The 115343-nt window shown below is 54.4% G+C and carries 100 protein-coding genes and 3 tRNA genes (1 of these 103 running past the window's edge); 42 read left to right on the forward strand and 61 right to left on the reverse strand.

The window, feature by feature from the left end:
* Positions 1–127: 127 nt before the first annotated feature.
* Positions 128–1693, reverse strand: a complete 1566-nt coding sequence (locus tag EQG79_RS00005; protein ID WP_129598592.1) for a hydroxymethylglutaryl-CoA reductase — start codon at positions 1691–1693, stop codon at positions 128–130.
* Between the two features lie 152 nt (positions 1694–1845).
* Between EQG79_RS00005 and EQG79_RS00010 the strand changes: the two genes are divergently transcribed.
* From EQG79_RS00010 to EQG79_RS00020, 3 genes are all read left to right on the forward strand, one after another.
* On the forward strand, positions 1846–2592 hold the full coding sequence (locus EQG79_RS00010) for a TIGR04283 family arsenosugar biosynthesis glycosyltransferase (protein WP_077919880.1): 747 nt from the start codon (positions 1846–1848) through the stop codon (positions 2590–2592).
* Positions 2593–2620: 28 nt separating this feature from the next.
* Positions 2621–4759 carry an outer membrane protein assembly factor BamB family protein gene (locus EQG79_RS00015; RefSeq protein WP_129598595.1) on the forward strand — a complete coding sequence of 713 codons (2139 nt, stop codon included), beginning with the start codon at positions 2621–2623 and terminating at the stop codon, positions 4757–4759.
* 143 nt (positions 4760–4902) lie between these two features.
* Positions 4903–6369, forward strand: coding sequence for a hypothetical protein (locus EQG79_RS00020; protein ID WP_129598598.1), 1467 nt, complete (start codon positions 4903–4905; stop codon positions 6367–6369).
* An 11-nt stretch (positions 6370–6380) separates the two neighbouring features.
* Here the strand turns inward: EQG79_RS00020 and EQG79_RS00025 are convergent, their stop codons facing one another.
* The 6 genes from EQG79_RS00025 to EQG79_RS00050 all read right to left on the reverse strand — a co-directional run bounded on the left by EQG79_RS00025 (position 6381) and on the right by EQG79_RS00050 (position 11313).
* Positions 6381–7046 carry an SGNH/GDSL hydrolase family protein gene (locus tag EQG79_RS00025; RefSeq protein ID WP_129598601.1) on the reverse strand — a complete coding sequence of 222 codons (666 nt, stop codon included), beginning with the start codon at positions 7044–7046 and terminating at the stop codon, positions 6381–6383.
* Positions 7047–7310: 264 nt separating this feature from the next.
* On the reverse strand, positions 7311–7757 hold the full coding sequence (locus EQG79_RS00030; protein ID WP_129598604.1) for an Hsp20/alpha crystallin family protein: 447 nt from the start codon (positions 7755–7757) through the stop codon (positions 7311–7313).
* Positions 7758–7808: 51 nt separating this feature from the next.
* Complete coding sequence (locus EQG79_RS00035; protein WP_077919884.1) at positions 7809–8069, reverse strand: hypothetical protein; 261 nt, start codon at positions 8067–8069, stop codon at positions 7809–7811.
* Between the two features lie 167 nt (positions 8070–8236).
* Complete coding sequence (locus tag EQG79_RS00040) at positions 8237–9568, reverse strand: gluconate:H+ symporter (protein ID WP_077919885.1); 1332 nt, start codon at positions 9566–9568, stop codon at positions 8237–8239.
* A 15-nt stretch (positions 9569–9583) separates the two neighbouring features.
* On the reverse strand, positions 9584–10858 hold the full coding sequence (locus EQG79_RS00045) for an McrC family protein (RefSeq protein ID WP_129598607.1): 1275 nt from the start codon (positions 10856–10858) through the stop codon (positions 9584–9586).
* A gap of 242 nt (positions 10859–11100) precedes the next feature.
* Positions 11101–11313 (reverse strand): hypothetical protein, encoded by a 213-nt coding sequence (locus tag EQG79_RS00050; RefSeq protein ID WP_129598610.1) that lies wholly within the window; start codon positions 11311–11313, stop codon positions 11101–11103.
* Positions 11314–11805: 492 nt separating this feature from the next.
* Between EQG79_RS00050 and EQG79_RS00055 the strand changes: the two genes are divergently transcribed.
* The gene (locus EQG79_RS00055; RefSeq protein ID WP_077919887.1) at positions 11806–14913 is read left to right on the forward strand and encodes a SusC/RagA family TonB-linked outer membrane protein; all 3108 of its coding nucleotides are present in this window, start codon (positions 11806–11808) and stop codon (positions 14911–14913) included.
* A gap of 25 nt (positions 14914–14938) precedes the next feature.
* Positions 14939–16456, forward strand: coding sequence for a RagB/SusD family nutrient uptake outer membrane protein (locus tag EQG79_RS00060; protein ID WP_161492714.1), 1518 nt, complete (start codon positions 14939–14941; stop codon positions 16454–16456).
* Positions 16457–16524: 68 nt separating this feature from the next.
* Here the strand turns inward: EQG79_RS00060 and recG are convergent, their stop codons facing one another.
* The 6 genes from recG to EQG79_RS00090 form a co-directional block, all read right to left on the reverse strand.
* Positions 16525–18633: an ATP-dependent DNA helicase RecG gene (recG, locus tag EQG79_RS00065; RefSeq protein WP_129598614.1), complete on the reverse strand. Its 2109-nt coding sequence runs from the start codon at positions 18631–18633 to the stop codon at positions 16525–16527.
* Positions 18634–18717: 84 nt separating this feature from the next.
* Positions 18718–20142, reverse strand: coding sequence for a DUF5723 family protein (locus tag EQG79_RS00070; protein ID WP_077919890.1), 1425 nt, complete (start codon positions 20140–20142; stop codon positions 18718–18720).
* A 167-nt stretch (positions 20143–20309) separates the two neighbouring features.
* Positions 20310–20912 (reverse strand): NifU family protein, encoded by a 603-nt coding sequence (locus EQG79_RS00075; RefSeq protein ID WP_077919891.1) that lies wholly within the window; start codon positions 20910–20912, stop codon positions 20310–20312.
* A 157-nt stretch (positions 20913–21069) separates the two neighbouring features.
* Complete coding sequence (rpmA, locus tag EQG79_RS00080) at positions 21070–21363, reverse strand: 50S ribosomal protein L27 (RefSeq protein WP_077919892.1); 294 nt, start codon at positions 21361–21363, stop codon at positions 21070–21072.
* An 80-nt stretch (positions 21364–21443) separates the two neighbouring features.
* Entirely contained in the window at positions 21444–21761 is a 318-nt protein-coding gene (gene rplU / locus EQG79_RS00085) for a 50S ribosomal protein L21 (RefSeq protein ID WP_077919893.1), read from the reverse strand.
* 72 nt (positions 21762–21833) lie between these two features.
* On the reverse strand, positions 21834–22283 hold the full coding sequence (locus EQG79_RS00090) for a PaaI family thioesterase (protein ID WP_077920095.1): 450 nt from the start codon (positions 22281–22283) through the stop codon (positions 21834–21836).
* 130 nt (positions 22284–22413) lie between these two features.
* Between EQG79_RS00090 and EQG79_RS00095 the strand changes: the two genes are divergently transcribed.
* The 3 genes from EQG79_RS00095 to EQG79_RS00105 all read left to right on the forward strand — a co-directional run bounded on the left by EQG79_RS00095 (position 22414) and on the right by EQG79_RS00105 (position 24711).
* Positions 22414–23175, forward strand: coding sequence for a phosphosulfolactate synthase (locus EQG79_RS00095; protein WP_077919894.1), 762 nt, complete (start codon positions 22414–22416; stop codon positions 23173–23175).
* 73 nt (positions 23176–23248) lie between these two features.
* The gene (locus EQG79_RS00100; RefSeq protein WP_077919895.1) at positions 23249–23896 is read left to right on the forward strand and encodes a DedA family protein; all 648 of its coding nucleotides are present in this window, start codon (positions 23249–23251) and stop codon (positions 23894–23896) included.
* 65 nt (positions 23897–23961) lie between these two features.
* Positions 23962–24711, forward strand: coding sequence for a shikimate dehydrogenase family protein (locus EQG79_RS00105; protein WP_129598617.1), 750 nt, complete (start codon positions 23962–23964; stop codon positions 24709–24711).
* Positions 24712–24756: 45 nt separating this feature from the next.
* Here EQG79_RS00105 and EQG79_RS00110 read toward each other — a convergent pair whose 3' ends face one another.
* From EQG79_RS00110 to EQG79_RS00130, 5 genes are all read right to left on the reverse strand, one after another.
* Complete coding sequence (locus EQG79_RS00110; protein ID WP_170315635.1) at positions 24757–25530, reverse strand: glycoside hydrolase family 25 protein; 774 nt, start codon at positions 25528–25530, stop codon at positions 24757–24759.
* Positions 25531–25625: 95 nt separating this feature from the next.
* Positions 25626–25868, reverse strand: coding sequence for a hypothetical protein (locus EQG79_RS00115; protein WP_077919897.1), 243 nt, complete (start codon positions 25866–25868; stop codon positions 25626–25628).
* 124 nt (positions 25869–25992) lie between these two features.
* The gene (locus EQG79_RS00120) at positions 25993–26628 is read right to left on the reverse strand and encodes a peroxiredoxin (protein WP_077919898.1); all 636 of its coding nucleotides are present in this window, start codon (positions 26626–26628) and stop codon (positions 25993–25995) included.
* 165 nt (positions 26629–26793) lie between these two features.
* The gene (locus EQG79_RS00125) at positions 26794–27459 is read right to left on the reverse strand and encodes a response regulator transcription factor (RefSeq protein WP_077919899.1); all 666 of its coding nucleotides are present in this window, start codon (positions 27457–27459) and stop codon (positions 26794–26796) included.
* A 4-nt stretch (positions 27460–27463) separates the two neighbouring features.
* Positions 27464–28966, reverse strand: a complete 1503-nt coding sequence (locus EQG79_RS00130; protein WP_240699235.1) for a sensor histidine kinase — start codon at positions 28964–28966, stop codon at positions 27464–27466.
* Positions 28967–29123: 157 nt separating this feature from the next.
* Here EQG79_RS00130 and EQG79_RS00135 point away from each other — a divergent pair, with 157 nt between their 5' ends.
* Positions 29124–29612: a DUF3299 domain-containing protein gene (locus EQG79_RS00135; RefSeq protein WP_129598625.1), complete on the forward strand. Its 489-nt coding sequence runs from the start codon at positions 29124–29126 to the stop codon at positions 29610–29612.
* A gap of 64 nt (positions 29613–29676) precedes the next feature.
* Here the strand turns inward: EQG79_RS00135 and EQG79_RS00140 are convergent.
* A tRNA-Ala gene (locus tag EQG79_RS00140) sits at positions 29677–29750 on the reverse strand.
* A 155-nt stretch (positions 29751–29905) separates the two neighbouring features.
* Between EQG79_RS00140 and EQG79_RS00145 the strand changes: the two genes are divergently transcribed.
* The gene (locus tag EQG79_RS00145) at positions 29906–30160 is read left to right on the forward strand and encodes a GIY-YIG nuclease family protein (RefSeq protein WP_077919902.1); all 255 of its coding nucleotides are present in this window, start codon (positions 29906–29908) and stop codon (positions 30158–30160) included.
* A 65-nt stretch (positions 30161–30225) separates the two neighbouring features.
* Here EQG79_RS00145 and EQG79_RS00150 read toward each other — a convergent pair whose 3' ends face one another.
* From EQG79_RS00150 to EQG79_RS00160, 3 genes are all read right to left on the reverse strand, one after another.
* Entirely contained in the window at positions 30226–30837 is a 612-nt protein-coding gene (locus tag EQG79_RS00150) for a C40 family peptidase (RefSeq protein ID WP_129598628.1), read from the reverse strand.
* Positions 30838–30925: 88 nt separating this feature from the next.
* Positions 30926–33055: a Tex family protein gene (locus EQG79_RS00155; RefSeq protein WP_129598633.1), complete on the reverse strand. Its 2130-nt coding sequence runs from the start codon at positions 33053–33055 to the stop codon at positions 30926–30928.
* Between the two features lie 176 nt (positions 33056–33231).
* A complete protein-coding gene (locus EQG79_RS00160; protein WP_077919905.1) occupies positions 33232–33423 on the reverse strand; it encodes a cold-shock protein in 192 nt (63 codons plus the stop codon).
* Between the two features lie 324 nt (positions 33424–33747).
* On the opposite strand from EQG79_RS00160, the gene EQG79_RS00165 reads away from it, so the two are divergent.
* Positions 33748–35928 (forward strand): DUF5916 domain-containing protein, encoded by a 2181-nt coding sequence (locus EQG79_RS00165; RefSeq protein WP_129598638.1) that lies wholly within the window; start codon positions 33748–33750, stop codon positions 35926–35928.
* A gap of 29 nt (positions 35929–35957) precedes the next feature.
* Here the strand turns inward: EQG79_RS00165 and EQG79_RS00170 are convergent, their stop codons facing one another.
* From EQG79_RS00170 to EQG79_RS00185, 4 genes are all read right to left on the reverse strand, one after another.
* On the reverse strand, positions 35958–36188 hold the full coding sequence (locus tag EQG79_RS00170) for a hypothetical protein (RefSeq protein ID WP_129598642.1): 231 nt from the start codon (positions 36186–36188) through the stop codon (positions 35958–35960).
* 178 nt (positions 36189–36366) lie between these two features.
* Entirely contained in the window at positions 36367–37470 is a 1104-nt protein-coding gene (locus EQG79_RS00175; protein ID WP_129598645.1) for a Gfo/Idh/MocA family protein, read from the reverse strand.
* 301 nt (positions 37471–37771) lie between these two features.
* On the reverse strand, positions 37772–38509 hold the full coding sequence (locus tag EQG79_RS00180) for an SDR family oxidoreductase (RefSeq protein ID WP_129598649.1): 738 nt from the start codon (positions 38507–38509) through the stop codon (positions 37772–37774).
* Between the two features lie 68 nt (positions 38510–38577).
* On the reverse strand, positions 38578–39468 hold the full coding sequence (locus EQG79_RS00185) for an AraC family transcriptional regulator (RefSeq protein WP_129598654.1): 891 nt from the start codon (positions 39466–39468) through the stop codon (positions 38578–38580).
* Between the two features lie 398 nt (positions 39469–39866).
* Between EQG79_RS00185 and EQG79_RS00190 the strand changes: the two genes are divergently transcribed.
* The 4 genes from EQG79_RS00190 to EQG79_RS00205 all read left to right on the forward strand — a co-directional run bounded on the left by EQG79_RS00190 (position 39867) and on the right by EQG79_RS00205 (position 44018).
* On the forward strand, positions 39867–40739 hold the full coding sequence (locus EQG79_RS00190) for a carbon-nitrogen hydrolase (RefSeq protein WP_077919909.1): 873 nt from the start codon (positions 39867–39869) through the stop codon (positions 40737–40739).
* A 64-nt stretch (positions 40740–40803) separates the two neighbouring features.
* Positions 40804–42426 (forward strand): hypothetical protein, encoded by a 1623-nt coding sequence (locus EQG79_RS00195; protein ID WP_129598659.1) that lies wholly within the window; start codon positions 40804–40806, stop codon positions 42424–42426.
* Positions 42427–42444: 18 nt separating this feature from the next.
* On the forward strand, positions 42445–43404 hold the full coding sequence (locus tag EQG79_RS00200) for an ROK family protein (protein ID WP_077919911.1): 960 nt from the start codon (positions 42445–42447) through the stop codon (positions 43402–43404).
* Positions 43405–43439: 35 nt separating this feature from the next.
* Positions 43440–44018 carry a D-sedoheptulose-7-phosphate isomerase gene (locus EQG79_RS00205; RefSeq protein ID WP_077919912.1) on the forward strand — a complete coding sequence of 193 codons (579 nt, stop codon included), beginning with the start codon at positions 43440–43442 and terminating at the stop codon, positions 44016–44018.
* 30 nt (positions 44019–44048) lie between these two features.
* Here EQG79_RS00205 and EQG79_RS00210 read toward each other — a convergent pair whose 3' ends face one another.
* From EQG79_RS00210 to EQG79_RS00220, 3 genes are all read right to left on the reverse strand, one after another.
* On the reverse strand, positions 44049–44741 hold the full coding sequence (locus tag EQG79_RS00210; RefSeq protein ID WP_129598664.1) for a molybdopterin-dependent oxidoreductase: 693 nt from the start codon (positions 44739–44741) through the stop codon (positions 44049–44051).
* A gap of 116 nt (positions 44742–44857) precedes the next feature.
* The gene (gene pheA / locus EQG79_RS00215; RefSeq protein WP_077919914.1) at positions 44858–45931 is read right to left on the reverse strand and encodes a prephenate dehydratase; all 1074 of its coding nucleotides are present in this window, start codon (positions 45929–45931) and stop codon (positions 44858–44860) included.
* Between the two features lie 103 nt (positions 45932–46034).
* The gene (locus tag EQG79_RS00220; protein WP_077920100.1) at positions 46035–47927 is read right to left on the reverse strand and encodes a DNA topoisomerase IV subunit B; all 1893 of its coding nucleotides are present in this window, start codon (positions 47925–47927) and stop codon (positions 46035–46037) included.
* Positions 47928–48176: 249 nt separating this feature from the next.
* Here EQG79_RS00220 and EQG79_RS00225 point away from each other — a divergent pair, with 249 nt between their 5' ends.
* The 20 genes from EQG79_RS00225 (at position 48177) to EQG79_RS00320 (ending at position 72238) form a co-directional block, all read left to right on the forward strand.
* Positions 48177–50828, forward strand: coding sequence for a polysaccharide biosynthesis/export family protein (locus EQG79_RS00225; protein ID WP_129598671.1), 2652 nt, complete (start codon positions 48177–48179; stop codon positions 50826–50828).
* Positions 50829–50843: 15 nt separating this feature from the next.
* Positions 50844–51959: a hypothetical protein gene (locus EQG79_RS00230; protein WP_077919916.1), complete on the forward strand. Its 1116-nt coding sequence runs from the start codon at positions 50844–50846 to the stop codon at positions 51957–51959.
* 93 nt (positions 51960–52052) lie between these two features.
* Positions 52053–52892 (forward strand): ABC transporter permease, encoded by an 840-nt coding sequence (locus EQG79_RS00235; protein ID WP_129598676.1) that lies wholly within the window; start codon positions 52053–52055, stop codon positions 52890–52892.
* A 74-nt stretch (positions 52893–52966) separates the two neighbouring features.
* Complete coding sequence (locus EQG79_RS00240) at positions 52967–54226, forward strand: ABC transporter ATP-binding protein (RefSeq protein WP_077919918.1); 1260 nt, start codon at positions 52967–52969, stop codon at positions 54224–54226.
* A 26-nt stretch (positions 54227–54252) separates the two neighbouring features.
* Entirely contained in the window at positions 54253–55344 is a 1092-nt protein-coding gene (locus tag EQG79_RS00245) for a DegT/DnrJ/EryC1/StrS family aminotransferase (RefSeq protein WP_129598682.1), read from the forward strand.
* Positions 55345–55431: 87 nt separating this feature from the next.
* Positions 55432–57510, forward strand: a complete 2079-nt coding sequence (locus EQG79_RS00250) for a glycosyltransferase family 39 protein (RefSeq protein ID WP_077919920.1) — start codon at positions 55432–55434, stop codon at positions 57508–57510.
* A gap of 69 nt (positions 57511–57579) precedes the next feature.
* Positions 57580–58281 carry a WbqC family protein gene (locus EQG79_RS00255; protein WP_077919921.1) on the forward strand — a complete coding sequence of 234 codons (702 nt, stop codon included), beginning with the start codon at positions 57580–57582 and terminating at the stop codon, positions 58279–58281.
* 76 nt (positions 58282–58357) lie between these two features.
* Positions 58358–59011 (forward strand): acetyltransferase, encoded by a 654-nt coding sequence (locus EQG79_RS00260; protein WP_129598686.1) that lies wholly within the window; start codon positions 58358–58360, stop codon positions 59009–59011.
* Entirely contained in the window at positions 59008–60186 is a 1179-nt protein-coding gene (locus EQG79_RS00265; protein ID WP_129598689.1) for a glycosyltransferase family 4 protein, read from the forward strand. Before EQG79_RS00260 ends, EQG79_RS00265 begins: the two co-directional genes overlap by 4 nt.
* Entirely contained in the window at positions 60187–61329 is a 1143-nt protein-coding gene (locus EQG79_RS00270; RefSeq protein ID WP_236648616.1) for an acyltransferase family protein, read from the forward strand. It abuts the gene before it with no gap.
* Positions 61326–62375, forward strand: coding sequence for a glycosyltransferase family protein (locus EQG79_RS00275; RefSeq protein ID WP_129598693.1), 1050 nt, complete (start codon positions 61326–61328; stop codon positions 62373–62375). The genes EQG79_RS00270 and EQG79_RS00275 overlap by 4 nt, the downstream gene beginning before the upstream one ends.
* A gap of 97 nt (positions 62376–62472) precedes the next feature.
* A complete protein-coding gene (locus EQG79_RS00280) occupies positions 62473–63432 on the forward strand; it encodes a glycosyltransferase family 9 protein (RefSeq protein ID WP_236648617.1) in 960 nt (319 codons plus the stop codon).
* A 20-nt stretch (positions 63433–63452) separates the two neighbouring features.
* The gene (locus tag EQG79_RS00285) at positions 63453–64256 is read left to right on the forward strand and encodes a DUF5672 family protein (protein WP_236648619.1); all 804 of its coding nucleotides are present in this window, start codon (positions 63453–63455) and stop codon (positions 64254–64256) included.
* Positions 64257–64264: 8 nt separating this feature from the next.
* The gene (locus EQG79_RS00290; RefSeq protein ID WP_129598696.1) at positions 64265–65278 is read left to right on the forward strand and encodes a glycosyltransferase; all 1014 of its coding nucleotides are present in this window, start codon (positions 64265–64267) and stop codon (positions 65276–65278) included.
* Between the two features lie 18 nt (positions 65279–65296).
* On the forward strand, positions 65297–66328 hold the full coding sequence (locus tag EQG79_RS00295) for a hypothetical protein (RefSeq protein ID WP_129598700.1): 1032 nt from the start codon (positions 65297–65299) through the stop codon (positions 66326–66328).
* 113 nt (positions 66329–66441) lie between these two features.
* The gene (locus EQG79_RS00300; protein WP_129598703.1) at positions 66442–67551 is read left to right on the forward strand and encodes a glycosyltransferase family 4 protein; all 1110 of its coding nucleotides are present in this window, start codon (positions 66442–66444) and stop codon (positions 67549–67551) included.
* An 8-nt stretch (positions 67552–67559) separates the two neighbouring features.
* On the forward strand, positions 67560–68450 hold the full coding sequence (locus tag EQG79_RS00305; protein ID WP_077919930.1) for a glycosyltransferase family 2 protein: 891 nt from the start codon (positions 67560–67562) through the stop codon (positions 68448–68450).
* Positions 68451–68501: 51 nt separating this feature from the next.
* The gene (locus EQG79_RS00310; protein ID WP_077919931.1) at positions 68502–69881 is read left to right on the forward strand and encodes an O-antigen ligase family protein; all 1380 of its coding nucleotides are present in this window, start codon (positions 68502–68504) and stop codon (positions 69879–69881) included.
* Between the two features lie 21 nt (positions 69882–69902).
* On the forward strand, positions 69903–71066 hold the full coding sequence (locus EQG79_RS00315) for a glycosyltransferase family 4 protein (protein ID WP_077919932.1): 1164 nt from the start codon (positions 69903–69905) through the stop codon (positions 71064–71066).
* Positions 71067–71086: 20 nt separating this feature from the next.
* Positions 71087–72238 (forward strand): glycosyltransferase, encoded by a 1152-nt coding sequence (locus tag EQG79_RS00320; RefSeq protein ID WP_129598706.1) that lies wholly within the window; start codon positions 71087–71089, stop codon positions 72236–72238.
* A 27-nt stretch (positions 72239–72265) separates the two neighbouring features.
* Here the strand turns inward: EQG79_RS00320 and EQG79_RS00325 are convergent, their stop codons facing one another.
* The 3 genes from EQG79_RS00325 to EQG79_RS00335 all read right to left on the reverse strand — a co-directional run bounded on the left by EQG79_RS00325 (position 72266) and on the right by EQG79_RS00335 (position 76012).
* Positions 72266–73114 (reverse strand): polysaccharide deacetylase family protein, encoded by an 849-nt coding sequence (locus tag EQG79_RS00325; protein WP_077919934.1) that lies wholly within the window; start codon positions 73112–73114, stop codon positions 72266–72268.
* A 76-nt stretch (positions 73115–73190) separates the two neighbouring features.
* The gene (locus tag EQG79_RS00330) at positions 73191–73955 is read right to left on the reverse strand and encodes a methionyl-tRNA formyltransferase (RefSeq protein ID WP_129598709.1); all 765 of its coding nucleotides are present in this window, start codon (positions 73953–73955) and stop codon (positions 73191–73193) included.
* 68 nt (positions 73956–74023) lie between these two features.
* Positions 74024–76012, reverse strand: a complete 1989-nt coding sequence (locus EQG79_RS00335; RefSeq protein WP_129598713.1) for a sialate O-acetylesterase — start codon at positions 76010–76012, stop codon at positions 74024–74026.
* A gap of 134 nt (positions 76013–76146) precedes the next feature.
* On the opposite strand from EQG79_RS00335, the gene EQG79_RS00340 reads away from it, so the two are divergent.
* The 4 genes from EQG79_RS00340 (at position 76147) to EQG79_RS00355 (ending at position 79824) form a co-directional block, all read left to right on the forward strand.
* Complete coding sequence (locus EQG79_RS00340; RefSeq protein WP_129598716.1) at positions 76147–77088, forward strand: glycosyltransferase family 2 protein; 942 nt, start codon at positions 76147–76149, stop codon at positions 77086–77088.
* Positions 77045–77668, forward strand: coding sequence for a WcaF family extracellular polysaccharide biosynthesis acetyltransferase (locus EQG79_RS00345; protein WP_077919938.1), 624 nt, complete (start codon positions 77045–77047; stop codon positions 77666–77668). Before EQG79_RS00340 ends, EQG79_RS00345 begins: the two co-directional genes overlap by 44 nt.
* Complete coding sequence (locus EQG79_RS00350; protein ID WP_077919939.1) at positions 77665–78444, forward strand: glycosyltransferase family 2 protein; 780 nt, start codon at positions 77665–77667, stop codon at positions 78442–78444. The genes EQG79_RS00345 and EQG79_RS00350 overlap by 4 nt, the downstream gene beginning before the upstream one ends.
* A gap of 171 nt (positions 78445–78615) precedes the next feature.
* Positions 78616–79824, forward strand: a complete 1209-nt coding sequence (locus tag EQG79_RS00355) for an MraY family glycosyltransferase (protein ID WP_077919940.1) — start codon at positions 78616–78618, stop codon at positions 79822–79824.
* Positions 79825–80148: 324 nt separating this feature from the next.
* Here EQG79_RS00355 and EQG79_RS00360 read toward each other — a convergent pair.
* Positions 80149–80222: transfer RNA gene (locus tag EQG79_RS00360), tRNA-Arg, on the reverse strand.
* Between the two features lie 244 nt (positions 80223–80466).
* On the opposite strand from EQG79_RS00360, the gene EQG79_RS00365 reads away from it, so the two are divergent.
* Positions 80467–80892 carry a BLUF domain-containing protein gene (locus EQG79_RS00365; protein ID WP_077919941.1) on the forward strand — a complete coding sequence of 142 codons (426 nt, stop codon included), beginning with the start codon at positions 80467–80469 and terminating at the stop codon, positions 80890–80892.
* A gap of 36 nt (positions 80893–80928) precedes the next feature.
* On the forward strand, positions 80929–81336 hold the full coding sequence (locus tag EQG79_RS00370) for a response regulator (RefSeq protein ID WP_077919942.1): 408 nt from the start codon (positions 80929–80931) through the stop codon (positions 81334–81336).
* A gap of 1177 nt (positions 81337–82513) precedes the next feature.
* Here the strand turns inward: EQG79_RS00370 and katG are convergent.
* From katG to EQG79_RS00520, 28 genes are all read right to left on the reverse strand, one after another.
* Entirely contained in the window at positions 82514–84778 is a 2265-nt protein-coding gene (katG, locus tag EQG79_RS00380) for a catalase/peroxidase HPI (protein WP_129598722.1), read from the reverse strand.
* An 823-nt stretch (positions 84779–85601) separates the two neighbouring features.
* Complete coding sequence (locus tag EQG79_RS00385) at positions 85602–86105, reverse strand: hypothetical protein (RefSeq protein ID WP_129598725.1); 504 nt, start codon at positions 86103–86105, stop codon at positions 85602–85604.
* A gap of 389 nt (positions 86106–86494) precedes the next feature.
* Positions 86495–86568, reverse strand: a tRNA-Pro gene (locus tag EQG79_RS00390).
* A 200-nt stretch (positions 86569–86768) separates the two neighbouring features.
* A complete protein-coding gene (locus EQG79_RS00395; protein WP_129598728.1) occupies positions 86769–88013 on the reverse strand; it encodes a hypothetical protein in 1245 nt (414 codons plus the stop codon).
* Between the two features lie 91 nt (positions 88014–88104).
* Positions 88105–88554: a D-Ala-D-Ala carboxypeptidase family metallohydrolase gene (locus EQG79_RS00400; protein ID WP_129598731.1), complete on the reverse strand. Its 450-nt coding sequence runs from the start codon at positions 88552–88554 to the stop codon at positions 88105–88107.
* A gap of 6 nt (positions 88555–88560) precedes the next feature.
* The gene (locus tag EQG79_RS00405) at positions 88561–91293 is read right to left on the reverse strand and encodes a right-handed parallel beta-helix repeat-containing protein (protein WP_165358804.1); all 2733 of its coding nucleotides are present in this window, start codon (positions 91291–91293) and stop codon (positions 88561–88563) included.
* A 289-nt stretch (positions 91294–91582) separates the two neighbouring features.
* The gene (locus EQG79_RS00410) at positions 91583–92155 is read right to left on the reverse strand and encodes a hypothetical protein (protein ID WP_129598737.1); all 573 of its coding nucleotides are present in this window, start codon (positions 92153–92155) and stop codon (positions 91583–91585) included.
* Positions 92155–93045 (reverse strand): hypothetical protein, encoded by an 891-nt coding sequence (locus EQG79_RS00415; RefSeq protein ID WP_129598740.1) that lies wholly within the window; start codon positions 93043–93045, stop codon positions 92155–92157. The genes EQG79_RS00410 and EQG79_RS00415 overlap by 1 nt, the downstream gene beginning before the upstream one ends.
* The gene (locus EQG79_RS00420) at positions 93026–93421 is read right to left on the reverse strand and encodes a hypothetical protein (RefSeq protein WP_129598743.1); all 396 of its coding nucleotides are present in this window, start codon (positions 93419–93421) and stop codon (positions 93026–93028) included. The genes EQG79_RS00415 and EQG79_RS00420 overlap by 20 nt, the downstream gene beginning before the upstream one ends.
* A 25-nt stretch (positions 93422–93446) precedes the next feature.
* Positions 93447–93602 carry a hypothetical protein gene (locus tag EQG79_RS30870; RefSeq protein ID WP_165358805.1) on the reverse strand — a complete coding sequence of 52 codons (156 nt, stop codon included), beginning with the start codon at positions 93600–93602 and terminating at the stop codon, positions 93447–93449.
* A gap of 1 nt (position 93603) precedes the next feature.
* Complete coding sequence (locus EQG79_RS00430) at positions 93604–94023, reverse strand: hypothetical protein (RefSeq protein ID WP_129598750.1); 420 nt, start codon at positions 94021–94023, stop codon at positions 93604–93606.
* Positions 94024–94048: 25 nt separating this feature from the next.
* Positions 94049–94501 carry a hypothetical protein gene (locus tag EQG79_RS00435; RefSeq protein WP_206445569.1) on the reverse strand — a complete coding sequence of 151 codons (453 nt, stop codon included), beginning with the start codon at positions 94499–94501 and terminating at the stop codon, positions 94049–94051.
* A gap of 29 nt (positions 94502–94530) precedes the next feature.
* On the reverse strand, positions 94531–96681 hold the full coding sequence (locus EQG79_RS00440) for a right-handed parallel beta-helix repeat-containing protein (RefSeq protein WP_129598756.1): 2151 nt from the start codon (positions 96679–96681) through the stop codon (positions 94531–94533).
* Positions 96681–97343 (reverse strand): hypothetical protein, encoded by a 663-nt coding sequence (locus EQG79_RS00445; protein ID WP_129598760.1) that lies wholly within the window; start codon positions 97341–97343, stop codon positions 96681–96683. The genes EQG79_RS00440 and EQG79_RS00445 overlap by 1 nt, the downstream gene beginning before the upstream one ends.
* Positions 97344–97362: 19 nt before the next feature.
* Positions 97363–97686: a hypothetical protein gene (locus tag EQG79_RS00450; RefSeq protein ID WP_129598763.1), complete on the reverse strand. Its 324-nt coding sequence runs from the start codon at positions 97684–97686 to the stop codon at positions 97363–97365.
* Complete coding sequence (locus tag EQG79_RS00455) at positions 97683–101993, reverse strand: SGNH/GDSL hydrolase family protein (protein WP_129598766.1); 4311 nt, start codon at positions 101991–101993, stop codon at positions 97683–97685. Before EQG79_RS00455 ends, EQG79_RS00450 begins: the two co-directional genes overlap by 4 nt.
* A gap of 12 nt (positions 101994–102005) precedes the next feature.
* Complete coding sequence (locus EQG79_RS31175; RefSeq protein WP_170315636.1) at positions 102006–105014, reverse strand: hypothetical protein; 3009 nt, start codon at positions 105012–105014, stop codon at positions 102006–102008.
* 15 nt (positions 105015–105029) lie between these two features.
* Complete coding sequence (locus EQG79_RS30875; protein ID WP_165358802.1) at positions 105030–105638, reverse strand: hypothetical protein; 609 nt, start codon at positions 105636–105638, stop codon at positions 105030–105032.
* The gene (locus EQG79_RS00475) at positions 105631–105855 is read right to left on the reverse strand and encodes a hypothetical protein (RefSeq protein WP_129598774.1); all 225 of its coding nucleotides are present in this window, start codon (positions 105853–105855) and stop codon (positions 105631–105633) included. Before EQG79_RS00475 ends, EQG79_RS30875 begins: the two co-directional genes overlap by 8 nt.
* Entirely contained in the window at positions 105846–106715 is an 870-nt protein-coding gene (locus EQG79_RS00480; RefSeq protein ID WP_129598777.1) for a hypothetical protein, read from the reverse strand. Before EQG79_RS00480 ends, EQG79_RS00475 begins: the two co-directional genes overlap by 10 nt.
* Before the next feature lie 4 nt (positions 106716–106719).
* Entirely contained in the window at positions 106720–107049 is a 330-nt protein-coding gene (locus EQG79_RS00485) for a hypothetical protein (protein ID WP_129598780.1), read from the reverse strand.
* Entirely contained in the window at positions 107046–109151 is a 2106-nt protein-coding gene (locus EQG79_RS00490; RefSeq protein WP_129598783.1) for a hypothetical protein, read from the reverse strand. Before EQG79_RS00490 ends, EQG79_RS00485 begins: the two co-directional genes overlap by 4 nt.
* Complete coding sequence (locus EQG79_RS00495) at positions 109151–109459, reverse strand: hypothetical protein (protein ID WP_129598786.1); 309 nt, start codon at positions 109457–109459, stop codon at positions 109151–109153. The genes EQG79_RS00490 and EQG79_RS00495 overlap by 1 nt, the downstream gene beginning before the upstream one ends.
* Entirely contained in the window at positions 109459–110589 is a 1131-nt protein-coding gene (locus tag EQG79_RS00500; RefSeq protein WP_129598789.1) for a hypothetical protein, read from the reverse strand. The genes EQG79_RS00495 and EQG79_RS00500 overlap by 1 nt, the downstream gene beginning before the upstream one ends.
* 18 nt (positions 110590–110607) lie before the next feature.
* A complete protein-coding gene (locus tag EQG79_RS00505) occupies positions 110608–111228 on the reverse strand; it encodes a hypothetical protein (RefSeq protein WP_129598792.1) in 621 nt (206 codons plus the stop codon).
* Entirely contained in the window at positions 111228–112187 is a 960-nt protein-coding gene (locus EQG79_RS00510) for a hypothetical protein (RefSeq protein ID WP_129598795.1), read from the reverse strand. Before EQG79_RS00510 ends, EQG79_RS00505 begins: the two co-directional genes overlap by 1 nt.
* Positions 112188–112282: 95 nt before the next feature.
* A complete protein-coding gene (locus EQG79_RS00515) occupies positions 112283–113869 on the reverse strand; it encodes a hypothetical protein (protein WP_129598798.1) in 1587 nt (528 codons plus the stop codon).
* Positions 113870–113898: 29 nt separating this feature from the next.
* Positions 113899–114816, reverse strand: a complete 918-nt coding sequence (locus tag EQG79_RS00520; RefSeq protein WP_129598801.1) for a hypothetical protein — start codon at positions 114814–114816, stop codon at positions 113899–113901.
* Between the two features lie 121 nt (positions 114817–114937).
* Between EQG79_RS00520 and EQG79_RS00525 the strand changes: the two genes are divergently transcribed.
* A protein-coding gene (locus EQG79_RS00525) for a hypothetical protein (RefSeq protein WP_129598804.1) crosses the window boundary here: on the forward strand, positions 114938–115343 show its 5' portion. The gene runs 89 nt beyond the window's last position; the window shows 406 of its 495 coding nt (coding positions 1–406); it begins with the start codon at positions 114938–114940; its stop codon lies beyond the right edge, outside the window.

A 115343-nucleotide genomic window follows, 5' to 3' on the forward strand; every position in this document is an offset into this window, starting at 1 on the left:
TTTTTTTGTGAGCATGTCGTTGACATAAAAAGACCTCCTTTCTGGCTTTGGCGTTGTGGTGATGCTCAAAGCTAAGAAAGGAGGTTCCTTTTTGTCAACTCCCTAAAATTCGGGATGACTCATGTTTTTAGGCCCGCGTGGCGTCATGACTCGATACCCAGTCGAGGGAGGAGATAGCCGAAGCCAGTGAAATCTCCCCGGCAGCGACTACCCCGGCCATGATCTCGGCCAGTTTGTTGGCTTTCCCTTCGCCATAGCAGTCCATCAGCTCCAGACACTCCCGCTGCGTAGGTAGCCCCGTACCACCACCAACGGTCCCCACGATCAGCGACGGCAGGGTGACAGACCCGTACAGATCACCCTCGGGGGTTAATTCGGAATAGGTTATGGCCGCCGATGATTCGGCCAGGCAGGCAACATCCTGGCCGGTCGCGATGAACAGGGCAGCCAGTCCGTTTACCGAATGCAGGCCGTTGTTGTTCGTTCCGGCCAGGCGGGCCCCTACGTCACCAAGCCGGGCGTGCCGCAGCAGTTGCTCAGGTTCGACCTGGAGTTCCTGAATAAGCAGATCGCGCGGGATGCGAATTTCGGCCGTGACGCGCTTGCCGCGGGTGCGCAGCATGTTCAGCTGCGACGGCTTTTTGTCAGTAGCCATATTCGATTCGAGGAAAAAGTGCTCGATGGCCGCAGCCGCCGGGTAGGTCTGTAGAATGTAGTTGCAGGCAGCCAGCGTTGCTTTACTGACCATGTTCTGCCCAGCCGCATCACCTGTCGTATAGCCAAAACGCAGGAACGCAAACCGGCCGTTCAGGTAGGCGTCTACGTAGGTGAGCCGGGCAAACCGCGAGGTCGTTTCGGCTTCGGCAGCAATATCACGCTCCCGAGCCTCGACCCACCGAACGAACGAGCGGGCCTGACGCGCATCGGCAAACTGAAAAACCGGGGCGCGCTGCATGGCCTCATCCTGAATGGTACACAACACGCCCCCACTACCGTTGATGAGCTTGATACCCCGGTTATAGCTCGCCACCAGCGTTCCTTCGGTAGTAGCCAGCGGAATCAGAAAGTCACCCTGCGCGTGCTCGCCGTTAACCCGTAACGGACCGGCCAGCCCGATCGGCACCTGCGCCACGCCTACAAAGTTTTCGCACTTTCCCCGCACGGCAGACGGCTCAAACGAGGGCTGTATGACGTGTTGCGGATTCGTTTGGGTGAAATCGCGCAGAAATTGCTGCCGCTCCGCAACCGCCTGCGGGTTGTAATCATCGACCACATGACGGGGAATACCGGGTTGGGGCCGTTGCATGGCCTCGGGCGCTTCGGTTTGCAGGCTGTCTTCTACGGTTAGGGTTATCTTGCCAAAGGGCTGCGTGTTGAGGGTAATCTCGAGCGTATGCTGACCGGGTTCGAGCGGGGGCGCGATGGCCCGTACACGAACTGACCGCCGGAGCGGAAACGCGAGTGGCGTTGCCGCTGAAATAGCGTCTACCAGCACTTCTTCTCCTCCATCGGTCTCGAGCAGGAACGCGCTGGCCGGGTAATCACGTCCGTTTATTCTGGCCCGTTCGAGTCCCGTAAACTGGGCATCCGACAGCCTGTTTTTCAGAATAAAGGTGAACCCTGTGGCCGTATTACGCAAACTCTTACGGGTATACAACTGCTTCAGCAGCACATTGGGCAGGAAACGAAACATGAATGATGAATGATGAATGATGAATGATGAATGATGAATGATGAATGATGAATGATGAATGATGAATGATGAATTACTTATTTATTATACATTTTTTATCATTCATTATCCATTAAAAAAACCCTCGTTCGCCGGATTGGTTTATTCCCCGTATGCGTACAGTGTCGATCATCATTCCAACCCTTAACGAAGAAAACGCGCTTCCCCGGACGTTGCGGCTCTTACAACGACTATGTCCAGAACCGCTCGAAATTATCATCGTTGACGGTGGCAGCACCGACCGGACCATTCAGCTGGCGGAGGCTACCAGTCCCTGTTTTCGATCGATGCGCATTGTTCACGCCAAACTCCCGGGCCGCGCCAGCCAGATGAATGCGGGAGCGGCCAAAGCAACTGGGGATATTTTGTGCTTTCTACACGCCGATACGGCCCTGCCCGATGATGCACTCCAGGTTATTCGGCAAACATTGGCCGACGCCGATACGGTAGCCGGTGGGTTTATTTCCATCATGCGGGGGGCGCATACAACCCGCTGGCTGACGTCCTTCCATAACTACATCAAGACCTATTACGCCCCGCTGCTCTTCAGGCCCCGCCTGTTCTTTCGGGGGGCACGCCTGCTCTTTGGCGATCAGGTTATATTCTGCCGACGGGATCAGTTTATGACCGTTGGCGGCTATACGGCCAGCATGCCCATTATGGAAGAAGCGGATTTGTTGCTGAAGCTGGTTCCCTACGGCCGGGTGCGCCAGGTGAATCGGCTGGTTGAGTCGTCGGACCGTCGAGTCGCCCGGTGGGGCTTCTGGAAGGCCAATGGTATCTATCTGGCTATCGGCTTTTTATGGGGACTGGGCTACTCACCCAACAAGTTAAAGCGGTGGTTCGCGGATATTCGATAAATTGGCGGACTATTCCTGTAACCGCTTTATGAAACGCCTTCTTCTTCCGATTGCAGCCGGCGCCGTGCTGGCCCTGGGATGGGCACAGTTCACCCGGAACCCTACCGATACCAAACCCAATGATTACACCAACTGGGACGAATACCTGGGCGGCCCGGATCGTAGCCACTATTCGGCACTGACCCAGATCGGCCCGCAGAACGTCAGCCAGTTGAAAGTAGCCTGGACGTACTCGACACCCGACAGTGGTCAGATTCAAACCAACCCTATTATTGTCGACGGCGTTCTATACGGCGTAACACCTACCGTACAGGCCTTTGCGCTGGATGCTACGACCGGCAAAGAACTCTGGAAATTTGGCGATCCCCTCAAAGTATGGCACAGCACCAGCCGGGGGGTCGTGTACTGGCAATCTTCCGACAAAACCGGCGAACCGGATAAACGAATCCTCTACACCGTCGGGCCAAAGCTGTATGCGCTGGATGCCCGAACCGGCAAACCGATCCCGAGTTTCGGCGATAACGGAACCGCCGACCTGCACGCGGGTCTGGGCGAGCAGGCCCGTGACAAGTTCATTATTTCGAACACCCCCGGCACCCTGTTCGAAGACCTGATTATCATGCCCACGCGGGTCTCGGAAGGCCCCGACGCGGCACCGGGCTACATTCAGGCCTTCAACGTGCGGACGGGTCGGCTGGCCTGGGTCTTTCGCACCATTCCCAATCCCGGCGAATACGGGTACGAAACCTGGCCCAAAGAAGCATACCGCAATATCGACGTTGGCGGGGCCAACAACTGGTCGGGAATGGCTATTGACCGACCGCGCGGCCTGCTCTACGTCCCTACCGGCTCAGCCTCGTATGATTTCTACGGCGGCAATCGCAAAGGCCAGAACCTGTTTGCCAACTGCCTGCTGGCCCTCGACGCCCGAACCGGTAAGCGACGCTGGCATTTTCAGGCTGTACACCATGACCTTTGGGATCGCGACTTTCCGGCCCCACCCAACCTGCTTACGGTTACGCAGAATGGCAAAAAGATCGACGCCGTGGCTCAGGTCACCAAGTCGGGCCACGTGTTCGTCTTCGACCGGGTAACCGGAAAACCGCTTTTCCCGATTCGGGAGACTCCCGTGCCCAAGTCAGACCTGCCCGGTGAAGTCACCTGGCCTACGCAGCCTGTTCCGCAGAAACCCGCGCCCTTTGCCCGGCAGCAGATGAGCGAAGCCGACATCAACCCTTACTCCGCCGACCGTGATTCGTTGCTGCGTGTGTTCCGTAACGTGGGGCGCCGGCCATTCGAACCCATCAGCAAACGAGGTAGTCTGATGTTTCCGGGCACCGACGGGGGAGCCGAATGGGGGGGTGCAGCGGCTGATCCGGATGGCATCCTGTACGTGAACGCGAACGATATACCCTGGATTTTTACGATGATCGATGCGCCCAAGAGCGACGAGCTGGCGCATCTCAGTCCCGGGCAACGGATCTACACCCAGAACTGCATTAGCTGCCACGGCCCCGAGCGCAAAGGCAACGCCCGCAGCGGCTACCCCTCCCTGGTCGATATTAGCCAGCGACGCGACCGGCCTTATGTGAACCAGATTATCAGCAATGGCAAAGGCATGATGCCCGGCTTTACAGCCCTGTCGGCGGCCGATCGGCAGGCGTTGGTATCATTCCTGTTTGGCGATGAAAAGCAGGAAGTAGCCGGCGGGTCGCCCTATCCGGCCAAAGTCAAAGAGCCGTATTTGCCCTACAAGGTGACGGGGTACATCAAATTTCAGGATAGCAAAGGGCTGCCAGCCATTGCGCCACCCTGGGGTACGCTGAACGCCATCAATTTAAACACCGGCGAATACCTCTGGAAGATACCCCTCGGCCAGGAGCCGGCCTTAGCCGGCAAAGCAACCCAAACGGGTACCGAAAACTACGGCGGTCCGGTGGTCACAGCCAGCGGCCTGCTTTTCATTGCCGCCACGAAAGATGAGAAATTCCGGGCTTTCGACAAGAAGACCGGCAAGCTGCTTTGGGAAACCACATTACCGGCAGCCGGTTTTGCTACCCCAGCTACTTATCAGGTCAACGGCAGACAGTACGTAGTCATTGCCTGCGGAGGGGCCAAGCTCGGCGCCAAAAAAGGCAATCAGTATGTGGCCTATGCCTTACCCTAAACAGTAATGGGCGGGGCTCGGCTGGTGACTAGCTGGTCAGCCCCGCCCCTGGCAGGCCCTGTTTCGGCGAGACTCGTACGGTAAGTTGTGGGGCTGTTTTGCGAGAAAGTCCTTAGTTTGTCCCAAAATTCTCAAACTACGATATGCGCCTTGTTTCGGCAATCTGCTGTATACTGTTCTCCGCTGTAGGGGTAACGGCCCAGCCGCTCCAGCTTCTCCCCGAAAATTCACACTATTTCCAGTATGACGGAAAACCCACCCTGCTGGTTGGATCGGGTGAACATTACGGCGCCGTCGTTAACCTGGATTTCGACTATAAGACTTATCTCGCCACGCTGGCAGCCGACGGCCTTAACAACACCCGGCTGTTTACGGGAGCTTATGTTGAAAAGCAGGGCGACTTTGGCATTCAGAAAAACACCCTGGCTCCCCGGTCGGGCCGACTGATTTTACCCTGGGCGCGTTCAGAACAGTCAGGGTACGCGCTGGGAGGGAATAAGTTTGACCTGAGCCGGTGGGATGAGGCTTATTTTGAGCGGCTTCGGGACTTTATAAGCCGGGCGCAGCAGCTGGGCATCATTGTCGAGGTAACCCTTTTCTCCTCATATTATGGTACCGGCTGGCCCTACAGTCCGTTCAATCCGGCCAACAACATCAACCAGACCGATGCCATCCGCCCCCTTCAGGCCAACACCCTGCAGAACGGGAACCTGCTGAAATACCAGGAGCAGTACGTTCGGAAACTGGTCCGGGAACTTAACAGCTTCAGGAACCTCTACTATGAGATCCAGAACGAACCCTGGGCCGACCTAAAAGACACGGTGCTAACCCGCAACGAGTACCACACCAGCCCGGATGGTAAACGCGACTGGCGAGCGACACTCGAAGTGAGCAGTCAGGCGTCGTTGCAGTGGCAACGGCGGGTAGCGTCATGGATTGTGAGCGAAGAAGAGAACCTGTTACAGAATCACCTGATCTCGCAGAATATCAGCAATTTTCGCTACCCCATTCTCGACCTCGACCCCAATGTTTCGATTTATACGTTTCACTACGCGCTGCCCGAAGCCGTTACGGACAATTACGCCCTGAACCGGGTCATTGGCTTTAACGAAACGGGCTTTGCGGGACAGGCTGACCGGACCTACCGGCGTCAGGCCTGGCGGTTTCTGATGGCGGGCGGGGGGCTGTTCAACCACCTCGATTATTCGTTCAGCGTAGGGGGCGAAATTGGTCAGGATACTACCTACCGGCGCAGCACCACCCCCGGTGGCGGCAGCCCGGCCCTGCGCCGGCAACTCGGTGCCATGAAACGCTACCTGGACCGGTTCGATCTGACCCAACTCAGCCCCGATCCAACCTTCGTCAAAGCGTCGCCGGGGGCGGTTACCCAGACGCTCAAAAATGGCAAAAACGGCTGGCTGATTTATGCCGAGCCGTTTTCGCCCAATTCATTCCTGCTGCAGGTGAACCTGCCCAAAGGTGACTATCATGCCGAGTGGGCCGACGCCGAAACGGGCCAGGTACTCAAGAGCGGATCGGCCGAGCCGAGTGGCTCACTGGCAGCTCCGCCGGGCACGCGCGACCTCATCCTGCGGATTATTAAGTTTTAACGATCCACTGGCTATTTGACCTGGAGCAGAACGGTCTTCATCTGATCGGCTACAAACTGATTGCCGGCTTCGTTGAGGTGGACCCGATCCGCCGTTAAGATGCCACGGTCTTTGTTTTCGGGGTTGTTTTTCAGGTTGTAGTCCTGGAATGCTTTCCGCAGATCAACCAGGGGCAGATTCTGCCGTTTGGCCAGATCGCGGATAAACTGGCTGTATTGGTTCAGGTCGCCGTCCTGCTGGTTGGTCATGTCGTTTTTTTCGCCGATAGCCGCTGGCGTGCACAGCACCACGCGCACGTTGGCGGCCTGAAACTTTTTCACTACGGCCTCGTAGAAGCGCACAAACTTATCGGGGTCGGTGCCAGTTCCCGAAGTCGCTTTGTGCCATACGTCGTTGACCCCTACCCAAATGACGACTACATCGGGTTGCTTGGCCAGCACGTCTTCGTCCATGCGAAGAAACAGGTCGTAGATCTTGTTACCGCCAATGCCGGCGCCAACCAACTCATACTGATCAGCCGGCACCATCGATTTCAACCGATCAATGTACCCCCCTGGCTTTATTCCAGCCTGGGTAATTGAATCGCCAAAAAACACCACACGTTTGGGTTTGGCCGCAGTCATGGCCAGAAGTCCGACAAGCAGACCAAAAAATGAAAGGCGGAAGAAAGTTGTCATGCTGACTAAAGCTCATCGCCCCAGTTCATTACCCGTAACAGCCTCTTCCACCCTCTACATTTTCTGTAATCATCTTCTGCTAAGACCTGACTTCATTCACCTGGCTATCGTCCGCGTTTTTGCCTTCCTGCCAGCTAAGGCATCCGAAAATACGGGAAGCGACGCTGCTCAATTAAACTGTTTAACCCGATCGCTGACCTGACCCAATAGCAGAAGGGCCAGACCGAAGCTACGATCTGGCCCTTCGCGGGACTGCTTAGCGCATTACCCTACTGTAATCGTCTGGGCGGGCTGGTTCGTTTCCGGATTTTTAGGCAGCGTCACCTTCAGGATACCATCGGCATACGATGCCGAAATGGCCTCTGTCAGCACCTTGCCATTTAATCGGAATAACCGTTCGAAAGCGCCCTGTCGGTACTCTTGGTAGGTATAACCAGATTCGGCATTGTCAGCACCGGTACCAGGATAGCTGATCTGCAATACATCCTCTTTCACCGTCAGCGCAACGGTCTCTTTTTTCAGACCGGCCGCGTAGAGCGAAATAACGAACGCGTCGTCGGTTTCTTCGATGTTGACCGGCGGCTGACTGCTGCCCGGCCGCCAGCCAAAGCCACTGAACCGACCCCGGCCCCAGGCTTCGTTAAATTTACTGCGGCCCCAGCCTCCGCAACGGCCTTTGTAGTCTGACTGAAATGCGTGTTTATGATACATGGTTGTGTGTTTTAGTCTTGTGTTTACACTGTACTATCGGCAATGGTCCGATTAGTGAATCGGGATTACCCGGTCATACGTGACCCGGCTCATGGGTGAGCGATAGGCTGGATTATCGATGGATATGATAGTGGGTGAATGCCAGCCCACCCGCTCGGTCGAATGGGTAAACTGACTCGCTAGTAAGCCGCCTACTACCCGTACCACCAGGAAAGCAGCCGCAGCTACCAGCAGGAGCTTAATCAGAAGAGATAGTAAAAAAAGGGCCATCCCGGCCAACAGGACTACGCCCGCTACTCGCCAAATTCTCATGTCGTTGTCTGATTTAGTGATTTGTTCAGAGCAACCGGACACGGCTGGCTTACGGTACCGACTGGATCGGGCTGTTTTGCTCAATCCGGCCCAGGCTGCTCTACAGGGGTAGTCGCAGCGGGGGCATTTATATTGTAGGGAGAAACAACTTTTTTTCTAACGACCGCTTATACCACCAGGTTAAGCGCCAGAACGCCGAGCAGGCCGATGATCGAAACCAGCGACTCCATGACACTCCAGGTGCGAAGGGTATCGTTGATGCTAAGGTTAAAATACTCTTTGAAGAGCCAGAAACCCGGGTCGTTGATGTGTGACAGCATCAGGCTTCCTGACCCGATCGCCAACACCATCAGCTCAGGATTGACGTGCTGCGACTGAATCAGGGGCAGAATAATGCCGACCGTTGTCAGACCCGCTACCGTGGCCGACCCCACACAAACGCGAATTACGGCCGCCATACCCCAGCCCAGCAGCAACGGCGACATATTGACCCCAGCCAGCTGGGCACCGATGTACAGGCTTGTACCGGAGTCGTTGAAAATCTGCTTCAGCGCCCCCGCTCCGGCAATGACCAGCAATATGGGCGATGCCGCCTTAATGGCTTCTTCTAGGTCTTTCATGACCGCTTTCATGGTGGGTCGCTTACCCGTTTCGTCGGGCCGGAGCCCCAGCGCGTAGACCGCCACCAGAACCGAAACCAGCATACCCACGTAGGGCTCGGCCATCAGCGCCACGATGCCGTGCAGCACCGTTCCTTCGGTAAGCATCCCTTTGAGCGGCCCGAAAAGCGTTAGTATCACGACCGGCAGCAGGGCCACAAAAAAGCTGATGCCGGCCCCAGGCAGGTTGGTAACGGGGACTTCCCGAATGTTGAACAGCTCCCGATCGGGTTTGGGTTGAAAACGACCCAGGGTTTTGCCGAAAATAGGCCCCGCAATAACGATAGCGGGCGTTGCCACGATAATTCCGTAGAGTAGGGTACGGCCAATATTGGCGTTTAGCTGACCCGCAATAGCCGCCGGTGAGGGGTGTGGAGGCAGGTAACCATGCGCCACTGACAGCGCCGACAGCATTGGTATGGCCACCGTCAGCAAGGGCAGCCCCGACGAAGCCGCAATGGTAAAGATCAGCGGAACGACAATGATAAAGCCGGCATTGTAAAACAACGGAATGCCGATGATAAAGCCCGCCAGCGCCAGCCCCCAGCGGATGTTTTTTATGCCGAACCAGCCAATCAGTACATTGGTAATGCGCCGTGCCGCTCCGCTTTCGGCCACCAGACGCCCCAGCATAGCCCCGAAACCAATGATCAGAACCAGGTCGCCCAGGGTGCTGCCGATGCCGGTCTGTATCGATTTGCCCACGGCCGTAATACTCATCCCCGACGCCAGCCCTATACCCAATGAAACCAGAACGAAGGAAATGAACGTATCGAGGTTAACAACGGCAATCAGGAAAACAAGGGCCAGAATACCGATAAATGTTAGAAGCAGGGGCATGAGCGGCAGGTTTTGTCAGGATAAAGCGTATTTCGCCAGTTTTTCTACTTCTGATGCCAGCGGCTGCGACGGGTCGAAAGGGATCACATGCAGGCGGGTTGACGCATCGTAGCCAAACTGCGCCAGGGGCTGCCGGAAGGTCTCGTTGGTCGGGTAGATTAGAAACAGATCGTCGGCTGCGTACTTTTTCCCGTACGCAAAGAGCTGGTACAGATCCGCTTGCTCGATGCCGTAGTTACCCTGCCCCCGCTCCTGACCGTTCACAGATTTCCATTTTGTATCCAGCAGCAGCGTCCGCCCATGCTGCCGAATCAGAATATCGGGGCGCAGTTTAAATTTAGGAGAACCGACGTGTTCATCGACCAGATGCGCCGATGACTCCTGCACCGATACGACACCTTCGTTTGGCCAGTAGGTTCGAATGCCGTAGGCGACGTAATCTTCAAACACCCGCTCCATCGGAAACAGCAGCGACTGCTCGGTAACTCCGCCCTGCCGAACGCCAAAGGCCCGGTGGCCGAGCAGCGCTACCGCCCAGCGCAGCGCGGGTTCGTACCGCACAAACAGCCGGTTGGTCCGGCGGCTGGCGATGCGGTCGGCGGCAACCGAGTCGGACGCTGGTACGTCGGCCAGCGCGTGAAGCATCTGCCCGAGACGCTGCCGGTTCGTTGCGTTGGCAGAGCGCTCATTCAGAAACAGCAGGGCCGATTTGAGAATCCGGTTCGGGGGTATATTGATCGTCAGCGCATCGTAACAGACCGCCAGCCGTTCGGCGTGGTGCGCATTGTCGCGTTGCTGGCGGGTGGCCTGAAATTTACCCTTCCAGAATCGTTCGCTGGCCTCGACCGACACATACGCCTGTTGTATTCCCTGCCGCATCAGCGGGACCAAGGCATCTAGGAAAGCGGCAATGAACACCTCCCAGAGCGGTAACCGCGAAGGCCCCGTTCGGGCGTTGGGCAAGGTTCGAAACGGACTGTTGCGCAGGTGGCGCAGCATGGTCAGCAGTGTGGTCCGCGACTCGGCAGGCGCCCCAATTTTGGGCAGAATTTCCAGCTGCGTACCATCAGCCAGCCCCAGCAGACCAACGTAATTTCTAAAACGGACGTATTCCTGCCCTTTTTTAACGGTCAGGGTCAACAGCAGATCCGTTTCGTTATCACTAAACGCCAGTTGTCGAAGCGCCTGAAAGGCGGAGTCGGGCAATACCTGTATCTCGTCGCTGGTATCAGTGCCGTACCGATCGCTGGTAATCAATCCATTCTCGACAACCGAAAAAACCGTGTGCATAGGCAGGCGTACAGAGCGGGCCGGGTCTGACAAGTCCGGCCCACGTTTTACCGACCAAAGTTAATTCAGTACCGGGGTTTTATGACAAATGCCTGCTGTAATCCCCCGGACGTTTCGTTGGCGGGGATTTTGTGTCTTTAGCCAGTCCCCCATTGGCAAAATAATTAACTGGCTATCTGGCCCGGCCAAACATTCAGACTCGTCTCTGACCAGCTAATCAGAAGGGGCTGAATAAATGACATTCATTGCTGTGGCTCCATGTAGGGCAAATTGTTACCAACACTGTCCATCTCTACGGCCGCGAGTTTGGGCATCGATCGGGGTGCATTGGTTTGGGCGGGTTGATTTACCCGTGGTTTAACATCGGGTTCCTGACAACCGGCAAGCTGAAGCAGCGTTGTGAGGGCCATTACACTGACCAGTAAGCGGGTGGCGGAGTGGAGTGACGTTTTCATGGGACAGAAACCGGTTGGTGGGTGTCGACTGGCGGACTATCCGCGTTGGTCGAGTCAAAGGTCCGTCTTACGCCCAGTAAGCTATGTCAGCTTTGAGTAAAACCCTGGCACAATTGAGTCAATAGTCTCCCCGTCTTCTTGGGAGACGGGGGGCCAGCGCAACGATAATCCAGAATAACCACAGGTAGGACTAAAGAAGACATCTGGCGCTGACAAAGTCTCATAGCCAGGCAGGGCCTAGCCGGGACTGCATTACCTTTCTACCGGGTTACGTTTAACCCCATAATTGGCACTGGGGAGGTATTTCGGGTAAAATTAAACTACTCAACAAGCTGTTCTGGCTTATTAGTATTACTACTTATGGGTTTATAGCCTATTGATTCTGTTGCGGTTGGAGCGAATATTTAAAATTTTTCTTTATATTATATCATAGCTATCATTATAATAACTTCTTATTGACCTTTATGTGTGTAGTACCAAAATAATCCTTTTATGAAGAACACTATACATCGCTGCTGGGTGACTGGCGGCATGTTACTGAGTAGCACCTTTGTCATGCTACCAGCGGTAGGGTTGGCCGATACGCCAAGCATTAACCGGCAGGTTGCCGTCACGGTATCCGGCCAGGTCAACGATGATCAGGGTAACGCACTACCCGGTGTAAACATTCTGCTTAAGGGCACCTCTCAGGGAACTACTACGAACGCCGAAGGACGCTTTTCGCTCACGATTCCCGATGGCCGGGGTACGCTGGTTTTCTCGTACATTGGTTACCTGAGTCAGGAAGTGCCGGTCAACAACCGGTCGAACCTGACCGTAACGCTCCAGAACGACACCAAAGCGCTCAGCGAGGTGATCGTGATCGGCTACGGTACTGTAAAGAAAAGCGACCTGACCGGTTCTGTCGCTTCAGTCGGTAGCAAAGAACTCAAAGCGTTTCCGATTGCCTCGGTCGACCAGGCCCTGTCGGCGCGCGCTACGGGGATCAACGTTACCCAGGCATCGGGCGCGCCGGGTGGCGGGGTAACGGTTCGTATCCGGGGGGCAAACTCCATCAACGCCGGCTCCGAACCGCTGTACGTCATCGACGGTTTTCCGATCTATCCCGACAATGGTGCGCTAAGTGCCGGGGGTAACCGACAGCCGACCAACGCACTGGCATCGATTAACCCGTCCGATATCGAGTCGGTCGAGATCCTGAAAGACGCATCGGCCACCTCCATTTATGGATCGCGCGGAGCTAACGGGGTCGTACTGATCACGACGAAGCGTGGTAAAGCCGGTTCTACCCGCATCGATTATGACGGGTCGCAATCCGTACAAAGCATTGCCCGGGAGGTGAAAGTGCTGAACGCGGCTGACTACGCCCGTTATCAGAACCTGCGGGCCCTGTCGCGGAACCAGACGATCCCCTACCCCAATCCGGAGCAGTACGGCGAAGGCACCAACTGGATGAACGAGATCACCCGTGCCGGTGCCATCGCCAATCATAACCTGACGCTGTCGGGCGGTAACGAAAAAACTCAGTTTGCCGTGGCAGGTGGCTATTTCCGGAACGATGGGGTGGTGAAAAACTCCTATTTCGAACGGTATAGCCTGCGCCTGAACGTCGATTCGCGCTTTCTGAACGACAAGATGCGCGTCGGTACGAGCACTACCTTCTCCCGGTCGGGATCAAATGCCGTAGCCACTGACCGGGGCGGCCCGGGCGGCTCGGCCATTATCACCGCCCTCGGCCAATCGCCCCTGGGTCCGGTGTATAACGCGAGTGGCGGCTACGACCTCGTTTCTTACGATGGCCGTTTCCTGACGAACCCGCTGGCTCAGGTGCTGGAACCGGTTGATGCCGACGTTCAGAACCGTATTCTGTCGAACAACTACGTGCAGGCTGAACTGGCCAAAGGGTTATCGCTCCGCTCCAGCATTGGTTTCGACGTGGTCAACACCAACCGGACAACGTTCTATAACCTGCAAACCGTCGACGGGCGCAATTCGGGCGGTTCGCTGGGCAAAGAGTCGCGGTATGTGCTGAACTTCCTCAATGAGAACATTCTGTCTTACAACCGGCAGCTGGGCGAAAATCAGACTATCGACGCACTGGTGGGGTATACCTACCAGACCGACAACAACCAGCGTTTTGGTACCTCTACCCAGGGCTTTACGGTCGATGACTTCCAGACGGCTCGCCTGCAGGATGGTCTCCGGCCCCAGATTCCATACTCGTACCGCGATACCTGGGCGCTGAAGTCATTCCTGGCCCGGGTCAACTACAACCTGCTGGGTCGCTACCTGTTCACGCTGACGCTGCGCCGGGACGGTTCGAGCCGGTTTGGTGAGAACAACAAGTGGGCTAATTTCCCATCGGTAGCCCTCGGCTGGCGGATCAAAGACGAATCGTTCATGCAGGACATCAAAGCCGTTAGCGAAGCCAAACTACGGGCCAGCTACGGTATTACGGGTAACTCGAACATTCCGACCTACCGCTCACTGGCTGCGCTGAGCACCACGAACTACCTGGGTGGCTCGGGTCTGCTGCCGGGTCTGGCCGAATCACGGGTGGCGAACCCCAACCTGAAGTGGGAAACAACGGCGATGTTCAACGTAGGTCTCGACCTGGGTCTGTTCAGCAACCGGCTCAACGTAACGGCCGATTACTTCTACAACAAAACCACCGACCTGCTGCTCGATGTAGCCCTGCCAACCAGTACGGGTTTCAGCACCTCGTTCCAGAATGCGGGCTCGCTCAGAAACACCGGGTTTGAACTGGCGCTGAACGGCGTCATCATCAATAACCGGAAGCTGCGCTGGGATGCCACAGCCAACGTGTCTTTTGTCGACAACAAAATTCTTGACATAGGACCCAGCGCTCCTTTCTACGCCGGTAGCCCCAGTGGCCACTTGGGTGTTGATGGCAGCTACGTTGCACCCGGTCTGGCAATTGGATCGTGGTATGGCTACCACTACATTGGTCTGTTCCAGAGCACCCAGGAGATTGCCAGCAGCCCAAGTATCGTCGGCGATAAGCCCGGCTATCCGCGCTACCAGGACGTTAACGGCGACGGTACCATCACGCAGGCCGACCGGACTTACCTGGGCAACCCGAACCCGAAAATGATCTGGGGTTTCAACACGAACCTGACCTATGGCGCGTTCGACCTGAACCTGTTCCTGCGCGGCACTCAGGGTAACAAAGTCCGGAACCTGCAGCAGTCCGAGATGGCCGATGGCGTGGGTAACTACAACCAGGCTTATGACATCCTGACAACCTCCTGGACGCCCGAAAATCCGAACGCAACCCGCCCGGTCATTGACGCCACCCGCGACTTTGCCAACTACTTCCGCCGGTCCGACTTCTTCATTGAAGATGGCTCGTTCATCCGCCTGCAGAATATCTCGCTGGGCTACCGGTTGCCGCAGATCAAATCGATTCGCAACGCCCGCATTTACGTAAGCGGCCAAAACGTGTTCCTGATTACCAAGTATCGCGGCTTCGACCCCGAAGTCAACAACCAGGGTCAGAGCAGCCTGAACCGGGGCGACGACTACGATGCCTACCCGCGTCCACGTACACTCACCTTGGGTCTGCAAATTGGCTTATAACCAGATTTCATAAACAGACATGACCATGAATCGTATTACATCCCGAATTTTGCTTATGACGGCCCTGACCGGTGGTCTGGCGCTAACCGAGTTTGGTTGCAAAGACCTGACCGAACAGCCCGACTTTGTCAGTCCCTCGAGCTTTTACCGCAACACCAGCGATATTCAGTCGGCGCTGAATGCAGCCTATCGCGAACTGAACAACGAGTGGTTCAACACCTATTACAACCGCTCGGTATTTGACTGCGCACTCGGCATTCAGACAGGCTATGAGAAAGGCCCCCAGTATTACAAACAGGGCGGCTATGCACCATCCGATGACTACATCGGTACGTACTGGGCACAAAACTACCGGGGTATCAACCGCACCAACGCGGTAATTGAACGAGCGCCTGGGGCAAGCATGACCGATGCCGAGCGCAAAGCGGTGCTGGCCGAAGCTAAATTCCTGCGGGCTTTCTACTACTACCAGCTGTTCGTGTTCTTCGAGAACATTCCGGTACTGGATAAGCCCACAACCGAACTTGGCTCTTACCAGTCGAACGAAGGGGGTAAACAGAAAGCGCTCGACCTGATGGTTGCCGACCTCAAGGCCGCCGAAGCCGACCTGACTGCTACCGCCGACGGATCGGGCAAACCCACCCGCTGGGCTGCCAAGACGTTGCTGGCAAAGGTGTATCTGGAAAACAAGAACTACCAGCTCGCGGCCGATAAAGCCAAGGAGGTCATCGACCAGAGCGGCCTGAAGCTGTTTACGGAGTTTGCCAACAATTTCGATGTTGCCAATAAGAACAAGGGAGAACGCCTGTTCGAAATTCAACAGAGCTTCCTGGCCACAGCTGGTGCGCTGTATAACAACATGCACGCGCACTTCACCCCGTCTGACTGGGACGGTGGCGATCCGACCGCACTAACCCCGGGCGATAACGTAACAGCCGCTGGCTGGGCTGATGCCTGGATTGTAGGAGCCATCCCCTTCCGCGAGTCGTTCGACGCAACGGACAAACGGATTCCGGCCACGTTCATGACCCAATATCGGTCGAAGAACGCCAATGGGCAGGTAGTTCGCTACAGCCCCACGGCCCGGTCGCCCTTCGTAGCCCCCGGCAGCCCGGAGCGGTCGTTTAACAACGTAATTTTCAACAAGTTCATTGAGTATAACACGGGTGGCTGGAACAGGACCGAAAAGAACTTCGTGCTGCTGCGGCTGGCCGATGCCTACCTGGCCCATTCTGAAGCAGTTAACGCCGGCGCCACGGGCGATGCTTACATGGGCATCAACGCGGTTCGGGCGCGGGCCGGTCTGGCTCCGCTGGCTGGTTTGTCGAAAGATGCGCTACGGGAAGCTATTTTCAACGAGTGGATGAAGGAATTTGCCGGCGAAGGCTGGGCCTTTAACCACGCCCGTCGCTTTGGCAAAACCAACGAGCTGATTCAGAAATACGCCGGACGCACGGTCTCGGGCGACAAATTCCGGCTGTTGCCCCTGCCCTTCGTCGAAGTCAACACGAACAGCGGTGTGAAGCAGAACACAGGCTGGTAGACGTCACTTTCTGCAAAAAGCCCAACCAGACATTCTGGTTGGGCTTTTTTATGCGGATAAGTATACCATCAGGAAATTCGCCCCCAGTTACTCTCCGTCTTGCGGAGGCTCTCGATATGATTTCGAATAGGCGCATGCTGGGGCAACACCAGTTCCGGATCGTCCTGCAGAATAGCCTGTGCCGACTCCCGGGCAACGGCCAGAATGGCCCCGTCTTTGGCCAGATCGGCAATCATCAGATCCATCACCCCGCTTTGCTGCGTACCGGTCAGGTCGCCGGGGCCGCGCAGTTGCAGGTCCACATCCGCAATTTCGAAACCGTTATTGGTCCGCACCATGGTTTCCAACCGGGTTCGGGTGTCGGTACTGAGCTTGTAGCCGGTCATCATGATACAGTACGACTGATCGGCGCCCCGGCCAACCCGTCCGCGCAACTGGTGCAGCTGCGAAAGGCCAAACCGCTCGGCACTTTCGATGACCATAACACTGGCGTTCGGCACGTTTACCCCTACTTCGATAACCGTAGTGGCTACCATGATTTGGGTTTCGCGGTTCAGAAATCGTTTCATCTCGTCGTCTTTCTCGTACGGCAGCATCTTGCCGTGCAGAATGCCGATCTCATAGGTTGGCCGGGGAAAAGCTCGCTGCATACTTTCGAAGCCGTCCATGAGGTCTTTGTAGTCCAGCTTTTCCGATTCTTCGATCAGCGGGTAAACCACGTACACCTGCCGGCCCAGCTCCAGCTGCTGACGCATGAAGCCGAATACCTCGGCACGGTGCTTGTCGAATTTATGAACGGTTTTTATCGGTTTACGTCCTTTTGGCAGCTCGTCGATCACCGACACGTCGAGGTTACCGTATAGGGTCATGGCCAGCGTACGCGGAATAGGCGTGGCCGTCATAACCAGAATATGCGGGGGTACCGTTTCGTTCTTTCGCCAGAGTTTAGCCCGCTGCGCCACCCCAAAGCGGTGCTGTTCATCGATAATACACAGCCCCAGATTTTTGTACTGAACAACGTCTTCGAGGAGGGCGTGGGTCCCGACCAGAATATGCATCTGGCCCGACTGCAACTCCTGGTGTAGCACAGCCCGTCGTTTTTTATTCGTCGAACCCGTTAGTATGCCAATGTTAAGCCCCATGGCATCGGCAAAGGGCTTCAGTCCGTTGTAGTGCTGATCGGCCAGAATCTCGGTGGGTGCCATCAGGCAGGCCTGCGCGCCATTACCAATCGCCATCAGACAGGCAATGAACGCTACAATAGTTTTGCCGCTTCCTACGTCACCCTGCAACAGCCGATTCATCTGTTTTCCGGTCAGAAAATCAGCGTAGATTTCCCGAATCACCCGCTGCTGCGCCCCGGTCAGTTCGAACGGTAACAGTTCATTGTAGAAATGCTTCATCAGCGTGGTGTCCCTGAAAATCTGACCGGGAAATTCCTCTTTCTGAATCAGCTTATTTTTAATCAGCCGCAGTTGATTGTAGAATAACTCCTCAAACTTGAGCCGCCGTTGGGCCTGTTTAAGCCAGCCCTGGTTCTGAGGCAGATGAATATTCCAGAGTGCTTCCCGCTTGCCGATGAGCCGGTATTTCTGAATCAGCTCTTCGGGTAAGGTTTCATGGATATGCGGCCAGGCTTGTTCCAGCAGGATCCGCATCATTTTCCCGATCAGCTTACTGTCGATGTGCCGCTTCCGCAGTTTATCGGTAAGGTTGTATACCGGAAAAAATCCGGCCTCATGTTCACCGCCCGTGGCCAGGTTGTCGAGTTCGGGGTGTACAATGCTGAACTGCCCGCTGAATGACTGCGGTTTCCCGTAGGCAATGTACTCGCCATTGCGCCGGAGTGTCTTTTCGATGTAGGTGATCCCCTGAAACCATACCAGGGTCATGCTGCCGGTGCCATCGGTAAAATTGGCTACCAACCGTTTTTTGGGGCCCTCCCCCTCCAGGTACCAGTCGCGAAGCCGACCGCGCACCTGCGCCGACGGCATCGAGTCCATCAGTTCGCTGATGGTATAATACCGCGACCGGTCATCATACCGAAAGGGGTAGTACTGGATCAGGTCACCGTAGGTAAACAGATTCAACTCTTTATTGAGGAGTTCTGTGCGCTGCGGTCCTAAGCCTTTGAGGTAGAGAAGGGGCGTATCAAAAAATGTGGCTCGCTCGGTCATGCGTGACCCATCAAATGGCGTTAAAACATCGCTATTTGATCAAATTTACGCAATTCTAAGCAAACTAGTCAACCAGGAGAGGTTTCAGTCTTCGTCGGTCCGGCCAATGCCGAAGGCAACACCGCCGTAGACATCAAGCCCACGGGGCCGGATTCCGTTCGATCCGTTCCCCACCAGCCCCAGAAAATTGTCAGTACCCAGCCAGGCTGGGCCAACCCGCAGCGAAGCGCCCGCCATCAGCCCCCGGTTGAGATAGAGCACCGGCAGGGCCACACTCACCAGACGGGTGTCATAGCGGGGCGTGATGGCTAGTAGTGAAGGCTGGTGTACCGACTGCGCACCGGCAGACCGGACATCCTGAAAATACGTAATGTTCAGCCCGGCGCCCCGCGGGCTCTGATAATCCCAGGTGAGGTTGAGCGACGTAGGCAGCCCCGTACGAAACTGATTCTGGTCTGGACTACGGCCCGTGTTGAATTTATCCTGAATGATCCGCGCGATCTGCAGCGTACCGGCCGTGTTATTGAAGTCGCTGCTTCTAAATTGCACGGGCTGTTGCTGCACCGACGAATAATCGTATTGTTCGCCTTTGTAGCGTATGCTACCGATGTCGGTCAGGGCCAGCCCAATCTGCCAGGCCGGACTGTCGGTATCGTACTGGCTGATATAGGTCAATCCCAGATCGAGCCCGAACCCGCGGCCCGGAGACGATGGACTCAGCAGTGTACTGGGCGTAAGCGTGCGGTTCTGCAAAAAGGTCGTGTAGCTCAGCGTAGCGTCGAGTCGGTTGACCTCCAGGATGGCGCTGTTCGGCTGGTCAGGATCGGCAATGACGCGATAGTCGAGCCCCCGGTTAATGAGACTTTGTGCGTTATATCCCAGCAACACCTTGGCCGTAGCTCCCAGCAACAGCCGTCGACCATCGGCTTCGAGTAACGTACCGGCGTAGGTAAGCCCAACTTCCGAATAGGTACTGGTATTGACACTAAACTGGTTATCGCTACTCGGTATGCCATACAGGGCACCGTCTTCCAATCCCGCCCGGATTGCGGAGAGCAGAGACTGCGACGCGCCCGTCACCTGCCCAATGGCCCGAAAACGGGTGGTTACGGCAAAAGCACTGCCTTCATTGGTTTTGACCAACAGAGAAGGCCCCCGAACCTCTCCCCACAACGTACCATTTTTGCGTCGACCGTCCAGATTCTCGCTGGTGTAGTCAGACTCGAAGCGCACCGATCCATCGGGTCGCCGGTACTGATCGGGTACAGTGCCGGTTATCAACCCAAGTAGTGAGAACGGAGCCTGATAGCGAACGTAATTATTGTCGACGTGCAGGTTGGCCACGAAACCGTTCAGGTATACCCGGTTTTGTGCATCGGCCGCTAAAGCCGGGTTGATATACAGTCGATTGGTACCACCCTGGCGGCTGGTCGATATACCCAGCATATTCTGGGCGAAACTGGCTGTGGACGTTACAAAAAACGCCCCCAGCATCAGCGAAAACTTCATGCAGTGGCAGGTTGAATGGGAAACTGTCATGCAAAGTAAACGCGAATTACTGAGGGCTGTTCGGCTCGTGTCAGTTTTATCGAGTAAGTGGAAACCGAAGTATAACCCAACGAATAATACCTGGTATCATACCAAGGTATATAAATCCGCGGACCATCTGGCTCTGGTTATACGCCTTCTGCCTCCACCAGTTTCACTTCCGGCACCAGACGGGTCAGCAGATTTTCGATACCTGCTTTGAGGGTCAGCGTAGACGACGGGCACCCGCTGCATGAGCCCTGTAGCTGCACTTTCACGGTACCGCTGGGTTCGTCGAATGAATAAAAATTGATAGCTCCTCCATCCGACTCGACCGCCGGCTTGATATACTGATCCAGTACGGCTTTGATCTTCTGAACCGTTTCGGAGTCCATGTCAAGCTTGGCCGAGTTGGTATCCATCGTACGCTGGGCAAACACAGGTTTCTGTTCGCTGAAGTACTCTTTCAGAAACAGCTTCACTTCAAACATCACCTCGTCCCAATCGGTCTCTTCATCTTTGGTTACGGTGATGAAGTTAGCCGAAATGAACACCCGCCGTACAAAGTCAAACCCAAACAAAGCGACGGCCAGGGGCGAATGCTTGCCATCAACGACCGCTTCGGCGGGGGTGGCATAATCGAACGACAGTCCGGCCGGCACAAGCTCAAAATTGACCACGAACTTCATCGAGTTCGGGTTCGGGCTTCCTTCTGTGAAAATGGAAACAGGGCGGTTCAGTGCAGGATTCATATCTTATCTGGTTTATAGTCTGGTTTGGCGTACCTGGCCGGCCACCGGAATGGCTGGCGCTGCATGGCTAACAGCCAGGGCGTTTTTTTAGTTTTTGACCGTAAAAAAACCCGCCTGACTAAAGCCAGACGGGTTCAATTTCATCGATAAACGTGACTTATTCAGCAGCAACCGGTGCTGTTTCAACAACCGACGGACCGGCCGGAACGATGTCAACGTACGAACGGCTATCGCGGCCGGGACGGAACTTAACGGTACCATCGACCAGGGCGAACAGCGTATAGTCTTTACCCAGACCTACGTTTTTACCCGGATGATGTTTCGTACCGCGCTGACGAACGATGATGTTGCCGGCAATGGCCGACTGGCCACCGAACAGTTTCACACCCAAGCGTTTGCTGTGCGAATCGCGGCCGTTTTTGGAACTACCTACACCTTTCTTGTGTGCCATTTTTCTGGAGTTTTTTTATTTTCAGAGTTTAGCCCGCCGGAAATTTATTCTCCGGTAGCCGGACTCGAAAACGCAGTACCTTAAATAGTGATGTCTTCAATCATGACCTTAGTCAGGTACTGACGATGGCCGTTTTTCTTTTTGTAGCCTTTACGACGCTTCTTTTTGAAGACGATAACTTTCTCGCCCTTCAAATGCTCGACGATTTTGGCGGATACCGTCGCTCCAGCGACAGTAGGTGCACCGATGGTGATGCTACCTTCGTTGTCAACCAGAAGAATTTTCACCTGGTCGGAGGCAAGCGCAGCGTCCACATCGCCCTCTAACCGGTGGGTATAGATGGAACGACCCTTCTGGATCTTGAATTGCTGCCCTGCGATCTCTACGATTGCGTACATGATCTGTGTGTAAATTGGAAATTAGGGTGCAAAAGTAATTTATTTTCGGCACAGACACAAACAAATGCCGGGCTAAATACCTGGTTTTACCGAGGTTTGAATAAGATTAGTGGCACATTTGGCAATAACCTTCCCATCGGCCGCCACAATCCGGCCTTCGCAGTGAATAATGTTTTTGCCGGCCCGCAGCACCTGAGCCGTGGCCGTTACCGTATCGCCCAGCCGGGCTGCATGCAGAAAATCGACGTTCAGATTGACCGACGTATAAGCATATTCGCGTCCCAGCGTAAACACGGTCGCCCCGATCAGGTCATCCAGTATGCCGGCAGCCGCCCCGCCGTGTAGCACACCCGCCGGGTTGGTCATATCTTCCCGGATGGTATAATCAGCCGTAAGCTGTCCCGCTTCGGCGGATCGGATGATTCCGTTGAGCCAGCGGCCAAACGGCGAAATACTGGCCTGCATGTCGCGCCCGATCATGGAGCGAAATAAATCAAGACGTGGGTTAACGGGATTGTCCATATCCGGCAAAAATAGCACTAAACCAAGCGAAACGCTTATCTGGCTTGATTAATTATGGACTTTCTTGGGAGTAATAGACGAGTTATGCTACTTTTGGGCGATTTTACAGATGCCTATTCAATTGAACCGAATGAACTATACGCTTACGCAACTTCCCGACCGTACCGCCAAACCACGTAATAGTGGGCTGACCATGGTTATGGACAAGGGGTTGAGTCTACGCGAAGTAGAAGACTTTCTGTCCACTTCCGCCGACTACGCTGACATTATCAAACTAGGCTGGGCTACTTCTTTCGTTACCCCTCATCTTAAAGAAAAACTGGCAATATACCGCTCTGCTGGCTTACCCGTATACTTTGGCGGTACGCTGTTCGAAGCCTTCGTGGTCCGAAAGCAGTTTGACGATTACCGGAAACTGCTCGACAGGTATGACATGCAGTACGCCGAAGTATCGGACGGATCGATCGAGATGGAGCAGGATGATAAGTGCAACTACATTCGCCAGCTCGCCACCCAGGTAACGGTACTGTCGGAGGTGGGTTCCAAAGATGAAGCCAAGATCATTCCGCCCTACAAATGGATCCAGCTGATGAAGGCTGAACTGGCGGCTGGCGCCTGGAAAGTAATCGGCGAGGCCCGCGAAGGGGGTACCGTTGGTCTTTTCCGGTCGAGCGGTGAAGTTCGGCAGGGGCTGGTCGAAGAAATTCTTACCCAGATTCCGTTCGAGAGCATTCTGTGGGAAGCTCCCCAGAAAGAGCAGCAGGTCTGGTTTGTCAAACTACTAGGGGCTAACGTTAACCTGGGCAACATTGCTCCCCACGAGGTCATTCCGCTCGAAACGATCCGGCTAGGACTTCGGGGCGACACTTTTTCCCATTTTCTTGACAAATAAGACCCTGTTTACAGGATTGGATCGCCTGGCGCGGTCATAGCCTTTCTAAACCTGTAGGCCGAAAACTCCACTTATGGAACTCATCAAATCACTTCTGGATTTCCTGCTTCACTTGGATCGGTACCTCGACTTGTGGGCTAATGAATACGGGATACTGCTGTATGCCATCCTATTTCTGATTGTATTCACCGAAACGGGTCTGATCGTGATGCCCCTCCTGCCGGGTGATTCGCTGCTTTTTGCTGCGGGCGCCCTGGCCGCACGAGATACCAATGAATTAAGTGTGTGGGTGATCATTCCGCTGCTGATTGTCGCGGCTCTCCTGGGTGATAACGTCAACTATTTTGTGGGCAAGTTCCTGGGTAACCGGATCAAATCCCGCGAACGAATCCTGTTCTTTAAGCGCGAGTACATCTCCGAAACCGAGAAGTTCTATGCAAAATACGGAGGCCGCACGGTCATCATTGCCCGGTTTATCCCGATTGTGCGCACCATTGCGCCTTTCGTTGCCGGCGCAGGCAGCATGAACTACGGCACCTATATCCGTTTCTGCATCGTTGGGGCCGTCTTGTGGGTATTCAGCATTACGCTGCTGGGCTTTTTCTTCGGCAACTTCCCCATTGTTCAGAAAAACTTTGAGCTGGTTGTTTTCGGTATCGTTGGTCTCTCAATCATGCCAATCGTTGTTGAGTTTGCCAAGAAGCGTTTACGCAAAGGGTGAGTAACAGGGGTTTTATCGGTGCTTTTGCCCTTTATCCAAAACACCATGATAAAACCCCTCCTCTCATGCCTCGTTACGGTCTCATCGGGTACCCGCTTACCCACTCGTTTTCCCAGCGGTATTTTACCGAGAAATTTGCCCGCGAAGGCATCGCTGACAGCCGGTATGATCTGTTCGAGCTTCCGGCAATTGACGGACTGACCGACGTATTACAAACTCCGGATCTACGCGGCCTGAACGTAACGATTCCGCACAAACAGGCCGTACTCCCCTACCTGGACCGGCTCGATGCATCGGCCCGGAAAGTAGGGGCGGTCAACGTTATCAGGCTCGAACAGGATGGCTCACGTACGGGCTATAATTCCGATTACTACGGCTTCAAGACCTCGCTCAGCAACTGGTTCTATGAGCTGGGCATCAGCCTTCTGTCCTATAACGGCCAGGCACTCGTGCTGGGGACCGGTGGCGCATCCAAAGCCATAACAGCGGCCCTGACCGACCTGAAGATTGCTTACCGGCTCGTTTCCCGTCACAAATCGCCCGAGACGATTACCTACGATGAGTTGCCAACCTTTATCCATAATTACCGGCTTATCATCAACTGCTCACCCGTCGGTACCTATCCGCACACGGACGAAGCACCCGATCTGCCGTACGGGCAAATTACCGACTGGCATCTGTTTTATGACCTGGTCTATAACCCGGCTGAAACCTTGTTCATGAAGCTGGGACACGAGCGTGGCTGCGCTACCCATAATGGACTGCGTATGCTGGAACTGCAGGCCGAAAAAGCCTGGGAAATCTGGCAGAGTTAGTTACTGGCCACGGCCAGCCTGAACGCTACGGCCTGATGCGGCAATTCATAGACAGATATCGCTGAGCCGGTCCTCGTCCATCACGAACACGTTGAAGTCGACCCGACCGCGAATACCCTGTACCCAGCCGCTCTGGCTATGCTGCCACAGATAAAGCTGATCAGAATCGTATTGCCGCAGGTGCGTGGTTGAATAATCCGCAATCCAGAGGGGATAATCGTTGAAGTTGCCCTTAATGTACCGGCGGTACAAATTGCCGTTGGTGTAGATCATGGGCCTAACGTTATAATGGTCTTCGATGGCTTCGAGCCACTGCCGCAACCCGTCAATGATGACGACGTCTGATTGCCCGTTTGTGACTTCAAAATCAACGACCGGTACGAAATCGCCTTCGCCCAGTTCAACCGTCCTGATGAAGTTATTGGCCTGTTTGATGGGGTCGCGGGTAGGGTGGTAAAAGTGGTAGGCGCCCCGACGCAGGTTCGATTTTCTGGCTTCGCGCCAGTTTTTGGCAAACTGTTTGTCGCTTAAGGTAGCACCTTCTGTGGCTTTGATAAACACAAACTGGAGCCGCACTCCCTCGGCTTCCATGTCCCGAACCCGCTTCCAGTTGATTCGGTCATTGTGCCGCGATACGTCGATACCGTGAATACCGAAACGCATGGGAAGCCGAATACCAAAGGCGGATACGTGCCGCCAGTCCATCTGGGCTTTCTGTCGCGACCGGAACCACCAGCCAGCCAGCAGCAAAATCAGACTGCCGGCTATCCAAAAGCCATAACGCCGTAAAATAATCTTACCCAGAACGCGGGACTTCATGCCATTCAAAAACTAGGAGCTCGCAAATTACGGCTTTAAAACGAATGTAGCCCGAACGGCAACGTCCGGGCTACAGGATGAAGGGCATACTTGATCTAATCGCTGCCTTCCAGTTTAACCACTTTATTATAGAGGCCCAAGATAAGAATGGGAGCTGCCCACTGCCCAACCAGCAGCGCTTCATGCCGTTTGCCACTGGCGTAAACAGCCGCTGCGGCTGCCAGGGCCCCCAAGCCACCCCACAGGAACAGGTCAGACGGCAATTTGGCGGTCTGTTGTTCAATGGCCTCAGCTACTGGTCCCTCATCATGTTGCGGATTCAAATTTCTCTTTGCCATAACGTTGATGTTAGTTTGGTTGCTACAAAATTCCTAACCGGCAGCCGGGCATATTGTTCAGGGGGCAATCAGCCTGTTTGCCACCGGCAAATCGACTAACCGCCCCCTGAACAGGCACTGTTTATTACTTATTTGGCTGCGGGGTAGTGCGCAGATAGGGCTTCACAAACGTTACCCCTTTAGGAAATTTAGCGTCCAGCTGATCGTTGGTTACGGCGGGCGTAACAATCACGTCCTCACCGTCCTGCCAGTCGGCGGGAGTTGCTACCTGGTAGTCGGCCGTTAGTTGCAGCGAGTCGATAACCCGCAGCAGCTCGTTGAAATTACGGCCGGTAGAAGCCGGGTAAGTCAGCGTCAGCTTGATTTTCTTATCCGGTCCGATCACGAATACTGAGCGAACGGTCGCCTTCTCGCTGGCATTCGGATGGATCATGTCATAGAGCGTAGCTACGGTCCGGTCGGCATCGGCAATAATTGGGAAATTCACTTCTGATCCAGTTACGTCTTTAATATCTGGCGTCCAGCGGTTGTGCGAATCGAGATCATCGACCGATACGGCTATCACCTTGACGTTACGCTTACCAAACTCATCTTTGAGCAAAGCTGTCCGGCCCAGCTCTGTGGTACAAACGGGTGTAAAATCAGCCGGGTGTGAGAACAGCATGCCCCAGGACGTGCCGAGCCATTCGTGAAAGCGAATCCGGCCCTGGGTTGTATCAGCCTCAAAATCAGGGGCAATGTCTCCTAAGCGAAGTGACATAAGTTAATGGGGTTTTAGTTAATAAACTCTATCAATTAAATATATTAAACCAAAAAGGATAAAACCGGCTTTGGACCGGTTTCACAGGGCAAACGTAGAAAAGTTTTGTGGAGTTCGTTCACACCAGAAAGGTCTTTTTTTGGGACCTTTCTGGCTCATGTATCATTAGATCAATTTCTCTTCGACGGCCATGCGTACCAGCTCGGCCGCATTACGTACCTGGAGCCGACGCATCATATTAGCCCGGTGGTTATCGACAGTCCGAACGCTGAGTTGCAGTTTCTCGGCAATTTCGCGGCTGCTCATTCCATCGATGAGATAGTGCAGAATCTCCTTCTCCTTATTCGACAGCTTCGACTGGCGCTCGACCCGGCTGTTTTTCTCGCTTTTTTTCAGCTGCTGCATATAGCCGCTCAAAATAATCGATGCTACGGGTGAACTGTAATACTTTTCGCCTGAGGCAATGGTCCGGATGGCTTTGATCATTTCATCGGACGACGAGTCTTTCAGGATATAGCCATACGCACCAGCCTCTACCGAGCGCAAGATATAATCTTCGTTATTGTGCATAGACAGCATCAGCACCCGCACCTGCTTATAGTGTTTGCTGATCACCTGTGTTGTCTGGATACCTGACATGCCGGGCAGCGAGATATCCATCAGGATGATGTCTGGTAATTGCGCTTTACCATTTTCTTCGGCCAGATGAGCTTTGAGCTTCTCCAGTGCTTCTTCGCCGTCATTGGCTTCGTCGATAATCTCCAGCCCTTCGGCCTGTTCAAGGAGTAACCGGATTCCATCGCGAACAATGGAATGATCATCAACGAGCATCAATTTAGTAATTGTCATAGTGCGCAGGTTGCGTTTTATAGGGGATACTGACCTGTACTTTGGTCCCTTTCCCTGGTGTTGAGTGAATTTTAAACTTTCCGTTGAGCAGGTTGACCCGCTCCTGCATGTTATGGATTCCTTGAGAAGGAGTCCTTTTTTTACCGGCAGGTTGCAAGCTGGGTTCCACGGGTTCGTTCCCGTTTTCGGGAACAGCCCCCCGACCAGCTACCCGGAACCCCCGACCATTATCGGCCACAGTTAAGTATAAAACGTTTTCACGCTCAAGCAGTTCAATTCTGACCTGAGTTGGCGAAGCATGTCGGATGGCGTTGCTAATGGCTTCCTGCGTAATACGGTAGAGGGTGATCTCCAGATTACGATCCAGACGGGGCATGCTGGGCGTCAGATTGGTAACGAACGTGACGTCTACGGCTTCGCTCCGGTCGTGTTCGGCCAGCATTTTGATGGCAGGCGCAATACCGAAGTCGCTAAGTACGCTCGGCATCAGATTATTAGAGATGGTGCGGGTTTCCTGAATGGTCTGGGTAACGAGGGTCTTGAGCGTGCGCAGGTTCTTGCTGTAGGGCGCTTTACCCAAGCTCTCGGCTCCGTTCAGCCGGTTTAGGCTGGCCTCCAGCCCTTCGAGCTGCAGCTTGATGGCCGTCAGCATCTGCCCCAGCCCATCGTGTAAATCGCGCGACAGTCGTTTGCGCTCTTCTTCCTGCCCGGCAATGAGCCCCGAGGTTCTGATCTGCTGTTCGTGGATCCGCTGCTGGTATTGCAGTTTGGTAGCTTCGTAGAGCTTCTGTCGGGTTTCTTTCAGCGATTTGTTCGCACTGATCAGCTTTCGGTTGGCGGCTGTTGTCTGGTTCTGGGCCTCGACCAGCTGCATAAAGGTTTGCCGAAGACGCCGGGCTGCCGGTCTGAAAATCAGTCCCCCTATCCCGATCAGCACCACTACCGTAAAAATGTACAAATAGAGCTCGACCGCCTGAAGCCAGGCCAGTTTTGACCGCAGTTCAGTGGTATAAACACGCACAATTCCGTCGATCTCCTCCAGAAACGGCTTCTCATTGGCCAGGAGCAGATTCAGACTGGCCTGCGCGTCTGGCCGTTTCAGGTCGTCGGGCTCCCGGAGGGTAATCAGTTGCCGAACGCTGCGCTGGTACGCTTCAAACTCGGGCCGAATTTCTTTGTATAGCTTTCGAACTGTCTCGGAATTAGGGACAGATACGTCCCGGTCAACAACTTTTCCTTCGCGGCCTTCCAGATGATACTGCTCAAACTTGACAAAAACCTGCTGGATCTCGGCTACTTTTCGAGCGAAGCTGACGGGCTGGCTGATCCGGCTTAGCTGGAGCGCCTGCTTGACAATCTGCTGACTCTGATGGCGTTGGAGGGCAGTATAGCGAATTATCCAGAGCTCATTCTGGAAGGCATGAAGTCGCCACTGCGTCAGGCCCTGCCCTGCGGTGAGCAGAACGGCCAGCGTAATCAGCAGGGTCATGTACAGTCTCGTGAACCGTACGGGAATTGCCGCGCTATCTTTTGTGTTATCGTTGAGTAAATCGGACACAATAAGGCCTGAACGAACAAATTGAGTCAGTAAAAGTAATCTTTTTACGTAATTTTACCGTAATCCTTATCAATAAGTGCCCAACACTATGCATCGGCTACTCATCGCATTATTCGTCGTTTCTCTGTCGGCCACGGCTTTTCGTCCGCTGTCGCCCGCTCTCCCGACCCATGTTTCGGCTGCCCCGACGGCGGAGCCGGTCAAACTATCGTGGGAGGCCCTTCGTGACGTAACCTTTAAGAAGAAATGGTACGCCGAAGAATCGGTGTATATGCTTTATCCGACGTTTGGGGCGGGTATTCAGAAGCTCAACGGGAAAGCTGTTGAACTGACCGGCTACGTACTGCCGGTCGATCTGGAAACGAATACCTACGTGCTGTCAGCCTTTCCCTTCAGTGCCTGTTTCTTCTGCGGGGGCGCCGGTCCGGAGTCCGTCGTATCGTTGAAGTTCAAAAAAGCAGGTAAGAAATTCAAAACCGATGAGCGCCGTACGTTCCGGGGTACGCTGAAGCTCAACGCCGATAATATTTACGAACTGAACTACATCCTGTCCGACGCCGAAATGATCGAAGGCTAAGCGCAGCGAATCATACCAAACAAAAAAACCACTCATCACGAGTGGTTTTTTTGTTTTCCAGGGGTGGAGAATATCGGATTCGAACCGATGGCCTCTACAATGCCATTGTAGCGCTCTAGCCAACTGAGCTAATCCCCCGGGCGTTTTTGTGGGTGCAAACATCGGGAAAAAATCAGGTCGTGTCAACTCTAAACGCAAAAAAATTCTCTCCGTCCAATAAATCCTCCTTTCAATCAGGTAGTGTTTGTTTTCCGTGAACAATGCCGTAGCTTTGGTAATAGTCCCTACATACTATGCATACAGTTTATATTATCTACAGCCCCTCAACGGACCAGTACTTTATTGGTCAGACGAAAGATTTACGCATCAGCCTGTGGCAGCACAATGCCAAAACGAACCCGGCCACGGCCAATGGTAAACCCTGGGAGGTAAAGTTCACCCAGCCGTTTGCTACCCGTAATGAAGCGTTGAGTTTGGAGATGAAACTGAAAAACAAGAATCGAACAACCCTCGAAGAGTTTATCGGCAATGCACAGCCAGTGCTCTAGCCTACTAAAAAGCCCACGTGCAAACGTGGGCTTTTTAACTTGGTACCTATCCACTTCACAACGCCTTAAAATGGTCGCAGGGCTTTGACAAAGCGCCCCTTAAAATAGTCAGCATAGAGATTATCTTCACGCACCCCCCGCGATGAAGAGGCATGGATGAACCGAATGTTAGTAGGCCCATTTACCTCCGTCACGATTCCCGTGTGTGACACGTAGCCAGCCTGTCCTTTGTCCGGCACGAAAAAGAGCAGATCGCCCGGCGAAATCTCATTTACCTCTACTTCACGGCCCACCTCCGACTGCTGCCAGGAGATGCGCGGCATTCTGAGCCCTACGGTATTGAAAACGGCGTATACCAGGCCCGAACAGTCGATGCCATCGGACGTATTGCCGCCCGAGCGGTATGGGGTTCCTGTATAGGTACGGGCTATTTTAACCACCTCCGGCACGTAGCGATTGACGTAGGTTCGGCTGTCCACCACTTTGCCGGTTGGTGCTTTGGGAACGGCCGGTGGTCGGGTAGTAGCCGGCCGACGGGCAACGGTTTTTGTGGCGGCAGGACGGCGGCTCACCGAGGGACCGGAAGAACGGAGCGCTTCGCAGGCGCTCAGGGTCGTAAGCAGACAGGCACTGAGTAAAACGGGTTGGCCAATGGCCCGGAACCAGCGTAGTGACATACGGATGGAGTTAGGATCGTAGCAGCCGGAAGGTCGATTCGCAGGAGCAATACCGGGTCGACCTTCCGGTTCGATGCATAATGGCAACTTAATTAACTTTCATGGATAACGCAATGCGCTTGCGGGTCGTATCTACCTCCAGCACTTTTACACGTACTTTCTGGTAGACCTGCACTACCGTTTTGGGGTCAGCGACGTATTTGTCAGCCAGTTGTGAGATGTGTACGAGACCGTCCTGCTTGACGCCAATATCGACAAAAGCCCCAAATGCCGTAACGTTCGTTACGACACCATTCAGGACCATACCCTCGTGCAGATCGGTAATGGAGCGGATACGATCGTCGTACTCAAATACCGACAGCTGTTCCCGGGGATCACGACCGGGCTTGTCCAGTTCGGTCAGAATGTCGCGCAGGGTAGGCAGCCCTACCTCGCTGGTTACGTAACGTTCCGGTTTGATCTGCCGGCGCAGGTCGGGTTGTTGGATGAGGGTGACGACGTTGCTTCCCATGTCGGCTGCCATGCGCTCTACGAGGGCGTAGCGTTCGGGATGAACGGCACTGTTATCGAGTGGGTTTTTGGCCCCTTCTATTCGCAGGAATCCGGCACACTGCTCATAGGCTTTGGGCCCCAGCCGGGGTACCTTACGGAGTTGTTCACGCGACGTAAACGCGCCGTGTTGCGAGCGGAACGAAACGATATTGTCGGCTAGCTGCGGGCCCAGTCCGGATACGTACCGCAACAGATAAGCACTTGCGGTGTTGAGGGATACGCCCACCTGGTTCACGCAGCTCTCTACCACCGTATCAAGGCTCGACTTTAGTTCGGTCTGGTCAACGTCGTGCTGGTACTGTCCTACCCCAATCGATTTGGGGTCTATCTTGACCAGTTCGGCCAGGGGGTCCATGAGCCGCCGGCCAATGCTAACTGCGCCCCGCACGGTAACGTCATGATCAGGAAATTCAGCCCGCGCAGCTTCGGAGGCTGAGTACACCGAAGCGCCCTGCTCACTCACCATAAATACCGGCTTGCCGAGGTTCAGACCCTGGATAAACGCTTCTGTTTCGCGGCCGGCCGTACCGTTGCCGATGGCAATTGTATCTATCCTGTACTGATCGACCAGCTTCTGCACCACCTGTGCCGCCTGCTGCTTTTGGTTGTCTGACTGAAACAGATACAGTACGGTGTGGGTGAGCAGGTTACCCTGTGCGTCCAGGCAGACGGCTTTGCAGCCGGTGCGGTAGCCGGGGTCGATAGCCAGTACCCGCTGCTGGCCCAGCGGGGGGCTGAGCAGCAGCTGCCGCAGATTGTCGGCAAAGATAGTAATAGCAGCCGCGTCGGCTTTCTCTTTGGCCAGCCCCGAAAATTCGGTCTCGATAGCTGGTTTGAGTAATCGTTTGTAACCATCCCGAATGGCCAGAGAAACCTGATCGCGGCTGGCGGCTGTGCCGGTACCAGCCAGAAACTGACGGTCGAGCCGCTCCAGCGCAACCTCTTCGGCCGGGCCGATGCTCACCGTCAGGAAACCTTCGGCTTCGCCCCGGCGTATCGCCAGCAACCGATGGGATGGTACCCGCCGAAGCGGTTCGGCATAGTCGAAATAATCGTTGAACTTAGCGCCGTCTGCTGCTTTCCCTTTTTTGACGACGGATCGAACAATGGCCTCGCGTTCAAAGAGGTTCCGGATGCGCTGACGGGCGTCAGCATCTTCACTGATACGCTCAGCCAGTATATCGCGAGCGCCCTGCAACGCATCGGCAACGGTAGGTACGGCGTCGGTCAGGTAGCGTTGGGCGGCCCGTTCGGGGTTCGGTTCCCGTTGCAGTAGCAACAGGTTGGCCAGGGGTTCCAGCCCTCGCTCCATGGCCAGTATAGCCCGCGTCTTCCGCTTCTGTTTGTAGGGTAAATACAGGTCTTCAAGCTCCGTGAGGGTATCCGCAGCCGCCAGTTTCTGACGGAGGTCGTCGGTGAGTTTACCCTGGTCGGCAATTGCTTTTCCTATCGTTTCCCGCCGTTTGTCAAGATCCAGCAGTTTCTGGGTGGTCTCTTTGATCTGCCCGATCTGCACCTCATCCAGTTGGCCGGTCGCTTCCTTACGATAGCGGGCTATGAACGGTACGGTGGCTCCTCCGTTGATAAGATTGATTGTGGCCGTTACCGATGAAAGCTTAAGGCCGAGTTTGTTGGCTACGCGTTGTTCGAGCGAAAGTATGGTCATGCAATGAGGGTATAGACCGTATCGGACAGATCGGCCGGCCGTAGATGTCTGGCTTCTCTGTTTATACGTGACTAGTTATTGTACTGACCGCAAAAATGGCTCTACGAACCGACAGGGCAAAAAAAAACATGCCGTAAGGCATGTTTCTACAACGGTTGTCGGGGTATATCTTACGATTAAGCCATTTCGACGTTCACGGCGTTTAAGCCTTTCTTGCCGCGCTCGACATTGAACTTAACCTTGTCGTTCTCGCGGATTTGGTCGATGAGACCTGAAGCATGTACGAAGATGTCTTCACCGCCTTCATCGGGCTTAATGAAACCAAACCCTTTGGTTTCATTAAAGAATTTTACTGTTCCTGTTTGCATTGCTTGTTAAAATTTAAGCGAAGGACGACACAATAAACTTGTTTTCCAAATATATCTGATAAATTTTCTGACAATACCCATTGATTCTTCGTACCACTTCGCATCAGCATAATGCCCTAAAAAAAATCATAAATATTCAAATCGCTGACATACAACACATTATCATTTTTTAACAAAATATACTCAGGCATTTATACGGTAAAATAGGCGTTCTTTGCAGGCTGAAAAAAGTAGATTGACCAGATGTTTTTTCGTTCGAGTGAGCAGGGATTGGGCCCCTGGCTGGTAGTACAGAATAAATTGGCGTATAGACTGATTTGTAAAATGGGGACCGCCTGGACAGTTTTTGTTGCCGTTTTACTTAATTCGGTTGCTCTTTCCCAGTCCCTGCTAGTTAGCCCGACCGATACGCTGGTTCGGCTGGATGGTGAATTAACGGAGTCGGTCTGGCAGCGGGCTGCGGTTGCCGGCCAGTTTACCCAGAACTTTCCCAATGATACGTTACCGGCCTCTAACCGGACCGAAGTCCGGCTGACCTATGATCAGAATAACTTATACGTAGGCGTTGTCTGTTTCGACCAGAACCGGAACAAACGATTTGTGGCCAGTTCGCTGCGCCGGGACTGGGAATGGGATCTGAACGACAACTTTACCCTATATATCGACCCCTTCGGCGACCGTACCAACGGATTTACCTTCAACGTAACCCCGCTTGGTGTTGAGCGCGAAGGGCAACTCTTCAACGGAGAACGGGTGGCCACGGAATGGGACAACAAATGGCGTTCGTTCGTAAAGGTGTATCCCGATCGCTGGCAGGCTGAACTTATGATCCCCTTCAAGAGCATCCGGTACCGTCAGAATTCGACCTGGTTCCTAATGAACTTTGCCCGCCATGATCTGAAGAATAACCAGCGAACCTCCTGGCGCCGGGTGCCGATTGCCTATCGGATTTCAGCGCTCGCCTTTGCCGATACAGTTCGCTTCTCGACTCCCCTCCCCCGGGTGGGAACCAACATATCACTTATACCCTACGTCAGTGGCCGCATCGACGACAATCGGGGCGAAGGGGGAGCCTACAAACCGGGAAGCAACGCCGGCTTCGACGCGAAGGTGGCAGTTACGCCAGCCCTCAACCTCGACCTGACCGTGAATCCTGATTTTTCGCAGGTAGAAGTGGACCAACAGGTTACGAACCTCGATCGGTTCGAGATATTTTTCCCCGAACGACGACAGTTCTTTCTGGAAAACAACGATCTGTTTGCGAATCTTGGATTCGAGCAGTCGAGGCCCTTCTTCAGCAGACGCATCGGTATTGGACGGGATACCAGCACGGGGGTGACCGTCCAGAACCCTATCCTGTACGGACTCCGACTGAGCGGGAAAGTGGATAAGAACTGGCGGATCGGACTGTTGAACACGCAAACCGCCCGACAAAGCAGCCGGGGCATCAGTCCGCAGAACTATACAGTAGGGGTTGTCCAAAGGCAGGTACTGGGCCGGTCCAATCTGGTTGGCTTTTTCATCAACCGGGATGCGGCTTCGGTAACACCCGGTCTGTCGCGCTATACCCGAATTGGCGGGGTTGAATTTAACCTGCTTACCGCCGACAACCGATGGGCGGGGAAGGTATGGGGCCACAAAGCATTTCAGGAAGGTCAGGCCGTGAACACCACTCAGGACGCAGCCCATGGCCTCTTGTTAACCTATACCAGCCGGAACCTGATGCTGGAATGGTCGCATGAATACATTGGGGCCCGGTACAACATCAACGATGTGGGGTATGTAGCCCGGCGCGGCCAATGGGGCTTTTTCCCGAAAGGCGGGTATACCTTCTATTCCCGACAGCAGGGAGGACTGGTTAGCCACGGCCCCGGCTTTGAAACCCGCTTTTACCGTGACCTGACCGGCAGGCTGCTTGACCGCGAGCTGAATCTTTTTTATTCATTCGCCCTCCGGAACACGACCGAATTTGGCGGAGGCTTTTATTCGTATTACACGTATCTGTTCTCGGCTTTCGATCCTACCAACCTCGACGGGAAGGCCTTACCCGCCGGAACAGACTATCGGATTAAAGGTGGATTCTGGTTCCTGAACACTGACCGCCGAAAGTTACTGACGCTGCAGGTCGAGGGCTGGACGGGTGGGTACTTCAACGGGACCAACTTCAACATTGCTCCTACACTCAATTACCGCTTTCAGCCGTACGGGTCGTTTGGCATCACGGCTGAACACAACAACATCCGGTTGCCTGCTCCCTATAGTTCAGCTTCTTTCTGGCTGGTTGGTCCCCGACTCGATCTGACGTTTTCGCGTCGGGTATTCCTGACAACTTTCGCTCAGTTCAACAATCAAACCAACAACACTCTGTTGAACACGCGGCTGCAGTGGCGATACGCCCCCGTGTCGGATTTGTTTGTCGTGTATCAGGAAAACTACATACCGGGCTCGTTCCAGAGCAAGAACCGTACGCTGGTACTAAAACTATCGTACTGGCTTAACCTGTAACAAGTACCAGTTGGGAAACCAGAAGGGTATTAGTTCAGATACGGCAGATAGGGCTCCAGCCGATCGGTATCGCGGAAGGCGGCTACGTTCTGGAGGTTGCTGCGGTACGCATCGTAGCACAGCTCGACGTAGAAATCGCGAAGGTTATACAACAAAAAGATCTGGTCACCTTCGTACCGATTAGCCAGTATGTCTCCTGCGTAGTAAAGCGTATCGAGTTGCTGGTTGGCGGGGAGTCGGGTAAAATCGGCGGGTTGCATATGAAACGGGGTTGGCCAGCGAAATACGCCAAAAATCAGCAGTCAGGCAACCGGCCAAACTGACTTTATATAATACACTCTAATTACTATTATCATACAAATAAAATAGCCCATTCATCAATGGGCTATTTACCAGTCAGATAAAAGCCCCTGACTGGGTAGGCAGGGGCTTTTAATTTTATGACAGCTTGACGGATCGACCGGTACGAGCGGCTTCGTAAATAGCTTCTACCACGCGGATGTCGCGTAGTCCTTCCTCGCCGGGCACGAGCATGGGTTTGTTCTGCATGATCGATTCGGCATCGTGGTCCATCTGCAGGGTCTGCTGCCAGGGCGTTTCATACGGATGGTCAATTTTACCACTGGCCCGGCCGGTGAACTCCCCTTTGACCCCGTTATAGGCTGAATAAGGCTCCATGTGTAGGGTTCCCTTGTCGCCCGTTACGTGCAGGTAGTTCATATTCATCCCGTAACTTGTCTGAATGGTTGCCCGCGCTCCGCTGGGAAAAACCAGCTGGGCCATGGAGGTTTCGTCGAGGCCATTCTTATACACGTCGGGGCGGGTCGTGTACTGCTGCGCCGTTAGTGAAATCGGTTCTTCGCTGGTGGCCAGTCGTGCCCCCTGAATGGCGTATACACCCATATCGTACATAACGCCCCCGCCCATTTCTTTCTTTTGCTTCCAGTGGTCGGTTCGGGCGTCAAAGTAAGCCGCCGAGCAGCTCACCATTTGAATTTTACCAATTTTCCCGTCCCGAAGCGCTTTCACATACTCCTGGGTATTTGGTTCATGATGGAGCCGGTACCCTACCGCCAGCGACCGCTTGTTCTTGGCACAGGCATCAATCATGTTCTGGCATTCTTTAGCGGTAACGGCCATTGGCTTTTCTACCCAGACGTGCTTTCCGGCTTTGGCCGCCCGAACAACGTATTCCTCATGCATGGAAGGGGGCAGTACGACATACACTACATCAATATCCGGGTTATTAGCAATCTGATCGAAGGTCTGGTACGAGTAGATATTCTTGTCCGGAATGTTGTACTGCTTCTTCCATTTCTCGGCCTTGGCGGGCGTTCCGGTTACGATACCGGCGAGGTAGCATTTTTTGGTTTTTTGAAGGGCGGGAGCCAGCAGATCGGTACTGTAGTAGCCCAGTCCGACCAGCGCTACCCCGAGCCGGTCCTTAGCCGGGCGGGTAGCGGCTAACAGCGTGTTGGGCGAAAACGTGGCTACGGCACTGGTAAGAGCAGTAGCCTGCAAAAAGTCTCTTCGGGTTGTCATAATGCTATTGTACTGGTTTCGGTATAGGGTTCGTAATGTGTAGTACAAGAATACAAAAGGCCATGATCAATTACCAGGCCCCCGGCTTCTGGTTATAAAGCGAATTTACCCATACCCTACCTATTTACCACAGTATCAACCCGACTTAGAGGGAAGCTTCTGTCCCGAAAACATCAACAGTTATCAAACATGTAGTATAAGCATAATCACCTGACATCTGTCTGCCCATCCATAGATAGTCAGGTACACTTCGATAGCCGTGCTTTCTGTACTGGTTGCAGCACGGCTATCGTTGATTGTACTACCACGGGCTAATACCCGTTTCCGGCGCGTTGTCATCACTGAAGAATTGGCTGGTCGGACCTTCCGGTCCCAGCATAGCTGCTTTTATTACCCTGGCAGCAGCATCCGGCACGGTTCCGGGTCCGCTGTGGCCGTTAAAGTCGGTAGCGGTATAGCCCGGATCAACGGCATTTACTTTGAACGGGGTGTCGCGCAGCTCGTAAGCCAGCACAATGGTGTAGGCGTTGAGAGCCGCTTTCGACGACACATAACAAGCGGGCTTAACCGCGTAATACGGCCAGGTCGGATCATTATGCAGCTCCAGCGAACCCAGTCCAGAAGTAACATTAACGATTCTGGGTTCGGGCGACAGCCGGAGCAGGTCGATAAAGGCCTGGGTGACACCGATGACACCAAAATAATTGGTCTCAAATATCTGCCGAAACAGGCTGATGTCGGTGCTGATGGCTTCTTGTGGTAAATTACCGCCGATCCCAGCGTTGTTGACCAGCACATCCAGCACCGGGGTTTTCTGACCCAGTGTTTCGCGGGCTGCCTTTATCGAGTCAAGGTTGTTAACGTCGATTAGCAGGAGTTCGACGGCGGAGAGACCCTCTGCTTGTAGCTGTTCGACGGCCTGCTGTCCTTTTAGTCTATCACGGCTTCCCAGGTAGACATAATACCCATGTTGCAGTAGCTGCCGGGCGGTTTCGAAACCGATGCTTTTGTTGGCTCCTGTTATCAGTGCTGTTTTCATGATCAGGTTGTTTTGACAGCACAAAAGTACCGCTCCTCAGCCGCCTGTCCGGCACACATTCTGCGGCATCACTGGTACATTTTACGGATGGTGGCCCGGTAGTCGGCGGGGGTCTGACCGGTTTCGCGCTTGAAGAAACGGGTGAAGTAAGAAGCCTCGGCAAACCCAAGGCTGAAGGCGATTTCCTTAAGTGAATGCTGCGTATGAAAAAGCAGCCGCCGGGCCTCCAGTACCAGTCGCTCATGGATGTGTTTGATCGCGGGCTTCCCACTTTGCCTTTTCACAATCTCGCTTAGGTGCCCGGCCGACAGATGCAGCATAGAGGCATACTGAGCCACCTCGTGCCGATACCAGAAGTTCTCCTCAATCTTCGCCTGAAATTGCCGGAGCAGCAGTTTATCGGCTGAGGGCTCTTCGCCCGTAAACTGTTCGGTGTACAGGCGGCTCATGTAGGTCAGCAATACGGTAATGTAAGCACTCATCATCCGCTGCTGGAAATCGCCGGGTTGCTGCGTCTCCAGGCAGATTTTAGTCAACAGGTCTTCAACGAACCGAACATCGGTATCCTTCAGCTGCAATTCATGGCCGTTGTACGGGTTTTGAATAAGCGGCAGTTTACGCAGCGAAGCGTTTTCCTGGAGAGCCAGAAATTCATCCGTGAACGCAATACCCGTACTCCACAGTTGATTGATTCCTTCTTTAACGATGATCTGGCCCGGCGCAGTAAAGTAAAACGTATTAGCTTTTAGCGTGTACGGCACCATATCGATCCATTGACGACTTTCGGCCTGCCGAATAAACACAAGCAGGTAATAATCTTTCCGATGCGGCACTAGCAAATCACTCCGGCCGGGCATACTACCGTCGTAGTCATAGATTCGAAGCTGTTTACTACCCATCAGCTCGTCCGGCTCCAGACTATAGGTCGGTATCTGTAAAGAGGTATTATATACTTGCATTATCGATTTGACCGGGGTCTGCAGTGCGCTGCCGGGTCGTAGGACTGACATCACACCCGTGTTCGTTTGTTTAAGCCCGTTTGGTGCGGACTGCCAAAGGGTTGACAGAACCATGGTGATGACAGTAAGTGCTGACCTTCCCCAGTTGCCTGCTGCCATGTACCCTTTTTGCCGACCGCCGGGGCTGCCTTACGTTCGGCCTGATAATGTCGTTTGGCTTCGAGCAGTTCCCTGTAGGTACAGGTCTGCATGTCCAGCATTACCTCAAATCGGGTAGAAGTCCTGCTTTCAACGCCCATTTGACGTGAGCAACGAACTCTCTTTTTACCCCGAACCCGCCTGCTCAGACTTTTGTTGAAAATAGGCGTTGTCATGACAGAACGCTCTACTTTTGCATCATGTCTAAGAAAGTCAATATTGGTTTAGTCCAGATGAGTTGCTCGGCCGATGTCGAGTCGAACATTCAGAAAGCCATCAGCGGCATTCGGGAAGCAGCCCAAAAAGGCGCCCAGATCGTTTGTTTGCAGGAACTGTTCACATCGCTGTATTTCTGCGATGTGGAAGATCATCACAATTTCAGTCTGGCCGAAGCCATTCCGGGCCCAACCACCGAGCGGCTGGGGCAGGTAGCCGCCGAACTGAGCGTTGTCATTGTAGCTTCGCTGTTCGAGAAACGGGCGCATGGTTTATATCACAACACGACGGCAGTTCTGGACGCCGACGGCAGCTACCTGGGCAAGTACCGAAAAATGCATATTCCCGACGATCCGGGCTATTACGAGAAGTTCTACTTCACCCCAGGCGATCTGGGTTATAAGGTTTTTGATACAAAGTATGCCCGTGTGGGGGTGCTGATCTGCTGGGACCAGTGGTATCCGGAAGCAGCCCGCATAACGGCGCTGATGGGTGCCGAGCTGTTGGTTTACCCCACTGCCATCGGCTGGGACACCAATGAGCCTGACCCGGCTCAGAATACCGAACAGTATAACGCCTGGCAAACCATTCAGCGAAGCCACGCCATTGCCAATGGGGTTCACGTCGTGGCGGTCAACCGGGTTGGCCGCGAAGCGGATCAGCAGTTCTGGGGCGGCTCGTTTGTGGCCAATCCGTTCGGTTCCCTGCTCTACCTGGCTCCGCACGACCAGGAAGTTGTACACGTGCAGGAGATAGACCTGGCGCTGTCGGAGAAGTACCGCACGACCTGGCCCTATTTCCGCGATCGTCGGATTGACTCGTACCAGCCGATCACCAGACGGTATATCGACGAATAACCAGGCCAGCGATCGAGCAGTGCGATATGTTGACTTCTTTTTTTCGGCTTCAGTGAAAACCAGCATGAAACTAGTTTTGTCGTTTTTTATAGCCAGCCTGACGGGGTTCGGCTTCTGGTGGCTGCGCCCGTCGGCACCGCCGGTACCCGCAGCCGTTCTCCAAACCGATCCGCTGCCCGCGCTAACCCCCCTGACGGCCACGCCCCGCGCCCGGTTCAACCCAACGCCAGCCAGCCGTAAAGGGTTTTACAACATCGACGTTGTCGACGATTTTACCGTACCGGCTACCAAGACCATTACGTTCTGCGGAGCCGGTCGAAACCTGCACGTTGACCGGGACTGGAGTAAGCTGTTTCGGCGTGGTTTTACGGCCGTTGATCAGACCCGTATGGTCGGCGGTCAGGAGATTTGGACCGATGGTATGCCCCCGGCGGGCTGGCGGAGTCGGCTGAAGCAAAGCCAGCGGTCTCTGATTCTTTATCAGGATTACTTTGCCAATGCGTTTAAACTCGACTGGGCTCGCAATGGCGAGCAGGCAACCAACACCCTGTACAGGGCCACTGCCCGGAATCAGGCTGCGCGGAATACGATTTACCAGGCCGGTATGGAACTGCGGGGAGGTTGCGTCGGCTTCGGCGATTGCCCGCCGGGTACGATGATCAGTACGTTTGGCAAAATTTTTCTGGACATCGAAAATGATGGCGTCAGCATCGGCAAAAAACAGGACCAGGCTAACTTATACACCTATCTGGCCCGTACCATTAAAGAGAACGTTAGCCCGCAGACCGAAATTGGCTCCATAGCTCCCGTCCCACATAACAGCTTCGGCTACTCCCGCGCGTCTGATTACATGGCCGAGCCCGACTGGCTCTGGAATACGCCGGCAACGCATACCAACAGCAGTCGGCAGCGCGGTATGCCAGACGATCTGGTGGGAAAACGCTTCGCTGACGTCGCCGATTTTCACATGGCTGGTACGTATTACGTATACCCCGATTTCGATTACAGCATCGCTCATACGGCGGACGACAGTCGCCACTGGCTGGCTGCCCTGCTGGGGGAGCAGGAGGTTAACATGAAGCTGTCGTCCAAGAAGCGGATCGCCTGGCACTGGCTCTTCAACACCCAGAGTGGCGAGTTCGAAAAAAGCGGCAAAGCCGAACACCCCGCGCCACCCGCCATTGCCGAAGGAATGAGTATCTTTTACTGGTTTACGGGCGCTTATGGGGTTCTGTTCTGGGATGATCACAAAGACCTGGTGCCGGGTCAGCCCACCCCGGCCGACCCGGGTCTGCGGGGCTTGGGAAACGACCGGCCCTACGCCTGTTACGAACATTACATTCATGGCCTGTGGCGGCTGTTCAAGCACCATGGCGATCTTTTCAACGGCCGCGAAACGTACCTCAACGAACAGACCGAGTGCTCCTACGACGGCGGAAAGACCTGGCTGAAATACAATGCCAATCAGATCAAGACCCGCAGTCTGCCTTTCGTGCGGGCGATCGTTAATGGCGATCAGATACTGGTGGCGGCTACCCAGGCCTACGCCCGGCCCAATCAGGCCGGACAGGTGATGCTCCGGTACGTACAGAACGGATACCAGTTTTACACAACCATAGATTTACAGGGCGATCAGATCTACCTGGGTCGGGCTACCATGCGCAAGGGCGCGGGTCGCCGAAGCTGACCTCCTTCCCACCTCCATATGACGCTTGGCATAGAAATCGGCGGAACAAAAATACAACTCGTCACCAGCGACCTAACCGGCTGGATCGATCAGCGTTACCGCTTTAGGGTTGCCCCTTCAGCAGGCGCCGATGGTATACTGCATCAAATTGCGACAACAATAGCCCAGCTTCCCGAGCCTCCGCAGGCAATAGGCGTTGGCTTCGGTGGCCCCGTCGACTGGCAGACGGGTCGGGTGGCCACGTCGCACCAGATTGGTGGCTGGGCTGGTTTCGATCTCGCGGACTGGCTGCGTACTCAGGTGCCAGGCGCTCAGGTTCGTATTGAAAACGATGCCAACGTAGCGGCTCTGGGCGAAGCCCGACGAGGGGTAGCTACGGGGTTCAGGCGGGTTTTTTACGTAACGCTGGGGAGTGGTATGGGCGGTGGCCTGGTGGTTGATAAACAGCTCTACCACGGAGCGTCGCCCGGTGAGGCCGAGATTGGTCAACTGTGGTTGGTTCCTCCGGGCGACTCGTCGCCGGGGCAGACCCTCGAACAAACTGTATCAGGATGGGCTGTTGACCAGCAGATTGCCGACCTGCTGCCGCAACTACCTCCCGACTCGGCGCTGAAGACTATGGTACTCGGGGCGCAGGCCGAAGGAGTCATTCAACAGCATCCTCCGCGTGGACAGGCGAAATACCTGCATGCGGCCTATGAAGCCAGCGATCCGGTAGCTCGTATGCTGATCGAACAGGTAGGGTCGGTACTGGCCCTGGGTCTCTCCCATGCCATACACCTGTTTCATCCGGACGCCATTGTTCTGGGTGGTGGACTTTCGCTGATTGGAGAACCCTTGCGGGCCGCGGTTCGGCAGGCGCTGCCCCGTTTTGTGATGAAGGCCTTCCACCCCGCTCCTATCATTCTGCTGGCCAAACTGGGAGAAGATGCCGTTCCGGCGGGGGCGTTGGCGATGATGAATGATGACTACTTATAACTATATATTAGTTGTCGATTGACCGACCTGCCGACATGAACCAGTCTTATTTTCAGGCTTATCTTCAACAGCAAAAAGCGGCTTATGATGCCATTCCGCTCGATACGGTAGAGCGCATCATTCAACTCGTGAAGCAGTGCCGTGAAGAGGACCGGCAGTTATTCGCGTTCGGTAATGGCGGCAGCGCGTCTAATGTCTCGCACTTTATCACCGACCTTGGCAAGAGTGCATCCGACAGCATGATGGCCCGGGGAGAGGCTAACCGATTCCGGTGCATATCCCTGAACGAAAACCTTTCGTGGATCACCGCCCTGGGCAATGATTACAGCTACGAGGATGTTTACCTCAGGCAGCTTCAGAACTACGCCCGGCCCGGCGACCTGGTTATCACACTGAGTGTAAGCGGCAGTTCGCCCAATGTGGTGAAAGCAGTGGAATGGGCCAGAACTAACGGTCTGATCACCGTTGCGCTCGTCGGCGGCAAACGAGGCCAGGTGGCCGATCTCGCCCACGAGGTTATCGTCATCAACGAGACGCACTATGGCCGCGTAGAAGATGCGCAGATGACCATCTGCCACATGATCTGCTACGGATTTATTGAAGCCTACCTGTAAGTAAAGACGCTTTAAGTAGACTCTCTGCGGCTAGGCGTACCGGTCGTTCCGCCAGGGGTAGGCCGTGTCCGAATAGCCCCGTTCTTCCCAGAAACCAAGCTTATTCTGGGGCAGAAATTCAATACGTTTTATCCATTTGGAGCCTTTCCAGGCGTACAACTGGGGCGTAATCATTCGCAACGGACCGCCATGTTCGCGCGGGAGTGGCTCGCCATCGGCCGTATGCACCAGGAGCACATCGGGCTTGAGGGCTTCCTCGAGCGATACATTGGTAGAATAACCGTCGTATCCGTAGCACATGATGTGCGTTGCCGACCCTTTCGGATCAACCAGGGCCGCCAGATCGATTAACCGCACCCCTACCCAGAGAATGTTCAGTCTCGACCAGGTCGTTACACAGTGGAAGTCACTGGTATCTTCCGTTTGCGGTAATGCCATCAGGTCATCCCACTTCAGCCGAACCGGGTGGTTGACCTCACCATCGATGGCCAGTTGCCACTTATCGAGCGGGATATTGGGCTGATAACCCAGATCGAGCACGGGCCATTTGGTCGTCACGGTCTGCCCAACGGGTACCGTTGGCATGCCGTGGCGATTAACCGGGCCTGAGCCACGTGGTGTAACGTCGGTCATGGATGGCGTCTGCGCCATTTTTTCTTCAAACCGTCGTTTGAGTTTCAGGCGGGCCTCAATGATCCGCTCCGTTTTATCGTTCGCTTCCATCGTGAGTCGTACCGAATCTACGTTCGGGTTTACAATTGACCTGGTATTTTTCTCGAAACCTGATACCCCCTCAACCGCAAATTGAAATAAGTAGTTTTTACGAATGCCTGTTTTGGTCAGGCTACCCGCACGTAACTACCCAGTAGCTTGACGTCGGCCGTGTGGTGGTTCAATATATCCTGTAGATCCGGGTCACTGGCGTGGCCTTCGCATTCGAGCAGGAACCAGTATCGGAACGTAGCTCCCTCCCGCAACGGACGGCTTTCTATTTTGGTCAGGTTGATATGGCGGGTGTTGAACTCCTGCAGAAATTCGGCCAGTACCCCCGGCGATTCGGTGTTGGGCAGTTTGGCAATAAGCGTTGTCTTATCATGCCCGCTGGGCTGATTCACAAAATTCTTGGCCAGAATCAGAAACCGGGTGCGGTTGAGGTCCGAATCTTCGATATTGTCGAACAGCACCGGCACATCGAACAGCTTGGCCGCGATGGTTGAACAAATGGCCGCCGTATAAGGCTGCTGGCCGGCCAGTTTAGCGGCTTTGGAGGTTGACTCTACCGGCACCAGCTCCGCTTTAAGTCCGTCGAAGGTATCGTTCAGAAACTTACTGCACTGTCGGAACGCAATATCTTTGGAATAGATATGCGTAATCTGCGAAAGGTCTTCGGTCTGGGTCGCAAAGGTAAAATGAACCGGAATCTGCGCTTCGGCCGCAATACTGAGGTCTTTCTCGAGCAGCAGGTCTATGGCTTCGCTGACGACTCCTTCCTGATTATTTTCGATCGGCACCACCCCGAAGCGGGCCCGGCCGGTCTCAACACTTTCAAACACGGACCGGATGGTTGGTAAGGCGGTATAGGCGCTCATGGCTCCAAACCGACTTTCGGCGGCCTGATGGGTAAAGCTTCCTTCGGGGCCCAGGTACGCAACCCGTTCGGGCAATTCGAGATTACGCGAAACCGCAAAAATTTCCAGAAAGATGGCTTCGATAGCCGACTGGTTCAGCAAACCGTTGTTTTGTTTGTGCAGCCGGTCGAGTATCTGTTTTTCGCGCTCAGGGCGGTAGATAACGGCGTTGGTCGTACGCTTAAGCTCGCCCACTTTCCGAACCAGTTCCATCCGCTGATTTAATAAAGTCAGCAGCTGGTCGTCCAGGGCATCGATGTCGTTACGGAGAGACTCCAGGGTCATAAAACGTGCAGGTCGTAAATCGTATCAATTTGTCGGAGCAGTAACTCACGCCCGGCAAACTTACGACTTACGACCTACGACTGCTACCCTTGCGGGTTAAAACTTACACCAGCGCGGCTTCTTCAACGTCTTTTTCGATCCGCAGATTATCGATGATAAACCGCTGACGGTCGGGCGTGTTCTTACCCATGTAATAGCTCAGGAGTTTTGGCACCGACGTTTCTTTCTCCATGATGACCGGCTCGAGCCGCATGTTCTCGCCGATAAAGAGCCCAAACTCTTCGGGCGATATCTCGCCTAACCCTTTGAAACGGGTAATTTCTACTTTCTTACCCCCCTTGGTCAATTTACTCATAGCGTTCTGCTTCTCTTCTTCGGAATAGCAGTAGGTCGTCTCTTTGTGATTTTTGGGGTTTCGGACCCTAAAAAGCGGAGTCTCCAGAATATACAGGTGCCCGTTACGAACCAGTTCGGGAAAAAATTGCAGAAAGAACGTCAGCATCAGCAGGCGGATGTGCATCCCGTCGACGTCGGCATCGGTAGCGATCACGATCCGGTTGTAACGCAGCCCTTCCAGCCCGTCTTCGATATCGAGGGCGTGCTGCAGCAGGTTAAACTCCTCATTTTCATACACCACCTTTTTGGTTAATCCGAAGCAGTTAAGAGGTTTACCGCGCAGGCTGAAGACGGCCTGGTTCTGTACGTTCCGCGATTTGGTGATCGAACCCGAAGCTGAATCGCCTTCCGTAATAAACAACGTAGACTGATACCGGTCGTCGGCCTTCAGATCGGACAGGTGATTGCGGCAATCGCGCAGCTTCTTGTTGTGCAGACTCGCTTTTTTGGCACGATCATTGGCGAGTTTTTTGATACCGGCGAGTTCCTTGCGTTCCCGCTCCGATTGTTCTATTCGTTTCTTGATCGCGTCGCGAACGGTCGGGTTCATGTGCAGGAAGTCGTCCAGCCGTTCTTTTACAAAATCCTTGACAAATGAGTTAACCGACTGGGCATTGGGCTCGGGCGACATATTGATTGACCCCAGCTTGGTTTTCGTCTGCGACTCGAAGACGGGTTCCTGAACCCGGACGCTGATAGCCGCAATGATACTGGCCCGGATGTCGGTCGTTTCGTAGTTTTTGTCGAAGTGTTTACGAACAGTATCGACAACGGCTTCTTTGAGCGCCTGCAGGTGTGTACCGCCCTGCGTGGTGTTCTGACCGTTAACGAATGAATAGTACTCTTCGCCATAAGCGTTGCCGTGCGATAGGGCAATTTCAATGTCATTCCCCTTCAGGTGAATGATCGGATACCGTAAGTCGTCTTCTTTATGCTTGCTGCTGAGCAGATCGAGCAGGCCATTCTGGGAGACAAATTTTTGCTTGTTAAAGTTAACGATCAGCCCGGCATTCAGGTAACAGTAGTTCCAGATCATGTCGGAGACGAACTGCCCGCGATAATGAAAATGTTTAAACACGGTATCATCCGGTTCAAAGCAGATCAGCGTACCATTGCGCTCGGTGGTCGGCTCATCACCCTGCTGCTGAAGCTCTCCGCGTTCAAATTCGGCCCAGACCGTACGACCCTCCCGAAACGACTGCACCCGGAAATAGGTAGCCAGCGCGTTTACCGCTTTGGTACCCACCCCGTTGAGGCCGACCGATTTCTGGAAAGCACCCGAGTCGTATTTACCACCCGTATTGATCTTCGACACCACCTCGACCACCTTCCCGAGCGGAATGCCACGGCCATAGTCGCGAACTTCAATTCGATGGTCCGTTACGCGCACATCGATGGTCTTACCAAATCCCATCACGTGTTCGTCAATGCAATTGTCGATAGTTTCTTTCAACAGGACATATATACCATCATCAGCGGCAGAGCCATCACCTAGTTTACCTATATACATGCCGGGCCGGAGCCGGATATGTTCGCGCCAATCGAGCGAACGGATACTGTCTTCGTTGTACTGAACGGTCTGGTTCGTTAATTCTGTCATAAAAAAAACGGTGAAGCAAGGGTCAAACAACTAGGAGGATACACGAGCCCGGTAAACAAAACATCGGAAAAATCATACGCAAGCCCTGCCTGCAGGAAAAGTCTCCGCTGAATAGGAAACTATTAGAAATCCAACAAAAGTTCGCTTACTTTGCCGACTGAACTGTGCTGTGTACTATACGGTCAAAAACAACGTTACATACAGGTCTTCGCCGTCGCTGTTACCCGAGCTGTTCGACATCTTAAAAATATGCAAAATCTGCGAATTAACCACGTCTTTCCGCCAAAATCTTTTTCTGTCGCACCAGTTGCTCCACTCCAGCGGCTCGCCCCGTTTGTGGTCTATCTGCTGCTAACCTTAACTGGACTGACTGTACGGGCTCAGGTAACGCCTGCTCCCGCTGCGGGAGGAGCGACTACCTCACCAGCAACAGCCCGGCCCGGCGCAACGCCATCTGCTCCCTCTTCGCAACCCGGCCGTGGTTTACCCGCTGGCGTAAACGTAAATAACCTGCCGCCCGGTGTTCAGCAGCAAATTAACCAGCGGGCCGGACAGCTTCAGAATCAGGGACGGAACGGTACGAACGGCCGGTCCGGCGCAGCCACCGGCGCCGATGGTAACGCGACCACTACCGAGCGGAGTTCTCCAAACGGCCTTGAACAAGGTGTTAATCAGAACGAAGATGGGGTCGAACCTAACGAAGAAAATAGCCAGGAGGTACAAAAGAGCAGCTACGAACTCGCCCGCGAACAGGAGAAACTCGAGATTCGCCGGAAACTGTTCGGCTTTGCCATCTTCAACGATCCGGCCCTGAAAGCGTCGTTTCAGCCCAATACCAGTATCGCCACCCCCCGCAACTACATGGTTGGACCAGGCGACCAGCTCAACATCCGGATATACGGTTACTCGGAAACCGACTTCTCCCAAACGGTTTCGTCGGAAGGATATGTTTATTTTGCCAATCAGTCGGGTATCGGTCCGGTCTTCGTATCGGGCCTGACTGTTGAGCAGGCCAAAGCGCGTATGGAAAGCCGCCTGGCCACCAAATACGTGGGATTGCGCAGTTCATCCTACGGCCCGAAAAACACGTTCCTGGAAGTATCGCTGGGGACAACCATCCGCAGCATTCGGGTTACGGTAACGGGCGAAGCCCTTCGGCCGGGTACCTATACGATGTCGTCGCTTTCGACGGTTATGAACGCTATTTATCAGGCAGGTGGCCCCAACGAGCTGGGATCGTTCCGTAAAGTACAGCTCATCCGTAATAATCGTGTAGCGGCTACCCTCGACTTATACGATTACCTGCTCAATGGCACCCAGCGCAACGACATCCGTTTGCAGGACAACGATAACATCCGCTTTTCGACCTATACCCTGCGGGTTGACGTCACGGGCGCTACCAAACGGAATAATCTGTTTGAGATGATGCCCGGCGAAACCCTGGATCGGCTTCTGTTCTATGCCGGTGATTTTGCAGCTACGGCTTACAAAGGCCGGGTGAAAGTGCAGCGGCTTACCGACCGCGAGCGTAAAATCATTGACGTTACGGCCACCGAATACAAATCGTTCGTTATGCAGGATGGCGATCAGGTGTCGGTCGAACAACTCCTCGACCGCTTCGAAAACCAGATCACGATCGAAGGGGCCGTTTACAGACCGGGCCAGTACTCGCTCGATCAGAACAAAACACTGAAGCAGCTGATCGGCTCCGCTGAAGGGCTGAAAGGCGATGCATTCATGGGCCGGGTCAACATTGTTCGGACCCGCGAAGACCTCGCCATCGAAAACATAACGGTCAACCTGAGCAATATCATGGCCGGCACTGATCCGGATGTGATCCTGCAGCGCGAAGACCAGGTTATTATTCCGTCGAAATTCGATCTGGCCGAACCCGCTGAGATCTCCGTGCTGGGCGAGGTTACCAAGCCTAATCCGGCAATTCCCTATATGGCCAACATGACGCTGAACGATGCCTTGCTGAAGGCGGGTGGCCTTCGGGAGTCTGCTGCGGCATCGGTCGTCGAAATCGTTCGCCGGAAAAAGGATGTCGACCCACGTTCGGCTTCGGCTCAGATTGCCGAAATCAAACGGTTCAACATCAACCGAGATCTGTCGACCACCTCAGATGAGAACAACTTCCTGCTGGAGCCTTTCGACCAGGTTATCGTTCGTCGGTCGCCAAACTACGCCGTTCAGACCTACGCTGCGGTAGAAGGCGAGGTCATCCTGCCGGGCCTGTATGCTATCCGGAGCAAAGATCAGAAAGTATCGGACCTGGTCGGTCTGGCGGGCGGTCTGACCCCGCAGGCCTACATCGAAGGGGCTACCCTGGTTCGGCGAATCAGACTGAGCGAAGACGAAATTGCCCGTCGTCAGCGCTCGATCCGCGACCTGGCCGATAATGTCACCACGGGTCGGGGCGTTGTTGAAGTAGACTCGGTCGTTGCCGACAAACCGGAATCAATCGGCATCAACCTGAAGAAGATCATGGAACGCCCCGGCTCATCGGAAGACATTCTGGTGCAGGAAGGGGATGTACTGCGCATACCCAAGCTGCTCGAAACGGTTCGGATTCAGGGTGAGGTTATGTTGCCCAACACGGTGAAATACCGCTCGGGCCAGACCTTCCAGGACTACATCAGCCAGGTCGGTGGGTTTACCTCCAAGTCGCAACGCCGGAAATCATTCGTCGTTTACGCCAACGGCTCGGTAGACCGTACGCGTAAATTTATGTTCTTCAACGTCTATCCACGTGTAGCCCCAGGATCAGAAGTCGTTATTCCTAAAAAGACAACGAACCCGCTCACTCCCCAACAGGTACTGGGTTCTGCTACAGGTATAGCGTCCTCACTGATTACGCTGATTGTAACCGTTATCGCCTTGAGCCGAGTAGGCAACTAAACTCATACAATACGCATGGATTCGACAAAAACAACGCCAGCGGACCCGAACGGGATGGTAACCCGTCCACCACTGCCACCCGACCAGATTTCGCCCAAATCGGTCGTTCTACAGCTCTTCAAACTGAAAGACGTAGTTAAGCGCAACTGGAAGCTGCTCCTGATCCTGACAGCCATTGGCGGTTCCATTGGGTTTATCTACGACTTTACCCATGAGAAAAAGCCCATCTATAACTCATCGATCACGTTCAACCTGGGCGGTGGTTCATCGGGAGGGGGCTTTGGCGATCTGGGTGCGCTGGCCGGCGCATTCGGCCTGAGTCAGGGCGCTTCGGATGCCAATATCTTCACGGGCGACAACTTCCTGATCTACGCCAAGTCTCGTCCGGTAGTAGAGAAAACGCTCATGCAGTATGACACCATCAACGGGAAGATCTACCTGCTGGCCAACTACTACATCAAGTACAGCGGTATCCGGGACGAAGAATGGGAAGAGATCGATACCCTGCGGGCGTTTACGTTCCCGCGGGCCAAGAAACCCAGCGAGTACACCAAGACCGAGCAGGACGTCATGTCGCAGATTTACACTCGTATCTCTACCGAAATGAGCGTTACCCAGCCGGAGCGAAAATCATCGTTTATGGAGATGAGCTGCGGTATGCAGGATGAGATGCTGACCGCTACCTTCCTGACCTCGCACCTGAAGACGATCGAGGAAGATTACCGCAAGAAAGAGACGAAGAAAACGCGCGAGATGTACGACCTGCTCAACTCACGCGCCGATTCCCTGTTGGGCGTACTGTCGGGCACCGAAAACAAGCTGGCCCGGTATATGGACCAGAACCAGCAGATGGTCGTGGCTCAGGGTCGGATTACCGAAAACAAGCTGACCCGCAACTCCACCTTCCTGACCACCCTGTATTACCAGGCCCTGCAGAGTGCCGATAACATGCGTCTGTCGCTGATTCGCGAAGCTCCGCTGTTTACCATTATCGAACCGGTATCCTTCCCGCTGTACCGACAGGTAAAAACTCCGATAGGCATGCGGATTGGTATTGCGCTGGGCGTTATTTTGAGCCTCATCGTTGTGTTCATGCGCGAAACGTACCGCTCCATCATGCGGGAAGAATAAAATCTGTCTGTAGCTTTCAGTTTACGGGTAGCCGGACATTGGCCAGTTGCTCAGGTTCACTGCCCGTAAACTGAACATCGAAAATCTATACTTGTGAAGACCCACGAAGTAATTATACAACCAGGCCGCTCAGAAAAGCACTATTGGCGGGACCTTTGGCGTAACCGCGAATTGATGTATATCCTGTCGATGCGCGATGTATCGGTTCGCTACAAACAGACCGCACTCGGCACCGCTTGGGGTCTCATCCGACCACTGACGACCATGCTCATCATGGTATTCGTGTTCAGTAAGATCGCGAAACTACCGGCTGATCCGGGGGTGCCCTATCCACTTATGGTACTTGGCGGTATTACGGTCTGGACTTTTTTTGCTACATCCTTCACCCAGGTCAGCAACAGCGTGACGCTGAACTCAAACCTCGTCACAAAAGTATATTTCCCTCGGCTGATCATGCCCATCAGTTCGGTTGCGGTCAGCTTTGTCGATTTCCTGGTGTCATTGGGTTTGTTCATCCTGCTGGCGGCCTGGTACCGGTTCGTTCCTGACTGGCACCTGCTGCTCCTGCCGGCGTTCATTGTACTGGCCCTGCTGGCATCGTTTGCTTTCGGGCTCTTTTTTGCCGCTGTCAATGTCAAATTCCGTGACATTGCTCAGCTGATCCCATTTATCGTTCAGGTGGGTTTTTACATCTGCCCGATCGCTTACAGTAGCCGACTGGTTGCCGAAAAATCGAATGAATGGTGGGCTCCTTTGTACTGGCTCAACCCGATGGTGGGCATCATTGACGGATTCCGGTGGGCACTTCTCGGTGAAAATGCTTACTTTAATCCACAGAGTCTGCTGACCTCGGTGATCATTACGGGCGTTTGCCTGGCTCTTTCGATCTACTTTTTTCGCAAACGGGAAAACACGTTTGTTGACGATATCTAAACGGGGTCGGGCGTTGTAGTCGGCAAAGCTTATCCCGGCTTACCCGAACAACGACCGATTAACGACCAACTACTATGTCTGTCATTACTGTCGATAATATAAGTAAGCAATACATCATTGACCACCAGAAGGGCAAAGGGGTCAACACCCTGCGCGACGTGCTGACCCAGAACGTGAAGCAACTCTTTGGTGGCAAAAAAGAGCAGAACGGCCTGTCCCGCGAGGAGTTCTGGGCGCTGCGTGATGTAAGCTTTTCTATTGAACAAGGCGACCGGGTCGGTATCGTTGGTCACAACGGGGCCGGTAAGTCGACCATGCTCAAGGTATTGAGCAAGATCATCGAGCCTACCACCGGCAGCGTTCGGATCAAGGGACGCGTCGCCAGCTTGCTGGAAGTCGGCACCGGCTTTCACCCCGAGCTGACGGGTCGCGAAAACATCTTCCTGAACGGCTCACTGCTGGGTATGAGCCGCAGCGAGATCCGGAACCAGTTCGACGCCATAGTTGCGTTTGCGGGTGTCGAGAAGTTTCTCGATACGCCCGTTAAGCGATATTCGTCTGGTATGTACGTACGGCTTGGGTTCGCCATCTCGGCTCACCTCGACCCCGAAATCATGATCGTCGATGAAGTACTGGCCGTGGGCGATGCTGAATTCCAGAAGAAAAGTCTGGGCAAAATGCGCGACAACTCAGCCAGTGGCCGGACTATCATTTTTGTTAGCCACAACATGACCGCCGTACAGGCGCTGTGCAACAAAACCCTGTACTTCGAAAAAGGACGGCTCATCGAGCAGGGCGAAACCAACCAGGTCATTGCGTCTTACCTGAGTAAGGTATCCCGGACCCGGCTCGTACGCCAGTGGGACAGCCCCGAAGATGCGCCCGGCAACGATCTGGTCCGGTTCCGGCGTATCGAGCTGATTCCGGAATATCAGGATGAACTAACCCACATCGACGTTCGTACACCGATGAAAATACGGTTCGAGTTCTGGAACATGATGGATCGGGCCAACCTGAACCTGTCCATGCACCTGAACTCCCTGACCGGCGAATGTATCTTTAACGTCGGCACCCGGTCGCAGCCTTACGGCAAAGGCCTGATTGCGGGCGAGTGCACAGTGCCGGGTTACTTCCTCAACGACGGTTCCTACACCGTGTCAGTAATGGTGGTGAAAGATACCGTCACGCCCCTGTACGTTATGGAAGAAGGCCTCACCTTCGACGTGGAGGACTACCGAGAGGGAATTGCCTGGTACGGGAAATGGCCGGGCTACGTTCGGCCCCAGTTTCCGTTCGAGATGGAAATGCTGGAGCCAGTGAACAGCGAACAATAGCCGAGTCGCCAACCGATAACTTACCCATGATCTACGTTACCAAATCATATTTACCCGACCTCGACGAATACACCGCCTATCTGAAAGGCATTTGGGAACGTGTGCACCTGACCAACGATGGCCCGCTGCTCCGCCAGCTCGAAGACCAGATGAAGGAGTTCCTGGGCGTTCGTCACCTGAAATACTGCAGTAACGGTACGGTAGTGCTGCAGATGGCCCTGAAAGCGCTGGATATAACCAAAGAAGTTATTACCACGCCTTTCTCCTACGTAGCGACAACCAACGCCCTCTTATGGGAAGGCTGTACCCCCATCTTTGCCGATATCCGCCCCGACGATTTCTGCATCGATCCGGACGCCATTGAGCCGTTGATCACTGAAAACACCCAGGCTATTATGGCCACCCACGTGTACGGGAATGCCTGTCGCATCGAGCAGATCCAGGCGATAGCCGACAAATACGGGTTGAAGGTGATTTACGACGCAGCCCATACATTCGGAGCCAGTTACAACGGTCAATCGATCCTTTCGTACGGCGACCTGAGTACCTGTAGTTTCCACGCCACCAAAGTGTTTCATACCGTTGAAGGCGGGTGTATCGTGACGGACAACGACGAGATGGCCGAAAAGCTGCACTTCTACCGTTCGTTCGGCCACCGCAACGACGACTACCGGAGTGTGGGCATCAACGCGAAAAACTCCGAGTTACACGCAGCCATGGGGCTTTGTGTACTGCCCAAAGTGCCCGAACTGATTGCCAGCCGGAAAGAGGTATTCGGGTACTACGACAGCCGACTGGATTTCTCGAAAATTACCCGCCCCACCCTCACGCCGGGTGTAGATTACAACTACGCCTACTACCCGATTGTGTTCGATACGGAAGAAACGCTGCTACGAGTTATGGACGCCCTGCAAGCGCAGGATGTGCTGCCCCGGCGGTACTTCTACCCGTCGCTTAATACGCTCCCCTTCGTGAAAACCCACCAGCCCTGCCCGATTTCGGAGAACGTATCGCTGCGGGTGCTTTGCTTACCTATGTATCCGGGTTTGTCCGAAGTCGATGCCGACCGTATTGCCAGCGTCGTTAACGAGGCCGTTGCTCTGGTTAATATCGATTAATAAGTGCTGGCTATTGATTGGGCGCTGGTCACCGACTAGGCCAGCAATACCTTAGAACCAGTCACTTATGATTCGTTATTCGATAGTATGACACTTATCTACATCCTTGCCTTATTTCTTTTTCTATTCTACGTTGGACGACTAGCGGCCCGAATTTGCCGCCGGTCGCTGGTGGACTGGCTATTGACTTCGTTTTTGCTTGGGGCAGGCAGCGTTATCCTGACGGGCTTTATCCTGTCGGCGCTTTACCAGACCAATACTACCCCCGTATGGGCCGTGTCGGTCTTCATTACGGCAACGGTGCTGGGTCGTATACTGCGCTGGCTTGTTCCAGATCATGAACGCTTCTCGGTGTCGCTGCTGATCCGGGACCGGCGCCACTCGATGCGCCGGTGGTTTCAGGCCCTGACCACCTTCCCGAAGTTTCTGTTCACGATCCTGTTTGGCACGCTCGCCGTTATTGCGGTAACGAACCTGCTGCTCGTTTTCTTTACCGTTCCCAACGAATGGGATAGCATGACCGGGCACCTCAACCGGCTGATGCAGTACATGCAACGCGGTACCATGCGGCATTTTGGCGGTACCAACTGGAACATTGACACCTACCCCAAGAGCGTCTGTACGCTTCAGATCTATTCTTTTCTGATGACCGGCCGGTTCGAAAACGGCTTCAAGTTCATTCATCACCTCAGTTACTGGGTAGCCATCGTCTCGGTTTTCGGTATTATCCAGCGCATCGGGGTTAGCCGGGGTGCGGTGTCGCTGTCGGCCAGTTTTTTCTGTGCCCTTTGCTATGCGCTGCTGCCTGACTTTCTGATGCAGGCCATTACGACCGAAACCGATATTGTGCTGACCGCCTACCTGAGTGTGCTACTGTACATGCTCTTCAGCTACCAGGCTTCCGGCAGTCCGCAAACCCGCGACAGCCGGTATCTGTATCTGGCAGGTATGGCCTTCGGCATGGCCTTTGGCCACAAGATTACTTTCGCGCTGCTGCTGCCGTCGGTGTTTGTGATTATGATCTACACGGTCTTTCTGTCGCCATCGCTGGCCATCACGACCCGGCGAACCCTGCGACTGGCGGGAGCTATACTGGTAGGCGTTTGCTTATGGACGCTGCCTACCGGGTATCTGAAAAATATCGAAGTATTTGGTCATCCGATTGGCCCGCCAACCGCTCTCAAACACCAGTCGGTAGAACGGGCAGGCTCGGCCCGAAACCTGTTCGAACAGGGAAGCCGGAATGTGATTCGCTATGCCTACGACCATGCTAATCTGGACGGTATCCGGAACGTTCGGGCCGGGGCTACCCTGAACCATGCCATGCGGCAACCCCTGGTTATACTGGAAGATAAACTGCATATGCGCCTGGACGAAGAGACCGATTTCTCCATCCAGCCGTTTGCGTTCGACCGCAAGTTTATGTTCTACAATGCCAACCCGTACTGGGGGGCTATCGGCATTGGGCTGATTTTTCCGCTACTGATTCTGGTTCTGACGGGCTTTGTTCGGTCTACGCCCCATCTGTTCATCGGCCTGGCCCTGCTGCTACATTTTGCCGCTCTCTCCTACTCGGCTCCATATGACCCCTTCAAGGGTCGATACTTCATCGAAACGGGCCTGTTCGGCATCCTGTTTCTGGGCCTCCTGTTTTTGCACGCCCGGCTATCAGTCGAGGTGCCGAAGCGCGTGGTCTGGAAAGGGTACGTTGGGCTGATTGTCGTGCTTGGCTGCGTCTCGGCCCTGATGTGCGTGTTTCTAAACACCCGGGCGCTTCCCTTTGCCTGGACGGCTCCCGACGGACGGCCTTTTCCGTCTGCGTTTTCATCGGACCGTGTTGAGCAGATGACCCTCGGGCGGCCCGACATCTTCCGGCCCTACAAACGATTTGACGAACTTGTTCCGGCAAACGCAACGGTGGCCCTCGGTACAATCAACGACGATTACGAGTACCCGCTATACGGACCGTCCCTGTCGCGTCGGCTCATACCAATCAACCCGTTCGAACAGGGTCTGAGACCGATTCCGAAAGAGGCCGATTACCTGTTTTTTGCCAGTAGCGTAATCAGACCCCAGGCCGGAGATATTCGGTTAGGCACCGATACGACCCTGCGGGCCATTGCGCCTGTACCGGGCGAAGACTATTACCTCCGCAAGCTGAAATAACCATACCTGTTCCGTTGCGGGCTTGCTCCCTGTCGGCCACGAACCAGCCTCACTACCCCAAATTGCCCTATGACTATCGCCATTATGCAACCTTATTTCCTGCCCTACATCGGCTACATGCAGCTGATGAGCGCAGTAGATACGTTTATCCTCTATGACGATGTTTCGTTCATTAACCGGGGCTGGATCAACCGGAACCGGCTCCTGATCAACGGGCAGGAATACCTGTTTACGGTTCCGTTGCGCGATGCCAGCCAGAATAAACGCATTAATGAGGTTCATCTGGCCGACGATCCGAAGTGGCGGAGTAAGCTGCTGAAAACCATCGAACAGGGCTATCGAAAAGCGCCATATTACGGAACGGTAATGCCCCTGACTGAAAAAATTGTCAACTTTACCACTGACTCGATCGCCGAACTGGTTCATTTTAGCCTGGTAGAGCTGAATACATTCCTGGAGATACCTACGCGTCTCGTGGCCTCCTCATCAATCTATCAGAATGCAGACCTGAAAGCCCAGGACCGTATTCTGGACATCTGCCGGCAGGAAAAGGCCACGCGGTACATTAACCCCATTGGCGGTACCGACCTGTATGACAAGCCATCGTTTGCTACGGCGGGTATCGACCTTGCTTTCATCCAGGCCAAACGGGTCGAATACGCCCAGTTCAACCGGCCGGAGTTTGTTCCCTGGCTGTCGATCATCGACATAGTAATGTTCAACGATGTGCCGACCACCCGGGCTATGCTAACCGAATTTGATTTATTATAACCGAGAATGAACGACAACTTCGGGATTCGCCTGTCGTGTATGCCCGAATCTGTCGTTCATCATTCACTCATAAACTATGGCAAACGTTATCATCTTTGGCGTGATGGATACAGCCGAGCTGGCTCATTTCTATCTCACGCAGGACTCGGAACACGACGTAGTGGCGTTTACCGTGAGCCGCGAGTATTTGACCAGTACTGAGTTCCGGGGTTTGCCGGTTGTGGCCTTTGAGGACGTAGCAACGATTTACCCCCCACAGGATTTTAAGTTCTTTGCGCCCATGACCGGTCGTGGCATGAACCGCAACCGCGAGCGGATTTACCTGGAAGCGAAAGCCAAAGGTTACGAATTCATCTCCTACGTCAGCTCAAAAGCCACGCTGTTTGGCAACCAGATCGGCGAAAACTGCTTTATTCTGGAAGACAATACCATTCAGCCCTTCACCACCATCGGCAACAACGTAGTGCTCTGGAGCGGCAACCATATCGGGCACCACGGCCAGATTAAAGACCACGTTTTTTTCACCTCGCATGTTGTCATGTCGGGTCACTGCGTCATTGAGCCGTACTGCTTCTTTGGGGTGAACAGCACCATCCGTGATTTTCTGCATATTGCAACCGGAACGCTGGTCGGCATGGCCTCTGCCATTTATAAAGACACCGACGAATGGGGGCTTTATATCGGTAACCCAGCCAAAAAATTACCCAAACCCAGCTACGAAGCATATTGAAACTTTTGTTTATCGGCCACGATGCCAATCGAGCCGGCGCCCAGTTGGTCCTGTTAAACCTGATGCGACTCCTGAAAGCCGAAGGCTATCAGATGCATCTGCTCCTGGGCGAAGGGGGGCCGCTCCTGACGGACTATCAGACCATCTGCCCCGTTACCGTGTGGCCCCCGGCCAGCCGCTACGTTGTGGGCGCAGTGGCCGATAAGGTACTCGGGAAAGTAGGTCTCTGGCAATCGATGCATGCCCGCCAGGCAGCCCAGCAGCAGCAGGCCATCCGGGAGCAATTGGGGCTCGACACGGTCGATCTGGTATTCGTCAACACGGTTACCAGCAGCCGGTGGTTCAGCCAGTTATCGATTCCTGCCCAGGTTCCGGTAGTTACGTTTGTTCACGAACTGGCCATGTCGGTCCGGATGTATACCCGCCCCGACGAGTTGAGCCAGCTCCTGACCAGAACCAATCAGCTGCTGGCCGTTTCCAGCGCGACTGCCCGGTACTACATCGAAGAGCATCATTTTGACCCAAACCGGATTACTCAGTTTACCCTGATCGATACCCCCGCGCTGGTCACGGCTGTCCGAAAGGCGAAAGCCGAGCCCCTATCGGTTCCGGGCGTTCCTGCCGATGCGCGCCTGGTTGGTGGCTGCGGAAATGCCGAATGGCGGAAAGGAAACGACCTGTTCGTTACCCTGGCCCGACAGGTCATAGGTCGCTCATCGGGCGCTCCGGTCCATTTCGTCTGGGTGGGGGTTCCGCCGGGGCCGTTGCACGATGACCTCTGGCTCGACATTCGAAAAGCAGGTCTGGCTGACCGGGTACATCTGATTCCACCTACCCCGGATGTTCTGCGCTACATGAGCCGGTTCGACGTATTCGTACTCTGCTCCCGCGAAGACCCCTACCCGCTCGTCATGTTCGAAGCGGGCTTGTGTGACGTACCGGTGGTTTGTTTCGACAAAGCGGGTGGCGCCCCCGAGCTGGTGGAGGCCGACGGTGGATTCGTTGTTCCCTATCTCGATCTGGACGCCATGAGCGGCCGGGTCATTGACCTGCTCGACCAGCCCGAACAACGCCGGCAGATGGGGCAGCGGCTGGGCCAGAAAATACTAGACCGGCATCCGGCGCAGCAAAGTGTCGCTACACTCGTAACTTTGTTCGACAAACTAACCGCCTGAATGCTGAATCCGTTTTCCGGTTCGATCCGGTCTCCTCATCCAAGCACGGCAACGGCGTCGTCGGTCAGCGTCCGTTCGGGCCACATGCCCCAGCTGGATTCGCTGCGGACCATTGCGGTCATGCTGGTGGTGATTTACCACTGGTTTCCGACCGGTGTAGGTATCAACCGGTTGCCCAACGGGTCGATGGGGGTAATGATATTTTTTGTCATCAGTGGGTTTCTGATCACCCGGATCTTACTCGATAACCGCAACCGGATCAGTCTGGGCAAAGCAACCGTAGCCGGTACGTACCGTAACTTCTTCATCCGACGGGTACTGCGCATCTTTCCGCTGTATTACCTGGTGCTGACGGGGGTATGGCTGCTGATTCCGCAGCATTCTGACATCGATGCACATCCGCTCTATTACTATCTGTACGGCTATAATATTCTGCTCCACCAGACCGGAAACTGGTCTGACGTGCTGTCGCCCTTCTGGACACTGGGCGTAGAAGAGCAGCTGTACCTGGTCTGGCCCTGGATCGTTCTGCTAACGCCCCGGTCGGCCTTTCGCTGGGTAATCGGCGGCATGATCGTACTGGGTGTTTTGTTTCGGGCCTACGGCTACGCCCGGGGCGATATTGATGGACTGCTCACCCCCGCCAGTGCCGATGCCTTTGGGCTGGGGGCTCTCTGGGCCTATGTGCTGGTTGACCGACCAGCTGCCGAGGGTACCGTACGAAAACGACTGGGCCTGATTGCCGGGCTGGCTTTTGCCGCCTTTGTCGGTATTCAGTTCCTACCCGATGATCACCTGATTACGGTCCTGTTTCAGCGGCTGGTATTATCGATACTGGCGCTGTTTATTGTTTCTCATGCCAGCGCTGGTATTGGCGGCCCCATTGGGCAGGTGCTGAATAATCGAATCCTGCTCTACATAGGCCGCATCAGCTACGGAATCTATGTATTTCATATGCTGGTTCCCGGCCATATTGTCCCAATTCTGTTCCGGATCAGTAACCGGCTGGGTGTTTCACTGACGCTGGGGTACTGGTCTCATCGCCTGTTCAGTCTGGCGGTGCTGATTGCTATTGCTTCGGCGTCCTGGTATGCCTTTGAAAAGCCGATTAACGACCTCAAACGTTATTTTTCGTATCGATGACTCTCGCTTTCACGATCTGCTCTGTCAATTACCTGGCCCAGGCGCGTACGCTGGGTGACTCGCTGCGGCAGACCAACCCGGACTATCGATATATCATCGGACTGGTCGACAAGCTCAGCGAAGCTAATTTACCCGGCGAACTGGTGCCGGATTACACCATGCTGGAGGTCGACCAGATCGGTATTCCTGATTTCGCGGCCATGTGCGACCGGTATGACATCACCGAACTGAACACCGCCGTAAAGCCATTTTACATTGACTATTTCTATAGGGAATACCCAGATGCCACCGAAGTCATTTACTTCGACCCGGATATTATCGTTTACCAGCCCCTGCGTAAGTTAGATCAGGATCTGAAGCAGTACAGCCTGGTACTGACCCCCCATACCTGTTCGCCAACGCCAGACTGGGAGCGTCCTAATGAGCAGCACCATCTGAACACGGGTATATTTAACTTAGGATTTATTGGACTTCGTAATGATAGTATAGCCAGGCAATTCGTATCTTGGTGGAAAGACCGGCTGGTGTACGAATGTCGAATTGATTTGTGCGAAGGTCTCTTTGTCGATCAGCATTGGGTTAACTTTGCTCCCGTTTACTTTGACAACGTATTGATTGAGCAGCACCTGGGCTATAATGTTGCCTACTGGAATCTGCACGAACGAATACTTGCCAAAGACGAAGCTGGTCAGTGGGTTGTAAACGGTCCGGATGATCGTCCAGCCGAATCGTTACAGTTTTTTCATTACAGTGGTTACAACCCCTCCCGCCCCGATGAGGTCTCTAAATATCAGACCCGGTACACCTTTGCCCAGGAAGCCGCAACGGCTGCCGTACGGCCCGAGCGGCAACGGCCCGAGCGGCAACGGCCCGATGCCAGGCCCTTGTTCGACCTGTATCGCGACCGATTGTTAGCGAACTACAATGATCAGTACCGGCAGTACCCCTGCATTTACATAAAACCCCCGGTAGTATTGCGGTACCAGCGGGTCCGAAAATTACTGAAAGCACCGTTCAACCGAGTTATTGCGCGTTTAGAATCGTAGAAATTGTATGGGTTTCCGACCAGGCTCCGAATGGCACCAGTTCCGAACACTCTGGACATATAGATACCGAAAGTATACTCATATTGCCGGTAAATTCGTGTCTTTTGCGTTAAAGTATATCCACCTGCAGCGGCTCAAACTAAAAGCGGGTGGGCGACCGCTGGTGGCTATTATCCTGTCGGAACAGATGGGCGACATCATTGCCTGCGAACCCGTGGCGCGGGATGTGCGCCAGCGCCATCCGGATGCGTACATCATTTGGGTAGTTCGGGAAGCGTACATAGAGCTGGTTAAACACCACCCCGACCTGGACGGTTACCTGGTCGAAAAATGCCCCAGTGAACGGATGTGGCTTATTCGTTCCGGCATCTACGACAAGGTATATAATCTGCACATATCGCACCGAAAATGCAAGTACTGCCCCGAGGATCCAATCAATCCAACGGCGGATCAGATCGGCCTGACGTTCGATAACTACTACCACCGGGGCGACCTCTTGTACATGTTTTCGCAGGCAGCCGGTTTACCAGCCCTGACCGACGAGCCCAGAATGTACATTCCGGAACCAGTACGGGAGCGGGTAGCGTCGTTGAAACTACCAGCCCGCCCCATTGTGATACATTGCCAGTCGAGTCATGTGCTGCGCGACTGGCCAGCTGAGAACTGGAACCGGCTCGTACAGTGGCTCATCGATACGTACCGCTACCCCGTCGTCGAAATAGGCCTTAAACCCGTTGTGCATATCAACGACAGTCAGTACATCAGCGTTTGTGGTCAATTAAATCTGCTCGAAACGGCTGAAGTCATCCGCCACGCCCGCCTGTTTGTCGGTATCGACAGCGGTCCGGCCCATATGGCTAATGCCGGCGGCACCGAAAGTGTGCTGTTGCTCGGTAAACTTTTTGATTTTGTGGACTACCTGCCCTATTCAGGTCGTTATAAACGGGGAGAGGGCGTAACGATCCTGAACAAGTTTGGGTACCCGTGCGCCGAATTGCCCTACGAGTGGGTACAACAGGCTGTGGCACAACGGCTTGGCCAGCCAAAATTTGTATGAACCATTCTTCGCCGGTCAGTGTGGCCGTTGTCATACCCGTCTATAAAACGTCGCTTACCGAATACGAACGCATCTCTTTTGTGCAATGTGTTTCAGTACTAGGTAATTATCCTCTTTTACTGGCCAGTCCGCATAACCTTGATATTTCCGAATACCGTAAAATATACCCAACTTTACGGGCGAAAACGTTCGACGAAGCTTACTTTGCTGATATACAGGGCTATAACAAGCTAATGTTGTCCGAAGAATTTTATCAGGCTTTTGCCGAAACCGAGTATATGCTTATTCACCAACTGGATGCATTTGTCTTTCGGGACAGTTTGACAGACTGGTGTCAACTGGGCTATGATTACATAGGAGCTCCCTGGCTGCGCGATCGCGATTTTTACAACTGGCGCGACAAAATGTGGTTTCAGGTCAAGCAGCGCATAGCCACCTGGCTCGACTTGAAAAAGCCGGATGGGATGACTCCCCGGGAAATCATCAGTCTCAATGGAGTAGGCAACGGGGGTTTATCACTACGGCGGATACCCGCTATGCTTCGGGCGCTCCGGGCATTCCGAAGTAAGATCGAGACGTATGAGCGAAGACCTGACCACCAGTATAACGAAGACGTTTTCTTTGGGGTTGAGGTAAATCGTTACAGACCTTTTTTACGCATTCCTTCGTACCATACGGCGCTGCATTTTGCGGTTGAATTTTACCCACAATGGGCCATAGAACACTACAACAAGGGTGAACTACCTTTTGGCTGTCATGCCTGGAACATTCATGGTACAGATTACTGGCGTCCAATCTTCGCTAAATACGGCTATCAAATTTGAGTGAGTGTATGACTCGGCCAACTATTTCGATCGCCCTGTGCACCTACAATGGTGAGGAGCACCTCGCAACCCAGTTGCGAAGTCTGGTTGCTCAAAAACAACAACCCGACGAGGTCGTTGTCTGCGATGACCAGTCGACAGACACGACAATCAACCTCCTGCAACAGCTGGCGGCAGAGGTTCCGTTTCCGATACGCATCTACGAAAACACTCATCGGCTAGGTTACAACAAAAACTTTGAGCGGGCGCTCGCCGAGTGCACCGGCGATCTGATTTTTATCTGCGACCAGGATGACTACTGGCTGGCTGAAAAGATCAGCACGATGACCGATTACATGGTGCAACACCCCGAAGCCCAGCTTGCCTTCTGCGACGCCTGGGTTACCGATGAGCAGCTACAGGGGCGGCAATCCCGCTTCTGGGAGTGGGTACGCTTCGATCAGGAGGCTCGCCAGCGCTGGTATTCGGGCGATATGATGGAAGTCATGCTGGAAGGCAACCGGGTCATGGGCTGCGCTACCGTGCTCCGGCGCTCGTTTCTGGCAGTAGCCATGCCTTTCCCCGACTCGGTTCCCGGCTATATCTACGACGGATGGCTCGGCCTGGTGGGTGCCACCAATAACGTGATCCACTACATCGATGAACCCCTCCAGCTGTACCGCACCCACGTACAGCAGCAGGTAGGCATCCGCCAGCAGGAACCCGCCGAACGGATACGGCTGCGGGATCGGCTGGCCCGTCACCGTAGCAAGAAGCTGGCTCCCCTGCGCGAAAAGCAGGCTCAGTTAGCCGCAATCACGCAGTTACTGAGCGGGCGTGTCCCCGAAAACTCGCCCGGTATGCAGGCGCTACGCCGTCGGCTGGCTCATTTTACGATGCGGAGTTGCCTGCCCCACGACCGACTTCAGCGCATCAGTCCAGTGCTGAGCAACCTGCGGCAGGGAAATTACCAACGGTATGCCGACGCATCGGCCAATTGGCTCGCTCCTTACCTAGCGGCCTTGGGGGATATACTCGAATGAGTTAGTTTTGCGCCTACTGTGCTACTAACTCTCTGTACCATTCGCCAATTGCCGCAGGCTATTGCCCTCGGTGATAGTTTCTCCCGTCACGCGCTTCAGCCCAACGGCCAGCCGATGCGTGTCCTGATCGGCCTCGTCGACGATCCGGCCCGCTTACCAGCCGACTTCGTGTCGCCCTACCCGCTGCTGCCCGTGGGTGAGGTTTTACCCGCCGAGCAGCTGACGGCGCTGTCGGCGAAATACACGCCTACCGAATTCGCAGCCGCCTGCAAGCCTCATGTCATTGCGCATGTGTTCAGGCACTTTCCGGATGCCGACCAGCTCATTTATGCAGACTCCGCCATTCAGTTTATGGGGTCGGTAACGCCGGTCTGGGAAGCCCTTGCCAACGCAACCATACTGCTGACTCCGCACATTACCCGGTCGCCCGCGTCCGGGCCGCAGCCCGGTGGCGCCTGGCCCGACGAAAAATACTTTCAAAACATTGGGCTGTATAGCGCTGATTTTCTGGCTTTTCGTCGCTCGGCCGAAACCGATCGCTTCCTTGCCTGGTGGCAGGATCGGGTTACCGAGCGGGCCTATATCGACTTCTGCGCCGGTTTGTGTACCGATCAGATCTGGCTGATGCATGTTCCTGTCTTCTTTCGGGACGTGGTCGTTGTTAAAAACCCGGGCTGGCATCTGGCGCTCTGGAACTTACCGGAACGCAGCCTGCAATCGTCAGGAACCAGCTGGCTTGTGACAGACCCCACGGGGCAGAACCAGCCGCTGGTATTCGTCAACCTGAAGGGTCTTTCCAATCCGAACGAGGGGTTCTTCCCGCACCAGAATCGAGTTAAACTCGCCCACCGGTCCGATATTCAGGCTCTACTGACCGCCTGTAAGTCGACCCTGTCGGCACGTCGGCTAACGTTACCGGAAGCCCAGGCTCCCGCCTATGGTCAGCAACCCGAACCAGTCGTTTTACGAGGCTGGAAACGTAGTACGGTGAAGTCGCTCCGGCTGGTTACGCGTTTTCTGGATCAGATACCCCTACCGGCCATTCGGTAAGTTCTGACCCCCAATCCTATGGCGCTTGTCTGGGAATTGTCGATAAAAACTTTAATTTTGCAGGTACTATTTCTCAGAAAAATACAAACTTGCGAGTTTGTAGATTTCCTTACATGAAAGTTCTATACGACCATCAATCGTTCACAGGCCTGACCTATGGGGGCGTTTCCCGGTATTTTTTTGAACTGATGCGTTCGTTTGCCAAGCGGCCTGATATCGAGTTTGAGTTATCCCTGCGTTTATCCAACAACGAGTATCTTGACCAGGTATCTTTCAGCCGCCACCTGCGTTACCGTAACCTGGCCGACTTACCGAATGCCAACCGGATAGCCTCTGTCCTGAACCGATTGTATAGTCTGCAACGAATACGCGCCGGCAAGTACGATGTGTTTCACCCCACGTATTATCACCGGTACTTCCTGAACTCAATCGGCAACCGCCCCTTCGTCATCACCTTCCATGATGCGACCAGCGAACGCTACGGCGATCAGTACCCGGATGTCGGTAAGGGCTTGTACGACGTAAAGAAACAACTGTTACGCCGGGCCGACTGTATCATTTCTGTGTCGGAATTTTCGAAAGAAGAGATTCTGCGCTACTTCCCGATCAACCCCGACAAAATAAAGGTGATTCATCTGGGTACAACCCTGGCCGAACAAGTCAACACCCCATCGACCGTAACGCCCGGACTACCCTTCCCGTATATCCTTTACGTTGGTAAACGGGGGCTTTACAAGAATTTTGACGGCTTTTTCCGCGCCATTCAGCCGGTTTTACAACGCCATCCCGACCTGCACCTGGTTTGCGGAGGGGGCGGCCTGTTTAACCACGATGAACAGGCGCTGTTCCACGCAGCCCGGCTGGCCGACCGGGTTCACTACCGGCCCGTTACCGATGCTGGTCTGCTGAACCTGTATCAGCACGCCCGCGCATTCGTATTTCCATCACTCAATGAAGGCTTTGGCATTCCGGTGCTGGAAGCGTTCAGCGGGGGGTGTCCGGTGGTCCTGAGCGATCGAAGCTCCTTACCCGAAGTAGGGGCCGATGCGGCCATTTACTTTGACCCGGAAGATGACGACTCGATCGCCAATGCGGTAGAACGGGTGGTTACCGACGAACCCCTGCGAGCCGAGCTGCGTCAGAAAGGCACCCGCCGTCTTCAGGATTTTTCCTGCGACAAAACGGCCCGGCAGACGCTGGAAGTTTACCAAAACCTGCTCTGAGTAAGCCTATGCCTGCATCTGATTCGTTACGCGATTTTGTTACCAAACCCTACCAGCCGCCGGTTGTGAGGACTGACGGTAAGGCTTACCCTAAACTGACCGTGGTTACGCCCTCCTTCAACCAGGTAGAATACCTGGAGCGAACCATCCTGAGCGTCCTCAATCAGCACTACCCCAACCTCGAGTACTTCATCATCGATGGCGGCTCTACCGACGGGAGTGTTGAGCTGATCAAGCAATATGAGCCTTATCTGGCCGGCTGGGTCAGCGAAAAAGACCGGGGCCAGACCGACGCCATCAATAAGGGGTTTCGCCGGGCCACGGGCGATTATGTCGCTTTCCAGAACTCGGATGACGTCTTTGCGCCCGGCGCCTTTGAACGGGTAGCCGAAGCCTGGCGAAAATCACCGCAAACCGATGTTTTCTTCGGCGATATGTACATCACCGATCTGAACGACGTTATTCTTGAAGAACTACGGGTGCCACCGTTTCGTATCGAATGCCAGATTTACGAAGGCATGCAGGTATTTAACCAGTCGTTGTTTATCCGGCGCAGTCTCATGAATCAGGCTGGCTTTCTGGACGAGAGTCTGAAGTTTGTCATCGATTATGAGATCGTTACCCGGCTGGGTGTGCAGAAAGGAGTTCGGTTCCAGCACGTCAACGGCTTCTGGGGCGGTTTTCGGGTTCAGCCCGACGCCAAGTCGTCGACCATTGCCAGTACCGTTGGGCTACAGGAGCATGAACAGATTAAACGCAAGTTTCAGCCCCAGCTCCGGAGTCCGCTTGGCGAATGGTTCTGGAAACGGTACGCCCGCGTGCGTAAATTGACAACGTTTGTCCTACAGGGCGAATTCGGGTATGTATACCATCGGCTGTCGCGCCGGCAAAATCGGTAAGCGCGCAGCTGTTCTATAATGTTTAGTGAATCAGCTAATTGATCCGACGTAATGGCTAAATTCATTCGCTTACTTCAGACGCTCGACCTCATGCGCATGGTGGTGGGCATCTGTATTCTTCTGGATGGTTATCCGCTGATCTTCTTTTTCCGGGATGCCCTGCGTCTGGCGCCGGGTAACTCTACGTTTACGGCGGTAGCCATGGCGGGTGGCCTGTTGCTGATGATTCCCTTCACGGTGCTGCGTCGGTTGTACCGGCCCAACATTACCATGTTCTGGCTCGGTATCACCTTTCTGATTCTTTGCGTGCTGTACATGTTTGTCTACAACGGCGTGCCTGGCTTCAAGGATTACGACCGGGACATGATCTATTATGCCTACATCCTGATCTTCCTGTTTTTGCTGATCAACATCCCGAACGATGTTATCCGGGTGTTTATACCGATAGTCGTCCTGTTCACGCTGGTGTCTAACCTCGGTCTGATTTATTCGCTGATTACCGACCCAACCTGGACAATTGGCCAGCGAGCCACGATCTCGCTGAACAACAGCGACGAAGGGTCCGGCAACCCGCACGCCTTCTCGCGTAATGCCTTTATGGGGCTGATCGCCTGCGCGATCTGGCTTCTTAACCCGCAAACCAATATTCTTTTCCGGCTCCTGTCGCTGTTTGCGGGGGTTCTCAACCTCGCGGTGCTGGTACTGACCCAAACCCGCTCGGCCATCGTTGCCCTGATCATTGCGGTTGTCTTCTTTGTCTACTTCAATGTTCGGCCCGCCCAGATCCGTACGGCGGTCAGAAGTTTATTCCGTCCCATGCCGATCGCCGTTATCGTAATCGGCCTGATCGGTATTAGCTTCTTCTTCCGGAAGTACTACGATGCCTATGCTATCCTGTATGGATACGTAATTGGGTTTATGGAGCGAAACCTGGAGAATGTTTATGCCCTGCTTGGGTTAAGTGTAAACTCCGGCTATAAAGCCACGCTCGACGATTCGGCCGCCAACCGATCGGTGAGTGCCCTGTTCTTTACCAACGTGCTGGAAGGGCACCCGCACCGGCTCATTCTGGGGTACGGCTACAAATTCCTTTATCTGGACATTCCGCTGATTGAATCATTGACCAATCAGGGCATTTTCGGCTTTGCGCTCTTCGGTATACTGAATGCGATGGTGCTTCGGTACGCCATCCGGAGTATGAGCACGAACCCCAATGAGCTGAGCGTTTTTCTGGCTTACTTTTATATGCTGATACTCGTTCAGCTCTTCACCAACGGACGACCGTATGACATTACGTTCTGGTTTCCGCTGGCGGCCATGATTCGGTTTATGGGGGTTGAACATCTGTTGCCCGCCCATCTGACCAAACGACCGACGCCGGGTGTTACCAGCGAACTCATGCCCGTCAGACCCCTTGCCTTACCTAGCTAGTCACTGCTTTATCAACGCCAGATGCGCATTCTGATCGTTCATAATATTCTTTGGGCGCACTATAAATCAAGCGTTTTTCAGGCGTTGCAGCGATTGATCGACCTTCGGCCCGACAGTACGCTGATGGTGTTGCAGATTGCCCGTAACGAACGTTCGCGCGCCGGTCTCGAAGCCAACCAGGCCGATGCGCCAACCTATACCTACCCGTATGAACTCCTGTTCGACCGGTATCTGGAAGAGGTAGGTCTACAGGAACGAAGCAGCGCCCTTCTTAACCGGGCCAGGGCTTTTCGCCCCGATGTGCTGTTACTGACCGGGTACTACGATCCGGCTCAGCTTCTGTTGCTGCTCTGGGCCAAAGCTACGGGTGTGCGCGTTGTGATGCAGAACGAAAGTACAGCGGCAGATCATCAGCGCGGAGGCTGGAAAGAGCAGCTGAAACGGTGGATACTGAGCCGCTGCGACGGTTTCTTCTGCTTCGGCAGCCAGTCGGCCACCTACCTCATCCAGCTCGGCATTGCGCCCCACAAAATTCTTCTCCGCAAAAATTCCGTCGACAATACAGCGCTCCGAACGGCCTATCTACAGGCCAGACAGCACCGGTCGGCCCAACAGCACTCGCTGGGTATTCGGACCCGGAACTTTGTGTTTGTTGGCCGGCTTATTGCGGTCAAAAACCTGAAAGCCTTGCTAAACGCCTTTGCCGATGCGCAGGCTCAAGCTGAACATGCAGCCGACTGGGGGCTGATTTTACTCGGAGACGGCCCCGAAAAAAGCGCCCTGTTGGAACAGGCGGCTACACGCGGATCGAGCGACGCGGTTCATTTTTTGCCAGGCCGGCCCTGGTACCAGGTACCGGATGTACTGGCCATAAGCGATGTGCTGGTCCTGCCAAGCCTGTCGGAGCCGTGGGGTCTGGTGGTCAACGAAGCCATGGCCTGCGGCCTGCCCGTCATCGTGTCGAACCGCTGCGGGTGTGCGCCTGATCTGGTACGGCATGGCGAAAACGGCTTCGTGTTCGATCCGGACCAACCCGACGAGCTAACCCGGCATCTGCTCTCGTTCATGAACGGCACTGTCGATGCCGACCAGCTGGGTCAGTCAGCCCTGGCTCATATTGCCCCATACGCCCCCGAAGCGGTTGCACAGGACATGCTCGACGGGTTCATCAAACTCACTACATAAGCGGTTATTTCGCGAGACATATGCGAATTCTGAACATTTGTGCCTACTCCTGGGAAACAGGAGGCCCCCCCAAAATCATCTTCGACCATACTCAGGTTGTACTGCGTCAGGGTCACCAGGTCGATATTCTGAGTCCCATCTCGCCCGGCGAACGTCCTTACCCGGTACCTGAGGGCGCGCGGTTAATTCTTTGCAAACGAACACCTGGTATCAGCCGATTTTTCAGGGAGTTTTCGGGCGAACTGTACCGCTTTTTACAGAAGCACGTCCGCGACTATGATGTCATTCACTGCCATGGACTATGGCACTTTGGTACGCTGGCGCCGTTTATGCTCGACCGGCAGGTAGCCAAGGTTATCACCATTCATGGCGTACTTGACCGCTGGACCTACGCTCAGAATAACTGGAAAAAGCGCATCATGGATACGCTGGCGCAGAAAGCGTATCTGCGTCGGGCCGATCTGGTGCACATCAACAATACCGACGAGCGCGAAGACGTGCTGCGGTATCTGGGTTACCAGCATCCCAACGTGGTCATCATTCCGAACGGGGTCAAGATGAGTGATTTTGTCAGCTTACCCGCCAAAGGTACTTTCCGAACCAAATTCGGTTTGCCACTCGACCAGAAAGTAGTTTTGTTCCTGAGCCGACTGAACAAGAAAAAAGGACTCGATCTGCTCCTGCCCGCCTTTCGGGATTACGTACGCCAGCATCCGGGCACCGTGCTGGCCCTGGCTGGTTCTGACGACGGGTACGAGGCCGAAACCCGGCAGTTTATCGAGCAGAACAACCTGGGTGATTCGATTCGGATGGTTGGTATGCTGACGGGCGACGACAAAAAAGCGGCACTGGCCGACGCTGATCTGTTCACGCTGCCCTCCTACTCCGAAGGCTTTTCCATGGCCGTGCTCGAAGCCATGGCTGCTGGCACTCCGGCGCTGGTATCTGATCGGGTTGGGTTCGGAGAGGCCATTCGTGAACACGAGGCCGCCGGCCTGGTCGACTTAACGCCTGAAGGTGTACGGGCGGGACTGGAACGCATGCTGGGCAACGATGCCCTGCGGGAGCGGGTCCGGCAGAACGCCACGAACCTGCTCCGGACCCAGTACGATATTGAGATCGTAGCGAAACGACTTCTTGACGAATACAGTCGGGTGGCCCGTAAAAAATAAACCGCCGGGACTAAATCCCGGCGGAGTCTATACATCCCGCCTGATCACCTTCGACCAGTCGACCTGCCGTTCGGCTTCGGCCAGGTCGATAAACGGAAAATCGTTCAGCAGCTTGTGTAGCTTGGGCCAGCAGTGTTTAAGACCGTAATAGGATTTGAACTGGCGTACCCGGCTCAGGCCCGGAATCATCGGCTGCCCGGCGTCGAAGTCGCGGGGGTGAAAATAGGTCATCACGTAGTCTGACCGGCGCATCAGGCCCCGAATGGCGGTATAGGGTAATAACCGAAAATAGCCCCCACCCGAGAAGATCAGATCCTGCCCCAGCACGGCGGCTGTGTTGATCGGGAACTCCTTCAGCAGTGTTCCGCCAACGTTCAGGTAGCCCGGCTCGAACATGCCCAGCGACGCATCGCCCCCGTGAGCCCGGCGGGCCGAAAACACCGAGCAGTCGATTTCGATTCCCTGCTCAATCAGAATCGGGAATACCCACCGGTTATACTCTTTGATAGAAAAACCCGGCGCCCGGTACGACCGCACTTTCTTGCCGGTCAGGTCCTGCAGGTGTTTGATTGACCGCTCCAGATCGGCCTGAAAATCGGCAGGGGTCTGCTCATAGGCCAGCTGGTGCGCGTACGAGTGGGTTGCGACTTCGTATCCGGCCGCATCGATCCTACGAATCACATCGGGGTGCTTATCGGCGACCCAGCCCAGACAGAAAAATGTGGCCCGGCTTTTCGTTTCATCCAGCAGCTGGAAGATCCGATCCATGTTCTCATAGATTCGGGTTTCATAGCGGCCCCATTCGGCTTCGGTCCGCGTCGACGCATTGTCCAGAATGTGAAACCACTCTTCAATATCAAATGTCAGAATATTCATAACTAAGGATGAAGGGAAAGATGGGTAAAGAAACAGGACTCAGACAAGTGTCCAGCCTCTTGGGCCTTCCTCCTTTTCAGTAAAACCGTTTGCCGGCTTTTAAAAACTCGTTGACGTCGTTGCGGGTGGGAAACGAAAAATAGGTCATCTGCGACGCATCGTTCTCGATGAGCTGGTAGTTACCGCTATGAATTTTATCGATCGATTCCAGAATAGCGTCCATGCCCATTTTCTTCGTGACATCGATCAGTTCAGCCTGGCTCCGGTTACTGATCTCCAGTTTGTTCTGTACCAGAATTGGCCCGCTGTCGATGCCTTCATCGACAAAAAACACCGATACCCCGGTATGGGTCTCGCCATTTTTCAACACCCAGAACGACGGCATCAGTCCCCGGTACTTCGGGAGCAGCGCCGTGTGCAGATTGATACAACCGTGGGTAGCCACGTCGAGTAGCTTCTGTTTGAAAATCTGGTTACCGGCAATAGAGACCAGGAGGTCAGGTTTATAGGCCCGCAGCTTCTGCAGATTTTCCTCTTTATTGATATTCCCCTCTATATGGACCAGGGGAATATTACGGTCAGACAGCACTTTACGAACGTTATTACGGCTATCGAGTTTCGAGGTTACGAACTTGAAGCCATACCGAATGAAGAAGGGTAAGCCGAAAATATCGTACGTCTTCTTCATTTTATCTTTAAAGCTCTCACGCTTGCCAAAGGGCGATACGTCAAACACCACCGTTGCTACAACTTCGGCATAAGGTGGCAATTTTTTCAGCAGGTAGTCAATGTTGCGGGCAAGGTAGAACGGATCGTCCTGCGTGAGAATAACTAGGCGCATAGATAAGTGAATCACAATGATGACAGCGCAAAACTACGGAATCCCGCGCAAAGCCAACGCGGATTCGCTTACCGTACAATCAGCTTCCGCTGTACAGTATGCCCCTGAGTAGTCCCCAGATCAGCAACATACAACCCGGTAGCCAGTCCGTCGAGGGCTATCGAGACTGTTTTACGGGCGGGACCCGTCCAGCTTTTAACCAGCCGCCCCGTCAGGTCGCGCAGATCGATGCGGGTAAATTGTACCTGATCGGATTCTATGTGCAGCTGTTGACCGGTAGCCAGCGGATTGGGATAGACCTGCACCAGCGGGGCCACAGGCTCGATACCCAGCACCAGGGGCCTTCCCATTACTACATTACTGTATTGAGACTCGGAGACCGCGCTGAACGCCCGCATCCGGTAGTAATAGATGCCGAACGGATCGGGCAGGTTTGTATCGGTAAACGAAGCTTCACGCGCCGTCAGGCTGGCAATCTGCCGGAAGTTTACCGGCGTTCCATCGGCCCGCTCAATAATCTGTACCTGGGCCGTTGGCAGCGCGGGCCAGCTGAGCTGAATTTCCTTCTCAGAGATCGGTTTGGCGGCCAGCGTACTTACGGTTGGAATAGCATCTGCCACGGGAAACCCATCGAATGAAAACGCCCGGATGCCCCGCTTGTTCCGCAGGGTTGGCCCGTCATAGAAATCAGACGTTGGTGGGTCCGAGAACACCGATGGCAGATAGCGTAAAAACCGCGCCGTAGCAGGCCCTTTCAGCGCCAGCTTTACCCGATTCTGCTGGGCATTTCCGGCCACTATCCAACCCGGCTGCTCATCCAGGTAGAAATAATCTTTTTGGTATCTCTCTTTTATAATCTTTCCATTCGAAAAATCATAAGTAATCGAGTCTGCCTTCCAGACCATATCCATACCCGGATCAAATACCAGCGTTATCGAGTCCTTCCGAGCATTATAAAACGCCTGTTTGATATCTGGCGAGTTGATCTGCATCGTGTCTGTAGAGCCGTAAAAATCACGGGCAATTTGCCGGAATTGCTCAAAAGCCATCTGTTTGTGTCCGTCTACGCCATAGTGCGTACCATCATACGTTCTCGTTCCAACGGTGGCAATCGCCTCTACATTTTTGAACAAATATTTTGTACGCCGTTGAAAGTCACGTAAAGCCGCAGCTCCTGAACGCTGCGCAGACATTAATATGTTAATCTGGCTTATGTAGATGCGGGCATTACCGTAATCTTCACGAATCTGATCATACAAGGTTGCAAATTTCTTGTCATAACCTGCAGGATCCGTTCCTGCCTCCGCTTCTCCCTGTTTCCAGATAAATCCTTTCACCTGCCGGGCCACGCCCGCCCATTGAGCCCGGCGGAGCAGTTTTCCGTAATAGAAATAGGGATTGGCAGGGTTAACCGGATCACGGGCTGCCAGTTCGGTAATGGGTTTCCCGCCCTCTGCGCCGTTAATGATCAGTGTCGGAATATTATAATTGGCCAGAATCAGTCGTTGCAACGTAATCCCAAACCCACCTACGCTATTATCTCCCTGGGTAAGCTGAAACCAATTTATATTCTGCACATCGTCTCCGGTGTAGGAGCAATTTCGCATGAATCGATCCTGGGGTTCAAACCCGTAGTCTCCTTCGTCAATACCTACCCGAGCCTGTGCGTTTGACTGGCCGTGAATTATAAACACATCACCGCAAACAAGCCGGCTTCGTGTAACAGATAATACTGTATCAGTATCCGTATATAAATACACTTCTATTCCGTATTCCGCCCGTTCGGCTTTGATTGTTGTACTAAAGCTGAATGGTCTGTCGGACTCGCCCACCAGGGTTTGGCTCAGTATATCGGTTACGACCCCTTCCCGCAGCACCTTTACCCCAATGCGTTTGAAGTCGCTCCAGGTAACAGTACCGCTTACTACGATTTTTGCCTGATTTTGAGCATCACGCGGATAGAGCTGTAGATTGCGGGGCAGTTCGGTATAATTTACCTGGCCCGAAACCGAAAAATAGTATAAAATCAATAAAAGGGTACAGTAAAGTCGCTTCATCGGCTTTTTCCCGTCTAAAAAAAGTTATAATATTGCGTCGACAATCGGCGCGTGGATAGTGGTGTAAAAATAATACCGAAAAGGCATTATTCGTATCGCAGACATGTTCTTTCGATTGATTTCGTATACAAGTTATGACTGACGTTTCTGTCATCATTTTAACGTTCAACGAGGAGAAGCATCTCGCCCGGTGTTTACAAAGTCTGCAATCCTTTACAGACAAAATCTTTATCGTTGACTCGTTTTCAACCGATCGCACGGTAGAGATCGCTCAATCAATGGGCGCTGTGGTTGTTCAGAATGCCTGGGTCAATTATGCTACCCAGTTCAACTTCGGTATTGCCAACACGCCTTTCAAGACGGATTGGCTCATGCGGATGGATGCCGATGAGTATGTACTGCCTGAATTATCCCATGAAATCACGCAGCGACTACCCACCCTGGCAGCTGATATATCGGGCATATATGTGAAACGTCGAGTTATGTTTTTTAATCGCTGGATGCGCCGTGGCGGGTATTATCCAATCTGGCTGCTACGGCTGTGGCGCCGTGGTCAGGGCCTTTGTGAAGAAATATGGATGGACGAGCACATTAAGCTGGCGGACCAACAGGGTTCACCTGCACAAACTGCTCATTTTCAGCATGATCTGGTAGACCACAACCTGAACAACCTGACCTGGTGGACTCAGAAACACAATCAATACGCAATTCGGGAAGCTATTGATTTGCTGAATATAAAGTATAACTTCGAAGATGCCAAACGAGTAACACCGAAGTTATTCGGATCTCAGGAGCAGCGCACGCGATTCCTGAAATTACAATATGCTTCGCTGCCTTTATTTACCCGGCCCTTTTTGTACTTTTTGTACAGGTACATTATCAGGCTAGGCTTCCTGGATGGTCGCCCGGGCCTGATGTGGCATTTTCTACAAGGGCTTTGGTATCGGTTCCTGGTCGATGCCAAACTATATGAAGTTTATCATACAGTCGGTCACGATAAGCAGGCAATCATCGACTATTTCCAATCAGAGTATGGCAAGAACCTCAAACCCGGCCGCCCCCATCCCGTCGGCTAGCGCAGCCTCTGCCGGCGAGGCATCTTCGGGTGCCAAGACCGATCTGGCCCGCTTTGACAACGACTGGTACAAGCCGGGTCCACGCTGGAAAATACTACTGTGGTTTCTGGCGAACTCAGTGTTTTTAAATAATTACCTACCCATACCCGTTGCGCTGAAAACCGCTATACTGAGGCTTTTCGGTGCTAAAATAGGCGTTGGTGTTGTCATTAAGCCGGCTGTCAATATCAAATACCCCTGGTTTCTGACAATCGGCAACCATGTATGGATCGGCGAGCAGGTATGGATCGATAATTTAAGTGAGGTTGTTATAGGTAATCATGCCTGTCTGTCGCAGGGGGCTTTGCTGCTTACAGGCAATCACGACTACCGGCGGGTTACGTTCGATCTGACAACCCGTCCCATCACTCTTGACGAAGGGGTATGGATCGGTGCCAGAGCGGTGGTTTGTGCCGGGGTCCACTGTCAGTCGCATGCTGTGCTGTCGGTAGGGTCGGTAGCCACCCGCTCACTCAGCGCCTATGGTATTTATCAGGGAAACCCGGCCGTTCTGGTCCGCCAACGAATTATTACTCCGTGAAAGTATCCATTATTACGGTTGTCTACAACGGCGCCGAACATATCCGGGATTGTATCGAGTCGATCCTGAACCAGACCTACGCTGACATCGAATACATCGTTGTCGACGGCCAGTCGACTGATGGTACCGTTGATATTGTTAAGTCATACGGCACGAGAATTGCGCGATTTATTTCAGAGCCGGATAAAGGGCTTTACGATGCCATGAACAAAGGAATTGGCCTGGCTACCGGCGACGTAATCGGCTTACTCAACGCGGATGACTTTTATCGGCACGATCGTGTTATCGACCATGTTGTGGCCACGTTTCAGCGTAGCGGCAGCGATGCTGTTTACGGAGACATGTTGTATGTTGATCGCAACGATACCAATCGGCTCAGGCGCTACTGGCGGTCGGGCTGGTACAGTCCAAACGCTTTTTTATGGGGCTGGATGCCGGGGCACTTGTCCTTTTTCGCCAAAAGGCAGCTCTATATACAGCATGGCCTGTTCCGGCTCGACCTGAAAAGTGCCGCTGACTACGAGCTGCTGCTGCGGTTCATTCATAAGAATAAAGCTAAACTGACCTATATGGATGAGGTAACCATTGTGATGCGGGACGGCGGAGTCAGCAACAAAAACGTTGGTAACCGACTGCGCGCCAATCGGGAAGACCAGCTAGCCTGGAAACTAAACGGACTTACCCCTTATTTTTTCACCCTTTGGCTGAAACCTCTGCGCAAGATAAGTCAGTACGTAACCCGACCCCCTCACCCGCCCGGTTCGCCTGTACACTAGTGACATAAGCCGTTTGATCAAATTTTTCTTGTGGTCTTAAATTAACAATTGATTTTTACGCTCCCTGCTGGGCCTGGTAGATATACACTCCTCTAACCAAAGAAGCAAAAAGGGGCTAGACAAACGGAGATACCAAACTCTGAATCACGCCATCACTAAACGACCAGCCTTATGAACATTGATTTATTTATTGCATACTTACAGCATAAGTTTGGAGAGGATATTTTCACACTTGGCCTGTATCAGTGCATATTATCCTTTTTAGTTGCCTGTTTCGTATCAGTCGTTTCCATCCCGGTAGTCATCAAGATTTCTGAGCTGAAGTCGCTGATGGAAAAACCGGGTGAACGTCGCTCTCACTCAACACCAACGCCCACCTTTGGCGGTATTGCTATCTACGCTGCCATCCTGATCGCCTATTTTCTCTGGCCCAGCATAGATCAGACCGATATATATCGTACCAACCTGTCCGTTGCCGGTATGACCATCCTGTTTTTCATCGGCATTAAAGACGATCTGGTTGGTATAGACCCGACCAAGAAGATTCTCTTTCAGGTAGTTGCAGCCATGATTCTGATCTTCTTTGGTGACCTGCGGGTAGATTACCTATATGGCATCATGGGATTTCACCACATCGCAGAACTAGTTGGTATCCTGCTGACCTGCTTCATTTTCATCGCCCTGACAAACGCTATCAACCTGATTGATGGGATCGATGGCCTAGCCGGGGGAATTGCGACAATTGCCAGTGCTACATTTGGCGGGTGGTTTCTGCTGACCAACCACTTTGCCATGGCCTGCATGGCCTTTACGCTATCGGGGGCGCTGATTGGCTTTCTGCGGTTCAACTTCTCGAAGACCAGCAAGATATTCATGGGTAACACCGGATCGCTGATCATAGGCTTCATGCTGGCTTTCTTCGCCGTTCGGTTTGTGAATCTAAACGCGTCGTTCCGCTACGAACCTACCGCTTTCTTCAACGCGCCAATCATTGCGATCGTCATTCTGATCGTTCCGATCTTCGATACGCTGCGGGTGTTTCTGGTACGTATTCTGGCCGGTCGTTCTCCGTTCTCGGCTGACCGGAACCACATGCACCATATCCTGCTTGACAATGGCCTTTCCCATGCCGGAGCAACCGCTGTGCTGTGTGGTATATCGTTCCTGAACACGGTCCTGTTTTTCCTGCTCCACCGCAACATATCCAATACCATGTCATTGCTGATTCTGATTGCGCTCTTCGGTATATACATGGTGGTTAGCTTCACGCTTAAAATGCGAGTGAAGTACGTTTCGACCCATCCCCGGCGTCGTAAAGCGGTTCTCCGCCGTGAGCTGCAAAACGGAATTGTTGGCAAACGTATCGTCGATTATCTGTAACAATATAATCTTCTTACAAGCATACCCTCCTCCAACATAAAACCCCTGGCCAGATGGCCAGGGGTTTTATGTTGGAGGAGATCGTAACCGTAAACAGGTGGTATCGGCCGCTTGTGATAAGTATGCATGTCACCAATAGTGTGAAAACAGAGTTGGTAGCATGGCGATATGTAATTGACGCATCAAGTTTTGCGTCTACGAAACCGTGAGGCCTGATGTCTGAATTTACTAGTTTGCCCGATCAATGCCCAAAGCGTTTGATAGCTCAACTAATAACTCATAAAAAAAGCACTTGACCATACAGACAAGTGCTTGATTTCAACGTGATCCCGTTTGGATTCGAACCAAAGACCGTCTGCTTAGAAGGCAGATGCTCTATCCAACTGAGCTACGGGACCGGATCTGATCCTGTGCGGGCATCGCCAAACTGATGAAGAGCAACCCGGTAGGCCAGATAATGCACAAAAGTACAGTGATCCGCCTGATTTTACAAAAACCGGTGGCTTTAATGGGCTGCTAATAGCCTATAACTATTCTCGTTAGTCGGCAAAAAATAGTATATGATAAAAGTCATATGATATACTAATAGTAATCAGTTCACAACAGGTTAAGTATACGCTGTTTTGTGTAAAAATACATCAGATGGACTACTGTATTGTCTACACGAGCTCGGTGACGTCGCTTCTGTCTTCTGCTGAGCTGGACAAGATCAGGCACCAGAGCCAGCTGAAAAACCAGTCACTAGACATAACCGGAATTCTTCTTTACTTCAATGGCTGCCTGATTGAAGTACTGGAAGGACCGGAAAAAGCGGTAAAAGAGCTGTTTAAAAAGATTAGCCATGATCCGAGACACAGCCAGCTTATCCAGCTATACGAAAGTCCAATCAGACAACGATCGTTTCCGGGCTGGTTCATGGGTTATAAATCGTTATCATCCAGCGAGTTTGAGCAAATTCGGGCGATCATCCCTTTCGTCAACAATCCGGCTGCCGACATCGATGCCCGACAAGAGAACGTTATTATTACCCTAGTCCAGCTTTTTTATAAAAATAATTATCGGAATTAAGTTATATTGTTTTACCAATTCAATCGAATCCACCGTATGCCTCTTTCAAGAAACCCACTGATTTACGTAGTCGATGATGATCCAGACGAACATTATCTACTACAAAGCGTATTTACCAACAAATATGCTGCCTGTAATTTACGCTGCTTCAGCCATGGCCGCGAACTTCTCACCCAGTTGACCCACCAGCTCGACGGACATCTTCCCGATCTTATTCTGCTCGACCTCGATATGCCCGTACTGAACGGACATGAAGTATTACAGGTATTGAAAAACGATTCAGACTGGCAGGGTATTCCCGTGATTGTGCGCACCTCGTCGGTAAAGCTAGCCGATATAAACCGGTCTTATGAACTGGGCAGCCGTGCCTTTATCGTAAAAAACAGTAGTTACCGTCAACTGGCTGAATGGGTTAGCGATCTAAGCAATAACTGGCTTAACTAAAACATATCAATAATTTTATTCTAAACGTATATTTTAGTACTATCCGTAACTTATTAACTTAAGAGTAGCCCAGACCCGATGGTTTGGGCTTTTTTTCAAAATAAATATACTTTTTTCAAAACTTTATAATCCACACGTAGTTTGTCTCCGTATATACATGTCTATGAATGAAAAGACGTGATCTTCCGCGTTTTACGACTTGCTGTACCTGCCGCCCTGCTTTGCGCATTGCGGCTATTTTTTTGTATTGTTTACCTATAGGTTAGAAAGATTGGCAGGCATTTTGCTTGTGAATAAGTACCTATGTATCCAACAACTGTCCTGGAATTCCCCCATGCCAGCCCTTTTTGGGGCAGTGTGCTCTATGCATTCTACATCGTACAAACCGTAACTATTACGGATACTGATGACGCAGAGCCTTGTTTTTTTGTGTACAGTTTAAACTAGTTCAATATGAAAAAATAGCTACTTCATTCTATTCGATTTCGGGCCAGTTACCCAGCGCCTGTCTCGTTTTTAGCTCTTTGCTTTATCCAACTCTTCTGTTTAATTGAGCCTGTTGCAGGAACATTCTTATACCTGCAGCAGGCTCCTTATCGGTATAAGTCAACCGATTCTTTTGCCTGCTGAGGGCTACGACCTTCTGCACAGCGGTAATCAGGTACTTTGCACTGTCCGGCCAAGTTGCTTAGAACCCCAGATGGCGAAATAATCTGGTAAGCCTAACGTATGCTAGCCGCTTGTTGGGTTAGCATTTGCCGTATTACCAGGGTATACACAACTCGACTCGTCAATTGATCAATCTGGCAGACTGGCGGGTGGATTGGCTATAAGCTGTATGGCCCGGCAAACCGTTTCGGCTTTAACCCCCATTATGCGTATAGTATGGGTGGTGGGCTGAGCAACAATGGAGATCTGCGCCGGATCCAGCGTTGCATCGAGATCAGTAATCGTCTTTTGCAGCCTGGGAATAGTTCCTGAGTACTCTACTTCCAGAGGAACCAGAGTAGAAAAAACCGGACTACACATTGGGTTTGGATAGTCAAAGATCATTGTTGATGAGTGTTAACTGGCCTGTCATATATCTGGTACATCAGTGGAGTAAATCAACAGGTAGTCCGTTGCCAGACTACCTGTTGATTGTAACATACAGCATAACCTTTTCTATCGGCCGAGATCAGGCCAGATCGAATCGGCCAAGATTCATCACTTTAGCCCACGCTGCGACAAAATCCCGCACAAACTTTTCCTGCGCGTCTCCGCAGCCATACACTTCAGCAATAGCGCGGAGTTCTGAGTTCGACCCGAAGATCAGATCAACCCGGGTTCCGGTCCACTTGCGCTCGCCCGTTCTACGATCACGTCCCTCAAAAACGTTTTGGGTTTCGGAGGTTGCTCTCCAGGTTGTTCCCATGTCGAGCAAATTGACAAAAAAGTCGTTGGTGAGCACCCCGGGCCGGTTGGTAAATACGCCATGCCGCGACTGATCAAAGTTTGTGTCCAGCACCCGCATACCGCCAATCAGCACCGTCAATTGCGGAACGGTCAGCGTCAGTAACTGAGCTTTGTCAATCAGCATGTCTTCGGCCGCCGACTTATGACTGGGGTTCAGGTAATTGCGGAACCCATCGGCACCTGGCTCGAGCGCATCGAACGATTCTACATCCGTTTGCTCCTGTGAGGCATCCGCGCGGCCCGGTGTGAACGGCACTGTAATGTCAACGCCGGCACTCTTAGCCGCCAGCTCAATACCAACGCATCCACCCAGCACGATCAGATCGGCCATCGATATTTTTGTATCGCCAGCCTGCGCGTTGTTAAATTCCTGCTGGATGCCCTCAAGAGTTTTCAGAACAGCCGCCAGCTGAACCGGGTTATTGACTGTCCAGTCTTTCTGAGGTGCCAGCCGAACCCGTGCCCCATTGGTACCCCCGCGTTTGTCGGAATCGCGGTAGGTAGACGCCGAAGCCCAGGCTGTTGAAACCAGCTGCGATATGGTCAGGCCCGACGCCAGGATCTTACCTTTCAACTCGGCAATGTCCTGATCGTTGACCAGGGGGTGCGTAACGGCAGGAACCGGATCTTGCCAGATCAGCACCTCGGTTGGCACTTCTGGTCCCAGATAACGCTCTATCGGCCCCATATCACGGTGGGTCAGCTTGAACCACGCCCGCGCGAATGCGTCGGCGAACTCGTCTGGATTTTCATGGAAGCGTCTTGAAATCTTTTCGTAGGCGGGGTCCACCTTCAGCGCCAAATCTGTCGTAAGCATGAAGGGGGCATGCCGGATCGACGGGTCGTGTGCGTCGGGGATCGTACCCGCACCTGCCCCGTTTTTTGGCCGCCACTGGTGGGCTCCACCCGGGCTCTTGGTCAGTTCCCAGTCGAAGCCGAACAGGTTATCGAAATACTCGTTGCCCCATTTCGTGGGGGTTGTAGTCCACGCCCCTTCGAGCCCACTGGTTATGGTGTGTGCCCCATGACCGGTGCCAAATGAGTTTTTCCAACCCAGGCTTAGCTCTTCAATGCTTGCGCCGGCGGGTTCAGAACCAACGTATTCGCTCGGACTGGCCGCTCCGTGGGTTTTACCAAACGTGTGCCCGCCTGCTATCAGCGCAACGGTTTCTTCGTCGTTCATGGCCATCCGACCAAACGTCTCACGGATGTCGTAGGCCGCGGCAAGCGGATCAGGGTTGCCCTGGGGTCCTTCGGGGTTCACATAGATGAGCCCCATGTGAGATGCGCCAAGGGGTTGCTCGAGTTTACGTTCCGGACCACTGGGGTACCGTACGTTATCGCCCATCCATTCGGTTTCAGATCCCCAGTAAATATCCTCTTCCGGTTCCCAGACATCTTCGCGCCCGCCACCAAAGCCGAACGTTTTGAATCCCATCGACTCCAGCGCGCAGTTACCGGCCAGGATCATCAGGTCAGCCCAGGAAATTTTCCGACCGTATTTCTGTTTGATCGGCCACAGCAGCAGACGAGCCTTGTCGAGGTTCGCATTGTCGGGCCAGCTGTTGAGGGGAGCAAAACGCTGGGCCCCGGAACTGCTCCCTCCGCGGCCATCGCCAATGCGGTAGGTACCGGCACTATGCCACGCCATCCGGATGAAGAAAGGCCCGTAGTGACCGTAGTCCGCTGGCCACCAGTCCTGCGAGGTAGTCATCAACTCAACTATATCCTGCTTGACCGCAGCCAGATCCAGCGACTTGAACGCTTCGGCGTAGTTGAAACCTTCGTCCATCGGATCGGTCAGAGACGAATGCTGCCGTAGTATGTTCAGCCGTAACTGATTTGGCCACCAGTCGCGGTTTCTCGTTCCACCACCAGCGCTCTTATTCAGTTCTCCATTCAGAAAAGGGCATTTGCCTACTGTATTGACGTGGCTTTCATCGTTGACGTCCAGCGCAGTTGTCTCAGGACTTCCGTTGTTTCCCATTATGATAGTGTTTAGTGGTTTTACGAATCAAATTTACATGAACCTTTATATAGTACCAATCTATTGTTTTTATACTGACATAGAGTAAATCTATAACGAAGATCTAACTGACACGCGGTTTGCCAACAAGCTGGTGTTTGGGAGATGGCGCTTCCAGCAAGAACGCCTGTTTCGATTGGCACCATCAACAAGGGGCTATTTGCTACCCATAAAAGGCCGGTGAAAAAGGGAAAAAGAAAACCTGCTCAGATTGTGCGAATTAGCTCCATGGACAAGTACATCACTCGTGAGACATCTCCAATATCGGTCAGCAGCCTTATGTCATCCAGCAGAATAAAGACAACTACGGGCCGTGTCCGAAGCTGTTGTATGAGAATAAGCTGGTGGGGAACGAACCCAGAGCCACCCACGACCACAGCAGCCGCTGGCGCTGGTATACCGGCGCGAATAGCCTGGTCGATGTGGAAGGCGTTTTGAGACGTTTAACAGGCAACACCGTTAAGGTGACCAAGCGCATCAACCTGACGGCCGCATACCTGTAGCCACTTTCATTTAGACGAAAGGAGCAAATCACAGAGGTCTATTAACTGTCCAGTTCCCTGAAAGCAGAACTGGACTTAAGCCAAAACAGCATTCTCACAGGTGCAAAAGAAAACTGACCACTGATCTGGGAGAAGTATAAGGATTGAACGCCCATCGGCAGCACGAGCTAAATTGTACACTGCAGATATGCTGCTTTATATAACTCACATTGTGTTATTCGATTAAAAGCAGTATAACAATCGCTGCTTTACGAAGCTGTTCTTAAAAACATATAAAACTGCTAGAAGCTATGCCCTATTGATAGACCTAAAGAGGGACTAAAAATTCGGCTATTGCCAATTAACCGTATCAAGGGAGTAAAACCAGCTCGTAACATAATCCCTCCTGTCAGCTTCTGATAACGGTAACCTAATCGTGGAACAGCAAATAAAGAGGTTTTTCTCTCAAAGCTCGAAAGACCTAACTCATTATTCCTTCCACTCGCACCAGTTAATCCTAAACCAAAGTCACCATGATGATCACCCTTCCCTGTCAACATAAGTAACTCACCTATAAGAGCTATTGTAGCGGGTCTCTCTCCAAAGTAAGAAGTACCTACTCTCAATCCATAAGCCTGTTTTTCCTTTTGAAGTAAGAGACGTTCATAGTTAATCGAATAAAGCGCACCAGACCCCAGAATCTCTAGATAGACAGTGTTACGAGCCGTTAACGATTTGACTTTCTGTGCTTGAGAACACAGGCTATAAACTGACAGGATAAAAGTTAAAATTACAGGAGCTTTCATGGAAGGAAAAGACAGTTTTCATCCGTAACGTATATGAATATATCTTCTACATAAGTGAAAAATAAAGTATACTAAGCGGCAGCCTCTGTCAATACTATACCATTGATCTTTAATATAAGTGTACGCTTGAAACTGTTATATAAGTTAATTTATATTCAAAAGCCTAAATGCAGTAAAACTTTCTGTTTATTCTGAACACCCCAGACACGATAGACCACGCAAAGGGTGATTGAGGCCGCAACCAAACACGCTGCTGGTTGTGTAGTTACTCGTTTTCAGTACCAGGCTTCGTACCATTCTTCTATGCCAATTGCTGCCAAAAAACTGCCAATACGTATGGCTGAAAAAGAAAAACCGCCCAAATCTTGCGAAATGGACGGTTTTTAGTGTCGGGGTGGCAGGATTCGAACCTACGACCTCCTGCTCCCAAAGCAGGCGCGATACCGGGCTACGCTACACCCCGAGTTGTTAATTTCTAGTAAGCCGTAGCAATCATACTAGAAAGGCACGCTACTGTTTTCTGCGGAGAGAGAGGGATTCGCAAAACTGGCCTTTTTACGGCCTGAAACAAGAATTTCTTTTTTCAGGGAATGAAACCGGGAATGCCCCTTTCTTTCGACATCACAAAGGTACCCTTTTTTCTATATTGATCAAACGGTCAAGTTAAAAAGTTTGCAATCGTTTGATGAGTGGCATCGCGTCGCCCCAGTACGTCTCGGTGTTGGACGCGAAATAAACCGCTTTGTCATACCCGGTATCCGTGCTGTTGTTGCCCTGCCGAATATCCAGCAGCGGATGCTGGTGGTACACACCCTCCCAGCCCGTATTGATCCCCAGCTCGAAATCGCCTTTGAACGTGCCGTTCCGGTACGACGCTAAGTTCTGACGGGCTTCACTGAGCAAATGGCTGCACCGGCCCCCGGCTCCGGATTGCAGCGTCCTGGTACCGTTGGGGTCCGACGCCCAGAAGCCTAATTGCTGCGGCACGGGCCGGACGTCGATATGCCTTACGTGCGTATAGAAATAGACTTTATCGTGTCGTATCATGGCCCGGCTCATGGTGTCTAGGTACGTGTGGGGGTATAAAATGTCGTGTTCCAGGGTCAGCACATTGGCGTCGGGCGGAATGACTTCAAGCCCGGCAATCATCTGCTCATAGATCGCGGGGTGCCAGTGGGTGTCGGTCGGCCGGCAGTGTACCTGTACGGCGTCAAGCGGTATCCGCCCATCCTCGTGCCAGCCGACCACCACCAACCGGTCCTCACGCAGTCCCATTGCGTTGATATGGGCCAGCACCCGGTTCAGCACAGCGTCCGCAATCTTGTGGTGGGTGTACAACATGCCCCAGGTTTCGCGCTCGGCCGGAGCCAGATTCCAGACGGTCGGCCAGAGCCGTTCGATACAGAACGGGTAGAGCTCACCCGCTCCCAGCACTTTCCACATCTGCCAGTAAAATGCATCGCTGCGGGACTGGATCGTGGCCCGGCTCACCACGTACTGCGAGCCGGCGCAAAAGCCGATGGGATAAACGGGCTCCACGTTGATCATGGCTTGTACCGTGGTCAGGGGCAGGCCGGGGTGGTTGGGCTCACCGTTGGCCTGGCACGTATACCAGCCGCCCAAGATATGCTCGGTATCGGTTTTGAAACACGACCAGAACAGCGAGTGCTGGATATGGGCAAACGGGTTGCCGGTGACAAACGCGGTTAAATCGGACAACGTGTTATACCGGGCGATGCAGTGGCGGATCACGACGCCGTGGTGGCTCGTTTCTTCGGTCGGCTGCACGTCGGCTCCCGGATACTCGGTCAGTGTCCGGCTGTATACAGTGATCTGCCAGCCGGCCGGTACTGCACTCAGCCAGTCGAGTGATTCGGTGGTATGGGCAACAACAAGTTCGCGGGTCATAGGAATGTGGGTTGAAAGAAACCCCCGGCCCAATGCGCCGGGGATTTGCAGCATTACCACTCAATGGTTTTAATAATCTTTTTACCTTATATCAGGATATATATTTCACCTGCTTGCGGTTCTTGCCTTTTCCCCGGTAGCCGATGTGTACCCATTCGGGTTTGTCTTTAGTGCCATACTCCCACAGCAACTGGTCGAAATCCACCTGGCTTTTGACGTGCGCAAAGAGCGTTTTGTTGGTCAGTTCGCGACCGGCCCCGTCCATGTCAATGTCGATAGCGTTGCCATTTGGGTGATCAGACGTGCTCGACCCACCCACCGCACTGTTCAGGGCCGGAGTCCGAAAAAAGCTGCTGACGGGCAGTTTGTAGCCAAAGTGGTCGCAGAGCGGGGCGTACACGTTGTCGTATAACCGCTTCATGTTGTTATACTGCGCCTGGGTTGGTGTATTGTCTATGCCCAGCCGGATGGCAGTGGTGGACTTAATGGCTTCGGCATACGTCAGCCACTTGCCAAAGTCGGGGTAGGTTTTTTTTGCCATAGCTGTTTAGCGGCCAATGGTGATGTAGGAGAAGCGGTAAGTCGTGCTCCCGCTGGGTGCGGTGGTTGTTGCGACAGAAAAGCCGGTCGTGGATTCACTTGTCGTGAATGCGGGCAGCGAGGTGCCCTGCGCTCCAGACACAACGACGATGGGCGCATTGGTCACATAGGCCGTGGGAAATGTAAGCGTGGCCAACGTGCCCGCTCCCGGCGCAGAACCTGTGACGACAGTAATTATCCCAGCCGTAGCCGTTCCTACGATTGATACGGTTGGCCCCGTACCGGCCCCGGCCCCAGCGGCTACCGTGGGCGCAGCTCCTGCGCCATAGACCGCACTGGTAGACAGCGAGCCGGCGAGTTGTGCAATATCCCGCCCATTGTCCGTTTGCGTGCCAATCAAAACTCGGTTGGTGGGCGTTGTTGTCATAGTAATCACGCCCATATTGTACAGGCGCGTGAACCCATGCGTCCAGCCTGAGAGATTCTTGGATGCCTGACCGATTGACAGCACCCCTGTTCCACCGCCCAGCGTGCCCGTGATATATCTCAGGCCGACCGTCGCATCGTTTGAACGGGCCGTGCCCAGTTTCAACTCAAAGCGGGTTTGAGCGGCATCTGTCGTATATAGGAATGTTTCGTTAGGATCAGACGACTGAAACCAGTGTCCCGACGCCTGGCCCGCTGTAATGAATCGCACACCGATACCATCGGTGTGCGAGAACGATACCGTACCTGACAGCGTAGGGCTTACCGCCTGCGCCATTTCCCGCCAGCCCGTGTTTCCTGTAACACCGGACCCTTTGTAGAAAAACCGACCCGTTCCGGCGGTGATGTCTCGGTAAATAGCTCCTACGGGAGCGGCTATAACGCCTATAGGGCTTCCTGTTCCGGCGTAATCGTAACCAGCGAGGCTCAAGTCGGCCCATACGCCCGGTGTTCCCGCTGTGATACAGACCCACCCACTGACCGCTCCGGGCGCGGGATTACTGTTCAGCACCCGGTCGCCCAGCCGCCACGTGCCGGTCGTCGGGGCCGATGTTCCATCATGGCTCCGCAGGGTCTGGCGCAACACGACGGATGGGCTGAGCTGGTAGGGCGTCTGCACAGCGGCATCAATTTCGTTGCCGTCTATAAACGTCTTACCGTCTATCTCATCGGTGTATATCCCGTACCGATAGTTCCCTCTAATGTGATTGCTGCGAAGCGACAGGTTTGTACACAGTGACTGGCCCACGAACGACAAGTACTGACCAACCGCGCTGAACGCCCCAGAGCCCCTTGTGCCGGTGAACTGAAACGTATTCCTGTTAATATTCACATCGTCCAACGGCCCGCGACTGATATACCCTGTGGTGCTGACGACCGCCCCTCCTGATTGGTAGTGCGTGGCTGACGTGTAGTCGGCTGAGCGCAGGAAGTGGTTACCTTCGATATAGACTTGGTTGCCTTCCACCACAATGGCCTGGATTGGGGTCATCACCGAGTCGCTGATAAACTGATTGTTGGTAATGAAAATCTTTCTGCTGAGGGCTGCCGACTTGACGCCAGGCGTCACATGCGCCCCGCGAAGCATGATGACCGATTCTGTGAATTCCAGGTTGACAAATTTGTTATTGGATATTGTCCAGTTCTCAATAACGTCGTTGTAAGTGGACTGGATAGCGGATGGGGGGTCGGCAGCATTCCAGCTACTCAGGCCCGTTCCGGTAACTTGGTTGCCCTGAATCAGCACGTCGCGGTTCACGAACGCAACCCCGCCGTCAGCACCCGTCAGGGCAATGAATTTGGGATTGTTGGTAGAGATATTATTCAGGAACGATACCCCCCTGATTTTGGATGTCTCAAACGCGTAGGCACTTTGGTTGGTGATGACATTTTTGCTAACAACGATTCCTTGCGAGGTCGATATACCGATACCGCGTGTGCCTGTGTTAATCGTGTTTCCCGATACGACACCCCGAGTGACACCGTGGTACTCGATGGGTATCGGTCCGGCCGCCCCGGCGCCTGCCCGACAATTAACGATTGTATTGTTAGTGACCTGACAGTCGAAATACACGTCGAACCGCAGGTCGTTAATATTCAAGTTGTCTTCCAATCCGATGATATTCCCCCCACAATCATCGAATTTATTATGGTCAACTAAAACATCGCTGCGGCCTTTTGAGGTGCCGCGTACGCTGATCGCGTTCGTACCGGACAGGAACTTGCAAAACGTAATCTGTAACCCACTGAACGGTGCCGATGTCCAGTGATACACAAACGGGTTGATGCCGTTTTTAAAGTTTACGTGATCGATCACCAGACTATTCACACTAGTCGAATACGACTTAATGGCCGAGACGGGCGTGGTATTGAGTGATAGATCGAGCGTCAGGTTCTCGATCGTAATGGAATCCTGACTAGCGTTTAGCCAGCCCGTTACCTGGTCTGGCTGTTCGAGGTTGGGGCTTGACTGACCCACAACGCCAGGATGGAGTACGAGCGTCGTTTTGCCCGCTACCCCCCCGATGCGACACCCGCGCGGAATCGTAATCTGTCGGAAACAGAAACGACCTTCGGGCACATTGAGCGACTTGACCGACGTTAGCGCGGAGACCAGCAGCGCGGTATTGTCGGCTCCGTCGCCCGCTACGGGTGCCCACCACTCAAAGCGGGCCGGGCCGCGAAACTGCCGCACCCAGACGCCCCCGCCTGATGCCGGAAAGACGCACCCGCCATCCGGGGTGCCGGATGGCATATAACAGAAATTACCGCCCCGCACCCCGTCGCGTACGTGGACCGCCAGGCCCGAGCTACCCGTTGTAGCTGTTAAACTAGGGATGTCCGCGACATGGACCACACGCTGTATTAATGCAGCCGGTACTGAGGACAAGACTTCGAGTTGGGACTGAACCAGGTTAAGGTCGTTGCGTAATGCAGGGTCGTTGGTTGCCGTACCGCTTACGGGTGGCCGAATAACTAGCTGCGCTAAGGTACTCGTACTAAGTAATGTTGCGTAGACCAAAAAAAGCCAAAGTCGAAGCATGTTATTGACGTTTAAAGATTAGAACTCGTACGGTCGTTCCGGTTGCGTTCACCACTAGACTGGACAGCGGGGTTAGTTTGTTGCTGGACAAATCAAGCTCGGTACTAAATAGCCGCTGTTCGCCGGGATTCAGCGTGTACACAAACCCACCATAGGTCAGTGTCGCCGTTTGCCCACCCAAGTTTTCCGTTATGTACTTGAAAGCCCCGGTCGCCGGCACGGTATTACCGCTGGTGGTGTAATCCACCGTCGCGTTGAGTACCGAGCCAACCGTGGTAAAGTTGCCTATCGTGGTTCGCCAGCTATTGAGCGCGTCGGCATAGGTCAGGCCGTAGGGCTGGCCGTCGCGGTTCAAAAACGTGTCGTAGGTCGCGTAGCGCACCGGCTCACCCGACACCGTGAGTGTTGCGGTACCGGGGTAGAGTACGACGCTTACATCCCTGGCGTCGCGGAACCGGACAAACGTACCCTGGGCGTCGCCAATCGCGTATTGAGAACCAACCGGATAGATCCGGAACTGGGCCAAGGCTCCCTGTGTACCCAGCAGGAGCAGAATGAGAATCTTGATTTGCATCAGTACGTTTGTTTAGCCATCATTAACGAATCAAAATGGTACGTTGAGTCCAGGTACGATGTGGGCCGAACGGGCGGCAGGCTGCTGGGTAGCTTAAACTCCTTCCGCGCCGGGGGCTGTATCTTGGGAATAGGGGTTTGCAGCCGCTCACGGACGCTTTTTTCTATCGCGTTCAACGCCCGCATCGTGGCCTTCGTCCGGCTCAGCTCCTGGCTGTTGCGGGCTTTGTTCGCCTGCTCCAGTTGCCGCAGCACGAGCTGCATTTCCTGTTTCTGCACCAGTAGCTGCTCCAGAAACAAACTGTCCTGGTGGCGTTTCAACGCCAGAGCAGCCAGTTTCGCCGTGCTGTCCTGCACCACGGCCTGCCGGGTCGCGGCTATCGAAATGGTTTGTTTCGTTTCAATCTTGTTGACGTTGCTGTACAGTACGCCGGTCGCAAAAATCAGGGCGATTACACCCAGCACCCACTTCTGCCACCGCTCCATTTGCGCCGTGAATAGCGCAACTTCCCGCCAGGGAATGACCTGGTTCTCGACCGATAACACTTGCTCAATCGTGGTGTCGTACTGAGTCCGTAGCTGATATAAGTACCGCAGGTACAGACTGGCCCGGCTCCAGACCGTCCAGGCCCAAGCCGTGTACAGAATCGGCCGGTTCACGTCGGCCCAGCTCGGATGCCGGGTCGTGGCCGTGATCACGTCGATGTATATCTGCATGACGACGCCCAGCAGCAGCAGCACGAACGCTCCCCTGTACACACGCCCTTTGTGCATGGAGAAGAAAAAGTTGATCACCAGGCCGGGGGCAGCAACCGCCAGGGCCAGGGTTTCCCACCAGTCGAAAATGACCTGCGCCAGTTCGGGGAAAGCGTTATACGTTGTTGGTTCCATCGTTACCGGGTTTACTAATATTGCGCCACTTGCTATACGCCTGGGCCAATGTGTCAAACAGGTTCAGTGCCTGATCCGGGTTTCCCTTTATCCTGGTCAGAATAGCCGCGACCACGCTCATAATAGCCCAGCCTGCGAAGCTGACAATGGCATAGACCGATTCAACCGGCCAGTCTGGCATCCACTTGCGCTGCACGGTGGCAGCGGCATAGTGGCTAACAAAAAAGCTGACGGCGATCTGCGAGAAACCACCCCGCCAGCCGGTTGGCGGGAAAAAAATCAGGGCGATAGACCCCCCGATGAGTTTGGCGAAAAACTGCCCGACTTCGGGTGGCATCCCGGCAAACAAGCCGAAAAAGTATTGCCAGAAACTCATAGGGTTGGTTGATGGGGTATTGCGCTCAATGCGCCGAATAGCTTTCGACTCGTTTCAAGACCTTTTCCACTTTCCGTCGCTTGCACCAGCCCTTCATCGCGCTCCTGACGTCGGTGACGAACGAGTCGAAATAAGCCTGGCGCGTGACCAGCGAGTCGTAGCGGGGTCTGATCCGGCTCAACTCAGCGAGTTGCCGGTAGATTTCTTCCTCGCGCTGCCGGGGCGTTAGCGTTGTGGCGGTAGGCGCGGTTGACTGAGAGTAAACTGTCAATGGCATTGTGCAGCACAGCACTATCCAGACGAGTAGCGGCCAGCGAGTCGGCCAGTGAGTTTTTTTTCTCGGTTTCATGGTTGGCTTCAACTTTAGTAGTGGCGGTTCGGATCGTCTCGAACTGGGTCTGTGACAGAGCCAGTAGCGAGTCGTGCCGGGGTTGCAGGTAGTCCAGTTGATTCTGCTTGCGGCCGCTGACGTAGAGCGACAGAATCAGCCCCACCAGCAGCAGCAGCACCAGAATAAACGGGTTGCGGTATACATACAGAAAGCCGTCTCGCAGGACTGCGCCCGCTTTGGTGACAATAGGTTTTAGAAAGGCGATAAACATACGCAATATGGTTTAAATATTGTTATTAACTTATTTCGAGCACGGCTTCTTTGGTCTGGATGGACGTGCTGGTGGACAGCGACACGAACTGAGCCGTTACCCGCAGCGTCTGGGCCGTTGTGGTATCCACCGTCCAGTCCGCGTCGGCCGTAATGCAACTGGTGTTGTACTGACCAACGACGCTGACGTACTGAGCACTCATGCTGTTCACGTTGCTGATCCGCACATCGAGTACCAGCGGTTTGCTACCACTGGCCAGCAGGGCTACGGCCGTGAACACGGTTAAGCTACTGCTACCCAGATACACCTTTATCGTGACGGCCGGGGGCAACAGACCCGTGGTTAGCCGACCCACGTAATGCAGGGCCAGCGTTTTCTCCAGGCCCAACTTGCCGGCCGGGATGGAAGCCGAGAAAAGATCGGTTTCAGCCGTTGAGTTGCTGATGGCCGAGACAACATCCACACTGGACATGGACATGCCTCGGCTGGTTTCTCTGCGATTTGGCATTAGATAATCGTTAAGGTACCTCTGTTGGCGACAATAGAAAACTCGTTAGCGGCAATCTTCTCCACTACCACGGTGTCGTACCGGGACTGTGACTGAACGTAGCCACCGGTCCCCGTCGTGGTGTCGGACGCGCCGTGAATGACCTGACCTGCGTTCTGCGCCAGCCGCCAGCCGCCCGTTCCCATGCCCCGGATAGATACCTGTTCCCCAACCTGAATAGCAGAGTCAGCGGGTAGTGTTATGGTAATTAGCGACGAGCTGTTGGCTACGTATTTTGTGTTGGGGCTTCCCGTGGCTGAGCTTGTTAAAACAACAACAGGCGTCACGACAGCGACCTTATTTCCTTTGGTTTTCAGACTATCCTGCCCGGCCTCCAAGATTGGCAACGTGGTAGAGGAGTCGTAGATTAAGGTACCTGTGGGTGTAGTAGAGGTAAACGTTAGGGCTGAGACAGGTGTTGCCTGTGTGGTTTTTACGTAAAAAACCCCAACCTCCATAAAGCTGTCAACAACAATATAAAGTGTTGTGGATGCGTCAGCGTTTCTGTAAGCGACCACCTTTCCGGGAGACGAATTGTCGCCCTGACAAACCGCGCTGGCTATAAACGCATCGCGTTGACCTACGTTAAGGGTCAACACCTTTTTGGCGTTACTCGAATAGCCCCCCAGTGACACGATCAACAAACTGCCATCATAGCTGGCCCCAGACGACCCTGGTAGCGAGAGGATCGGGGCGTACTGCACACCAGAAGCAGCCGTTACGGCGGACAGCTTTAGGTCAGACGTACCTAACGCGCCAATATTGGTTCTGGCCTGCGCCTTCTGTCCGCTTGATAAGGACTGACTGGCTCCGTAGGAAACCAGATTTGTGCCGTCACCGTTGGGCAAAATGTCGGGCAACGCTTGTCGTTTCTGCACATTGCCAAACACCTTATGGTTTGTAACCGAAGCGGTTAAGTTATGTGCTCGGGTATAAGGCAAATTGAGACTGGGGAATGAATCAATAATGTTGTCGGTGGACAAGAAGCCGTTTACGTTGTTGGCGTAGATAGCATCCCCTTTTGTTTTAAGTATGTTGTCGGTTATAAAAACGTTTTCAAGCGTACCGCCATCGCCGTTAAGGGCAATGTTTACGTTGGTTGGATTAGTCGAATAATCAACGATCTGGTTTTGCGAAATCAGCACGTCATAAAACTGACTACCGGCCCCCATTTGTAAAATGATTCCGTAAGACGTGTAAGACTCAATACTGTTTTGCTGAATAAACAAATCAACGGTTTGCGCCCCAGGAGCTAAACTCATATTGAAGGCAACGCCATTTTCCACGCCGTCAAGGGGCAGGAATTTATTCTTGTACACCATTAATCCACCCGATGACTTATAAAAAATAGACGCCAGGCTGTTGCCACGGAACTTGTTCTTTTCTATAATGCTATCCCCGCCGTCCGGGTGTGGCTGATTTTCCACCCACACACCGTACTGCCCAGCCAGAAACCGATTGTTTTTGATGGTTTGAAACGCGGCATTGTGCAGGTGAATGCTTTGCTGGCAGTTCAGAAAAAAGCAGTTGTCGATAATTGAGTAGCTGTTGCCGCCCGTCACGTACAAGCCTCCTGTGTTGAGCCCGTACGTGGGTGGCGACACCATAAAGACATCGCGCAGACAGGTCTGATTCAGGGTGTCGATCACAAAACAGTACGCGTCGTCCTCGGCTAGTGCAAAGATGCTTCGATTGCTGTCACCAAAAATAGTCAGACTGTTATTGATCAGTACATTGGCAACCCGTATGTCTGGTCCACTTGGCACGTATAGGCTTCGGCCCGTGGCGATACAGTAATTGACCGCTTTCTGAACCTGGCTTGTCGCGTTTTGGCCTGACGGCACTTTCACATAATCGCGCAGATTTACGGCACGATCTACACGGGCTCGCCAGGCCCCGCCCCCTTTGCCTGGCGCAGCTACGGTCAATACGCCATCTGCTCCACTACCCGTTGGGTCGTAGTCAAATGAACGCCCCGCAGCTATAGTAGCCCGGTTTTTTAAGCCCTGATAAGCCTCCAGTGCTGTTTCATCCAGAATAAAATCCTGCTTCCCTTTAGCTACTTTAGCCAGCTCCCGAAAACCAGCGGACACTCGTGTTTCAAGGCTCATTACGCTGCGAGTTCAGTGTTGATAATAGCGACAAAATCTGTATCGGGGTTGCCGATTTCCGTACTCCCGTACTTGGCGTTCCAAGTTGCTTTTTCTAAAGCGGTTGTGTACAGGTTGACAACACCCTGCGGTACGGCATCCGACGAACCGGGGCTGGGTGAAATCTCGGTGTACGAACTGCCGCCCCACCGCCACGCTTTGTTGGTGTCCAGCGCGACGTAAATCTTACTGTTGGAGCCGGTAGCCGGAAATTCAGCCAGGCTGTTACGCTCTATCACTTCGTCCACGAACGACGGAAGCTGGGCGGACGGCACCTTGCCGGTGCTGTCCAGCGACGCGACGCCGTTAATCGCGCCTTTCTGCGCCTGAATCTGGTTGGCAACCGCATCGGCAAAGTCGATGATGGTACTGGCGGACTGCGTACCGGTGTGGGTGGACCGGTTGCGGTACTGCTCAATTTTACTGCTGGAATACGTCGAGCTGCTGGACGACGCGTTGTCGTTGATGCCCACGGCATTGGCTATCGACTGCTTGACCTCGTTGATCGCAGCGACCAGATTGGTTTTGTTGGTCGTGGCCAGGTCGCTCAACTTACCGGTCCTTGCGATAATCTCTTGGGCAATGCGTCGAAACGCGGCACTTAGTCGTTGTTCTAAAGTCATGGCGGTTGTTGTGTAATACTTACTTGCTCAATTCGTTTTCAAAAATTTCGATGTAGTCAACGTCTTGTATCGGGTTGTTGCTGATCGTGCCCAGCGACGTCCAGACACTGGCGGTGGTGACCCGGTATTGCAACTCGTCTCCCTGCCGGCGCAGCTCGATACCCGAGAGATTCGGGGCTTGATACGACGGGTAGCCGGTGACAGGGGGCGGGCTGGTCGGGCCGCAGCCGCAGGAGCTGGGTGGGGTGAGGTGAACGGTGTCACCCAACCCCTCTATCCCTAGCCCTTGTAACTGCTCGGGCGACAACTGCCCTAGTAACTCATACGGATTGTAGCAACTCATGCGTTCTGGTTGGGGTTAATGCCGGCCGGTGGCGCGACGTTAGCTGTATTGATCCACTCGACCCGCCAAAGCTCGCCAGCCGGAGCCGGGTCGTCCTGCCGCTCGGTGCCGAAGTCGATGTAGCGTTGGAAGCTGACTTTGTTGACCACGCCCCGCCACTCACCGTTACCCGACAGCGGAACCTCAATCGTGCGCATCTGACCGTCGCTGTTGACCGGGAACTCGACAAAAATGGGCAGGCCGTAGGGCGACATGTCGTGCCGCCAGAACAGGAGCCTGAACTTGTTCAGTGGACCGGCGTACGCCATGCGGATAAACACGCTGCCGATACTCGACGCCGGCAAGCTCAGCCGCTGGGACGAGATACTGGCCTGCTTAAGCGTAGGTACAATGGTCCAGCCCGATTGCGGGAAAGGTACCCCGCCGTCCGTTGCTTTGTTGCGAATCCAGCGGCCTCGGTCCAGGCTATAGGCGAAGTTCGTGGCCAGTGTACGCGGCCAGTTCTGCTCCATTGCGTACTGACGCATTTCATCGACGTGCCCGGTCAGGATATGGTACTCGTTGTACAGCACCTGGTTCCAGTCGATGTGAAGCTGCGGTTGCCACGCGACGTACGGGCTGGCTTCGGCAAACTCGCCGTCACCGCAGTCCGGGCACTGGCGTTTACGCGTCACCTCGTACAAACCTGGACCGGCGACGCCCACGCCCCGGTTGTTGTTGTTGACCCTGGCAATCCAGGGCTCAGTGATCGCAAACGGGATCTGCTCACTCTGCGAGTTGGTCCTTGTAATCGGCTGGTTGGCGTAGGGCTGACCGCCTTCGTAATAGACCGCGTGCTGAAATTCTTCGTTGGCGTAGACGCACGGCATTTCCTGGCCGTACGCGTCGTAGATGCCCTTGTCGTCGGTCCGGTTGTTGATCATGCGCTCATACACCCGACAGGCTGCTTTGCCCGGCACCAGCACGAACCAGCGTTCGAGAATAACGTCCGTCACCTCGTTGCGCACCGGCCAGTTGACCAGTTGCGATTTGATGTAGAGCCGGTTCTCGTCCCAGGCCACGGCCAGAATAGGCGACGGGTTCCAGAACGCGTCACCGGCTGTAATCGGGTCGTTCCCCGTACCCCCGCCTTCGGGGTCGAGTTTACCCAGTGGCGTTGCCCAGAAGCTGAACTCGGCGTTGGGGTTGGGGCTGGTGCGGCCACCCCGGTAATACGCCGACTGCAACTGACGACCGCCGTTGTCAGCGTTGTTCACAATGTTTTTGGTTGGCTCCGGCCCTTTGAGGTCGTAGACCTCGCAGACCGCACCCCCGCTCCGCTCCCAGAACCCGACCATGATAAAGCCGTTGCTGATCCGGATCTTGCGGCCGACGATCCCACCAATCCGCTCGTAAGGCCGGGTGTCGGTGATCGGCCACACGTTCTGGTTCGTGGTTAAAATCGGGTAGTCAAAATTGGTTGTGACCGGGGGCGGTGCGTAGGTCGGTGTCCCGGTGCCCGTGCCGCTGTTGCCGCCCGTCGAACCCGTACCCGTTCCGGTACTCGTCGCGGTAGGTGTCGGCGTACCCGTGCCGCTGGTCACGCTCATTGCCGCCCAGAGCCGATCTGCTATCGTCTGATGGACGGGATCAGTGGGGTGGTTGGCGTAGCCATCGGTAGACCCCGGTATGCCCGAGAGGTCGATCACCGGCAAACTGAGATCGTTGGCCACGCTCCGGATCATGTTACTGACCTGTACCTGCGCTGGCGTCAGAGACTCCCAGAGCGAGGTGGTGAGGAACACAGCGGCATTGGGCCGCGACTGGCGCAGCTTGTTGATAAACGCTTTGTACCAGCCCGTGAAGTCCTGGCTGAGATTGGTAACGTTTTCCGCAAGCCGAATTACGATGGCGTCGGCTCCGAAAGCCGTAGCCGGGTTATAGCGTTCCAGCCCACCCTGTAACTGCCAGTAGTTGCCCTCAAAGTAACTACCGTCGTTAATGGTCAGGGGCGGGAAATCGCCTAACTGACACACCTGTACATTCGGGTTTTTGGACCGCAGGTAGTTGGTTAGAATGTGTACGTAATCCTTGTTAGCCGCGCTGGCGTCCATGCCCCAGGCTTTGGTACCCCCACCCCAGTCCGGTATCGCCGGATGGTTCGTGATGGAGTTGCCCACGATCAGTACTTTGTTGTACACGCCGTTACCTACCGGCAACGTGCCGGTGGCCATGTCGGGGTTGAACGCACCGAAGTACGTCCATTCAAACGCTTGCCCAGGGGTCACGAATCCATTCTCCCGGTCGTTGACCAGCTCGAAGCGTGAAATGATCCCGGACCAGTTCGGGTTCGAGCGCATGTTGATTTCGTACGTATGGAACTGATTGTCGGGAATCAGGTTGAACCACACGATCTGGGTAGCGTACTGCCGGATGCCCAGTGGGTACTGCGTGAGACTGCCCGCGTTGTTGGGATCGAAGCCGGACGCTTTCTGCCCTACTTTCAAAAATTCAATGCCCATCTTCGTGGGGCCACCCGCGTATTTGGTACGAATGAACAGCGTGTCGAAGTCAGCCGCCCGCCACGACCCAAACGGGCTGTGCAGGGCCGTAGTCGAGGCATGGGTAACGGTGTTGCCGGCGATGGTTTCCGTTTTGCCCACATAGGTCGGTTTCCAGTTGTCGGTGGTGAAGGGTTCTTTCTGGTCCTGAACCCCGTCCAGCCCCACCCAACCGGCTCTCGATTTTACGAACGAGAAGTCGGGCAGCGGTGTGCGGGGCAGGGCGTAGGCTGCGGCCCTGATCTCCGACTCCGAACCATAGATATAGTCGTAACTGTAGTAAAAGGTCTGGTTCGGATCCAGGTGCGACATGGGCCGACCGCCTATGTACATGAACCGGTCCGAGTTCTCGGCACTCGCTTCGTTCACATCCAGGTTGGTAAAGTTGACGTTGGCGTTGTACATATCCACCGACACCATACCCAGCATTTTCCCTTCCGGCAGCTCGACAGCGGCCCAGGGCTCGGACAGCGGGAATGAACTCATCGTCCAGCCAACGCCGTTGGTGGACGTGGCGGGCGCATTGGTAAATGGCTGTTGTCCGTTGTAGAATTTGGCAACGGTCGCCGGCCAGATCATGCTGAAGGGCGTTTCCTGTTCTCTGGCCTCGTACAGCGTCGCGTCGCGCAGCGAGCCGGCTTCCACCGTGTCACGAAAATGGGTCAGCCTCAGTTTGACCCGGATGCGGTTGCCGTCGATCTTCACCCACCGTTCCACGAACAGCGGCATGAGTAACGTGTTGTTGTGCGGCCAGGAAATGAATCGGGTCTTGGTATACAGCCAGCCGGTGCTGGTGATACCTTTGGCCACGACCGGACCGGACTGGTTGTTTACCGAACCGGCCAATGGGTTGTAGCCGATAGACGACCAGGTGTTACCCTGGTCAGCGGCAAAATTGAGTGGGCCGGCGTAAGGGCAAGCTCCTTCCAGCCGGCCCTGATCGCGCATGTTGATCGTGGACAACCACTGGCCGTTGACACGGCGGTATATCTGCATGGCCGAACCAAAGCCTTCCCGCAGCTCGATCCGCAGATCACCGGACTCCTGACGCAGTATGCCGCGCACCGGAATGCCGTAGGGCTGCATGACCTGGGTGCTGTTCTCGGTCCAGTTGCCGTTTACCGTTTCGTACACAAAGGCTGGCGAGCCCGACCCGGTACCCGTCGCCGTCGCGGTAGCCGTGCCGGTGCCACTTGTGCCCGTAGATGTGCCAGCCGTAGCGTTGCCACTGCCCGGTATGTACGGCCCGAAGATCGTGGTCAGGTTCGCCCGGCGCGGAGCGAGTAGCAGCGTCGCGGTTTCGACCGGAGCGTTGTTAACGAACCGGGCAATGGTGATCTCCAGCGTTTCGGTACCGATCCCGGAACCAGCCTCACCCGTCGCCCGGTAGCTCCACTCCTGCTTGAAGTCCCCCCTGGATCTAGGACCGGGCGGGTAGTAGCTGTTGGGACTGAGCACCTGCCCACCCGACGAGCGCATGAGCAGGTTGATGTTGTCCTGCCGGCGTATTTTGACGCGGATGTCCACCGTGCCTTCGGGCGCGATTTCCAGATCCATCGACCGGGCACTGGTATAGGTCATTTGCAACCCTTTCAGCCAGGGGAACGGGCTGGGGATAAATGACGAGGTACTGACCCCGGCGTTGTTAGCCGATTTACGGGCTGCGGCCTGCTCCTTACTTTCGTTCGGGAGCAGGGTGATTACGACGTTGGTTGGATCATCCACCGATGCGTCGGCATTCGTATTAAGCCACTGGTAACGTGCCATAGTAGCGATTGGTTACGGGTAGAGGGCGACAAAGCCCGATGTCGAGTCTGTTGGAATATTCAGGGTGAGCGTGAGCAGGTTAGGGTTGCCCGCGTTGCCGTTCGCCAGCGTAGTGATGCCGAACTTGTACGAGTTGCCGGCCAGGGTGCCGGCGTTGGCCGTGTCGATGAACGCGCGACGAATGTTATCCGTGGCCGGCGATCCGTTCTGGTACTTGCGCTCAAACAGCGCGTACCCGGTTGTCGGTGTAGTGGCCGACGATAACCAGAACCGCCAAGACATCGGCTGGTCGGGGTAGCTGTCGATCATCTGGATTTCCAGGAAGTCTTTCACCGACCCCACACCCCGCACGTACCGGTACTGCACTTTGGTAATCGTGTTGGGCTCTACCGTTCCGGTACCCGTACCCGTACCTGTTCCGGTAGGCGTTGCGGCCAGTACCGTAATCGGCTTAGAGTAGCCGTTGCCGTTTTCGGACACCAGCACGGATAAGCTCTGCGACGACGGCGGGGAGCCAACATTGCTGGGCAGGGTCAGCAAACCGGTCGCCGAATCAATGCTGTTGCCGTACAGCGTCGAGCTGATCGCGAACGTATGCGCTCCGGTAAACGGCCGGGTACTGCCATCACTCAGCACTTCGACCAGCGTGTAATCCGCTGTCGTTGGCCGGGTGAGTGTGTCTGGGCCCTCAATCCGTTTGCCAACCACCGTAGGAGCCTGCGTAGCGGTACCCGTACCGGTGGCCGTAGCGGTGCCAGCCGAATACGTGAAGTTTTCGGTATCGGTACAGGTCGAAGCACTGCCGGCCGAGCGGGCCGCGACCATCCGCAGCACGTAGGTTTGCCCATTGGCAATCGGAGCCGCGTTCATATCAATCACCAGTTTGGTGCCTTGCAGCGGAACGACGCCACTTAGACTGTTGAGTTCGGCCCCGTCAAGGGTTAAGACCTGCCAGCGGAAATCCGTTTGCGTGCCGATATTCGATAGCTCAACCTCAAAGGTTTTGCCATCAACGCGGGTGATCGCACCAATGCCGAACGTACAAGCCCCGGTAGCGGTGGAGGTCGGTGTCGCGGTCGGCGTCGGCGTTCCAGACGTTGGACCCGCATAGGTGAAGCCTTCGGTGTCGCTACAGGTCGTGGTATCGCTGCTGGTGCGGTCCGCGACGATCCGCAGCACGTAGGCCGTGCCCTGCGACATTGGGGCCGCGTTCATATCAATGATCAACTTCGTGCCTTGCAGCGTGACCGGTCCCTGCACCGTGGTAATCGCGTTACCGCCCGTGTCCAAAACCTGCCAGCGGAAGTTGGTTTGTGTGCCGACGTTGGTCAGGCCCACGTCGTAGGTCTTGCCGTCAATCCGGGTAATGGAGCCAATGCCGAACGTACAGCCGCTGGGCGGTGGCGTGGTGGCCGTCGCCGTCGCGGTAGGTGTTGGGTTCACGGCACCGGAGGTCAATATCTGCGATTGGGCTCCCGAGATACCCGTCAGGTTCACCGGTACACTGGTCACCTTGCCTGTGGCGTCTTTTACCCGCAGCGTGAAGTTGCCGTTGTTGATGTCGGCTCCACCCTGCACGAAGCCAGGGTGCCAGTTATACCGCCTATTGAAATTGGTGGCCGATCCCTGAATCGTGAAGTTGCCGGTTTCGGTACGCACGTAACCGCTTGGGCTGGGGTTGCCCTGGTTGTCGAGCGGCACCAGTTGCACGTCGTACGCCTGGCTGTCATTGACGAACAGATAGGCCACGAAGTCTTTGGCTCCCCGGTCCGAGCGGTAGGCGATGCGGGCAATGTTGCCCCAGTCCTGAGCGGTAGGGCTCTGGCTGGGGGTGGGCGTCGCGGTGCCGGTTCCGGTCGAACCTGTACCTGTACCTGTACCCGTGCCGGTCGAAACGCCCGGTGTCGGGATGTCCATGACCTCGCCAATCGGGAAGTAGGGCTTGTTGGTGGTGGTCGGCGCAATAGTCGCTGTATTGGTGCCGGTGCCGGTACCCGGTGTCAGCGTCGTGTCGTACACAACGCCCTGGCCCGGCAGCGGGAAACTCATCGTCAGCGTGTCGCTGAGCGTACCGTTGGTGAACTGCACATTGAACAAGCCGCGTCCCGAGAACTGGAACACGCCTTGCCGCGTCAGGCCGTCCGGCAGATTGGCCGTGTCGTTCACCGGCCCGGTCACCGCCTGCCCCGTGGAACACGGTGCCGGAGTGATGAACACACCGGTTACCACCGCATTGGTCAGCACCTGCAACAAGTTGAGGTTGGGCTGGCTGATGCGCGATTTGAAATTCTGAAGCATGAAGCTACCCACGCCCTGAGCGGCCAGCGTCGTAACCACGAAGTCGTAGAACGCCGGCTGTCCGTTCGGCACCCGCGCCGTTAATCGCAGGGTAATGGCTCCCGGCGTTGTGGTCCTGAGTGACAGTTGCAGATACCGAACTAAGGTCGGGTTGCCCTGGGCATCTTCGTCCGTGCTCTCGCTCAGCAGGAGCGATCCCTGCTCCGAGGTCAAGGCCGTACCGATGGGCGGGGCGAACGATAACTCAAAGACAGTCGGCCGGCCGCTGAACACCTGGTCGATGGGCAGGAAGTAGGTTACGGCCTCGGTGTTGGCCAGCTTGCGTATAGGGCCGGGGTTACAAAGCAGCGATACGCCGTTGCTTGTTCCGGTAGCGGTCGATGTGCCGGTGCCCGTGCCACCCGTTCCCGTAGCCGTACCGGTGCCGGTATTGGTACCCGTACCCCCGGTGCCGGTCGCAGTACTCGTGCCGGTGGATGTGCTGGTCGAGGTACCGGTAGCGGTTGATGTGCCGGTAGCCGTTCCGGAGCCCCCGGTGCCGGTGCCACTTCCGGTTGACCCATTGGGTACGTCGATGCCGGCGTTATACCGCACGCAGTCTTTGTCCTCAACAAAGCCGTTGGCTAACGCCTGCTCCGGCGAGAAGCAGTCGGCCCGGTTTCCCGACCAGCCGGCCGGGGCTATGTAGCACTTCCCGTCGTTCAGCTTTACAGTGATTGCCATGTTATTAATATGTTTTTAAGCTTGACGGTAGCCCGTAATATATTTGGCACAGCTAGGCACATCGGATACCCAGCGAATGCCGGTTATGGTTGTGCTACAAACCGAACCCGGTAGTACATCGACCACGATAGCCGTTTCGCAACCGGGCCGTATTTTCTCGCGCACAAAAACAGTTATCTGCATGGGCGGGATGGGCACGATCACCGCGTTGCCATCCTGCCAGTTCACCCGGTTAACAGAGTACTCGACCTGACCGACGTGGCCCGTAGTGCCCAGAATCAAGGCCACCTGCGAGGAGCCTATTTTGATCTGGCTCACCAGTTGCGCCTGCAACCGACAGGTATTGGTGCCGGACGAGCCGGTACCTGTTCCCGTGCCCCCGGTGCCGGTACCCGTGCCACCCGTTCCGGTTCCGGTACCCGACCCGTTGTTGCCCCCGTTTTCCGCAATGATCTTGATCTGCTCCAGGATGTGGGCCAGCGCGTCCAAACACGAAAACGGCGTCAACGGCACGGGCCGAACCGGCGAGTTGAACAGCGCGTCGCCGGTTGAGAACCCGCAACCGCCCGGAAAAACCGAGGACGGGGGCGAACAGCCGCACGGAGTCTGGTTGCAGTTACACATGGTCAAATAAGCTTAGGAAAGTATGGGTGTCACGCAAAGCATCGGTATCCCAGAACACCACCGCCTTATCCAGCATGAGCAAAAACTGCAAGTGCTGGTCAGCGGCATGCGTTGGCTTGCCCTGCCGCATCGTCTGGGCCAGGATTGCCGAGGCCCGTTTGATGCTGGGGGCGAGCCGCTGCTGCACGTTGCCGGGGGCGTTGATCGTTAGTTCCATGCCTTTAGTTCTGCGCGGATTCGTTTTAGAAATAAGTTGCCGGTTTCGCAGTCCACGTCTTTTTCCAGCAGGTCCAGGAGCTGGCCGATATACGCCAGCTTACCCTGCCTACAGTCGTCTACCGGGTAACCGCTGAGCATGTGCGCCGGGTACTGGGGTGTGGGGTCACAGGTCGCAGTACTCAGCTTTTCCTGAAGCAGCTTGCGCATCTTTTCCGCCCACTCCACCCGTTCGGACGCGGCCATGAACAGGGTCAGCGTCGCGACACCCAGCGGCACGACCACGGTACGGGCCGTGGCGTTGGTACCCAATACCTGTTTGAGCACGGTACCGTTAGTCGCGGATACGCCATTGACCCGCAGCACCCAGTCGGTATACTCGTCCAGACTCCCCGTTTCCTGCCACTGCCAGCCACTGCCTTCGGGATAGCCATCGCAAGTCACCTCCGTCCAGATACCTTCTTTCTTCACCCAGAGTTGTCCGCCCGCTGGTAAAGGCGCGGTGAGCCGCACGGTATAGTTGGTCGGGTACCGGTTTTGGGTCAGGACGTTGACCGCCTGGATCTTCAGGCTCAGACAACCCGATAGAAACGCGCCGGCATAGCCGCAGCTCGCACTCACCCCGTTCGCCACCAGTTCACCGGCTGTTACCGCGTAGGTGCCCTGGCGCATGGGTGCGGCCGGGAGCCCGCTGGTTTCGGTCGTGAACCCGTTTCGACCCGGATACGACGCGGTGACCAGGTATTTCTGTACCTGATTGCGGTCCAGTTTGGCCGCTGCCCAGTCCGCGTCGGACGTCACATCCTTCAGCGTCAGTTTGCCAGGGGCTACCAGTGTCGTCGCGATTGTCAGATTCACCATAGTATCAATGTGCCAGGACCGTCGCGGTCAGGTACAGATTTTCGTGCGTGTTGTCGTCGTAAAATACCGTGACCGCTTTGGTCGTGGTGAACTGGGTAGCCCCTTGCTGCCGGTGGTATTCGGGCAGGCTGGGTGGAGCCGCGTAGTCCACGTAGATCCCATTCTGGTCGAAGAATGCCGTTGTACAACTACAATCGGCACTCACCGTCCGGATCGCGGGTCCGGCTTCGATCCGGGTAAAAATGCCCCGTCTTATTTCCCGCAGATGCACTTTGCCTATGTCTACGGTCTGCGGCCCGAAATAACTGACCTGGGGGGGTGGTTGGGTTATCATGCGTATTGCCTGGTGTTGTTGGTATACGAGTTTCTATACCCCGGTAAGCGGATAAACTCGTCGGCGTCCGGCGTCCGGGTATACGAATCGGGTTGGTCGGTATACCGGCCGAGCTGGATATATTCGCTGTAGCCGGCCAAGAGCTGTTCGCTTTCCTGTTCGGTAAACGAACGGTCCTTCGTGGCGTGTAGCAGGTAGAGTAAGCAGTGGAAGGCCGAGCCGATGTCGTCATTCTCCCCCGAGCCCCAGAGCAGCAGGCTTTCCAGCAGCGGCACCAGCGTGATGTGGTGATGGCGGTTGCTGGCTAAGTACTGATAGCCCAGAGCGGTGAGCTCGGTCTTGACCCCACCCTTCACCTCGATACCGGGTGTATGGTCATTGATCCACCACAGCCGGTGCGACTGGTTCCGGTCGCGCAGCCAGTCGGGAAACGCGTCGGTGTTGTATTCGTAAATGGTTTGCTGCACGTCGTAGAGCAGCATCCCTTTGTAAAACTCGTGGTAGGTCGCCTGCATGTCGGGCAGTTTGTCGTAGTACAGGGCGACGGGCATATCGTTGTTATCACCCAGCAACAGCGTCGGTTGCCGGTAGATGATCATGCAGTTGCGCGAGTCCCGCTTTTTAAGTTTTTGACCCGGCTTGGCTTTTTTGTACACGTCGTCAATCGCGCCGACGTGCAGGTTCGGAATTTTGTGGTTGGGTAAACCCGCCTGGTTGATCCGCCAAGGGCCGCGAAGCTTCTCCGGCGTACCGGGGGCGTCGGGAATGAACTCCACCTTTTTGTTATCAGACCCCCGGATGTACTCAATTTTGCCGCTCATCCACAACTGATCGAAACCGTGGGACGTCACGTAGCCGATCTGCGACTTGATCTTAAGCTGATCATAGGCAAAGGAGGCCGAGGGCTCGAACGCTTCCTGCGGGGTCAGCGGGTTCTCGACCAGTTCTTTGGCATACTTCTCGCCCGACCCCTCACTTTGTTTGCGCAGGGCCATGATATGCGCCAGTGCGTCGTCCACCCGACTACGACCGGTACGTTCATCAATGAACCCTAACAACGCTTTGGTTTTGGGCGTGAAGTGGCTTTTCGCCTTATAGGCTTCGGGGTTGAAAAAGATCGTTTTGTAGTTGGAGGATTTGTTGATTACGGCGTTGGACGTGCCGCCAATCACCATCATACCCCATTTAAGGTCACCACCTTCCAGACAGTCCTTGTTCTCGACGTAGAAGTTATCCAGGCTATCCCCGGTCCAGAGCCCGGCTTCCACCGCCGTCAGCTTGGTTAGTCGCATCGACTTGAACACGCCGGCACTGGCCTCGTTGGGCACGAGCCGATACTGTATCCAGTTGTGAACGATGTAGGACGAACGGCCCGTGAAATAGCCCACGGCAAAGTCGTCCTGATTCTCGACCACGACTTCTAAAGCCCGCCCGTTCCAGGTTTTGAAAAACGGGTGGATGTGCTCGGTATACAGTGTTTTGAACCAGCCGCGTTCGGCCAGTTTCGGCTTCTCGGTGGGGTAGCCTCTACCAATGTAGCGTTCCCGACCGGCCATGAAAATGAAGTGGTAGCTGTCCACGCCCAGAAATTCCATCTGCGTATAGCCGATGGTCCGGGGTTTGGCAAACACCGAGTTCTTCGCGTTGATACTGGCCCCGCCCGCCAAATCGCGGTAGCGGTTGCGCCACATCATCGACATGATCTCGTCGTCGTTGTCCCGGTAGAACGGCGCGTCCCAGCCCGTTATTTCTTTGGTCTGGTTATCCTGACGCGGGATCTTGACGAAGTTCAGGTACCAGTAGTGGTAGCCGCAGATGTATTTGCCGGTTACGGGCTCGGTCCACCCTTTCTTGATCCGGGTCAACTGCTCTTTCCACCAGGCCCACGACTTGTCGCCCCTGGTCTTGGGCGCGTCGGGAATACGCTGTTGCAGGACCGGCCGGTAGAGGATCTGCACCGACTCGTGCAGGTGACTGATCTCGGGCGACGGGGTGCCGGCGTCAAGGGTCTGGACAGGGACCGGGGTATGAAGCGTCGAAGCCGACACCGCCAGGGCGGTAGCGGCTACCAATGCTTTTTTAACAAATCCCTTTTTGTCCACTATACCTGGGTGTCTGAGTAGTTACGCCATTCGTTCCGGTTCATCATCACCGGGTAACAGGGGGGCGATTTGGCACACGATTTATCAGCAAAAAACAGCTCCGGCGTCCGGCAGTGACAGACCAGACATTCCCCGTTTTGGTAGCAGGGTTCGGCGCGTTTCTTGCGCCACTCGTACTGGGTACGAATGTGCGGCCGGATCAGGGCCGGGCAACGCTGGTACAGCCAGTAGCGGATTTCTCCCTGCCAGTAGTACCACGCGTCGCCCGGCTTATGCCAGAGGTGCCGTATCGTTTGCCGAAACGTCACTATACGGGGGTTGAGCTGCCTTTCTTGAACTGATCACCGCTGTCCGTTACCGCCGTAGGAGCCGTGGACGACGCCGTGGTGATGGTGTACGTAGACTTCGTGCCGTCGTAGCTGGTGCGCCACAGCCCGATAATCGCGGGGTACGCCGTTTTGGTCGCGGCATGAGCCGCAGCGTCACCCGCGTCCTGGCGCACCAGGGTATAGGTGTACTGGGGGCTATCAGCGCACTCATCACCCACCAGCTTGGCGATATAGCCCTGTGCCAGGTTACCCGAGGCCGGCCCTTTCAAAATGTTCTTCAGCGCGGTGAGGGCCGCATTGCCGTTTGTGTTGTCCGCGAAGCAAACCGCGATGTTCTGATACACCTCATGCGGGCTCTGGGTGGCCTGGTTGGGGTTGGAGGTCACGGACCCTTTCACCTCGCCCGGAAACTTCACGGTCGTGAAGATCTCCACCACTTTGATCGCGTCGGTAGCTGTGCTCTCGGTGTCGGTAAACCACGCCCCGATCAGCGCACGAGTGTAGCCGCCCGTTGAGCCGGGGACGACCAGGAATGGGCCGGTGAAGCCGTTTTGGCTCACGACGCGAAACCGTTGGCCGGCGTACTTGGTGGTGATGTGCAGAAACTTCTCACTGCCATCGGTCACGACAGCGGCCGAGCCCAGGTGAGGGTACAAATCGTTGAACCGTTTAGCGGCTTCGGTCAGCTTCTGCTCCACGGTGTCGTACACACCCTGGCGGTAGTAAAGCAACAGCGGGATTTCTTCGTCGTACTCAAAGGTATTCTCGCAGGAGAACACGGGTTTGAGCCGCAGCGACAAATCGCCGGGTCCAGCCGTGGTGCCGAAGCGAAGAACCTGTTGGGTCGCGGCATTGGCGCAGCGCAGCTTGACGCCCGCACCCCCGGTCAGGATGTTGGCATAAACCGTTTTGAAGTCGCTCCCGCTCCCAATCACGCCGATGCCTTGCGAGGGCCGGTTGGTTTTGGCTCCGGCAAACACAATGTTGCCCCGATCCAGGAGGGGAACGGCGGTGGTGGTCCCGTCGTAAAAAACCGCTACGTCAGGGGTGGGCCGGCAGTCGATGGTAACAACCGCTTCCTGCGCCGGGAAAATCGTGTTTTGTGACATTGTAAAGGTGTTTTGGAATTAAACGTTCTCAGCGGGTATCTCCCGGCCGGTGACAGCCGCGTACCGGTTCACGTCGCCGGTCGCCAGGTCTGCTTTAGCCAGCACCCGCAGTAAAATTTCATCAACAGCAAACTTGCTTTCAGCGAGTTCCGAGGCAAACACCGAGGTAAACACCGGTTCGTCCAGATCCTGCCAGTACGTGACACGTATTACGGTGGGTACGGTTTTCGACAGAATAGATAGCCGGTCGCCTTCTTCCCGGTACCGGGGAAACCAGTCGTCGGGTCGCTTGGTCGGGTCGGTCATCACGGTGCTGAACTGATCGTCGGTGACCGGGGGGCAGGGCCGGTTGCTCAGCTTTTTGCCGTTCAGGTCGAAGTCCGGCGATACGGCCCGAATGAACGAGAACTCACCCAGGCCCAACAGAACAAACGTAGCCGTGTTGCGAACAACTTCCTCTTTCCAGAAGGCTGCTGTCAGCCGCCGTACATATTCCGAATCCGGTTGCGACGCCTTATCCCGGAGCCAGGCCCGGCGCGAGACAATATACTGCCTGACAAACATTGGTGGGGACAAATACGCCCCGTCCTGTTCGTCGGCCATTTGCTGATACAGCTTGTAAGCGTCGCCAATCGTCATTATGCGTATTCTTCGAGCGTGAGCCGCACCTGTTCGTTTGCCTTCAGGTAATCCACGATGCTTTCCTTAGAACTAAATTCTTCGGTCAGCTCCGGGCTGGTAAACTTGCCGTCCGCTTCCAGGATCAGCCCGCCCGCGATCAGTTTGTCAACCAGGCCGGTAAGCCGCGCCTGTTCGCGTTTGGCCACGGTCGCGGTATCAACCTGACCGGTGCTGGTCACCGGCAACTCGTCCACATCTTCACCCAGGCTGCCGGCCAGTCTGACCAGCTCCGAAGATTCGATCTGGAACGCGGTCGGCCGCTCTTTGCCTTCGGCCGGCTCCTGAAACCGCTCCTGCAAGTACTCGCGCAGCGGAGCGTCGTTCTGAAGCACATGCAGCATCTTGCTCTCGCTCACGGCCAGCACCTTGACCTCTCCACCCTTCCGTAAGCTGTAGTCCTCCCCTACTTTCAGGATCAGACCCCGCTCAATAGACAGGTCGAGCATAGCCCGCGTCTCAAAATAGTCGTCGTCAAACACCCATCTTTCGCCCTTACGGAACGGCGCGATGTCCTGCTTCGCTTTCTGGCTCAACGCCACGGCCATCGTCCGGACCGGAATACCGGAAGCCGGGCCGATCACGCGCCGGTACAGCTTGCGCAGCCACTCCTCGTCGTCCTGGTGTTTGGTGATCAGCAGCCGCAGTTCCAGCTCCAGCCCTTCCTGCTCCATTGCCTGAAGTGAATCCACCTCCGGATTTTTGAGCACGATCCGCTCTTTGAGCGTGGCGTGATCGGGAAGTGCCATGAGCAACGACAGCAAATTGTAGTTCGCTTTCTGAACCGGATCTTCCAGATCAAAGGTGCGTTGACCCCGGATCACCAACCGCTCGGGTTCTCCGAGTTCGTTGCGAAACACGAACCGTTTAACGCCCTGGCCCTTGACCATGATTTTACGCTCAGCGGGCAAGTTGATCATGGCTTCGGGGCCGGGGGCTCCGTCCGTAAGACCAGAGTTAGATTTTATTTGTGCGACAGCTATCATTGAGTGATGGTATTAATACGTTTTTTACCTTATACGATTTCGATAACCGACATCATATCGGTATCCATATCCGGGCAGATTTGGGACAGGATGTGCATTTCGTCCATGTCGGCGGTAGACGACAGGTTGTAGCGTTCGTTGTCCAGCATCCGGCGCAGCCCGTCCTCCTGCATCGCGGCTAGTGCCTGACCGGTCATACCGCCGTTGGCTCCGGTGATCCCACGGGTCGTGCCCAGTACAAAGCCCCGGCTGATACCGTTTCCTTCTTTGTGGTAGATCGTGGCGGGCAACTTACGGTCCATGCCTTGACCTACCGCGATTGGTTGCAGGTAGATCCGGTTCGAGCGGGGCGAGTAACCAACGTTGTTGTAGTTGATCATTGTGAACTCGGCCCCCCACTGGTTCAGCGCGTAGCCGATGTCCATGATGGTGATGCTGCCATCCGGTGTTACGTACTCGTCAAAATCAAACCCAAAGGTTCCTTTGCCGAGTTTGTTGTTCTCGTCAACCTCAATTTGAATATTGTAGCCAATTTGCTTAATGGCTTCACCAAAGACGGCTTTCAAATACTGGCGACCCATGCCCATGCAGTACGCGATGTAGCGTTTGCCCGACCCCAGTTCGTTGCGTTTGAAGCTGAGAATATCTTGCAGCAGCTTCACACCTTCGGATAGCGGGGCTTTCTGGTACGCCTGCCAGATATAAGGGGCTTGATCCCACTGCTGGAACAGACCGGCGTAGCTCGGCCGCTCGGGGTAGCGGGTGGTGTTGGCCCGGTTCGCGATCCGGCGCGTTTTAATGTCGAAGTTGGCCCGAGAAAACAGCAGGTCGTGGTCGATAGCGGCCAGCACCTTTTTCGCACCCCGCAGCGGCAGGTCGGTGACGTATTCCACCTCACGTTCTTCGGAGCCGTCCATTGCTTCGGTACCGGTGAACTTGAACGTTTCGTCCGCCATCGCATTACCGGTGCGCGGAATAACGTAGCGCAGTACGGGTAACACGTTGAGCCGGTCCGTGTAGCGTTCGTCGTCGTCCACCAGCGTGTTACCGGTCAGACTACCCTCGCCCACCGAGTTACCAAAGCCGTAGTTAATCGGGCTATCAATGGATATGATCGAACCCGATATGGTAGATTTCTCCGGTTGATCAATGAGCTGGTACGTGTAGTCAAAGTTGCGGCCGTCCGCGCTGGGTCGGTACGAGGTTACCATGAGCTGCGTAACCATATCCTTCAGCATAACCTTCTCGCCCGCTTCCCCAATGAACTTGTCCTGGGTGAGCTCAAAGTTGTGCCCCGCGATCAGTACATCGGGTACGCGACTGGCGTCCACGACACGGGCGGGTACCATGTGCTCGCGATACTTACGCGAACGAATGTATTCAGCACCCACGGCACGGTGCATGATGTCGAACTGTTTCCCCTGCTCCTCGGTGCCCAACATCCGGCCACCCAGGTTGCTGAAGAAGTTGAACATCGACATCGGGTTCAACGACTTGCTGACAGAGGTAACGATCTCTTTGTGAAACAGCAGATCGTTCCGGCGCGGCATGTCGTCCGCAATGCGTTTGCCAACGCGCGACGTGCGGGTTAATTTGAAGGGGTTTACCTGTGGCATTTTCGTGGGTGTTTGTCGTTAGTAATGGGCTAGTTTCGGGTCAGTGCCTTCGCCAGCCGGGCTTTCCCGCCTTTTTCCGCACCCAGATCGTAGTGCAGCTTGGCGAAATATTTAGTGCGCAGGTGCGGGTTAAGCACGGTTGCGATCAGCGTCATATCTTCTTTGGACAGGTTCTCCAGTGCCTTGTCCAGTTCGCCGTTCAGAATGAAATCCTGTACGAACGTGGCGTCCTCCGCTTCGTAATCGTGACCGAAGGGTTTGTAGCCGGCGATGAACTCGCGCAGCTCTTTGCGGTCCGAAGCCGTTTTGTCAGCGGCCTCACGGGCTTTCTGCCGGGCCTGTTCCTCGACCGACTCCAGCCACTGTTTCGCGTCGCTGCGCAGGGTGGCCGCGTAGCGTTTGCCGTCCTCGTTGAGCACGTCGTCCTCCACGTATTCGGCCATTTTCTGATCGAAGCCGCGTTCGGTAAAGCCGCGTCCCAGCATATTCCGGACGTTGGCCTCTACCAGTAGTTTGTCGTCCGCCAGTCTGGTGTCGTCGTTATCGTACTGACGCGACAGGAACTCGCGGTAGTCCCGGTAGCCGGGCGTGTTGGCGAGCATATGTTCTACGTGGCTGGCAGCGGTGAGATCGGCGTAAAACTTTTCGGCGTCGATCACTTCCCCCTCCTTCACGCTCTGCTCCCCGAATTGCTCTTTGTACAAGGCCGCCCAGTCCGGAGCCTGTAGTTCAGTTTTGTCCGGCAGCGTCAGGTACTCGGGTGTCTCGGGCGTCTCGGTGCTAACGGACGGGCCGGTAACGGGTTGAGCCGCCACTTTCTGCAACGCGGTTTTATCCGCGTCTGACAAAGACGGGGTGTCGAGTACCGTTTCCTGTTCGGCAGGCGTGATACCGGCGTCGGCCAGGAAAGCGGCTTGTTGCTGGGCGGGGGTGATGAAATCGCTCATAAACGGGCAGAAGTCGTAGTTGGGATATGGTTTCTAACAGCGACAAAAAAACATGGTATAAATATGGTATTTAGCATAAATTGAACTACATTTGTCCAGCAGTTAATAGTGTTTACGAAAAATGAACGGAACCGACATAGAGCGACGGGTGGCCGAGCTCGAATCCACGGTGGAAAGCTTCTTCTGGCAGTTCCAGACCGAGCATCTGGACCGGTGTACGCTGACAAGAGCCATCCGCGAAACGATACTCGACTACTTCAAAATCAGCTTGCAGGAATTGACCGGAGCGGGTCAGATCGGAACGGGTAAAGGTGGCGGCTACGCGATTCGCACCAAGTCGGCTTACGACTTGCGGATGATGCTGGTCAGGGAGTGGACGGTGCTGCTCATGCGGCAGTGCTGCCAGATGGAGTGGGAGCCGTTGCGCCGGGTATACCCCTGGTGTTTTCAGACCACGTTCATGGGCGCGTACCACAAACTCAACGCGCTGTACGCCGACCCGAATCATCAGGACCACGAACTCTGGA

It is taken from the genome of Spirosoma sordidisoli (genome assembly GCF_004138325.1).
Classification (GTDB): domain Bacteria; phylum Bacteroidota; class Bacteroidia; order Cytophagales; family Spirosomataceae; genus Spirosoma; species Spirosoma sordidisoli.

Bases quoted from the DNA above. Each gene is read 5' to 3' on its own strand.
- EQG79_RS00070 (WP_077919890.1), bottom strand. From the start codon at position 20,142: ATGAAGTTTTCGCTGATGCTGGGGGCGTTTTTTGTAACGTCCACAGCC.
- EQG79_RS00290 (WP_129598696.1), top strand. From the start codon at position 64,265: ATGACTCGGCCAACTATTTCGATCGCCCTGTGCACCTACAATGGTGAG.
- EQG79_RS00415 (WP_129598740.1), bottom strand. From the start codon at position 93,045: ATGGAACCAACAACGTATAACGCTTTCCCCGAACTGGCGCAGGTCATT.
- EQG79_RS00135 (WP_129598625.1), top strand. From the start codon at position 29,124: ATGCATCGGCTACTCATCGCATTATTCGTCGTTTCTCTGTCGGCCACG.
- EQG79_RS00245 (WP_129598682.1), top strand. From the start codon at position 54,253: ATGATCTACGTTACCAAATCATATTTACCCGACCTCGACGAATACACC.
- EQG79_RS00005 (WP_129598592.1), bottom strand. From the start codon at position 1,693: ATGTTTCGTTTCCTGCCCAATGTGCTGCTGAAGCAGTTGTATACCCGT.
- EQG79_RS00255 (WP_077919921.1), top strand. From the start codon at position 57,580: ATGACTATCGCCATTATGCAACCTTATTTCCTGCCCTACATCGGCTAC.
- EQG79_RS00200 (WP_077919911.1), top strand. From the start codon at position 42,445: ATGACGCTTGGCATAGAAATCGGCGGAACAAAAATACAACTCGTCACC.
- EQG79_RS00305 (WP_077919930.1), top strand. From the start codon at position 67,560: ATGCCTGCATCTGATTCGTTACGCGATTTTGTTACCAAACCCTACCAG.
- EQG79_RS00040 (WP_077919885.1), bottom strand. From the start codon at position 9,568: ATGCCCCTGCTTCTAACATTTATCGGTATTCTGGCCCTTGTTTTCCTG.
- EQG79_RS00335 (WP_129598713.1), bottom strand. From the start codon at position 76,012: ATGAAGCGACTTTACTGTACCCTTTTATTGATTTTATACTATTTTTCG.
- EQG79_RS00440 (WP_129598756.1), bottom strand. From the start codon at position 96,681: ATGAGCCTTGAAACACGAGTGTCCGCTGGTTTTCGGGAGCTGGCTAAA.
- EQG79_RS00035 (WP_077919884.1), bottom strand. From the start codon at position 8,069: ATGAGAATTTGGCGAGTAGCGGGCGTAGTCCTGTTGGCCGGGATGGCC.
- EQG79_RS00100 (WP_077919895.1), top strand. From the start codon at position 23,249: ATGGAACTCATCAAATCACTTCTGGATTTCCTGCTTCACTTGGATCGG.
- EQG79_RS00170 (WP_129598642.1), bottom strand. From the start codon at position 36,188: ATGCAACCCGCCGATTTTACCCGACTCCCCGCCAACCAGCAACTCGAT.
- EQG79_RS00315 (WP_077919932.1), top strand. From the start codon at position 69,903: ATGCGCATTCTGATCGTTCATAATATTCTTTGGGCGCACTATAAATCA.
- EQG79_RS00210 (WP_129598664.1), bottom strand. From the start codon at position 44,741: ATGGAAGCGAACGATAAAACGGAGCGGATCATTGAGGCCCGCCTGAAA.
- EQG79_RS00160 (WP_077919905.1), bottom strand. From the start codon at position 33,423: ATGCAAACAGGAACAGTAAAATTCTTTAATGAAACCAAAGGGTTTGGT.
- EQG79_RS00310 (WP_077919931.1), top strand. From the start codon at position 68,502: ATGGCTAAATTCATTCGCTTACTTCAGACGCTCGACCTCATGCGCATG.
- EQG79_RS00410 (WP_129598737.1), bottom strand. From the start codon at position 92,155: ATGCAAATCAAGATTCTCATTCTGCTCCTGCTGGGTACACAGGGAGCC.
- EQG79_RS00275 (WP_129598693.1), top strand. From the start codon at position 61,326: ATGACTCTCGCTTTCACGATCTGCTCTGTCAATTACCTGGCCCAGGCG.
- EQG79_RS00165 (WP_129598638.1), top strand. From the start codon at position 33,748: ATGGGGACCGCCTGGACAGTTTTTGTTGCCGTTTTACTTAATTCGGTT.
- EQG79_RS00240 (WP_077919918.1), top strand. From the start codon at position 52,967: ATGTCTGTCATTACTGTCGATAATATAAGTAAGCAATACATCATTGAC.
- EQG79_RS00435 (WP_206445569.1), bottom strand. From the start codon at position 94,501: ATGTCCATGTCCAGTGTGGATGTTGTCTCGGCCATCAGCAACTCAACG.
- EQG79_RS00520 (WP_129598801.1), bottom strand. From the start codon at position 114,816: ATGAGCGATTTCATCACCCCCGCCCAGCAACAAGCCGCTTTCCTGGCC.
- EQG79_RS30875 (WP_165358802.1), bottom strand. From the start codon at position 105,638: ATGTGTAACTGCAACCAGACTCCGTGCGGCTGTTCGCCCCCGTCCTCG.
- EQG79_RS00345 (WP_077919938.1), top strand. From the start codon at position 77,045: ATGGCAAGAACCTCAAACCCGGCCGCCCCCATCCCGTCGGCTAGCGCA.
- EQG79_RS00125 (WP_077919899.1), bottom strand. From the start codon at position 27,459: ATGCTCGTTGATGATCATTCCATTGTTCGCGATGGAATCCGGTTACTC.
- EQG79_RS00195 (WP_129598659.1), top strand. From the start codon at position 40,804: ATGAAACTAGTTTTGTCGTTTTTTATAGCCAGCCTGACGGGGTTCGGC.
- EQG79_RS00230 (WP_077919916.1), top strand. From the start codon at position 50,844: ATGGATTCGACAAAAACAACGCCAGCGGACCCGAACGGGATGGTAACC.
- EQG79_RS00045 (WP_129598607.1), bottom strand. From the start codon at position 10,858: ATGCACACGGTTTTTTCGGTTGTCGAGAATGGATTGATTACCAGCGAT.
- EQG79_RS00225 (WP_129598671.1), top strand. From the start codon at position 48,177: ATGCAAAATCTGCGAATTAACCACGTCTTTCCGCCAAAATCTTTTTCT.
- EQG79_RS00155 (WP_129598633.1), bottom strand. From the start codon at position 33,055: ATGACCATACTTTCGCTCGAACAACGCGTAGCCAACAAACTCGGCCTT.
- EQG79_RS00370 (WP_077919942.1), top strand. From the start codon at position 80,929: ATGCCTCTTTCAAGAAACCCACTGATTTACGTAGTCGATGATGATCCA.
- EQG79_RS00105 (WP_129598617.1), top strand. From the start codon at position 23,962: ATGCCTCGTTACGGTCTCATCGGGTACCCGCTTACCCACTCGTTTTCC.
- EQG79_RS00340 (WP_129598716.1), top strand. From the start codon at position 76,147: ATGACTGACGTTTCTGTCATCATTTTAACGTTCAACGAGGAGAAGCAT.
- EQG79_RS00075 (WP_077919891.1), bottom strand. From the start codon at position 20,912: ATGAATCCTGCACTGAACCGCCCTGTTTCCATTTTCACAGAAGGAAGC.
- EQG79_RS00180 (WP_129598649.1), bottom strand. From the start codon at position 38,509: ATGAAAACAGCACTGATAACAGGAGCCAACAAAAGCATCGGTTTCGAA.
- EQG79_RS00455 (WP_129598766.1), bottom strand. From the start codon at position 101,993: ATGGCACGTTACCAGTGGCTTAATACGAATGCCGACGCATCGGTGGAT.
- EQG79_RS00505 (WP_129598792.1), bottom strand. From the start codon at position 111,228: ATGACGATTGGCGACGCTTACAAGCTGTATCAGCAAATGGCCGACGAA.
- EQG79_RS00420 (WP_129598743.1), bottom strand. From the start codon at position 93,421: ATGAGTTTCTGGCAATACTTTTTCGGCTTGTTTGCCGGGATGCCACCC.
- EQG79_RS00400 (WP_129598731.1), bottom strand. From the start codon at position 88,554: ATGGCAAAAAAAACCTACCCCGACTTTGGCAAGTGGCTGACGTATGCC.
- EQG79_RS00480 (WP_129598777.1), bottom strand. From the start codon at position 106,715: ATGGTGAATCTGACAATCGCGACGACACTGGTAGCCCCTGGCAAACTG.
- EQG79_RS00010 (WP_077919880.1), top strand. From the start codon at position 1,846: ATGCGTACAGTGTCGATCATCATTCCAACCCTTAACGAAGAAAACGCG.
- EQG79_RS00185 (WP_129598654.1), bottom strand. From the start codon at position 39,468: ATGCAAGTATATAATACCTCTTTACAGATACCGACCTATAGTCTGGAG.
- EQG79_RS00365 (WP_077919941.1), top strand. From the start codon at position 80,467: ATGGACTACTGTATTGTCTACACGAGCTCGGTGACGTCGCTTCTGTCT.
- EQG79_RS00330 (WP_129598709.1), bottom strand. From the start codon at position 73,955: ATGCGCCTAGTTATTCTCACGCAGGACGATCCGTTCTACCTTGCCCGC.
- EQG79_RS00020 (WP_129598598.1), top strand. From the start codon at position 4,903: ATGCGCCTTGTTTCGGCAATCTGCTGTATACTGTTCTCCGCTGTAGGG.
- katG (WP_129598722.1), bottom strand. From the start codon at position 84,778: ATGGGAAACAACGGAAGTCCTGAGACAACTGCGCTGGACGTCAACGAT.
- rplU (WP_077919893.1), bottom strand. From the start codon at position 21,761: ATGTACGCAATCGTAGAGATCGCAGGGCAGCAATTCAAGATCCAGAAG.
- EQG79_RS00120 (WP_077919898.1), bottom strand. From the start codon at position 26,628: ATGTCACTTCGCTTAGGAGACATTGCCCCTGATTTTGAGGCTGATACA.
- EQG79_RS00220 (WP_077920100.1), bottom strand. From the start codon at position 47,927: ATGACAGAATTAACGAACCAGACCGTTCAGTACAACGAAGACAGTATC.
- EQG79_RS00145 (WP_077919902.1), top strand. From the start codon at position 29,906: ATGCATACAGTTTATATTATCTACAGCCCCTCAACGGACCAGTACTTT.
- EQG79_RS00060 (WP_161492714.1), top strand. From the start codon at position 14,939: ATGAATCGTATTACATCCCGAATTTTGCTTATGACGGCCCTGACCGGT.
- EQG79_RS00025 (WP_129598601.1), bottom strand. From the start codon at position 7,046: ATGACAACTTTCTTCCGCCTTTCATTTTTTGGTCTGCTTGTCGGACTT.
- EQG79_RS00050 (WP_129598610.1), bottom strand. From the start codon at position 11,313: ATGAAAACGTCACTCCACTCCGCCACCCGCTTACTGGTCAGTGTAATG.
- EQG79_RS00500 (WP_129598789.1), bottom strand. From the start codon at position 110,589: ATGTCACAAAACACGATTTTCCCGGCGCAGGAAGCGGTTGTTACCATC.
- EQG79_RS00055 (WP_077919887.1), top strand. From the start codon at position 11,806: ATGAAGAACACTATACATCGCTGCTGGGTGACTGGCGGCATGTTACTG.
- recG (WP_129598614.1), bottom strand. From the start codon at position 18,633: ATGACCGAGCGAGCCACATTTTTTGATACGCCCCTTCTCTACCTCAAA.
- EQG79_RS00405 (WP_165358804.1), bottom strand. From the start codon at position 91,293: ATGCCATCCGGCACCCCGGATGGCGGGTGCGTCTTTCCGGCATCAGGC.
- EQG79_RS00355 (WP_077919940.1), top strand. From the start codon at position 78,616: ATGAACATTGATTTATTTATTGCATACTTACAGCATAAGTTTGGAGAG.
- EQG79_RS00090 (WP_077920095.1), bottom strand. From the start codon at position 22,283: ATGGACAATCCCGTTAACCCACGTCTTGATTTATTTCGCTCCATGATC.
- EQG79_RS00095 (WP_077919894.1), top strand. From the start codon at position 22,414: ATGAACTATACGCTTACGCAACTTCCCGACCGTACCGCCAAACCACGT.
- EQG79_RS00260 (WP_129598686.1), top strand. From the start codon at position 58,358: ATGGCAAACGTTATCATCTTTGGCGTGATGGATACAGCCGAGCTGGCT.
- EQG79_RS00115 (WP_077919897.1), bottom strand. From the start codon at position 25,868: ATGGCAAAGAGAAATTTGAATCCGCAACATGATGAGGGACCAGTAGCT.
- EQG79_RS00015 (WP_129598595.1), top strand. From the start codon at position 2,621: ATGAAACGCCTTCTTCTTCCGATTGCAGCCGGCGCCGTGCTGGCCCTG.
- EQG79_RS00485 (WP_129598780.1), bottom strand. From the start codon at position 107,049: ATGATAACCCAACCACCCCCCCAGGTCAGTTATTTCGGGCCGCAGACC.
- EQG79_RS00205 (WP_077919912.1), top strand. From the start codon at position 43,440: ATGAACCAGTCTTATTTTCAGGCTTATCTTCAACAGCAAAAAGCGGCT.
- EQG79_RS00385 (WP_129598725.1), bottom strand. From the start codon at position 86,105: ATGAAAGCTCCTGTAATTTTAACTTTTATCCTGTCAGTTTATAGCCTG.
- rpmA (WP_077919892.1), bottom strand. From the start codon at position 21,363: ATGGCACACAAGAAAGGTGTAGGTAGTTCCAAAAACGGCCGCGATTCG.
- EQG79_RS00395 (WP_129598728.1), bottom strand. From the start codon at position 88,013: ATGACCCGCGAACTTGTTGTTGCCCATACCACCGAATCACTCGACTGG.
- EQG79_RS00300 (WP_129598703.1), top strand. From the start codon at position 66,442: ATGAAAGTTCTATACGACCATCAATCGTTCACAGGCCTGACCTATGGG.
- EQG79_RS00175 (WP_129598645.1), bottom strand. From the start codon at position 37,470: ATGACAACCCGAAGAGACTTTTTGCAGGCTACTGCTCTTACCAGTGCC.
- EQG79_RS00510 (WP_129598795.1), bottom strand. From the start codon at position 112,187: ATGATCAACTTGCCCGCTGAGCGTAAAATCATGGTCAAGGGCCAGGGC.
- EQG79_RS00515 (WP_129598798.1), bottom strand. From the start codon at position 113,869: ATGCCACAGGTAAACCCCTTCAAATTAACCCGCACGTCGCGCGTTGGC.
- EQG79_RS00270 (WP_236648616.1), top strand. From the start codon at position 60,187: ATGCTGAATCCGTTTTCCGGTTCGATCCGGTCTCCTCATCCAAGCACG.
- EQG79_RS00325 (WP_077919934.1), bottom strand. From the start codon at position 73,114: ATGAATATTCTGACATTTGATATTGAAGAGTGGTTTCACATTCTGGAC.
- EQG79_RS00475 (WP_129598774.1), bottom strand. From the start codon at position 105,855: ATGGAACTAACGATCAACGCCCCCGGCAACGTGCAGCAGCGGCTCGCC.
- EQG79_RS00150 (WP_129598628.1), bottom strand. From the start codon at position 30,837: ATGTCACTACGCTGGTTCCGGGCCATTGGCCAACCCGTTTTACTCAGT.
- EQG79_RS31175 (WP_170315636.1), bottom strand. From the start codon at position 105,014: ATGGCAATCACTGTAAAGCTGAACGACGGGAAGTGCTACATAGCCCCG.
- EQG79_RS00430 (WP_129598750.1), bottom strand. From the start codon at position 94,023: ATGTTTATCGCCTTTCTAAAACCTATTGTCACCAAAGCGGGCGCAGTC.
- EQG79_RS00130 (WP_240699235.1), bottom strand. From the start codon at position 28,966: ATGACCCTGCTGATTACGCTGGCCGTTCTGCTCACCGCAGGGCAGGGC.
- EQG79_RS00190 (WP_077919909.1), top strand. From the start codon at position 39,867: ATGTCTAAGAAAGTCAATATTGGTTTAGTCCAGATGAGTTGCTCGGCC.
- EQG79_RS00110 (WP_170315635.1), bottom strand. From the start codon at position 25,530: ATGAAGTCCCGCGTTCTGGGTAAGATTATTTTACGGCGTTATGGCTTT.
- EQG79_RS00250 (WP_077919920.1), top strand. From the start codon at position 55,432: ATGACACTTATCTACATCCTTGCCTTATTTCTTTTTCTATTCTACGTT.
- EQG79_RS00320 (WP_129598706.1), top strand. From the start codon at position 71,087: ATGCGAATTCTGAACATTTGTGCCTACTCCTGGGAAACAGGAGGCCCC.
- EQG79_RS00030 (WP_129598604.1), bottom strand. From the start codon at position 7,757: ATGTATCATAAACACGCATTTCAGTCAGACTACAAAGGCCGTTGCGGA.
- EQG79_RS00450 (WP_129598763.1), bottom strand. From the start codon at position 97,686: ATGAGTTGCTACAATCCGTATGAGTTACTAGGGCAGTTGTCGCCCGAG.
- pheA (WP_077919914.1), bottom strand. From the start codon at position 45,931: ATGACCCTGGAGTCTCTCCGTAACGACATCGATGCCCTGGACGACCAG.
- EQG79_RS00445 (WP_129598760.1), bottom strand. From the start codon at position 97,343: ATGACTTTAGAACAACGACTAAGTGCCGCGTTTCGACGCATTGCCCAA.